108 protein-coding genes, 1 tRNA gene, 1 other RNA gene and 2 pseudogenes (1 of these 112 running past the window's edge) are annotated in these 115343 nt (G+C 56.8%); 55 read left to right on the top strand and 57 right to left on the bottom strand.

The genetic code is table 11. From position 1 onward, the window contains the following. Nucleotides 1-284 precede the first annotated feature (284 nt). Both IAE50_RS03460 and IAE50_RS03465 read right to left on the bottom strand, forming a co-directional pair. Entirely contained in the window at nucleotides 285-1406 is a 1122-nt protein-coding gene (locus IAE50_RS03460) for a cupin domain-containing protein (RefSeq protein WP_200579575.1), read from the bottom strand. A gap of 65 nt (nucleotides 1407-1471) precedes the next feature. After that, complete coding sequence (locus IAE50_RS03465; protein ID WP_200579576.1) at nucleotides 1472-2395, bottom strand: LysR family transcriptional regulator; 924 nt, start codon at nucleotides 2393-2395, stop codon at nucleotides 1472-1474. 101 nt (nucleotides 2396-2496) lie between these two features. Here IAE50_RS03465 and IAE50_RS03470 point away from each other — a divergent pair, with 101 nt between their 5' ends. Continuing rightward, on the top strand, nucleotides 2497-3564 hold the full coding sequence (locus tag IAE50_RS03470) for an SDR family oxidoreductase (RefSeq protein WP_200579577.1): 1068 nt from the start codon (nucleotides 2497-2499) through the stop codon (nucleotides 3562-3564). Here the strand turns inward: IAE50_RS03470 and IAE50_RS03475 are convergent. Continuing rightward, nucleotides 3551-4324, bottom strand: a complete 774-nt coding sequence (locus IAE50_RS03475) for a class I SAM-dependent methyltransferase (RefSeq protein WP_200579578.1) — start codon at nucleotides 4322-4324, stop codon at nucleotides 3551-3553. The genes IAE50_RS03470 and IAE50_RS03475 overlap by 14 nt on opposite strands. A gap of 113 nt (nucleotides 4325-4437) precedes the next feature. Here IAE50_RS03475 and IAE50_RS03480 point away from each other — a divergent pair, with 113 nt between their 5' ends. Then, nucleotides 4438-5217: a helix-turn-helix transcriptional regulator gene (locus tag IAE50_RS03480; RefSeq protein ID WP_200579579.1), complete on the top strand. Its 780-nt coding sequence runs from the start codon at nucleotides 4438-4440 to the stop codon at nucleotides 5215-5217. 40 nt (nucleotides 5218-5257) lie between these two features. On the opposite strand, the gene IAE50_RS26700 is transcribed toward IAE50_RS03480, so the two are convergent. Further along, on the bottom strand, nucleotides 5258-5446 hold the full coding sequence (locus IAE50_RS26700) for a cold-shock protein (RefSeq protein WP_076769157.1): 189 nt from the start codon (nucleotides 5444-5446) through the stop codon (nucleotides 5258-5260). Between the two features lie 10 nt (nucleotides 5447-5456). Further along, nucleotides 5457-5669 (bottom strand): RNA chaperone/antiterminator CspA, encoded by a 213-nt coding sequence (gene cspA, locus IAE50_RS03485; protein WP_023480861.1) that lies wholly within the window; start codon nucleotides 5667-5669, stop codon nucleotides 5457-5459. A 362-nt stretch (nucleotides 5670-6031) separates the two neighbouring features. Here cspA and uxuA point away from each other — a divergent pair, with 362 nt between their 5' ends. After that, the gene (uxuA, locus tag IAE50_RS03490) at nucleotides 6032-7099 is read left to right on the top strand and encodes a mannonate dehydratase (protein WP_200579580.1); all 1068 of its coding nucleotides are present in this window, start codon (nucleotides 6032-6034) and stop codon (nucleotides 7097-7099) included. Nucleotides 7100-7121: 22 nt separating this feature from the next. On the opposite strand, the gene IAE50_RS03495 is transcribed toward uxuA, so the two are convergent. From IAE50_RS03495 to opgC, 6 genes are read right to left on the bottom strand one after another with little or no spacing between them, the layout of a single operon-like run. Next, the gene (locus tag IAE50_RS03495) at nucleotides 7122-7637 is read right to left on the bottom strand and encodes an ATP-binding protein (protein ID WP_200579581.1); all 516 of its coding nucleotides are present in this window, start codon (nucleotides 7635-7637) and stop codon (nucleotides 7122-7124) included. A gap of 45 nt (nucleotides 7638-7682) precedes the next feature. Further along, nucleotides 7683-8117 (bottom strand): ATP-binding protein, encoded by a 435-nt coding sequence (locus IAE50_RS03500; protein ID WP_200579582.1) that lies wholly within the window; start codon nucleotides 8115-8117, stop codon nucleotides 7683-7685. Nucleotides 8118-8120: 3 nt separating this feature from the next. Then, nucleotides 8121-8459, bottom strand: a complete 339-nt coding sequence (locus tag IAE50_RS03505) for an STAS domain-containing protein (RefSeq protein WP_042718254.1) — start codon at nucleotides 8457-8459, stop codon at nucleotides 8121-8123. After that, nucleotides 8459-9649 (bottom strand): PP2C family protein-serine/threonine phosphatase, encoded by a 1191-nt coding sequence (locus IAE50_RS03510; RefSeq protein ID WP_200579583.1) that lies wholly within the window; start codon nucleotides 9647-9649, stop codon nucleotides 8459-8461. The genes IAE50_RS03505 and IAE50_RS03510 overlap by 1 nt, the downstream gene beginning before the upstream one ends. A gap of 9 nt (nucleotides 9650-9658) precedes the next feature. Beyond that, on the bottom strand, nucleotides 9659-10564 hold the full coding sequence (locus IAE50_RS03515; RefSeq protein WP_200579584.1) for a hypothetical protein: 906 nt from the start codon (nucleotides 10562-10564) through the stop codon (nucleotides 9659-9661). An 11-nt stretch (nucleotides 10565-10575) separates the two neighbouring features. Beyond that, nucleotides 10576-11793: an OpgC domain-containing protein gene (gene opgC, locus IAE50_RS03520; protein WP_200579585.1), complete on the bottom strand. Its 1218-nt coding sequence runs from the start codon at nucleotides 11791-11793 to the stop codon at nucleotides 10576-10578. Between the two features lie 297 nt (nucleotides 11794-12090). Between opgC and IAE50_RS03525 the strand changes: the two genes are divergently transcribed. The 21 genes from IAE50_RS03525 (at nucleotide 12091) to IAE50_RS03625 (ending at nucleotide 41648) form a co-directional block, all read left to right on the top strand. Beyond that, nucleotides 12091-13905, top strand: coding sequence for a glycosyltransferase (locus tag IAE50_RS03525; RefSeq protein WP_200579586.1), 1815 nt, complete (start codon nucleotides 12091-12093; stop codon nucleotides 13903-13905). Continuing rightward, nucleotides 13902-15233, top strand: a complete 1332-nt coding sequence (locus IAE50_RS03530; protein WP_094421986.1) for a DUF3131 domain-containing protein — start codon at nucleotides 13902-13904, stop codon at nucleotides 15231-15233. Before IAE50_RS03525 ends, IAE50_RS03530 begins: the two co-directional genes overlap by 4 nt. Beyond that, complete coding sequence (locus IAE50_RS03535; protein ID WP_200579587.1) at nucleotides 15230-16774, top strand: DUF3131 domain-containing protein; 1545 nt, start codon at nucleotides 15230-15232, stop codon at nucleotides 16772-16774. Before IAE50_RS03530 ends, IAE50_RS03535 begins: the two co-directional genes overlap by 4 nt. Beyond that, nucleotides 16759-18153, top strand: a complete 1395-nt coding sequence (locus IAE50_RS03540) for a DUF3131 domain-containing protein (RefSeq protein WP_200579588.1) — start codon at nucleotides 16759-16761, stop codon at nucleotides 18151-18153. The genes IAE50_RS03535 and IAE50_RS03540 overlap by 16 nt, the downstream gene beginning before the upstream one ends. After that, nucleotides 18150-18587 carry a globin gene (locus IAE50_RS03545; RefSeq protein WP_042718272.1) on the top strand — a complete coding sequence of 146 codons (438 nt, stop codon included), beginning with the start codon at nucleotides 18150-18152 and terminating at the stop codon, nucleotides 18585-18587. Before IAE50_RS03540 ends, IAE50_RS03545 begins: the two co-directional genes overlap by 4 nt. Continuing rightward, complete coding sequence (locus tag IAE50_RS03550; protein WP_200579589.1) at nucleotides 18584-21253, top strand: response regulator; 2670 nt, start codon at nucleotides 18584-18586, stop codon at nucleotides 21251-21253. The genes IAE50_RS03545 and IAE50_RS03550 overlap by 4 nt, the downstream gene beginning before the upstream one ends. Then, on the top strand, nucleotides 21243-23435 hold the full coding sequence (locus IAE50_RS03555; RefSeq protein WP_200579590.1) for a glycoside hydrolase family 2 protein: 2193 nt from the start codon (nucleotides 21243-21245) through the stop codon (nucleotides 23433-23435). The genes IAE50_RS03550 and IAE50_RS03555 overlap by 11 nt, the downstream gene beginning before the upstream one ends. 60 nt (nucleotides 23436-23495) lie before the next feature. Further along, nucleotides 23496-24281 (top strand): phosphotransferase, encoded by a 786-nt coding sequence (locus tag IAE50_RS03560; protein ID WP_200579591.1) that lies wholly within the window; start codon nucleotides 23496-23498, stop codon nucleotides 24279-24281. A gap of 189 nt (nucleotides 24282-24470) precedes the next feature. Continuing rightward, nucleotides 24471-25763, top strand: a complete 1293-nt coding sequence (locus tag IAE50_RS03565; RefSeq protein ID WP_200579592.1) for a VWA domain-containing protein — start codon at nucleotides 24471-24473, stop codon at nucleotides 25761-25763. Between the two features lie 233 nt (nucleotides 25764-25996). After that, the gene (locus tag IAE50_RS03570; protein WP_200579766.1) at nucleotides 25997-27394 is read left to right on the top strand and encodes an SrfA family protein; all 1398 of its coding nucleotides are present in this window, start codon (nucleotides 25997-25999) and stop codon (nucleotides 27392-27394) included. Then, complete coding sequence (locus IAE50_RS03575) at nucleotides 27395-30397, top strand: virulence factor SrfB (RefSeq protein ID WP_200579593.1); 3003 nt, start codon at nucleotides 27395-27397, stop codon at nucleotides 30395-30397. Beyond that, nucleotides 30397-33063 (top strand): putative virulence factor, encoded by a 2667-nt coding sequence (locus tag IAE50_RS03580; protein WP_200579594.1) that lies wholly within the window; start codon nucleotides 30397-30399, stop codon nucleotides 33061-33063. Before IAE50_RS03575 ends, IAE50_RS03580 begins: the two co-directional genes overlap by 1 nt. Nucleotides 33064-33069: 6 nt before the next feature. Continuing rightward, the gene (locus tag IAE50_RS03585) at nucleotides 33070-34062 is read left to right on the top strand and encodes a hypothetical protein (RefSeq protein ID WP_200579595.1); all 993 of its coding nucleotides are present in this window, start codon (nucleotides 33070-33072) and stop codon (nucleotides 34060-34062) included. Nucleotides 34063-34071: 9 nt separating this feature from the next. After that, entirely contained in the window at nucleotides 34072-36024 is a 1953-nt protein-coding gene (locus IAE50_RS03590) for a vWA domain-containing protein (RefSeq protein ID WP_200579596.1), read from the top strand. Next, nucleotides 36024-36710 carry an ABC transporter ATP-binding protein gene (locus IAE50_RS03595; protein WP_232045217.1) on the top strand — a complete coding sequence of 229 codons (687 nt, stop codon included), beginning with the start codon at nucleotides 36024-36026 and terminating at the stop codon, nucleotides 36708-36710. Before IAE50_RS03590 ends, IAE50_RS03595 begins: the two co-directional genes overlap by 1 nt. Continuing rightward, a complete protein-coding gene (locus tag IAE50_RS03600; protein ID WP_200579597.1) occupies nucleotides 36691-37923 on the top strand; it encodes an ABC transporter permease in 1233 nt (410 codons plus the stop codon). Before IAE50_RS03595 ends, IAE50_RS03600 begins: the two co-directional genes overlap by 20 nt. Next, complete coding sequence (locus IAE50_RS03605) at nucleotides 37913-39454, top strand: SUMF1/EgtB/PvdO family nonheme iron enzyme (protein ID WP_200579598.1); 1542 nt, start codon at nucleotides 37913-37915, stop codon at nucleotides 39452-39454. The genes IAE50_RS03600 and IAE50_RS03605 overlap by 11 nt, the downstream gene beginning before the upstream one ends. A 22-nt stretch (nucleotides 39455-39476) precedes the next feature. Further along, the gene (locus IAE50_RS03610; RefSeq protein ID WP_076769169.1) at nucleotides 39477-40184 is read left to right on the top strand and encodes a hypothetical protein; all 708 of its coding nucleotides are present in this window, start codon (nucleotides 39477-39479) and stop codon (nucleotides 40182-40184) included. A 10-nt stretch (nucleotides 40185-40194) separates the two neighbouring features. Further along, nucleotides 40195-40680, top strand: coding sequence for a hypothetical protein (locus IAE50_RS03615; RefSeq protein ID WP_200134964.1), 486 nt, complete (start codon nucleotides 40195-40197; stop codon nucleotides 40678-40680). 50 nt (nucleotides 40681-40730) lie between these two features. Beyond that, nucleotides 40731-41207, top strand: coding sequence for a hypothetical protein (locus IAE50_RS03620; RefSeq protein ID WP_200134992.1), 477 nt, complete (start codon nucleotides 40731-40733; stop codon nucleotides 41205-41207). A 15-nt stretch (nucleotides 41208-41222) separates the two neighbouring features. Further along, entirely contained in the window at nucleotides 41223-41648 is a 426-nt protein-coding gene (locus IAE50_RS03625; protein WP_200579599.1) for an IrmA family protein, read from the top strand. 60 nt (nucleotides 41649-41708) lie between these two features. Here the strand turns inward: IAE50_RS03625 and IAE50_RS03630 are convergent, their stop codons facing one another. Then, a complete protein-coding gene (locus tag IAE50_RS03630) occupies nucleotides 41709-42353 on the bottom strand; it encodes a LysE family translocator (protein ID WP_200579600.1) in 645 nt (214 codons plus the stop codon). Between the two features lie 140 nt (nucleotides 42354-42493). Between IAE50_RS03630 and IAE50_RS03635 the strand changes: the two genes are divergently transcribed. Together IAE50_RS03635 and IAE50_RS03640 are read left to right on the top strand one after the other, a co-directional pair. Beyond that, nucleotides 42494-42817, top strand: a complete 324-nt coding sequence (locus tag IAE50_RS03635) for an NIPSNAP family protein (RefSeq protein WP_200134961.1) — start codon at nucleotides 42494-42496, stop codon at nucleotides 42815-42817. Between the two features lie 102 nt (nucleotides 42818-42919). Next, on the top strand, nucleotides 42920-43336 hold the full coding sequence (locus IAE50_RS03640) for a hypothetical protein (protein WP_200134960.1): 417 nt from the start codon (nucleotides 42920-42922) through the stop codon (nucleotides 43334-43336). Between the two features lie 302 nt (nucleotides 43337-43638). Here IAE50_RS03640 and IAE50_RS03645 read toward each other — a convergent pair whose 3' ends face one another. Beyond that, complete coding sequence (locus tag IAE50_RS03645; protein WP_200579601.1) at nucleotides 43639-44400, bottom strand: hypothetical protein; 762 nt, start codon at nucleotides 44398-44400, stop codon at nucleotides 43639-43641. Nucleotides 44401-44568: 168 nt separating this feature from the next. Continuing rightward, nucleotides 44569-45033 carry a helix-turn-helix domain-containing protein gene (locus IAE50_RS03650; RefSeq protein ID WP_200134958.1) on the bottom strand — a complete coding sequence of 155 codons (465 nt, stop codon included), beginning with the start codon at nucleotides 45031-45033 and terminating at the stop codon, nucleotides 44569-44571. A 306-nt stretch (nucleotides 45034-45339) separates the two neighbouring features. On the opposite strand from IAE50_RS03650, the pseudogene IAE50_RS03655 reads away from it, so the two are divergent. Both IAE50_RS03655 and IAE50_RS03660 read left to right on the top strand, forming a co-directional pair. Further along, nucleotides 45340-45772: pseudogene (locus IAE50_RS03655) on the top strand (hypothetical protein). A gap of 111 nt (nucleotides 45773-45883) precedes the next feature. After that, the gene (locus IAE50_RS03660; protein ID WP_200579602.1) at nucleotides 45884-46900 is read left to right on the top strand and encodes a hypothetical protein; all 1017 of its coding nucleotides are present in this window, start codon (nucleotides 45884-45886) and stop codon (nucleotides 46898-46900) included. Between the two features lie 107 nt (nucleotides 46901-47007). Here IAE50_RS03660 and IAE50_RS03665 read toward each other — a convergent pair. The 11 genes and pseudogenes from IAE50_RS03665 to xerD form a co-directional block, all read right to left on the bottom strand. Next, nucleotides 47008-47229: pseudogene (locus IAE50_RS03665) on the bottom strand (recombinase family protein); the annotation flags it as partial. 36 nt (nucleotides 47230-47265) lie between these two features. Then, nucleotides 47266-47418 carry a hypothetical protein gene (locus IAE50_RS03670; RefSeq protein ID WP_200134956.1) on the bottom strand — a complete coding sequence of 51 codons (153 nt, stop codon included), beginning with the start codon at nucleotides 47416-47418 and terminating at the stop codon, nucleotides 47266-47268. A 76-nt stretch (nucleotides 47419-47494) separates the two neighbouring features. Further along, nucleotides 47495-47923 (bottom strand): hypothetical protein, encoded by a 429-nt coding sequence (locus IAE50_RS03675; RefSeq protein ID WP_232045215.1) that lies wholly within the window; start codon nucleotides 47921-47923, stop codon nucleotides 47495-47497. Continuing rightward, a complete protein-coding gene (locus IAE50_RS03680; RefSeq protein ID WP_200134955.1) occupies nucleotides 47923-48621 on the bottom strand; it encodes a hypothetical protein in 699 nt (232 codons plus the stop codon). The genes IAE50_RS03675 and IAE50_RS03680 overlap by 1 nt, the downstream gene beginning before the upstream one ends. 514 nt (nucleotides 48622-49135) lie before the next feature. Beyond that, nucleotides 49136-49209 (bottom strand) — tRNA-Gly (locus tag IAE50_RS03685). Nucleotides 49210-49301: 92 nt separating this feature from the next. Then, the gene (gene actS, locus IAE50_RS03690; RefSeq protein ID WP_200579603.1) at nucleotides 49302-50036 is read right to left on the bottom strand and encodes an amidase activator ActS; all 735 of its coding nucleotides are present in this window, start codon (nucleotides 50034-50036) and stop codon (nucleotides 49302-49304) included. A gap of 117 nt (nucleotides 50037-50153) precedes the next feature. Continuing rightward, nucleotides 50154-51671, bottom strand: a complete 1518-nt coding sequence (lysS, locus tag IAE50_RS03695) for a lysine--tRNA ligase (RefSeq protein ID WP_076769171.1) — start codon at nucleotides 51669-51671, stop codon at nucleotides 50154-50156. Nucleotides 51672-51680: 9 nt separating this feature from the next. Further along, nucleotides 51681-52779, bottom strand: a protein-coding gene (prfB, locus tag IAE50_RS03700; protein WP_124967331.1) for a peptide chain release factor 2 whose coding sequence is annotated in 2 segments (ribosomal slippage) — nucleotides 51681-52703 and nucleotides 52705-52779 — 1098 coding nt in all. Because the reading frame shifts where the segments join, the coding sequence is not laid out codon by codon here. A gap of 91 nt (nucleotides 52780-52870) precedes the next feature. Next, on the bottom strand, nucleotides 52871-54604 hold the full coding sequence (recJ, locus tag IAE50_RS03705; protein ID WP_200579604.1) for a single-stranded-DNA-specific exonuclease RecJ: 1734 nt from the start codon (nucleotides 54602-54604) through the stop codon (nucleotides 52871-52873). Between the two features lie 5 nt (nucleotides 54605-54609). Continuing rightward, a complete protein-coding gene (gene dsbC, locus IAE50_RS03710) occupies nucleotides 54610-55320 on the bottom strand; it encodes a bifunctional protein-disulfide isomerase/oxidoreductase DsbC (RefSeq protein ID WP_042718296.1) in 711 nt (236 codons plus the stop codon). Between the two features lie 24 nt (nucleotides 55321-55344). Beyond that, nucleotides 55345-56241: a site-specific tyrosine recombinase XerD gene (gene xerD / locus IAE50_RS03715; protein WP_023480693.1), complete on the bottom strand. Its 897-nt coding sequence runs from the start codon at nucleotides 56239-56241 to the stop codon at nucleotides 55345-55347. A 99-nt stretch (nucleotides 56242-56340) separates the two neighbouring features. On the opposite strand from xerD, the gene fldB reads away from it, so the two are divergent. Continuing rightward, a complete protein-coding gene (gene fldB, locus IAE50_RS03720; RefSeq protein ID WP_094422004.1) occupies nucleotides 56341-56862 on the top strand; it encodes a flavodoxin FldB in 522 nt (173 codons plus the stop codon). A 17-nt stretch (nucleotides 56863-56879) separates the two neighbouring features. Here fldB and IAE50_RS03725 read toward each other — a convergent pair whose 3' ends face one another. Both IAE50_RS03725 and sdhE read right to left on the bottom strand, forming a co-directional pair. Beyond that, nucleotides 56880-57296, bottom strand: coding sequence for a protein YgfX (locus tag IAE50_RS03725; protein WP_054803578.1), 417 nt, complete (start codon nucleotides 57294-57296; stop codon nucleotides 56880-56882). After that, on the bottom strand, nucleotides 57277-57543 hold the full coding sequence (sdhE, locus tag IAE50_RS03730) for an FAD assembly factor SdhE (protein ID WP_200579605.1): 267 nt from the start codon (nucleotides 57541-57543) through the stop codon (nucleotides 57277-57279). The genes IAE50_RS03725 and sdhE overlap by 20 nt, the downstream gene beginning before the upstream one ends. Before the next feature lie 246 nt (nucleotides 57544-57789). Here sdhE and ygfZ point away from each other — a divergent pair, with 246 nt between their 5' ends. Then, nucleotides 57790-58770, top strand: coding sequence for a tRNA-modifying protein YgfZ (ygfZ, locus tag IAE50_RS03735; RefSeq protein WP_200579606.1), 981 nt, complete (start codon nucleotides 57790-57792; stop codon nucleotides 58768-58770). Between the two features lie 50 nt (nucleotides 58771-58820). On the opposite strand, the gene IAE50_RS03740 is transcribed toward ygfZ, so the two are convergent. After that, entirely contained in the window at nucleotides 58821-59480 is a 660-nt protein-coding gene (locus IAE50_RS03740; protein ID WP_200579607.1) for a hemolysin III family protein, read from the bottom strand. 226 nt (nucleotides 59481-59706) lie between these two features. On the opposite strand from IAE50_RS03740, the gene IAE50_RS03745 reads away from it, so the two are divergent. Then, nucleotides 59707-60435 (top strand): MurR/RpiR family transcriptional regulator, encoded by a 729-nt coding sequence (locus IAE50_RS03745; protein ID WP_023481032.1) that lies wholly within the window; start codon nucleotides 59707-59709, stop codon nucleotides 60433-60435. Nucleotides 60436-60551: 116 nt separating this feature from the next. Beyond that, the gene (locus IAE50_RS03750) at nucleotides 60552-61985 is read left to right on the top strand and encodes a 6-phospho-beta-glucosidase (RefSeq protein ID WP_042718305.1); all 1434 of its coding nucleotides are present in this window, start codon (nucleotides 60552-60554) and stop codon (nucleotides 61983-61985) included. A gap of 111 nt (nucleotides 61986-62096) precedes the next feature. On the opposite strand, the gene IAE50_RS03755 is transcribed toward IAE50_RS03750, so the two are convergent. The 8 genes from IAE50_RS03755 to IAE50_RS03790 all read right to left on the bottom strand — a co-directional run bounded on the left by IAE50_RS03755 (nucleotide 62097) and on the right by IAE50_RS03790 (nucleotide 72144). After that, on the bottom strand, nucleotides 62097-62840 hold the full coding sequence (locus tag IAE50_RS03755; RefSeq protein WP_200579608.1) for an SDR family oxidoreductase: 744 nt from the start codon (nucleotides 62838-62840) through the stop codon (nucleotides 62097-62099). Nucleotides 62841-62900: 60 nt separating this feature from the next. Beyond that, the gene (gcvP, locus tag IAE50_RS03760) at nucleotides 62901-65774 is read right to left on the bottom strand and encodes an aminomethyl-transferring glycine dehydrogenase (RefSeq protein WP_200579609.1); all 2874 of its coding nucleotides are present in this window, start codon (nucleotides 65772-65774) and stop codon (nucleotides 62901-62903) included. 131 nt (nucleotides 65775-65905) lie between these two features. Beyond that, nucleotides 65906-66295 carry a glycine cleavage system protein GcvH gene (gcvH, locus tag IAE50_RS03765; protein ID WP_023481002.1) on the bottom strand — a complete coding sequence of 130 codons (390 nt, stop codon included), beginning with the start codon at nucleotides 66293-66295 and terminating at the stop codon, nucleotides 65906-65908. A gap of 24 nt (nucleotides 66296-66319) precedes the next feature. Then, nucleotides 66320-67414, bottom strand: a complete 1095-nt coding sequence (gene gcvT / locus IAE50_RS03770; protein WP_042718311.1) for a glycine cleavage system aminomethyltransferase GcvT — start codon at nucleotides 67412-67414, stop codon at nucleotides 66320-66322. Between the two features lie 423 nt (nucleotides 67415-67837). Then, complete coding sequence (ubiI, locus tag IAE50_RS03775) at nucleotides 67838-69040, bottom strand: FAD-dependent 2-octaprenylphenol hydroxylase (protein ID WP_200579610.1); 1203 nt, start codon at nucleotides 69038-69040, stop codon at nucleotides 67838-67840. Between the two features lie 10 nt (nucleotides 69041-69050). Beyond that, nucleotides 69051-70229 (bottom strand): 2-octaprenyl-6-methoxyphenyl hydroxylase, encoded by a 1179-nt coding sequence (gene ubiH / locus IAE50_RS03780; RefSeq protein ID WP_200579611.1) that lies wholly within the window; start codon nucleotides 70227-70229, stop codon nucleotides 69051-69053. Continuing rightward, the gene (gene pepP, locus IAE50_RS03785; protein ID WP_200579612.1) at nucleotides 70226-71539 is read right to left on the bottom strand and encodes a Xaa-Pro aminopeptidase; all 1314 of its coding nucleotides are present in this window, start codon (nucleotides 71537-71539) and stop codon (nucleotides 70226-70228) included. The genes ubiH and pepP overlap by 4 nt, the downstream gene beginning before the upstream one ends. Before the next feature lie 26 nt (nucleotides 71540-71565). Further along, on the bottom strand, nucleotides 71566-72144 hold the full coding sequence (locus IAE50_RS03790) for a YecA family protein (RefSeq protein ID WP_023480800.1): 579 nt from the start codon (nucleotides 72142-72144) through the stop codon (nucleotides 71566-71568). 227 nt (nucleotides 72145-72371) lie between these two features. Here IAE50_RS03790 and zapA point away from each other — a divergent pair, with 227 nt between their 5' ends. The 3 genes from zapA to IAE50_RS03805 all read left to right on the top strand — a co-directional run bounded on the left by zapA (nucleotide 72372) and on the right by IAE50_RS03805 (nucleotide 73545). Beyond that, nucleotides 72372-72701, top strand: a complete 330-nt coding sequence (zapA, locus tag IAE50_RS03795) for a cell division protein ZapA (protein ID WP_023480874.1) — start codon at nucleotides 72372-72374, stop codon at nucleotides 72699-72701. A gap of 42 nt (nucleotides 72702-72743) precedes the next feature. Then, a non-coding RNA gene (gene ssrS, locus IAE50_RS03800) (6S RNA) lies at nucleotides 72744-72927 on the top strand. 21 nt (nucleotides 72928-72948) lie between these two features. After that, nucleotides 72949-73545, top strand: a complete 597-nt coding sequence (locus IAE50_RS03805; RefSeq protein WP_042718316.1) for a 5-formyltetrahydrofolate cyclo-ligase — start codon at nucleotides 72949-72951, stop codon at nucleotides 73543-73545. Nucleotides 73546-73586: 41 nt separating this feature from the next. Here IAE50_RS03805 and serA read toward each other — a convergent pair whose 3' ends face one another. Both serA and rpiA read right to left on the bottom strand, forming a co-directional pair. After that, nucleotides 73587-74819, bottom strand: coding sequence for a phosphoglycerate dehydrogenase (gene serA / locus IAE50_RS03810; RefSeq protein WP_023480742.1), 1233 nt, complete (start codon nucleotides 74817-74819; stop codon nucleotides 73587-73589). A gap of 265 nt (nucleotides 74820-75084) precedes the next feature. Beyond that, nucleotides 75085-75744, bottom strand: coding sequence for a ribose-5-phosphate isomerase RpiA (gene rpiA, locus IAE50_RS03815; RefSeq protein ID WP_200579613.1), 660 nt, complete (start codon nucleotides 75742-75744; stop codon nucleotides 75085-75087). A 162-nt stretch (nucleotides 75745-75906) separates the two neighbouring features. Here rpiA and argP point away from each other — a divergent pair, with 162 nt between their 5' ends. After that, entirely contained in the window at nucleotides 75907-76800 is an 894-nt protein-coding gene (argP, locus tag IAE50_RS03820) for a DNA-binding transcriptional regulator ArgP (RefSeq protein ID WP_023480875.1), read from the top strand. 39 nt (nucleotides 76801-76839) lie between these two features. On the opposite strand, the gene IAE50_RS03825 is transcribed toward argP, so the two are convergent. The 8 genes from IAE50_RS03825 to tkt form a co-directional block, all read right to left on the bottom strand. Continuing rightward, nucleotides 76840-77598: an oxidative stress defense protein gene (locus IAE50_RS03825; protein WP_023480810.1), complete on the bottom strand. Its 759-nt coding sequence runs from the start codon at nucleotides 77596-77598 to the stop codon at nucleotides 76840-76842. Between the two features lie 93 nt (nucleotides 77599-77691). After that, nucleotides 77692-78327, bottom strand: coding sequence for an arginine exporter ArgO (gene argO, locus IAE50_RS03830; protein ID WP_042718324.1), 636 nt, complete (start codon nucleotides 78325-78327; stop codon nucleotides 77692-77694). 139 nt (nucleotides 78328-78466) lie between these two features. After that, nucleotides 78467-79327 (bottom strand): small-conductance mechanosensitive channel MscS, encoded by an 861-nt coding sequence (gene mscS, locus IAE50_RS03835; RefSeq protein WP_200134943.1) that lies wholly within the window; start codon nucleotides 79325-79327, stop codon nucleotides 78467-78469. Between the two features lie 188 nt (nucleotides 79328-79515). Next, nucleotides 79516-80595, bottom strand: coding sequence for a class II fructose-bisphosphate aldolase (gene fbaA, locus IAE50_RS03840; protein ID WP_200134942.1), 1080 nt, complete (start codon nucleotides 80593-80595; stop codon nucleotides 79516-79518). An 86-nt stretch (nucleotides 80596-80681) separates the two neighbouring features. Further along, the gene (gene pgk / locus IAE50_RS03845; protein ID WP_042718328.1) at nucleotides 80682-81845 is read right to left on the bottom strand and encodes a phosphoglycerate kinase; all 1164 of its coding nucleotides are present in this window, start codon (nucleotides 81843-81845) and stop codon (nucleotides 80682-80684) included. A gap of 47 nt (nucleotides 81846-81892) precedes the next feature. After that, a complete protein-coding gene (gene epd, locus IAE50_RS03850) occupies nucleotides 81893-82912 on the bottom strand; it encodes an erythrose-4-phosphate dehydrogenase (protein ID WP_076769180.1) in 1020 nt (339 codons plus the stop codon). Nucleotides 82913-83322: 410 nt separating this feature from the next. Then, the gene (locus IAE50_RS03855) at nucleotides 83323-84072 is read right to left on the bottom strand and encodes a phage antirepressor KilAC domain-containing protein (RefSeq protein WP_200579614.1); all 750 of its coding nucleotides are present in this window, start codon (nucleotides 84070-84072) and stop codon (nucleotides 83323-83325) included. Nucleotides 84073-84303: 231 nt separating this feature from the next. Beyond that, entirely contained in the window at nucleotides 84304-86295 is a 1992-nt protein-coding gene (gene tkt / locus IAE50_RS03860; RefSeq protein ID WP_200579615.1) for a transketolase, read from the bottom strand. 277 nt (nucleotides 86296-86572) lie between these two features. Between tkt and IAE50_RS03865 the strand changes: the two genes are divergently transcribed. Next, a complete protein-coding gene (locus IAE50_RS03865) occupies nucleotides 86573-87331 on the top strand; it encodes a M48 family metallopeptidase (RefSeq protein WP_200134939.1) in 759 nt (252 codons plus the stop codon). A 119-nt stretch (nucleotides 87332-87450) separates the two neighbouring features. Here the strand turns inward: IAE50_RS03865 and speA are convergent, their stop codons facing one another. Beyond that, nucleotides 87451-89427 carry a biosynthetic arginine decarboxylase gene (speA, locus tag IAE50_RS03870; protein WP_071789546.1) on the bottom strand — a complete coding sequence of 659 codons (1977 nt, stop codon included), beginning with the start codon at nucleotides 89425-89427 and terminating at the stop codon, nucleotides 87451-87453. Between the two features lie 8 nt (nucleotides 89428-89435). Then, on the bottom strand, nucleotides 89436-89630 hold the full coding sequence (gene yqgB, locus IAE50_RS26705; protein WP_375286357.1) for an acid stress response protein YqgB: 195 nt from the start codon (nucleotides 89628-89630) through the stop codon (nucleotides 89436-89438). A gap of 627 nt (nucleotides 89631-90257) precedes the next feature. Here yqgB and metK point away from each other — a divergent pair. The 8 genes from metK (at nucleotide 90258) to ruvX (ending at nucleotide 97445) form a co-directional block, all read left to right on the top strand. Then, nucleotides 90258-91412, top strand: coding sequence for a methionine adenosyltransferase (gene metK, locus IAE50_RS03885; protein ID WP_076769184.1), 1155 nt, complete (start codon nucleotides 90258-90260; stop codon nucleotides 91410-91412). Nucleotides 91413-91816: 404 nt separating this feature from the next. Next, a complete protein-coding gene (locus IAE50_RS03890; protein WP_076769185.1) occupies nucleotides 91817-93211 on the top strand; it encodes a sugar porter family MFS transporter in 1395 nt (464 codons plus the stop codon). An 83-nt stretch (nucleotides 93212-93294) separates the two neighbouring features. Beyond that, the gene (locus IAE50_RS03895) at nucleotides 93295-93801 is read left to right on the top strand and encodes a SprT family zinc-dependent metalloprotease (RefSeq protein ID WP_094422030.1); all 507 of its coding nucleotides are present in this window, start codon (nucleotides 93295-93297) and stop codon (nucleotides 93799-93801) included. Nucleotides 93802-93888: 87 nt separating this feature from the next. Beyond that, entirely contained in the window at nucleotides 93889-94587 is a 699-nt protein-coding gene (gene endA, locus IAE50_RS03900) for a deoxyribonuclease I (protein ID WP_042713585.1), read from the top strand. Between the two features lie 67 nt (nucleotides 94588-94654). Next, nucleotides 94655-95386 carry a 16S rRNA (uracil(1498)-N(3))-methyltransferase gene (gene rsmE / locus IAE50_RS03905; RefSeq protein WP_042713583.1) on the top strand — a complete coding sequence of 244 codons (732 nt, stop codon included), beginning with the start codon at nucleotides 94655-94657 and terminating at the stop codon, nucleotides 95384-95386. A gap of 13 nt (nucleotides 95387-95399) precedes the next feature. Continuing rightward, complete coding sequence (gshB, locus tag IAE50_RS03910) at nucleotides 95400-96347, top strand: glutathione synthase (RefSeq protein WP_042713582.1); 948 nt, start codon at nucleotides 95400-95402, stop codon at nucleotides 96345-96347. Nucleotides 96348-96465: 118 nt separating this feature from the next. Further along, a complete protein-coding gene (locus IAE50_RS03915) occupies nucleotides 96466-97029 on the top strand; it encodes a YqgE/AlgH family protein (protein WP_023480870.1) in 564 nt (187 codons plus the stop codon). Further along, nucleotides 97029-97445 (top strand): Holliday junction resolvase RuvX, encoded by a 417-nt coding sequence (gene ruvX, locus IAE50_RS03920; protein ID WP_023480823.1) that lies wholly within the window; start codon nucleotides 97029-97031, stop codon nucleotides 97443-97445. The genes IAE50_RS03915 and ruvX overlap by 1 nt, the downstream gene beginning before the upstream one ends. A gap of 131 nt (nucleotides 97446-97576) precedes the next feature. On the opposite strand, the gene IAE50_RS03925 is transcribed toward ruvX, so the two are convergent. Continuing rightward, nucleotides 97577-98269 carry an IclR family transcriptional regulator gene (locus IAE50_RS03925; RefSeq protein ID WP_200579617.1) on the bottom strand — a complete coding sequence of 231 codons (693 nt, stop codon included), beginning with the start codon at nucleotides 98267-98269 and terminating at the stop codon, nucleotides 97577-97579. A gap of 67 nt (nucleotides 98270-98336) precedes the next feature. On the opposite strand from IAE50_RS03925, the gene IAE50_RS03930 reads away from it, so the two are divergent. Next, nucleotides 98337-100595, top strand: a complete 2259-nt coding sequence (locus IAE50_RS03930) for an FAD-dependent oxidoreductase (RefSeq protein ID WP_200579618.1) — start codon at nucleotides 98337-98339, stop codon at nucleotides 100593-100595. On the opposite strand, the gene IAE50_RS03935 is transcribed toward IAE50_RS03930, so the two are convergent. Then, nucleotides 100592-101572: a type IV pilus twitching motility protein PilT gene (locus IAE50_RS03935; RefSeq protein ID WP_200579619.1), complete on the bottom strand. Its 981-nt coding sequence runs from the start codon at nucleotides 101570-101572 to the stop codon at nucleotides 100592-100594. The two genes, IAE50_RS03930 and IAE50_RS03935, sit on opposite strands and share 4 nt — an antisense overlap. 17 nt (nucleotides 101573-101589) lie before the next feature. On the opposite strand from IAE50_RS03935, the gene IAE50_RS03940 reads away from it, so the two are divergent. Genes IAE50_RS03940 through hemW form a run of 5 tightly spaced genes read left to right on the top strand, consistent with a single transcriptional unit; the run spans nucleotide 101590 to nucleotide 104897 of the window. Then, a complete protein-coding gene (locus IAE50_RS03940) occupies nucleotides 101590-102294 on the top strand; it encodes a YggS family pyridoxal phosphate-dependent enzyme (RefSeq protein ID WP_200579620.1) in 705 nt (234 codons plus the stop codon). A gap of 18 nt (nucleotides 102295-102312) precedes the next feature. Beyond that, on the top strand, nucleotides 102313-102879 hold the full coding sequence (locus IAE50_RS03945; protein WP_094422044.1) for a YggT family protein: 567 nt from the start codon (nucleotides 102313-102315) through the stop codon (nucleotides 102877-102879). Then, nucleotides 102876-103166 carry a DUF167 family protein YggU gene (gene yggU, locus IAE50_RS03950; RefSeq protein ID WP_042713571.1) on the top strand — a complete coding sequence of 97 codons (291 nt, stop codon included), beginning with the start codon at nucleotides 102876-102878 and terminating at the stop codon, nucleotides 103164-103166. Before IAE50_RS03945 ends, yggU begins: the two co-directional genes overlap by 4 nt. An 8-nt stretch (nucleotides 103167-103174) precedes the next feature. Then, nucleotides 103175-103768, top strand: coding sequence for an XTP/dITP diphosphatase (locus tag IAE50_RS03955; protein WP_200134936.1), 594 nt, complete (start codon nucleotides 103175-103177; stop codon nucleotides 103766-103768). Then, the gene (hemW, locus tag IAE50_RS03960) at nucleotides 103761-104897 is read left to right on the top strand and encodes a radical SAM family heme chaperone HemW (protein ID WP_200134935.1); all 1137 of its coding nucleotides are present in this window, start codon (nucleotides 103761-103763) and stop codon (nucleotides 104895-104897) included. Before IAE50_RS03955 ends, hemW begins: the two co-directional genes overlap by 8 nt. A gap of 81 nt (nucleotides 104898-104978) precedes the next feature. Here hemW and wzz(fepE) read toward each other — a convergent pair whose 3' ends face one another. From wzz(fepE) to trmB, 4 genes are all read right to left on the bottom strand, one after another. Next, nucleotides 104979-106085: an LPS O-antigen length regulator Wzz(fepE) gene (gene wzz(fepE), locus IAE50_RS03965; protein WP_139965875.1), complete on the bottom strand. Its 1107-nt coding sequence runs from the start codon at nucleotides 106083-106085 to the stop codon at nucleotides 104979-104981. Between the two features lie 318 nt (nucleotides 106086-106403). Continuing rightward, nucleotides 106404-107120 (bottom strand): DUF2884 domain-containing protein, encoded by a 717-nt coding sequence (locus IAE50_RS03970; protein ID WP_023480977.1) that lies wholly within the window; start codon nucleotides 107118-107120, stop codon nucleotides 106404-106406. Between the two features lie 56 nt (nucleotides 107121-107176). Then, nucleotides 107177-107503 (bottom strand): YggL family protein, encoded by a 327-nt coding sequence (locus IAE50_RS03975; RefSeq protein WP_023480838.1) that lies wholly within the window; start codon nucleotides 107501-107503, stop codon nucleotides 107177-107179. After that, nucleotides 107503-108222, bottom strand: a complete 720-nt coding sequence (gene trmB / locus IAE50_RS03980; RefSeq protein WP_200579621.1) for a tRNA (guanosine(46)-N7)-methyltransferase TrmB — start codon at nucleotides 108220-108222, stop codon at nucleotides 107503-107505. Before trmB ends, IAE50_RS03975 begins: the two co-directional genes overlap by 1 nt. 142 nt (nucleotides 108223-108364) lie before the next feature. Here trmB and mutY point away from each other — a divergent pair, with 142 nt between their 5' ends. The 4 genes from mutY to IAE50_RS04000 all read left to right on the top strand — a co-directional run bounded on the left by mutY (nucleotide 108365) and on the right by IAE50_RS04000 (nucleotide 112403). Next, complete coding sequence (gene mutY, locus IAE50_RS03985) at nucleotides 108365-109417, top strand: A/G-specific adenine glycosylase (protein WP_200579622.1); 1053 nt, start codon at nucleotides 108365-108367, stop codon at nucleotides 109415-109417. A gap of 24 nt (nucleotides 109418-109441) precedes the next feature. Beyond that, the gene (locus IAE50_RS03990; RefSeq protein ID WP_020455176.1) at nucleotides 109442-109717 is read left to right on the top strand and encodes an oxidative damage protection protein; all 276 of its coding nucleotides are present in this window, start codon (nucleotides 109442-109444) and stop codon (nucleotides 109715-109717) included. 104 nt (nucleotides 109718-109821) lie between these two features. Continuing rightward, on the top strand, nucleotides 109822-110904 hold the full coding sequence (gene mltC, locus IAE50_RS03995; RefSeq protein ID WP_042713600.1) for a membrane-bound lytic murein transglycosylase MltC: 1083 nt from the start codon (nucleotides 109822-109824) through the stop codon (nucleotides 110902-110904). Between the two features lie 245 nt (nucleotides 110905-111149). Then, a complete protein-coding gene (locus IAE50_RS04000) occupies nucleotides 111150-112403 on the top strand; it encodes a nucleoside permease (protein ID WP_076769192.1) in 1254 nt (417 codons plus the stop codon). 134 nt (nucleotides 112404-112537) lie between these two features. Here the strand turns inward: IAE50_RS04000 and citG are convergent, their stop codons facing one another. The 3 genes in view from citG to citF are tightly spaced (each overlapping or abutting the next) and all read right to left on the bottom strand, a layout consistent with a single transcriptional unit that may run on beyond the window. Further along, nucleotides 112538-113368, bottom strand: a complete 831-nt coding sequence (gene citG / locus IAE50_RS04005) for a triphosphoribosyl-dephospho-CoA synthase CitG (protein WP_200579623.1) — start codon at nucleotides 113366-113368, stop codon at nucleotides 112538-112540. Continuing rightward, on the bottom strand, nucleotides 113346-113885 hold the full coding sequence (gene citX, locus IAE50_RS04010) for a citrate lyase holo-[acyl-carrier protein] synthase (protein WP_200579624.1): 540 nt from the start codon (nucleotides 113883-113885) through the stop codon (nucleotides 113346-113348). The genes citG and citX overlap by 23 nt, the downstream gene beginning before the upstream one ends. After that, nucleotides 113882-115343 carry the 3' portion of a citrate lyase subunit alpha gene (gene citF / locus IAE50_RS04015; protein ID WP_200579625.1) on the bottom strand. Its footprint extends 68 nt past the window's final position, so the window shows 1462 of its 1530 coding nt (coding positions 69-1530); its start codon lies beyond the right edge, outside the window; it ends in the stop codon at nucleotides 113882-113884. Before citF ends, citX begins: the two co-directional genes overlap by 4 nt.

The following is a 115343-nucleotide window of genomic DNA, read 5'->3' on the forward strand; positions in this document are numbered from 1 at the left end:
AACGGCAAAATGCCGGATGGCGCTGCGCTTATCCGGCCTACGCGTAACTGCCTGAAATGCGCTTATCCCGCAGCCTGGAATGTAAGCCGCCATCCGGCATCTGTACACGGGAAAAATGCCGGATGGCGCTACGCTTATCCGGCCTACGAGTAACTGCCTGAAATGCGCTTATCCCGCAGCCTGGAATGTAGGCCGGATAAGGCTGTAAGCCGCCATCCGGCATCTGCACAACGGCAAAATGCCGGATGGCGCTGCGCTTATCCGGCCTACGCGTAACTGCATAATTAATCCTCGAAATACCAATAACCCTGATTGACCAGCCAGGTCAGCTCGTCGGCAAAGGCCGGGTTATCCAGCGCGCTGCCCAACTCCTGCACGCCAATGGTGGTGTAACGACACAATGCATCGGCGGCTTGCGGCTCGGCGGTCTCCAGACATTCGCTATTAATAAAGAAACGGTCACCGACGCGCAGGGCGCGCAGCCCGCTGAGACGCGTTAATCTCTGCCCCTCTTTCAGTGCGCCGATCACCTCATCGACCGGGTAATCATCCGGCTCGGGTGCAACATCCAGCTCGTGACGCGGCGTGGTAATAAAGCTGCCAAACCAGCGGTTGAAGTGCTCGGGATCGTTGATCATCGAGATCATCATACTGCGCACGCGCGCCAGCTCGTACTCCTCCACCCGGCCAGTATGTTCCCGGCAGGTGAGATCCGGATCGCTGTAGTGCTCGCCGCCAAGATCGTTTTCCAGCGCGTAATCCGCAAAGCTGCTGATCAGATCGCGGCCGTTCGGCCCACGAAAACCAATCGAGTAGTTAAAGGCTGTTTCATGCGTAAAGCCATCGTGCGGGAAACCGGGTGGGATGTAGAGGATATCGCCCGGCTCAAGATCTTCATCAATGATTGGCTGGAAAGGATCAACATGCAGCAGCGCCGGATGCGGGCAGAACTGGCGCATCGGCAGCTTATCGCCCACGCGCCAGCGGCGGCTGCCCATCCCCTGAATAATAAAGACGTCATACTGGTCGATATGGGGGCCAACGCCGCCGCCCGGCACAGAGTAGGAGATCATCAGATCATCAAAGCGCCAGGCGGGTAGCACGCGAAACGGCTCCACCAGCTCGGCGGAGGGCGCATGCCAGTGGTTTACCGCCTGCGCCAGCAGGGACCAGTCGCGCTCGCCTAAGTGATCGAAGGTCTCGAAAGGACCGTTCCACGCCTGCCACTGGCCATCGACGTGGCTGACAATGCGGCTGTCGATCTCCGGCTCCATCGCCAGCCCTGCCAGTTCATCGGGCGAAATCGGGTCGACAAAATCGGTAAATGCGCCTTTCAGCACCACAGGTTGCTTCTGCCAGTACTTCTCAAGAAATTCCGGCCAGTTGAGGTTGAGTTGGTAAGCCATAGATCCACACCAGTGAGAAGGGAAACGGCGCTGATTATAAAAAGAGAGCGCCCCTCTGCGCCTTGTCATGGGTCAAGGGCAAGCGGCGGCGCGATAACTAATTGTTCGAGCGCACTTAACAGCGCATCGACTTTTGGCAGCAGCTGTTTACGCCGCGGCCACACCAGGCTGAGGGGCAACCCGTCCGGCTGCTGGTGCGGCAGCAGAATGACCAGCTCGCCGCGCGCTAACTGCTGATGCACCAGCCAGGTAGGCATCTGCCCGACGCCAAGACCTGCGCAGAGCGCGTGGCGCTGCGCATCCACATCGCCCAGCGTCATGCGGTAAGGCACGTTGCGCCACTCCGGGTGACCATCTTCCGTCAGCAATAACCAGGGTTTGCTGCTGCCATCGACGCGCTCATAGAGGATCGCCCGGTGGCGAAGCAGCTGCGCCTCGTTTTGCGGCGTGCCTTCCCGGCGCAGATAGTCCGGCGAAGCGCAAAAGACCATCTTTTCCCGTCCAAGCTGCCGGTGACCAATCGACACCGGTAAGTCGCCACCCAGCCCAATACGCACCGCCACATCAATCCCCTCATCAAAGAGATCCACAAAGCGGTCAGAGAAGGTGATGCTGAGATCAATCTCCGGGTGCTGCTGGCAAAAGGGGATCAGCGTGGGCATCACGCCGAGCCGCCCGTAGGTGGTCGGCACCGCCAGCCGCAGGCGGCCAGAGGGGATAGAGCGGTGCGCCGCCAGCACCGATTCGGCTTCCGCCAGCTCTTCAAGGATGCGAATGCAGGTCTGGAAATAGGCCTGCCCGGCATCCGTAAGCGTCAGGCGGCGGGTGGTGCGCTCCAGCAACCGCGAGCCGAGGCGCGCTTCCAGCCGGCTGATGCTTTTGCTGATCGCCGAGCCGGTCAGATGCAGACGCTCTGCGGCGGCGGCAAAACTCCCCTCTTCGACGCTGGCGACAAAGGGGACGATATCTTTCAGGCGTTGATCGCTCATGGCATTATTGAATTGAGGTTATGAATGATGTGAATTAATAGCAGAGATAAGAATTAAATTCTCTATTAGGCTTTAAAGCTGATAAAGAAAAGGAGCCCCCTATGCAAAAACGTGCATTGATAGTCGGTATTAGTGGCGTGATTGGTCGCGCACTGGCAGAACAACTTAAAGGCGAAGGGTGGCAGGTTAGCGGCCTGTCGCGCGGTCGTGGCGCAATCCCGGACGGGTGCGAAAGCCTGACCGCCGATCTGACAGATGCGGCGGCGGTTAACGAGGCGCTAAAAGAGGTGCAGGCTGATGCGCTCTTCTTCAGCGTCTGGTCGCGCCAGGAGAATGAGCAGGCCAATATCCGCGTTAACGGTGCCATCGTAAAAAACGTGATTGAGGCGCTCGGCGAGCGGCTTAACGGCAGCCACGTGGCGCTGGTGACCGGCCTGAAACACTACCTTGGCCCGTTCGAGGCTTACGGTAAAGGCGCGGTGCCGGTCACGCCGTTCCGCGAGGAGCAGGGTCGCCAGCCGGTGGAGAACTTCTACTACGCGCAGGAAGATGAACTCTTTGCCGGAGCGGAAAAGTATGGCTACCGCTGGAGCGTCCATCGCCCGCACACCATTATTGGCTATGCCCTCGGCAATGCGATGAATATGGGCCAGACGCTGGCCGTCTACGCCACGCTGTGCCGTGAAAAAGGGTGGCCGTTTATCTTCCCCGGCTCACCCGAGCAGTGGAACGGGCTGGCGGATGTTACCGATGCCAGTTTGCTGGCCGAGCAGCTGAGCTGGGCGGCACAGAGCGAGCAGGCGGCGAATGAAGATTTCAACGCGGTGAATGGCGATGTCTTCCGCTGGAACTGGCTGTGGCCTAAGCTGGCGACCTATTTCGGCATTGAAGCGGCGGCCTATCCGGCAAGCATGATGCCGCTGGAAAACCGCATGCAGGAGGCGCAGGCCGCCTGGACGGAGATCGCCGAAAAGTATCAGCTTCGCGAAGCGGATATCAACAAGCTGGCCTCTTGGTGGCATACAGATGCCGACCTCGGTCGCCCGATGGAAGCCTTCACGGATATGAGCAAAAGCCGCAAAGCAGGCTTTACCGGCTACCGCTCAACGCCGGACTCCTTCTTTGCGCTGTTTGACCGCCTGAAGCAGGAAAAGATCATCCCGCGTTAATGTTTTGCGCCTGAAACATCAGGGTGTCGGAGGTGAAACTGCCCTGCTCGTCGAGCGCGAAATGGCTTTTCACCTCATCCGAGGTGGTCTGTTGCAGGTAGCGGATCGCCGCGCGCAGCACCTCCGGGGTTTGCATACGCTCAACCCAGGAGGTGTACTCCAGCGCCAGGCGGCCGGTGACCAGCTTCTCGACCAGCAGGCCGCTCTGCTGCGTCATCTGCAACCACTCCCCCGGCGAGTAGTTGCGAACGTGGGAGGGATCGCGCAGCACTTCGATGGTTTGCAGCCAGATATCCAGCACCGGACGGCCGGGTGAAGTGATATCCATCAGAATGAACTTCCCGCCGGATTTCAGCACCCGTTGCACTTCACGTAATGCCTGCGGCACATCGTGCCAGTGGTGCGCCGAGTAGCGGCTTATCACTACATCAAATTCGCCTTCAGCAAAGGGCAGCGCTTCTGCCGCGCCGTGAACGGTGCGCAGGTTGTTCAACTGGCGATCGCTGGCGGCCTGGCGCACAACGGCCAGCATCTTCTCTGATAAATCATACGCGGTGACATCGCGCACCACGCCTGCGGCAACAAAACTGGCATGCCCTGCGCCGCAGCCTAAATCGAGCACTGCGGCCGCCGGGTTTTCACCCAGCCACTGCGCCAGGCGCACTAAATCTTCCCCCTGAGAATGTACCTGGCTGCTTAAATAGGCCTGCGCCCGATCGCCAAACTGCTGCTGCGTTAACTGATGATGATTTACGGCCATGCTCTTTTTCCTTTTCATGATAGATGACGACAAACCGGCTCAGTTGAGACTGTACGGCCCTTTTTATAGGGGTACAATATGGCTACTTATACTGGTATTAACAGGTACCCCCCATGGAAAACACCCTCTTTGCCGGGCCAAAAGCGCTGGGCGAGTTCTTACGATCCCAGCGGGAAAACACGCTGCCGATGGATATTGGCCTGCCCGCGCAGGGGCGGCGGCGCACGCGCGGGTTAAGGCGGGAAGAAGTGGCGCAGCTCAGCGGCATCAGCACCACCTGGTATACCTGGATTGAGCAGGGGCGCGACATTGTTGTCTCGCCGCAAACCCTGTCGAATATCGCCAACGTATTAAGAATGAAGCCAACGGAGCGAAATTACCTCTTCCATCTGGCGCGGCAGAACGACCCGCAGGAAGAGCATGTGGTGACGGTGGAAAGAGAGGTGCTGGCCTCGGTGCAGCAGATGGCGTGCCCCTGCTATCTGCTCGATTTAACCTGGACAATGCTGGCGTGGAATAGGGCAGCCGAAGCGCTTTTCAGCGGCTGGCTGGACAGCGATCCGCAGCCGAATATGATGAGTTTTATGTTCCGTCATCCGCTGGCGCGCACGCTGGTGGCTGACTGGGAGCCGCGCGCCAGCCGCATTGTGGCGGAGCTGCGGGCCGATGCAATGCACTATCCGCACGACCAGGCCCTGAATAGTTTTGTTGAGAGTTTGCGTAGTGAGAGCGAGCTGTTTCGCACCTTCTGGTCGCGCCAGCAGGTGGTAGTGCGCGAAGGCGGCGAGCGGGTGTTTATGCATGCACAGCGCGGAGAGCTGCACTACCGGCAGATGACCTGGCAATTAACCAGTAATCGTTCGGTAAAAATGATTATGTTGGTGGGGGAGTAAAAAAGAGGCATAAAAAAAGGCCAGTAAACTGGCCTTTTTATTATTTACGGAATTCCATCGTAACGTGGTTTGACTGCATAATCGCGGCGATATTATCAAATGTCATCATTGCAGATTTGCAAAAAATACATTTGGCACCGGCCGGATTTTTCTCAGTCACGTCAAAATTGGAGACTCTGTATTGCGACCCGTGACAGCACGGGCAGCGGAAATGGATATGGTTCGTAATAAAATCGTCCTTAGCGCGGCACTACGTTAGCAGCGGCCGGGCCTTTCGCACCATTTTCAATGGTGAATTCAACTTCTTGATTTTCATCAAGAGTGCGGTAGTTATCGCTCTGGATTGCAGAGAAGTGTACGAATACATCTTTGCTGCCATCTTTAGGAGTGATGAAGCCAAAGCCTTTCTCAGCGTTGAACCATTTTACGATACCAGTCATTTTATTAGACATGTTTGTTACCCTTTTGTGTTATAGGCCTTTTTAGGCGGCAATGGTCTGAGGCATTATTTATCAGCGTGTAAAGAGACCCAAAAAGAAGTAACTATCGAGGTACTTAGAGATGAGAGAGACTTTAGTGGACTACTGGCTGGAGATAATGATTTATCAAACCGACGAGTCATTAACGCACGGTTATGGTTCAGGGCGCAAGGCTTTATTTAGAAACTTTTGTCAGCATTACGTAAACGTTAGATAAGCAGCGTAACGCGAAAATGGGTTGTGTGAAGAGGATCGCAAAAAGATAGCGTGCTGCGCGTTACTATCAATACTAGTATGGCAGTTAAAGCTATGGACTGATAAAGGTGGTAACAAGCATGCAAATGACGATGCGCTGGTTTGGGCCAGTCGAAGATAAAATTCCGCTGGCGCATATTCGCCAGGTTCCAGGCGTTGAAGGCGTGGTGGGCGCGCTGTATGACGTGCCCGTCGGCGAGGTGTGGCCGCAGGATAAAGTGCGCGCGCTGGCCGATCAGGTTAAGCAGGCCGGGTTAAAAATGGAGGTGATTGAGAGCGTCAACATTCATGATGACATCAAAATCGGCCTGCCGAGTCGCGATCGCTTTATCGCCAACTACCAGCAAACCATCCGCCATTTAGCGGAGATCGGTATCAAAGTCATCTGCTACAACTTTATGCCGGTGTTCGACTGGATGAAGACCGAGATGAACTATGTCCTGCCGGACGGCTCAGTGACCATGGCGTTTGAGAAAAAAGGCATCGATAAAACACTGGATGAAGTGGTGAAAGAGGTGCTGGAGAATTCCAACGGTTTCGCGCTGCCGGGCTGGGAGCCAGAACGGCTGGCGAAAGTGCAGGAGCTGTTTGCCAAATATAAAGATGTCGATGAGAACAGACTGCGCCAGAACCTGGTCTATTTCCTTGAGCGTGTGATCCCGGTGTGCGAAGAGGTCGGCATCAAAATGGCGATTCATCCGGACGATCCGCCCTACTCTATCTTCGGCCTGCCGCGCATTGTGAAAAACCGCGACGATCTCGACTGGATCTGTAATGCCGTCAACTCCGAGGCCAACGGCATCACCTTATGCACCGGCTCCATCGCCGAAGATCCGGATAATAACGTCTACGAAATTCTCGCCGAGTTTACCCGCCGCAGGCGCATCCACTTCGCCCATGTGCGCAATATCAAGCTGATTCAGGATAAGGATTTCTATGAATCAGCGCACCTTTCGCGCTACGGCTCGCTCGATATGTATGAGGTGATGAAAGCCCTGCATGACAACGGCTTTAATGGCTATATTCGCCCTGATCACGGCCGTTTTATCTGGGGCGAAACCGGGCGTCCGGGCTATGGCCTCTACGACCGTGCGCTCGGCGTTACCTATCTGCACGGCTTATGGGAAGCGCTGGAAAAACGCCACTAACCCTGACCAACGGCACCGGTGTTTACCGGTGCTCTTCTTCATAGCGGCGCACCTGAAAGCCCTCTTCATCGGCGGGCGGCACAAAGTAGCGGGTAATCCACTCAAACTGCGCGTCGGTGGCGGCGAAATCGTGCTCGCCCGCCGCATTGCGCTGGCGCAGGCGCGCTTTACAAGCCTCATCGCTTACCACGAGATAGTGCAGCAGATGCTGCGCCCCGGCGTCGTGAATAATCGACATCATCCACTGACGGCTGGCAACGGTATTGGCGGGAAAATCGAGGATCACGTTTACCCCGGCCTGTAACAGGGCGATGACATGGGGTTTAATTGCTCGCTTAAGCACCGCGGAGTAGTGCACATAATCCTCTACGCTTCGCATCGACTCTTTAAACAGCAGTGCCAGCCAGCTATCTTCGCTGAGCACCACGCTGCCCGGCGTTTGCGCAAGCGTTGCCGCCAGAGTCGATTTACCGGAGGCGATTTTGCCGCAGAGAATATGCAGCGTTGGCCCGTTTTGGCTTGTCTCATCAATGCGCATGCTATGGCTCCCGTTTGCGCTTAACCCGAGCCCCGAGCATACGAGTTAGCCGCTCGCCTCTTCAACTCCCCATTTTTTGCACAGCGTGGCGATATTTACCCCTGCCTGCCGCTGTACATTAAAGCTGTCGACGCTGAGCAGGATCAGCTTCAGCCCGCGCCCGCTCTCCAGATCCGGTGCCATCTCAAGGCCATTTTCCCGCTGTGCAGCCAGTAAGCGTTCAGCGGGAAACGGCTCGCCGTGATCGCGAAACGTCAGTTGCACCTCCTGCGCGCTGGCGACAAACGCGATGCTAAAGGTGGCTGCGGCCTGCTGATGCAGGCTATGGCGAATAATATTGGTCGCCACTTCGCACACCGCCAGATCGAGGGCGAAGCGCCAGCTCTCATCCACAGGCAACGGGGCCATCTGCGCGTTCAGCCACTCAGCAAGCGGCGAGAGCGCGGTGAGCGAGGCGGGGAAAGTTATCTCGCTAGCCATAATTCACAGCCCAAGCAGTTGCAGGGCGGCGGCCCGGTCCGCGCTGATGCGAAAAATGCGATCCATGCGCGTCAGGGTAAACATGTTTTTAATGCCGGGATTGAGGGCGCAGAGCACCATTTCGCCTTTGCCGTTCATCATCTTCATTAATGAAACCAGCGTGCCGAGGCCGCTACTGTCAATAAAGTCGACCTTGCTGAAATCGACAATCAGCGCACGCGGCTCATCACCCATCTCGCGGGCGATCGCCTCTTTAAAAGCCGCGGAAACGGAGGCATCCAGCCGTCGAATCGCTGGCGTAAGGATCGTCACCTGCGGCTGACGTTCGCTATCGATATTCATCACTTCTCTCCATTTCGTTCAATGATTAACAGGGAAACATCATCTGCCATCTGCTCGCCGTTGCGCCAGCCGGTTAAGTGCTGGCCAAACTGTGGCAGAAGCGCGCCGATAGCCTCGTTAACGTGCTGTTGCAGCCACTGCTGCAAGCGTTGCGGGCCAAACTGCTCGCCTGTAGGGTTTTCACATTCAGTTATGCCGTCACTAAAGAGGCAGAGCCGCTCGCCGGGGCGCAGCTCAAAATCGACATCATCCCAGTTGAGATCGGGCATCAGCCCAACCGGCGCGCCGCCGCTGCCAATCGGCGTGACCTCGCCCGCGGTTGAGACGATAAACGGCGTCGGATGACCGGCCTGGCAGAGCCGTCCTTTGCCGCTCGGCATGTGAATAACGCCATAGATCATCGTGAAATAGCTCATGATCTCCGCCTCTTCGCTGCAAAAGCGGCTGTTAAGCATGCTCACCACGTCGGCGGGCGAGGCGACGCTGCCATCAGCAGAAAAGAGGAAACGCTCCACCACGCGGCCCTGCAAAAACTGCCGTGCTACCGCAAGAGACATCATCGCGGCACCGACGCCGTGGCCCGAAACATCGACACAGTAAAAGCCCAGGTGATCGTCTAGCTGAAAGAGGTTAAACACATCGCCGGAGACCCACGCGGAGGGCAGAAACAGCCAGTCGGAAAAGTAGTCGTGATAGCGCAACTGGTGGGCGGGCAGAATCGAGTGCTGAATACGCGCCGCGGCTTGCAGATCCTGCTCAATCTGCTGTAGCGCCTCGCTGAGCCGCGCGTTGCGTGCCGCGAGCGTCGCCTCCAGCGCCAGAATGCGCGAACCAGCATGCAGCCGCGCGCGCAGCTCGCTCTGCTCCACCGGCTTGCTGAGAAAGTCATCTGCGCCTGCATCAAACCCCTGCGCCAGATCGCCAGGGTTCTCCCGCGCGGTAAGCAAAATCAGATAGATATAGTGGCCAAACTGCCGCTCGCGGATTTCGCGGCACAGGGTTAAGCCATCCATCTCCGGCATCTCCCAGTCGCTTATCACCATGCTGACGGGTGAGTTCGCCAGTATCTCCAGCGCGCTGACGCCGTTTTCCGCTTCGCTGACCACATAGCCCCACTGCGCCAGCATGCGTGAGAGCAGGCGGCGATAAATGGGCGAATCCTCCACCACAAGCACATGCTGTTGGGCCACGGCGGCTCCTTATAACGGTAAAAACCAGATCAGGCTGACGGTCCCTTCGCGGAATTTGCCATTGCCACTCTTATGGCCGGGGTAGCGCGTACCAGCGAAGTTGGCGTACTGCAACGAGAAGGAACCTGGCGTGTAGCCTGCATAACCAAAGCTGTAGCTGTAATCGCCGTTCCACGGCTGCTGCTGGCTGCGATCCGGGAACCAGAAAGCGGTAGCGCGCACAAAGAAGTGCTGTTTAAAGGTGTAACCGCAGCCACCAAGCACCACGTTTTTGTTCTGCTCAATATCGTTACTCTTCAGATCGTAGTAACGCGGCACCCAGCTGTAGCCGACCTGGCAAATCAGTGAATCGCCTTTGTTAATCAGTAGCTTATTTTCAACGGGTTTCGGCAGTGAGAATTTATAGGCCAGCGTCACCGCCCCCTGTTCAAAATAGGTTTTGCGCTTGCTGCCCGACGTCCAGAAGTGGTTATCGCCATAGTTGCTGTAGACCAGGCTAACGGTGTTGGCATGCCAGTCGTCATAGCCAAAGCTGTAGCGGAAATCGGTGGTGTAGCGGCTGGTATCCGTCACCGGCACGCGGGTGGTGATATTGGCAAACCAGAAGCTGTAGGGTGAGTATTGCAGGCTCAGGTTAACGGTCTGATTCACCTTTCTTTTCTGCTCGGCGCTGCTGGAACTGTTCGGGATCGTTACCCACTGCTCTTTCAGGCCAGTACCAAAGCTGAGCGCGCCGGAAAAGGGTTTGTTGTTACCGGAAAAAAGACGCCCCCAGCGGCTGGTAAAAACGCCGACCTGCACCGGGTCGCCATTGCTGTCACGCAACGACTCGCTCTCCGCTTCACTCTTTTGCGCCGCATTCGCTGCCGGTAAGGTAGCGAGCAGCGCGCAGGCCAGTAGATATCTCTCCCGCATTAAGCCTTTCCTCAGTTAGGTATCCAGCGCGCGCCAACATTGTATTTCGCCAGCAGCCACAGCACGCCGAGCGCTGCCGCATGCACCAGCGTGTTGACGATCCACGCCTGTCGCCAGAGATCGAAGGTGACGAACTGGCTCACCGCCAGCACCACATAGACATGCAGAATAAAGACGTACAGCGAGTGCTGACCCAGCGGGATAAGAAACCAGCCGGTCAGGCGATAGATGGGCCGCCAGCCCCAGGTCAACAGCAGATAGACCGTCACCATCAGGCTGATATCATTCAGTACCCGCACCGGGCCAAGACCGTTTTTCGCCGCCCAGGTGTGGTAAAACGCGTTGAAATCGGCAGGTGGAATCACATGCATCAGCAGTTCCGGCGGCATAAAGGGGTTGGTGTGGTTCTGGGCAACGAAGGCCAAAATCAGCGCAACGATCACCAGCGCCACAATCACCACTTTGCCCGGCGGCGTGCGCGCCAGCGAGAGCAGCTCGGCTTTGTACCAGCCGCAGCTCATGCCGAGGACGAAAATAAATTGCCAGGCGAGCAGTGGAAAGGCGAACTCAAACTCGGACACCGTCACCCGCACCGGCCAGCGCTGCCAGCAGCCATATACCAGCAGGGAGAGGCTCAATAACCACCACACTCTGCCCTGTTTAAGCAGCGCCAAAAAGAGCGGGCTTAATAACAGCAGGAAAATATAGAGGCCAAGGATTTGCGTCTGGTGCGGCCCGATTTGCAAATAGAGCACGATGTTAAACCATGTCTCTTTTATTTGCGGCGTCACCGGATAAAGCGACCACGATGTTCCAGAAAATCGGTCGGTAAAGTGGGTTACTTCAAACACATTTAAAAAAGGCAAAAAACCGAGTAGCAGCATCGACAATATGATGATGATATTAACGCGATATATTTTCCACGCCCGCAGATATAATCCCCAGCAAATCGTTAATAGCGCCGCTTTTTGCAGCCGCGCCCGATTAAGCATCCCCAGCATAAACCCGGAAAGAATAACAAAGCCTTCGGCACCGGTCGTTAAGCCAAAACGCTCCCACGAAAATATATTAAATATCGACATCACTTCCGTATGCGCCACTACCATCATCACCAGCGCAATACCGCGCATTAAATCGATACGCAAATCGCGGTTACCGGCAACAGAATAGCGCCATGCCGTTGATTCTACGTTATCTTTTTGCGTTAGCGCGGGTGCCATCTGGCTCATAAAAGTAACCTGTTAAGTGCGGCAATAAAACAACAGGGAAATTATTTAGATAGCTTAAATACGCCTGACTGGCAATGTTAGCGAGGCGAAAAGCGCAGCGCGAAAAATCGTTCAAATTGATATTAAATTAACTGCAACGAATTATTCCGCGTTGCGCTTTGCTGGAAACTTTTAATCAGCCATCTACACTTACATTACTTTTTGTTTTACCGGGAAGTTATTACGCCAGGCCGCGAAACAGGTCCGCCTGGGTATTATCTGATTTCTTATTATTACGGAATAAAGATAACAACCGCTATGGGCTTCTACTTTTCCCGATTTGAAGATCGCAAACCGCCCGAGCCGCTGAAAACGCCGCGCTGGGCGATGATTACCTGGCAGATATTAGCGGTTGCGGCGCTGATTCTGGGTGCGAATTATATCTACTGGCGCTGGACGGCGTCGCTGAATATGGATGCCCTGTGGTACGCCATTCCGCTGGTATTAGCGGAAACGCTGGCGTGGATTGGTACGGTGTTATTTACCATCAACCTGTGGAAGGAGGAGGATCCGCCGCAAGCGCCGCCGCCACAGGAGATCAATGACTGCCTGGGCGCGGATGAAGCGGTCGAACCGCGTCCGGTGAAAGTGGACCTCTTTATCGCTACCTACTCCGAAGATGTTGAGCTGGTCAGGCTCTCCATCCGCGATGCGATGAAAATGGCGTACCCCTTTCCCCTCGATTACCGCGTGCACGTGCTGGATGATGGGCGACGCCCGGAGATGAAAGCCGTCTGCGATGAAGAGGGGGTCAATTACATTACCCGGCAGACCAACATTGGCTACAAAGCGGGTAACCTGCGCAACGGCCTTGAGCAGACCGACGGCGATTTTCTGGTGATTTGCGATGCCGACACCCGCGTCTTCCCGACCCTGCTCGCCCATACCCTCGGCTACTTCCGCAACCCGGATGTGGCATGGGTGCAGACGCCGCAATGGTTTTACGACCTGCCCGCCGGGGAGAACCTCTCGCGCTGGCTGGAGCGAAAAACCGGCAAAGTGGGCTACGCCTTTGGCTGGCTGGCGCAGAAAATTGTCGGCCCGGTAACGATGGGCCGCGATCCCTTTTTTAACGATCCGCGCATGTTTTACGATGTGATCCTGCGCCGCCGTAACTGGGCCAACGCCGCCTTCTGCTGCGGCGCGGCGTCGGTGCACCGGCGCGAAGCGGTGATGCAGGCAGCGCTGCGCAGCTATGTCTGGACGGTGGAGGAGGAGATCGACCACCATACGCGCGATATCCGCGATCCCGCCACCCGCGAGGCGCTCCAGGACGCGATGCGTCCCCATGTCGCCTTCGATACCGAACTGACGCCCTATAAATTCCACGTCTCGGAAGATATCTACACCTCGATCCTGCTGCATGGCGATGCGGCGCGAAACTGGCGCTCGGTAATGCACCCGCGTATCGAATCAAAAATGTTATCGCCGCAGGATATGTTGACGTGGATGATCCAGCGCTTTAAGTATGCCGCCGGATCGCTCGATATTCTGTTTCACGACAATATCTTCAGCCGCCGCCGCTTTAAGCTCTCGCTGCCGCAAACCCTGATGTACGCCACCACCTTCTGGTCCTATATGGCCTGCGTCTGGAATGCCATTTTCCTGATTTCGCCGATTATCTACCTCTTCACCGGCATTCCGCCGGTGTCGGCCTGGTCGACGCCCTTTTATCTCCACTTCCTGCCCTTTTTTATCCTCTCGGAGCTGGCATTTATGTTTGGCACATGGGGTATTTCCGCCTGGGATGGGCGCGCGTCCTACCTCTCCTTCTTCTCGATGAACCTGCGGGCGCTGAATACGGTGCTGCGCGGGGAGCAGATCAAGTTTCACGTTACGCCGAAGGAGCGCCAGACCGGGCGCTTTCTCTACCTGGTAAAACCGCAAATCGCCATCGTGCTGCTCACCCTGACCGGGCTGATTTGGGGCGGCATTCAGGTGGCACGCGGCCAGGTGGATGACCCTTCTGGCTATGTCATCAATATCTTTTGGGGTGCCGTCAACATCGCCGCGATGTTGCCGCTGATCCTCGCCGCCATCTGGACGCCGGACGAAGAGGAGGCGCGAACATGAGAACGCGCGACGCACTGCTTTCTGCACGCAGTTACATCACTATCCTGCTCGGTTTTCTGCTTGGCTTCGCCATCGTGGTGTGGGTGGAAAAACAGATGCCGACCCGCGTTGAGAGCAGCGGCGGCATGGCGCTCAGTAAAGATTTCCCGCCGCTGCCCACCTCGCGTGCGCTCACCTTTGAGGAGGCGATCTGGGCGCGCGTGGCCTGGCAATATTACGTCAACAATACGCAACCCAACGGCCTGCCGAATGCGCAGGATGGGCAGGCGTGGTTCAGCTTATGGAGCGCGGGCAGCTATCTGCTGGCGGTGATCGCCGCACAGCAGTTGCACATCCTCAGCGAAGCAGAGAGCGATGCACGCATCAGCAATGCGCTGGCAACCCTCGGCGGGCTGCCGCTTACGCCGCAGGGCGTGCCGGCGGCCTACTATCACTCCGACACTTTGAAAATTCTTGGCAAGCCGGAAAGCTCCGCCATCGGCATGGGCCGCCTGCTGGTGGCGCTGCAAACCCTGCTCTGGCGCTCGCCGCAGCACGCCGAGGCGGTGCGCGATCTCTTTAACCGCTGGCAGGTGGGCGCGCTTATCGTTACCAGCGGCGCAACGCAGGCCGCCGCGCCGCTGCATCACTGGGCGCTGGCAAGCGACGAGCCGCGCAACAGCTTTGGCTATCGACTTTATGCCAGCCATACGCTGCGGCTGATTGACAGCGCCGCCGGGCTGGCGGTGACCAACCCGCCGGAAGGGCAGCAGATGATCGATATCGACGGCATTATGGTGCCCGATGAGGGGCTGCGCACGCCGTGGGGACGCCAGCCTTCGCTGATTAGCCTCCCCTATCTGTTAACTGGCCTTGAGCTGGGGTTTGATGCACAGAGCGCCGAAATCGCCTTTCGTATCATGCAGATCCAGCAGCGCCGCCACAGCCTGCGGGTGCGTAAACCACCTATCAGCACCGACTATGCCGAACCCGCGCCGGACTTTATCAATGACCTGCCCAACCGCCAGCCTATCGACAACGAGGCGCTACGTGATGCGCCGCCGGAGCTGACGGCGATCACCTCGACCCGCTCGGCCTTCGCCTGGTATGCCCTGTTTCGTAACAGCTGGAGCGAGGCCCTGCGCCAGCAAGCGCAGGTGCTGCAAGTGCCGGGCAAAGGGTGGCAGCGCGGGCATAACCTCAATAACAGCGTGAACAGTGTGATTGATGCCGACACCAATGCCATCGTGCTGGAGAGCCTGGCCTATATCGCCCACGGCCAGATGCTGTGCCTGGCCTGTTTTAATCCCGCGCCCCGTTCCCCTTCGTCAGCAGGAGCTACGCCATGAAGCTGAAAGCACTTCTCTTTTTTCCCCTGTTGGCCGGGTTTATGGCGCTCTGGATGACGCTGAGCCAGGCGCGCGCCGGCGATCTTCCGGCATCGGACTATGCGCCGCGCAGCGGCAAGCTGACGGCGCAAGAGATGACGATGGCGAGAAACGCCTGGCAATACTTTGTCGCCAACTACCAGCCCACCACCGGGCTGGTTAACGCGGTAAACAAATACCCCTCCACCACCATGTGGGACAGCGGCTCCTACCTTGCTGCGCTGACGGCGGCACGCGAACTGGGGATTATCGATAAAGCGGAGTTTGACCGGCGGATGCTGAAGATCCTCGCCACCATCAACAAGCTGGATCTGTTTCGCAATGAACTGCCCAACAAAGCCTATAACACCCTCACCGCGCAGAAGGTGAACTACACCAACAAACCGGGCGAGATTGGCTTCTCGGCGCTGGATATCGGCCGCATGTTGATCTGGCTGAAGGTAATCAAAGAGCGCTACCCGGAGTATGGCAACAGTATCGATAACATCGTGCTGGGCTGGGATTTTAGCCATGCTGTTGACCCGTGCGGCACGCTTTACGGTGCTTACCTCGAAAACGGTCAGCCGAAGTATGTGCAGGAGGGGCGTCTCGGGTATGAGGAGTATGGCGCCGCCGGTTTCCAGCTGTGGGGCTTCAACACCTGCCAGGCGAGCCGACCGCAGCCCTACGAGCTGGCGGAAATTTACTGCGTGCTGGTGCCGTACGACACGCGCGATCCTCGTGCCACCTCACAGCACAACTATGTGGTGACTGAATCCTATCTGCTCTACGGCCTTGAGTTCGGCTTTGATAACCCGAACGATCGCAACAACAGCCCGCGCAACTACTCCCATCCGTGGATGAAAAACTTCGCCGACCGCGTCTACCAGGCGCAGGAGAACCGCTACACCATTACCGGCGTGCTCACCGCCCGCTCCGAGCACCAGCTCGATAAAGCCCCCTACTTCGTCTATGACACGGTCTACACCGATGGCTATGACTGGAACACCATCACCGATAAAGGGCAGTTTATGCCCAGCGCCGCCGCCGTCTCGCTGAAAGCGGCGCTCGGCATGTGGGTGCTGTGGGATTCGCCCTACACCGATCGCCTGATGAGCGCCATCGAGAACGCCAACGAAGAGGGCAAGGGTTACTACGAAGGGCTGTATGAGAATGGCGACGGCCCGATCAAAGAGTTCACCGCCAACAACAACGGCATCATGCTTGAGGCGCTGCTGTTCAAAAAAGAGGGCAAGCTGCTGCAGTTCAACACTGATAACCCGAAAAACCGCAACTTCGCCCCATCGCTGTGGGAGAAGAAGCTGGTCGATCTGTTTGAGGAGAACAACGCCCGCCGTAACCGACCGTTCCTTGAGAGCACGCCGTCGGTGAAAAACTGGTGTCAGCAGACCGGCACCACCCAACGCACGAGACCTGTCTGCCAGGCGTGCCAGTGCGCCTCCTGTAATGCGGATGAGCCTGTGAAGCTGCCGCCGGTGACTGCGCAATGTCTAAAACCGTAGTTCGCTGGCTGGCGATCCTTCTGCTACTAGTCGCCGCCGCCTTTGCGCTATTTAGCGAGGGCGGCGCAGGCTGGCGCTGGCTGACGAAAGGGGCGTGGAACACCACCGCGCGCGTCAGCAGCCTGACGCCGCAGGAGCGCGAGTGGGCCACTATTGCCTGGCGCTACTTCGTTAATAACACCCAACCGCAAACCGGGCTGGTCAACGGCAGCGACAAGCAGCCGCGCGTTACGCTGTGGCAGATGGGCGACACGCTTATCGCCCTGCTGGCGGCAAAAGATCTCGATCTGGTTGATGATAAGGAGTTTGACGCGCGCCTCACCCGCCTGCTCGGCACCCTCAACCGGCTGATGCTCACCGATACCCGAACGCCCGGCAGGCTCTACTCCAGCCAGACGGCGACCATCGTCGACTTTAGCGGCAAGCCGGTGAAGAGCGGCTGGTCGGCAAAAGATATGGCGCGGCTGATGCTGGCGCTGCGCCTGACCGCCGAGCGTGCACCGCAGTACCGCGAGTATCTCGACAAAGTGATCCTGCGCTGGAACTTCTGCCCGGTCATGGATAGCGAAGGCGAGCTGTGGTCCGCCTCGCTGCAAAACGGCCAGCCGGTGGTGCGCGAAGAGCTGCGCCTCGGCGAGAGCGAATATGCCGCCAGCGCCTTCCGCCTGTGGGGCTTCCCGGCCGGGAAAGCGCTCACGCCGCCGTCGAAAAACGTCATCATCTACCAGCGCAGCCTGCCGGTGGATGCCCGCGATCCGCGCACCACCTGGCAGCCGTCAATCCTCTCAACGGTGCCAGCGATGCTGCCGGGGCTGGAGTTTGGCTGGCAGCCGCCGGGGCTGAGTGATGAGGTGCAAACTCTGCTGCGCGATCGGGCGCAGGGCGTCTGGCTGACACAGAAAACGCGCTGGGAAAAAGAGAAGACCCTCACCGCCCGCGCCGACTTCACCCTCGCGCAGGCACCGTGGCACGTGGAGGATAGCGTGTGGGGAAATGGCTATGCGTGGAATACCCTCGGCGATGACGGCAAATATTACCCGCGGCTGGCGCAGGTGACGACCAAAGCGGTGTTTACGCTGTGGGTGTTGTGGGACACCGCCTACACCAACGCTCTGATGGCGGTGACGGAACACTTGAACGACCCCGAACGCGGCTGGTTTGAAGGGCGCGTTGAAGCGACAGGCGATATCAACAAAATGGTGACGCTCTCCACCAACGCGATGGTGCTGGAGGCGCTGCTCTACAAAGCCAACGGCGGGCCGCTCTTTCGCGACGGTTTAATCGACGATGAGAGCTATTTCGTGCGCCGCACGACAGATGAATTTAACAAACCCGGCCTATGCCTGCCGGGTGAACGCACCCCGAGGGCCGCGCCATGAAATTCTACCGCGATCTCTTTGAAGCGAGTCTGAGCCGCGTCTTCCCTGATGATGAGAAGCGCGCCTTCTTTAACGCCTTCTACACCACCTTTATGCATATGTCGCCGGAGACGGAGCAGCACTTCGCCCGCTTTGGGAGTGAAGAGGGGCAGCAGCTGGTTTATAAGAGCTTCTTTGCCATGCTGGCGGTCGACGGCGCGCTGTTTGTACCCGATTTCCTTGAGCGGCTGGCGCGCGAGCAGAGCACCGACGGCCTGCGCTTGCCGCCGCGCTTTTTTGCCCTCTGGCGGGAAGCGATGTTAATCACCGTGCGCCAGCGCGACCCGCAGTGTGATGAAGAGACGCTGACCGCGTGGGCGATGGCGATTGCGCCGGGGCTGGAGTACCTGCGCCGCCAGGCGGAACTGCACTACCAGGCCGGGGAGGCGTCATGACAACAGCCTGCCATTTTGACCTCAACGCCCTGCCCGCGGCGGTGCTCATCTACGATCGCCACGGGCGGCTGCTGGCGTGGAATGCGCATGTAGAGGCGTTTTATCCGGCGCTGGCCGGTGGGCTAAAGACGGGGGCGACGCTGCAAAGCCTGGCAGAGAAGTTTATCGACGCGGCCTATAACACCGACCCGAGCCGCCGCCAGACGCTGCGCGAGGCGATCATCCGCAACTGCCGCCAGGATAACCACCGCGAAGTGCGCCAGGCCGGGCAGCGCCGCCTGTTTGTTCAGCACCAGCGCCTGGCGGATGGCAGCATCGTCAGCCTGCACAGCGACATCACGCAACTGGATGAAGCCCAGCGTTCGCGCCAGCAGCTGCACGATGATTTCCTGCTCACCGCCGACTCTATTCATATTGGCATCTGGGACTGGCAGATCTCGGCCGACAATTTGCAAGTCAACGACACGCTGCTAACGATGATTGGCCTTCCGCGCAGCCAGTGGCACCATCCGGCGCGCTTTCTGCTCAGTCTGGTACATGAAGAGGATCGTGCCCGCCTGCGCCAGGCGATGCAGGGTTCAACCCGCCACCACGTTCCGGTGTTTGAGTGTGAAATCCGCGTTCGCCATCAGAGCGCGGAGTGGCGCTGGATGCTGCTCTCCGGCCAGGTGGTAACGCTGACCATGCAGGGCGACGCGGAGCGGGTGGTCGGCACGTTGCAGGATATCACCCGCCGTAAAGAGGCGGAGCTGCTGGCGATTGAGGCGGCGAAGGTGGCACGCGACGCCAACGAAGCGAAGAGCGCCTTTCTGGCGAATATGAGCCATGAAATACGCACGCCGATGAACGGTATTCTCGGCATGACGCAACTCTGCCTCGACACCCAGCTCAGCAGCGAGCAGCGCGAGTACCTCTCGCTGGTGATGAGTTCGGCACAGTCGCTGCTGCATATCATCAATGACATTCTCGACTTTTCGAAAATCGAGGCGGGGAAAATTATTCTCGATGAGGAGCCGCTGGAGATCCGCCCCTTTATCCAGGCACTGATCCGCCCGCATATGCCCGCCGCCAGTGAAAAAGGCATTGAACTGCTGGTCGATATCGATCCCGCCGTGCCGGAGGTCGTCTCCATCGATGGCCCCCGGCTGCGGCAGATCCTCACCAATCTGCTCGGCAATGCGCTGAAATTTACCCATCAGGGGGAAGTGGTGCTCGCCATCTCGCCGGGCGAGGAATCTGGTAGCTGGCGTTTTGCGGTGCGCGACAGCGGCATTGGCATTCCCGCCGAAAAGCAGCAGGCGATCTTCGAAGCCTTCAGCCAGGCAGACAGCTCCACCACCCGCCGCTATGGCGGCACCGGGCTGGGGCTGACTATCTCCGCGCGGCTGGTGAAGATGATGGGCGGCGAGCTGGCTGTAACCAGTGAACCGGGCGTGGGCAGCGAGTTCGCGTTCAGCTTAACGCTGGTAAGCCAGCCTGCCGCACTGGCGGCAATGCAGATGACGCGTTTTAGCGGCGAGCGGGTGCTGGTGGTGGATGATAACAGCACCAACCTGCGCCTGCTGGAGACGATGCTGACGCAGATGGGGCTGGTGCCGCACTGCGTCGATAACGCTCACCAGGCGCTGCGCCTGACGGCAGAGAGCGAACCCTTTCCGCTGATCCTGCTTGATGCGCAGATGCCGGAGATGGACGGCATTTCGCTGGCGCTGGAGCTTTCGGTGCTGCCGCAGGCGAGCCAGAGCCGCATCATTATGCTCAGTTCCATGAACCGCCACTTCGATGCGCGGATGCTTAAACGCATCGGCATCGCCCACTACCTGCATAAACCGGTGGCACAAAGCGAGCTAAACCAGGCGATCGCCAGCGTGCTGGCACCGGGTCGCCTGCCGGAGCCTGTTGCCGTCGAACAACCTGTCGCGCCGCAAGTGGCAGCCAGCGCGCTGCGTATTCTGCTGGCGGAAGATAATCTGGTGAACCAGAAGCTGGCGCTGCGTCTGCTGGAGCGGCTCGGCCACCACGCCGAGGTGGTCGATGACGGGCGCGCGGCGCTCGATCGCTGGCATGAAGGGGGCTGGGATCTGATCCTGATGGATCTGCAAATGCCCGGCATGGATGGCGAAACGGCGATCCGCCTGCTGCGCGAAGAGGAACGGATGCACACTCTCAGCCACCAGCCGGTGATCGCCATGACCGCGCACGCCATGCAGGGTGATAAAGAGCGCTGCCTGGCAATGGGCTTTGATGGCTATATCGCCAAGCCGGTAAGCCAGCAGGCGCTGCACGATGAGCTGACCCGCATTACGCAACAGGACGATGACGGGTTGCCCACGCAGAGCGCCCTGCTCGCCCAGTGCGCCGACGATGCTGAACTGGTTAACGAGCTGCTGGTGCTGTTTGCCGACAGCGTCGGGACGATGCAGGCCGCGATTGCCGATGCCATCCATACCAACGATCGCGACGGCCTGCGGCGCGCGGCGCATAAACTGCGCGGCGAGGCGATCGCCCTCGATTTCACCCGTCTGAGCCAGCTGCTGCATCAGCTTGAGAGCCAGGCCATCAGCCTCGATCAGCAAGCACTGGATAACCTGCACACGACGCTTCGCGAGGAGTTTGTGCGCGTTGAGGCGTGGCTGCAACGCCGGGAGGCAAACCATGATGCGTAACGCGCTGCTGCTGTCGCTCTTACTCTCACCCCAGGCTTTCGCCACTGCGCTGCCCGTCACCTGGTCCCTTGCCGGAGAGTGGCGCGTGCACGATGCCAACGATCCCGCTTTCGATGGCGTCAGCGCCTCCAGCGCCGACTGGCGCACCCTGCGCGTGCCCGCCAACTGGTACAGCGATGGGCTGGATCACCAGGGCGCGCTCTGGTACCGCCACAGCTTTACCCTGCCAGAACAGTCTGCCGATACGCTGGCAACGCTGGTGTTTGACGGCGTCGACTACCTGGCTGATGTGACGCTGAACGGCAAGCGCCTGGCACACCATGAGGGCTATTATCAGCGCTTCCCGGTCGATGTCAGCCAGGCGCTACGCCGCCATAACCAGCTGACGGTGCGCGTCGATAGCCCGTTTGAAGATCCAAAAACTATCTGGCCGCTGCATAAAACGATGGTCAAAGGGGTGCTGAACCAGCATGACACCCGCCCTGGCGGTGCCTGGTCGGCGCAGGGGCAGGATGCCAACTCCGGCGGCATCTGGGCCCCGGTCCGGCTGCACCTTAGCCGCGGGGCGGCAATCGATGAAGTCATCCTGCGCCCGCAGTGGCAACAGGGGCTAACGAAGCCGATGCTGCGCGCCGAGATCCGCTACCGGGCGAAACAGGCCGGGCCGGTGACGCTGCGCCTGGCGGCGAAGCCGGATAATTTTTATGGTCGTGACTACCGTCAGGAGTTTCCCGTCACACTTGAGGCGGGCGACAGCAAGGTGCTGACGGTAACGCTGCCGATGGAAGCCGCCAGGCTCTGGTGGCCGGTGGGCCACGGTAAACCCAACCTCTACCGCGTTCGCGCCTCGCTGATCGATCGGCAAGGGGTGATGGATACCGCCGTCACGCGCACCGGCCTGCGCAAAATGGAGGAAGCGCCGGATAACAAAGGCTGGCGCATCAACGATAAGCGCCTGTTTGTGAAGGGCAGCAACTATATCGGCTCGCCGTGGCTCGGCACCATGACGCGCGCCAGGTATCGCCAGGACTTCGAACTGGTAACGGGGATGAACGCCAATGCGATACGCGTGCATGGTCATGTCGCCGGGCGCGCGCTGTATGACGTCGCCGATGAGATGGGGCTGATGATCTGGCAGGATGTGCCGTTGCAGTGGGGCTATAACAACAGCAGCGAGTTTGCCGGTAACGCCGCGCGCCAGACGCGGGAGATGGTGGCGCAGTTCGGCAACTCCCCGGCGATTGTCGCCTGGGGTGGACACAACGAGCCGCCGTGGAACTCGCCGTGGATGGAGAAACGCTTTAAAGACTGGAATAAAGATCTTAACCGCGAGCTGACGCAGAAAGTGGCGGACGCGCTGGCCGAGGACACCTCGCGTATCGTGCACCGCTACTCCGCCGTGGAGGAGCACTACTGGCAGGGGTGGTACTTCGGCACCATGCGCGATGTGCTGGCTCCGGCGAAAACCGGCATCATCACCGAGTTTGGCGCGCAAGCACTGCCGCGCCTCTCCACCCTCAAGACCATTATTCCCGCCAGCGAGATGTGGCCGAAGAGTACCGATGCGAAAGATCCCGGCTGGGATCGCTGGAAGTACCACAACTTCCAGCCGTTCCAGACCTTTGGTTTTGCCAACGTGCCGCGCGGCGAGAATATTCAGCAGACCATCGATAATACCCAGCGCTACCAGGCGGAGCTGGTTGCAATGGCGGCAGAGAGCTATCGCCGCCAGCGTTATCAACCGGTTACCGCCCTGTTCCACTTTATGTTTGTCGAGACCTGGCCGTCGATAAACTGGGGCGTTGTTGACTATCTGCGTCAGCCGAAAGCGGGCTATTACGCGCTGCAAACCGCCTATCAACCGCTGCTGCCCTCTATCGAGCCGGTCACGGCAAACTGGAAGACCAATAGAGCGAATATCCTGCGGCTGTGGGCAATTAACGATAGCTGGTCGGCCTGCGAAAAGTGCACGCTAAAGTGGCGCATCACGCAAAACGACAACAGCCTGGAGAGCGGTGAGCTGCCGCTGACCCTCGAAGCGGACTCCGGCCAGATGGTGAAAGAGGTTTCGGTAACCCCCACCGCGCCCGGCGAAGCCAGGATCGCTTACTGGATTGAAGACCAGCAGGGCAAAGTGGTCGGTAAAAATGCGCGCGTGGAAGCAGTAACGGCCGCACCGTGACAGGTGCGGTCATAACCTTTACTCTGCCCGTTATCGCCATGTCCTTACCGTGGAGCATCGATGACAACAGAGAATCTGGCGCAAATGGGTGCCGCGCGGGTGGTGAAGCGGGTTAACACCGCCGGAATAGCCGTGATTGAGAAAGCGCCGGTCAGCGAGGTTGAGTACGCCTTCTACCACCAGGTTGCGCCCGAGCTAAACCGCGCGGAAATTTTTACTCCAGCCTTGCTGGCAGCCGATGCCAGCACGCGCGTCCTCACCCTTGAAGCGATCCCCTACCCTGTTAGCCAGCAAAATGTCGCAAACGACGCCATCGTGTCGATGCTGGCGCGCTTACACCGCTTTGCGCCGGATAAAAACTGGCACTATCACCCCCATCGCTGGCCCGACGCGCAGCTGGCGCTGAGCCTGCACCTGCTCGCTTTGCCGGAAGCAGCCGCCAGAGCGCTGCGCCGCTGCCAGCGCGACAGCGACAGGCTGTTTGCTGAAGCGGGCCTGATTTCCGGCGACAGTAACGCCGGCAACTGGGGGCAGCGCGAGAACGGCGAGTTTGTGCTGTTTGACTGGGAGCGGTTCAGCACCGGTCACCCGGCCATTGATTTAGCCCCGCTGATTAAAGGCATGGGCACGCCTGAAGAGTATCGACACCTCGCGGCGCGCTACTGCCGATTTAATCCGCGGTCAGAAAACGATCTCACACGCGATATTGCCTTAGCGAAAGCGTGGATTGTCAGCGAAGTGATTACACTCCTTCACAAGCGACAGAAAGCGGATTTTCCGCGTTTTCAGCACTGGTATCGCAGCTATTTGCCCGACTGGCTGAGGGAAGTGGAAAAAATGATGTGAGCCAATAATTGAGACTGCCTGCGGGGTTATTCGGATAATAAAAGCCTATTAGCGGCAAAATATCATACGTTTCTCCCAACGCAATTGTTTACTCCTTATTTCTGGTAGGTTGTATTTAAGATTATACTCATTACCCTTTCAGTCAAATGGGATAGTCACGTATGAATAACTGATAGCGTAATGATATAAATGATAAGAATAACAAGGATCGTTAAACCGTCAGTTGAATTAACCGATTATGCCACGTCATTTTCGCCTTTTCGTACGCTCCTCGAAACCTATTTACCCGCCTCTATCCAAAATTTATATGCCCGCCCGGTTATCGCCGATGATGGTGCCGTTGAGTGGTATAGCGATATTAATGGTCAGCCGCGCTGCTTACTCGATCTGAGTGAAACCGAGCAGAGCCGCGCCCGCGCCGTGCTGGAACAGCGTCTCGACAGCGTTCGGGCACTGCATCAGAAACTGGCGCAAAGCGGGAGCGAACCAGAAACAATGCTGCGCCTGCTACAGGCGGCCACCCACTCTCCTGCACCTGAGCAGGTGTGGGTGATCGACGGCCAGCCGGTCATCGTTCCGCCTGCGGATGGCGCACCCCGCGCCGCTGCTGCCGCAACCACTGCCGCTGCCGTGGTACCTGCCGTCGCGGCGCGTCGCTGGTGGCCGTGGCTTTTACTTCTGGCTCTGCTTATCGCCCTGATTCTGTTGCTGCTGTCACGCTGTTCGCCACTGCACGAAACAGCAGCACCCGTCACGCCCGCGCCACCAGCTGTAACGCCCGGCGAGCCGGTGAAACCTGAAACGGCACCCGCGCCGCAAGCGCCGGTAAAACCCACCAAAGCGGTCTGCCCGGCGCAGCGAACCCAACAGCAAGCCCCTGAAATGGTGGTGATTATGGACGCCTCCGGTTCGATGGCCATCACCATGGATGCCACGCAGGATGAGTTGATCAGCTGGAACCAGGGGAAATATGTCGAGAATATCGAACGTGAACCGCGCCGTATCTCGCTGGCGCGTAACGCGGCCAAAGGCATTATTGACACTATCCCGCGCGATATGAACATCAGCCTGGTGGCGGCGGAAAACTGCCGTCAGGTCTCCCTGTCGCCCAGCTTCCCCTTTGCCCAGCGATCGGCGCTGAAAAAGCGGATTGAAGGTATTCAACCGGTCGGTAAAACGCCTCTCGCCGAAGCCTTAGCGCTGGCGGGCAAAAAGGTGGATGGCGTGAACCGCGATGCGATCATTTTGCTGGTCTCTGACGGAGATGAAACCTGCGGCGGCGATCCCTGCCAGGTTGCCCGCGAGCTGAAAAAGAGTAAACCGCGCCTGCAGGTAAATGTCGTCGATATTATGAGCACCGGCGCAGGAAATTGTATTGCCAGCAGCACCGGCGGCAAAGTTTTTGCTGTAAACAATACCCGGGAATTTAAGCAGATCATGAAAAAGGCGATGCAAGAATATATTCCTGAGGGCTGCGAATAATATTCACCAGGAGAAACTATTAGGCACGCTGGTATTTTTTTGGCGCAATAAATGGCCGCGAAAAATTTCCCTTAGTGCTAAATAAAATGCGCTTAACGCCGATAACGCTTTACCGTTTTCGCATTTTCCCATGCTGAGATGAGCAATTTAAACCTCGCTGAAATAGCGTAGCAAGGGTTAATTCTGCTCATTTTTATCTTTTAGAAAACACAGGACCTGCCAACGTGAAAGAGATGTTTCTGTGCAGTGACAAGCTCAATAAATATCAGTCGATGGGCGAAAACGGGCAGGCTGTCCATATTTCTGCGCTGCAGTTGCGCGAAACGCTTCGCCTGCGCAAACAGGGCGCGGCGGCCGATGTGCTCGCCATTCCGCAAATTAGTGAACACGGCGAACGTATTGACTGGTATGCCCCTTTTCCCGGCGATGTCATTCCCTGGTCAGCGGCCACGGAGAGCGAACGTCAAAGCGCCCTGGCGCAGCTGGAAACCACGCAGGCCACGTTGCGCCAGCTCAGCCAGGATTTCGCCCAGAGCAACCAGCCGGAGCAGCAGCTGTTTGGTAAGTTGCTGGAAAAAACCCTGCAATTTCCCGATCCCGAGCATGTCTGGCTGGTCAACGGCAAGCCGGTGATCAGCTTCTGGGGATTCGTCAACGCCCGCCATCAGGCACGGATCGATCCGCTGGATTGCTTACGTCCGCCGAAACCCGTTACGCCCGCGGCCCCGCAGCACAGCGCGCCGCCGATCAACGAGCCGGTGGTAACGCCGCCGAAGCGTCGCGGATGGTGGATCCTGCCCGCGTGGTTATGTTGGCTGTTACCGCTGCTTCTTTTAGCACTTCTGCTGCTGTGGCTGCTGCGCGGCTGCGTACCCGGCGTAACTATTCCTGGCTTTAGCGTTGAGCAACCGGCACTGCCTGATGCGCACCTTCCGGTTGCGGAGAATGGCGCCACCCTGCCCGTCACCTCCTCTGAACGTGTTGTTGGCACTACCGAGGGCGTGACTGCGCCAGTGGTGAGCGGCAGCACGGCGGGCATCGGCCCGTTGAATGATGAAGAGCGCGCCACAGCTACCCCGGAAAACGCCGCCGCCCTTAACGATCCCGCCGTGCCGGTCGCGCCTGAAACAGGCAGCGAGCCTGCGCAAGCTGGCGTTGAGCCCGTGACGCCAGAGGCGCAGGTGAACGACCCGGCGCTGGCGGAACCCAACGCTACCGCGGGCAATGCTACCGCGCCGGTGGAGGTGAAAAACCCGTTAAGCCTGCCGCCGGAAGCGCTGGCGCAGGGGCGTACCGATTTCCTCAATGGCCAATGGCGCGCAGGCGCAGGCATCCAGGATCAGCGTACCGGCAAGCCGCTGAGCCTCAACTACCAGATTAAAGATGGCAAAGGTGAAGTGCAGATGGTGCGCGGCGATGGCGTCTCCTGCCGCGGCGCGGTCAATGCCGCCATCCAGGCCGGCAAGCTGGCCATTAATAACCAGGGTGAAGCGCAATGTACCGATGGCTCGGTTTACCAGATGCCGGAGATCGTCTGTGCGCCCGGTGCTAAGAGCGTTGCCGACTGTAAAGGCAGCTACGGCACCAGTACCCTTTTCCCCCTTTCGATGAAGCAGGAGGCAAGTAACTAAATGCTGGCTGAGCTCACTGATTTTAAAAAACAGGTCAAACTTATCCGTGACAGCGGGATTCAGTTCCTCGACTTCGCTTTCTCCCTGCCCGCGCGTAAAGCCTACGGCGAGTTTCTGCGCCAGCAGGGCGAAGGTGCGGTGCTGCGCCTTATCTACAACGAGCGTGACGACAAGTTTCAGGTCCCGACGCCAGACGGCGAAACGCCGCGCAACGCCGAGCCGGAGTATGCGCTGGCAATTGAAGATTCCCTGAACCTTTATGCGGGGATCTGGTTGCCGCTGCCCTTCTTTCGCTTCAACCCGCCGGGCGGCTTTTCTCACGGGCCGACTAACTGGTCGCGCGTGCAGTTTCATCAATTGCCGGAGCCGGACGAGAAAGGCAACACCTGGCGTGCAACGCTGATTTTCGATACCAAAATCTTTCCCGACCGCGAACATACACAATACCTGGCACCCGGCGAAGATGATGTCCGTTCCGGGGCCGGTTTTGCGCTGGCCTGCTTACCGCACCAGATGGGCGACTTCCTGACTCTTCCATGGATTGAGGAGTGGCTGAACGATATCTATACCAGGCAGGCACACGCTGTGCTGCGTCAGCACCCTGAAGACACCGAAGAGAAGCTGGGGCTGAAAGAGCATCAGGCGCACTTCCTTAACCTGCTCGAGGTGCTGAAAAAGACCATCGCCATTCCAGAAGTACAGCTCAATGACGTGAAAATTCGTGATACCGCGATCCCCGTCGACCTGGTGCTGGATATTGGCAACTCACGCAGCTGCGGCGTGCTAATTGAGGAGCATGCGGCGGATAACAAAGGCCTCTCCCAGCTTTATCAGCTGCAATTGCGCGATCTGAGCCAGCCGCAGTTTGTCTATAACGAGCCATTTGAGAGCCGACTGGAGTTCGCGCAGGCGGAGTTTGGCAAGCAGGACTTCTCGTCGAAAAGCGGGCGCAGCGACGCCTTTACCTGGCCGACCATCGGCCGTGTCGGCGGTGAGGCTTTCCGCATGGCGGCGCAGCGTTTAGGCACCGAAGGCTCAACCGGCCTCTCCAGCCCGAAACGCTATCTGTGGGACGATCAGCCCTACTCTCCGGGCTGGCGTTTCAGCCAGGCGTTTGTCAAATCGGATCGTGAACCGCTGGCAACCGCCGCACCGCTGCTCTATATGCTCAACGATCATGGCAAGCTGTTGATTCGCCTCAATGAAGATGAGCGGATGCCGGTCTTCTCGCCGGTTTACAGCCGCAGTTCATTGATGACCATGATGCTCTCAGAAGTGCTGAGCCAGGCGTTAATGCAGATCAACAGCCCGGCGCAGCGCCTGAAGATGAGCCACGCCAGCCATCCGCGTCGTTTACGCAACGTGATCCTGACCGTACCGCCGGCGATGCCGAAACCAGAGCGCGCCATTTTTGAAGCCTGCATGCATGACGCTATCCGCCTGGTGTGGAAATCGCTGGAGTGGGAAGAGATGGATTACGACGGCGAAGAGAGCGGCAATGCGAAGCAGCCGCACCCCGGCGTTCATGTGAAGTGGGATGAAGCGACCTGCGGACAGCTGGTCTATCTCTATAACGAAACGCAGACCAATTTCGGTGGCCGCACCGATGAGTTTTTTGCCGCCACCCGTCGCCCCGATAATCAGCAGGCGGAAGGGGAACAACGCAGCCTGAAGATCGCCTCCATCGACATTGGCGGCGGCACCACCGATCTGGTGATCACACGCTATACGCTGGATGACGGTAAAGGCATTAACGTGCGTATTACACCGAAACAGCTCTTCCGTGAAGGCTTCAAAGTGGCGGGCGACGACATTCTGCTGGATGTCATCCGTCTCTATCTCCAGCCAGCCGTAAAAGCGGCGATGATGAAAGTCGGCCACAGCGATATCGCGGCAGAGTCGATGATGTCGCAGCTGTTCGGCAGCGAAGCGATCGAAGCGGGCAAGCAGGTGCTGCGTCAGCAGTTGACGCTGCAAATCTTCTCGCCGCTGGCGCTGGCCATTCTTCATCGATATGAAGAGTACAAGCCGGAGAGTGGCCGCGAAGTCCTCAACTATACCTTCCGCGAACTGCTCACCGGCACTACGCCTACCGCCAAAGTGCAGGATTACGTTAACGACGTGGTGCGTACCGGCCAGCTGGCGAATGAAGCGCCCTTCTCACTGCTCGATGTGCCGTTAGAGGTCGATCTCGCCCGCCTGCATAATGAGTTTATCGATCCACGCAGCGGTCGGATGAACATCTGCCATAGCCTGCGCGCCCTGTGTGAAGTGCTCTGGCACTACAACTGCGATGTGCTGCTGTTAACGGGACGCCCTTCACGCCTGCCGGGCATCCAGGCGCTGATTCGCCAGCTCCAGCCGGTGCCGCCGACGCGGGTTCTGCCGCTGCACGGATATGAAACCGGCGGCTGGTATCCCTTCAACAAAAAAGGGTGCATTGACGATCCGAAATCCACCGCGGTGGTCGGCGCGATGCTCTGCCTGCTGGCGGAGAAGTCGCGTCTCAACAACTTCTATTTCCGCGCGGCAAACTTTACCGCCTACTCGACGATCCGCTACCTCGGCATGCTGGATGGCAACAACGTCATCAAAGACAGCAACGTCTTTTACAGCGATATCGACCTCGATGCCGCTGACTTCCAGCTCCCTCAGGGCCAGCCATTTGAGGCGCGCGGTGAAGTGCGTATCGGTTTCCGCCAGCTGGATAACGAGCGCTGGCCGGCCTCGTCGCTCTATACCCTGAAAATCAACAATCCGAACCTTGCCAGCGAACTTGCCGGCGATGCGGTGATGCGTATTGAGCTGATGGCGGAACAGGGCCGCGCGCGAAACGGCGAAGAGGCTGTGAGCCCGGAGCGTTTCCGTATTGAATCGCTGGAGATGGAGAACGCCAGACGAAACTACAGCCGCAAGGATGTGACCTTCCAGTTAAACACGATGGTTGGCAATGGCATGGGCGAAAGCCAGTACTGGCTGGATAGCGGGAGCATTAAGAGCTAATGAACAGCATCAATTCGAAGCAAATTATCCAGGGCTGGCAGGGCGTTGAACGCGGTGCCGGTGAAGCGATTGAGTGGATCAACGCGGTGCGCCAGGATGCGCCGCGTCTTAATACCGAAGCCGACCGTCTGACGATTAACCTCCGCCGCAGCCGTAACAAGGCGCGCCGTCTGGCGCTGGCAGCGGCAAAACCGATGACCATCGGCTTCTTTGGCCTGTCGCAGGCGGGCAAATCCTACCTGATTTCCGCGCTGGCGGCGGGTGAAAACGGCAAGCTGGAGACCCGCCTCGGCGGTAAGCAGCTCGATTTTCTGACCCACATCAACCCGCCGGGCGGCGGCAAAGAGGCAACCGGCCTGGTGACGCGCTTTAGCCGCCGTCAGGTTGGCGGCGACGAGCGCTGGCCGGTGACGCTGCAACTGTTTAGCGAAATCGAGATGGGCAAAATTCTCGCCAACGCCTTTATCCATGATTTTAATCAGGAAAAATTTGACTGGCAGTATGACGAAGGGCGCATCAACGATCTGCTAGCCTCGCTGACCAAACGACGTCGCCCAACCCGCGTGGCGGGCATCAGTGAAGATGATGTCGTCTCGCTGTGGGATTACCTGAGCCGCCATGCGGAAAAAAGCCAGAGCCGCTTAGCGCTGCACTACTGGCCGCAGGCGATTACGCTGGCGCCGTGGCTGACGCCGGAGGATCGCGGCCAGCTCTTCTCCGTGTTATGGGGCGAGGTGGCAGAGCTGACCGAAGCCTATATCCGTTTTGCGCAAACCCTGCATCGGCTGGGCGGCGCGCAGGAAGTGTGGGCACCGTTAAGCACGCTGGTCAGTGAAGAGAATGGCCTGCTGGTGCAGCGCGACAGCATTATGAATGTCGACATGCTGGAGCGGCTGAATAAAGAGACCGATATCCGCATTGAGGTCTGCCCGGTGGTGGAAGGCCTGGCCGCAGCGCCCGTTACCCTGTCGCTGGCAGAATTAACGGCATTAACCGTTGAGTTGCATATCCCGCTGGTCGCCTCGACCCGCGAGCCGCTGTTTGAAACCGTCGATCTGCTCGATTTCCCCGGTTATCGCGGACGCCTCGGCGTTGAGTCGATGGATGACATTCGCCGCGCGGTTAATAGCGAAGAGAGCAACCCGCTGGCGCAGCTGATTTTACGTGGCAAAGTCGCTTATCTCTTTGAGCGCTATACCGAAAACCAGGAGATGAACGTCCTGGTGGTCTGTACAGCCTCGACCAAGCAGTCGGATGTGAAAGAAGTGGGCGGCGTGCTCGATGAGTGGATCCGCTACACCCAGGGCGCCGACGCCGAGGCGCGCGGCCGCCGTCTGCCGGGGCTAATTTGGGCACTGACCATGTTCGATCTGCGCATCAGCCAGGGGCTGTCGCAAGAGGAGGCAATCCTGCGACAGTCCTGGGGGCTGGGCGGGATGATCAAAATGGCAATGACCGAGCGCTTCGGTCAGTACAAATGGATGCAGGAGTGGCAGCGCGGCCAGGCGTTTAACAACACCTTCCTCGTGCGCAAGCCGCGCCAGCAGACGCCGTTTATTCGTATTAGCGACGGTAACGAAGCGGCGTTTAGCGAAGAGAACCTGCCGCAGCTCCAGTTGATGCGCAAAACCTTCCTTGAAGATGAAGCGGTTAACCGCTATATCGCCTCGCCGGATGAAGCCTGGGACGCGATGCTCGAGCTTAACGACGGCGGGATGCGCCGCATGGCTGATTACCTCTCAACCGTTGCGCGTCCGGAAGTGAAGCTCGAGCGCATTGCCGAGCAGTTGCAGGAGATCCGCGATGAGCTGATCGAGGGCGGTTTAGGCAACTGGTATCAGCCAGACGGCGAAGAGGATGCGGCGAAAAAGGCGCAGATTGCCCGCGACATTCTGGATGTGCTGAAAAAACGCAGCGGTATGCACGGCGAGCTGTTGCTGCGCCTGGTGCCGACGCGCCGCGATTTGCAGGCACTCTATCTGCAACAAACCACACTGCCGGTGCAGGAAGAGACGCCTGAAGAGCTGGATATCTTCGATATCGGTGTTGGCGCTGCCTTTGGGGCTGAAGCACCTGCGGCAACGACCTATAGCCACGAAATTGCCTTCGCGCATCAGAGCGTACAGCACTGGATCAACCATCTGCGTGGCTTGTCGGAAAGCCCGGCGTTGCTCAACTACATCAATTTACCGCGCCCGATTATCGACGCGCTGGCCGATGAACTGATTACCGCCCTGCTCCGTCTGCGCATCGAAGAGAAGCTCGTTGAGGTGATGACCAATACCGAGCAGGCAGGCGTGCTGCTGGAGCAGATGGTGGACCGTCAGGTGTCGCGCATCCTGCATGTGATGGGCGATTTTATTACCTGGCTTGGGTACCTCGAGATACCCGCAGCGAAACGCCCGACACGCTTGAATATGCCGGATCAGCACATTTTCACCCGCCCCTCTCAGTGCGACAGCGTGGTGTGGAAAGACGACGAGCGTCTGGCGCGTTTAACGCCGCAACAACTGAACTACACCGCCATGTTCATTATCGACTGGCTGGTGGGGCTGGAGTCGCTGATTACCGAGAATGCGGGCCACTCGGCCGGTCGGGAGATCAGCGTGGCGCAGAACGAAAAACTGGGCGCCATCATCCGTCAGATTCAGACTTCACAGGAGTAATAGCAGGTGATCAAACCCGAACTTAAAGCCCTTCAGCCCGTCATCCCGGGCTATGCGCAACTACTGTTGAAAGCGTGGAAAGGGGGCATGGATGGCGTGATGATCTCGGTGCTGCGTAACCAGGATTCGCTCTATCTCGACAACGATGGCGGCTGGAGCAGCGCGGAAGTCTTTCTGGCGCTGCCGACGCTCACCCTTGACGAGGGCGTGCCCACCGTGCAGGTCGGCCCGTCGCTGGTTGATCCCCTGCTGGCCAACCGCCAGGCAGCCTATCGCATCGCCATCAAAGATGACGCCTCGCGCGATATGGGGATCCTGATGATTAGCGAAGGCTTGCTCAGCTCCCAGGCGGGCGGCGAGAACCCGCTGCCGGTCAACACCCGTTCCCTGAATGACACCCCGCCGACGCCACCTGCCGTTGAGCCAACGCCGCAACCGGTACCGGAACCCGCACCGGTGGTTTCTGAGGCGCCTGCACCGCAGCCTGTCGAGGAGCCAAAAGCGAAGAGAGGTAAAGGGCTGATTATTGCACTGGTGGTGCTTCTGCTGCTGATCGCCGCCGCCGCTGCGGCATGGTGGTTTATGCGTAGCCCCGAAGCGCCAGCCGAAGAGACACCGCCACCTGCGGCAGCCCCTGCGGCCGCGGCGAAAGCCAGCGGCCCGTGCGGCGACGATCTGATGACCAAAGGCAATGAACTGGCATTTGTGAAAGGGTGCCTGCGCAGCCAGCCAAGCAGTGCGCAACTGCTGGAGGTGATCGCGAAAGCAAAAGCGGCGAAGCAGTGTGATGTCGCTCAACGCTTGTACGCCTATAAAGCGCAGTCTGGCGATACCCAGATGGCGATGCGTTATGCCGAAGAGTATGACCCGAAAACCGCGCAGAGCGGGGGTTGCTTTAGCCCGGATGCGCAAACCGCCATCTACTGGTACGAGATTGTGGTCAACCAGGACTCACAAAACAGCGGGGCGAAAGCCCGTCTTGCCGAGCTGAAAAAATAGGATTAAAGGATGAAAACGAGAGTCTGGCTGGGCGGATTTCTGTGCTTAACGGCCGCCACTATGGGCGCGCACGCCGCCGATCAAAAACCGCTGCTGCAGGAGGGGAAACATAGCCTTTATCAGCGTGTTCTCACCTACCCGGGCTGCCAGCTGGCACCGAAAGCGGGCGAGGCCGGTAAAGAGCAGCCGGCGTTTAGCCGCTTCTACGTTTATCAGCGCAGCAAGCAGGGCCAGGATGAGTGGCTGCAGGTCGGGCCGGATAGCTTCGGTCATGTTTCCGGCTGGCTTAAAGCCGCCTGTACCGTCGACTGGAAGATGCAGCTCACGCTGGCGTTTACCAACCCGGCGGGTCGCCACCCGATGCTCTTTTTCCGCGATAAGAGCGACGTCGAATCGTTGCTGAATAACCCAAAACCGGCTGCCGCACTCGATCCATTATTGGCCAATCTGAAGAGCAATAAACCCGTGCCGCAGGTGCTGGCGAAAGAGCCGGATTACATGGTCGATCAGCAGAAAAACTTCTATCTGCTGCCAGTGTTAGGCTCTGACGATGTCTTTACCGACAGCGGTTTCCAGGTGCGCGTGCTTAATGTCGCCTCGGTCAGTGAAAAAGCGCCGGAGAAAGCGGCAAAAGCGGCTGACGAGAAGAACATGATGAAGGGCTTTTCGGCGTCGGTAGTGTTTGTAATCGACTCCACCATTTCGATGGGCCCCTATATCGACCGCACCAAAGAGGCGATCGATAAGATCTATCAGCGCATTGAAAAGGAGCATCTCCAGGATCAGGTGAAGTTTGGTTTGGTGGCCTTCCGCTCCAATGTCAAAGCCGTGCCGGGGCTGGAGTATGACAGCAAGATGTACGTCGACCCCAACACGGTGAAAGATGGCAAAGATTTCCTCGCCAAAGTACACGATCTGAAGCAAGCCACGGTCTCCAGTAGCAAAGTGGAAGAGGATGCTTATGGCGGCGTGATGACGGCGCTTGATAAGGTCGACTGGACGCAGTTTGGCGCGCGTTACGTGATCCTGATTACCGACGCCGGCGCGCTGGAGGGCGGGGATAACCTCTCCTCCACGCATCTTGATGCCGCGCAGGTTCGCCAGGAAGCGGCCTACCGTGGTGTGGCGCTCTATACCCTGCATCTCAAAACCCCGAGCGGTAAGAAAAACCATGCCGCCGCCGAGGCGCAGTATCAGGATCTGACGCTCAACCCGTTCCTGCATAAACCGCTCTACTACCCGATCGACTCCGGCGATGTGAACAACTTCGGCGCTATGGTCGATAGCCTGGCGAATGCCATCACCGGCCAGATTAAAACCGCCTGGAGCGGCGAAGAGACGGCGGGCAGCGCGCTGGGTGCCAGCGAAGAGTATGCCGGTAAGAAAGCCGACCCGCTGCTGAGCGATGCGGACAAGCTGAGCAAAGCGATGCGCCTTGCCTATCTCGGCGAAAAACAGGGGACCCAGGCACCGCCGGTGTTTAAATCCTGGATCAGCGACCGCGATTTAGTGAACCAGAACATTCCCGCCACCGAAGTGCGTGTCCTGCTGACCAAAAGCGAGCTGAGCGATCTGAGTGATGTGATGAAGAAGATCGTCAATGCCGCCAACGAAGGGTTGATCTCGCCAGACGATATGTTCGCCAGCCTGCGTTCGCTGGCCGCAACGATGGGCAACGATCCGAACCAGGCGAAAAGCAAAAACGCCACACGTCTGGGTGAATTGGGTCTGCTGGGTGAATACATTGAAGGGTTGCCGTACCTGAGTGAAGTACTGAGCCTTGATGAAGAGACCTGGAAGAGCTGGGATGGCCTTGAGCAGGAGCGGTTTATTCGCCGTCTCAATACCAAGCTGAACTACTACCAGCGCTATAACCAGGATGTTGACCGCTGGATCTCGCTGGCACCGGACAGCGATCCGCGTGACAACGTCTACCCTGTGCCGCTGGAAAACCTGCCGTAATGCTACACATACGCGAAATGGCGATCCGCCGCGGCGGCACGCAGGGCTACCGGGTCTCGCTACCGGAGCTGACGCTGGCGCCCGGTGAAGTAGTTGCGCTTACCGGCCCCAGCGGCTGCGGTAAGAGCACCCTGCTGGAGATGATGGGCGCGATCCTGCGCCCGGAACAGCTGTCGGAGTATCGCCTCGGCGAGCGGGATCTTACCCCGGCGCTGCTCGCGAATGATGAAGCCGCGCTGTCGGGTATTCGCGCACGGGATCTCGGCTTTGTGCTCCAGCACGGCGGGCTGCTGCCGTGGCTGACAGTGCAGGAGAACATCACCCTCACCCGTCGGCTGGTCGGGCAAACGGTGCAATCGCCGTGGCTTAAGACCGCGATTGATCGGCTCGGCATTACGCCGCTGCTGCATCAGCTGCCTTCCCGCCTGTCGATTGGCGAGCGTCAGCGCGTGGCGTTTGTGCGCGCTATCGCCCACCAGCCGCGCCTGCTGCTGGCAGATGAGCCAACCGCTGCGCTCGATCCCGATAACGCCAGCCGCCTGTTTGCGCTAATGATTGAGATGGTGCGGGCAATGGAGATGGCGGCGGTGATCGTCAGCCATGACTGGCAGCGGGTGAGCGAGTGCAATCTACGCTGTTATCGCGCCGTGATGCAGGAGGGGCAAAGTGTCTTCCAGCCTGCCTGAAACTCGCCCCAGGATGGGGCTACTACTGAATATGGCGCTGCGCGATCTGATCCACGATCGAAAAGTGGCGCTCTGTATTGTCTTCTCGCTGATCGCGGTGATCGCCCCGCTACTTCTCTTGTTTGGCTTAAAAAACGGTATCGTCAGCCAGCTGCGCCACGATCTGCTTGACGATCCACGCACGCGGGAAGTGCGGATGACCGGCAACGGTAACTACGATCTTGCGTGGCTCAACGCGCTCGCGGCACGCCCGGAAGTTGGCTTCTCAATACCGCTTACGCGATCGCTGAATACCCAGGCAGACCTGGTGCGCGACGGGCAACATTTTGCCGCTGGTGCAGAGGTGATCCCTTCCGCGAAAGGCGATCCGCTGCTGCGTGAGAGCGGAGTGCTGCCGCACGGCAGCACCGTGGTACTGAGCAACAGCGCTGCCCGTAAGCTCGACGTGAAAGCGGGCGACACGTTCCGGCTGTTTGTCAGCCGTAAACGCGACGGGCAGAACCAGCGCACATCGCTCTCCGTCAGCGTCGGTGCCATTCTCGACGAGGCGCGCTTTGCCCGCCCTGCGCTGTTTGTCGACCTGCCTCTGCTGGTGGCGCTGGAAGATTATCGCGACGGTTTCCAGGCGCCGCTGCTCGGCGTTACCGACGGTGAAAACGCGCGCGAGCGGCATAACTTTGCACGCGCACGGCTCTATGCCGCCACGCTGGATGATGTTGCCCCCCTGGCGCAATGGCTTGAGTCGCAACATATCGAAGCGATAACCCAGGCCGCGCAGATTGAAGCGGTGCGCGCCATCGATCGCGTGCTGGGGGTGATTTTCGCGGTAATCGCCTGGATCTCGGCCTCGGGCTGCATTGCGTCACTTATTGGCGCGTTTATCGCCAATATCGATCGTAAACGCAAAGATATGGCGGTGCTGCGCCTGCTCGGTTTTCGCCGCCAGGCGGTGACGCTGTTTATCATGATCCAGGCGCTCTGCCTGACGGGCGTTGCGTTTATTGCTGGCCTGTTGATTTATGGCGCGGGCAGCGCGCTGTTTAACCACCTTCTGGGCGCTAATCTCCCCGAAAGCGCTTTTGTTTGTCACCTTGATCCTGGCCACTTTGCCGCCGCCTTCCTGAGCGTGCTGGCCGTGGCGCTGGGCGTTGCCGCGATTGGCGCGCTGCGGGCGTTAAAGATCGAACCTGCGGAGAGTTTACGTGAAATTTAACCTGTTACTGACGCTGGCTGCGACCGGGTTAGGCTTTTCCTGCGCGGCAAACGCAACGTGGGATGAGAAGTTCTGGAACCCAAAACCCTTGGCCGATGATGTGATCCTGCCGCTGCCCTGCGATGGCGCAATGGCGTTTCGTAAGGTTGCTATTCCTCTGGATAAGCCGTTAGCCGATTACAGCATTACGCTTGGCGAAGAGGGCAACGAGTGGGGCTATATCGAACAGTCACGCCCGGACCATATCGCCGGTAGCTTCCCGCAAGAGAAGAAAGAGAAAGGCCGTTACTACCTGATGGCCAAATATGAGCTGACGGATTTGCAGTATCGCGCACTTTCCGGTGATTGCGCCAAACCCGATATCAAAGGTCGTCTGCCGAAGGTCAATATCGGCTGGATGGACGCCATGTCGATTGCCGATAAATACAACCTGTGGCTGCGAAAAGAGAAGCCGGACGCACTGCCGCAGGATGATAAGCAGCCAGGCTTTTTACGTCTGCCGACGGAAACCGAATGGGAGTTTGCCGCGCGCGGCGGGCTATCTGTCTCTTCGGCGGAGTTTCGCGATCGCCACTTCCCGATGCCGGAAGGCCTGAATGGCTATGTCTGGTTCGCGGGGGCGCAGTCAGCGAATAACAAACTCCAGCTTACCGGCCTGCTTAAACCGAATCCGCTGGGTCTGCACGATATGCTTGGTAACGCTGGCGAAATGATGTTTGAGCCGTTTCGCTTAAATAAACTTGACCGCCTGCATGGCAAAGCGGGCGGCTATATCGTGCGCGGCGGCAGTTACTTAACGCCGCAGACCGATATCCGCAGCTCGCTGCGCGGGGAAGAGCCCTATTACACCGCGCAAGGTGAGAACAGCAGCAAAGCGAACGGCATGCGCCTGGTACTGGTCTCAACCACCCTCACCTCGCGGGATCGCATTAAAGAGATTGAAAAAGAGTGGCAGGCGCTGGGTACCGAGAGCAAAGCGGCGAAGAAACCGGGCGAAGGCGCGGACTCATTACAGAACCTGAATGCCATCTCCGCCAAAGTGCAGGATGAAGGTGTGAAAAAGGAGCTGGAGTCGCTGCGTAATGAACTGCGAGCCAATAGCCAGCTGCGCGATGAGCAGCGCGACCAGGCGATCCGCACCTCTTTGCAACTGGGCGCCTTTTTGTGCACCAAGATGAAAGATGACGGCGAGTTTCTCGATCGCCTTAATCAGCTTTATAGCAAAACGTGTGCCGCCGGGAGCCAGCTCGATGCCAACTGTTCGCGTCGCCAGGAGCAGCTCGATCAGCATAAAAAAGCGCTGGAGTTTATCACCAGCTATTACGCCGACACGCTGGTGGATATGGGCACGACCTATAACAAGAGCCTGATCGATCCGCAGATGACCGTCGTGCAGCAGCAGATGGCGGCGCGCGGTAAAACCAATCTAAACGGTTACCTGAATACCTACTGGGGCAATCTTCAGGGCTACTGGAAAGATGGCAAAGTGGCGCGCGATGCGTGGCTGAGCGCTTGTAAAAAAAATAATTAAGGACATTCAGGAGAGAGTGGTGATGGTTGCTTTTAAACGGTTACGTACAGCAGTAGTGGCTGGGTTGATTGTGGTGCTGGCGGGTTGCCAGAGTTCGGGCGGTATGGGCGGCAGTGGGAGTGTCGATCCCCGTTTAGCCAATAACCAGGACGTCGAGTTTTTTAATAAATCGGGCGTCATGGCCTGTGCTGGCGGCGCGCTGCTCGGCGCACTGGCCTGTGCAGCAAGTAACTCAAGCAATAAGGCGGTGTGCATGATTGCCGCCGCGGTGGCAGGCTGCGGCGTCGGGGTTGGTGCTAACGCCTACCTTGATAACCAGCGTAAAAAATATGCCTCGCAGGAGGAGCAGTTGAACGCCTCCATTCGCGATATCCAGGCGGAAAACACCCGTATCCAGAATGCGACTAACGTGGCGAAATCGGTTATTGCCAGCGACAAGCTGACGCTGGCGAAGCTTGAGAAGGACATTGCCGCAAGGAAAGTGAAGAAAGATGCGCTGCAACAGCAGGTTAAAGGCGTCGATGCCAACATCGCTTATCTGCGTAACACGCTGACCGATATGAAAAAACATCAGCAGCAGTGGCAGGATATCTCCTCTGATATGCACAGAACCGGCGGCGATACCAAGAAGCTCGACGCTGAAATTGCGCAGATGCGCGATCAAATTGGCTCGTTGCAGGGTGAACTCGACAGCCTCTATACCCAACGTACCGCACTGAAAGTTAGCTGAGGATCACGCTATGCATAAGAAGATTTTAATGATGTTGAGCGCGCTGTTACTGGCTGGCTGCGCGACAAATGCGCGTGATTGTGACCCGACCGCCGGCGACGTCAGCATTATTACCAAATTTAACTGTAACTACTCCGGCACCTGGGATAAGCGCGTTGAGCAGAAGCAGCAGACCCTGCAACATGAGCAGCAGTTAAACAAGGAGTTCAACGCGGTCTATGCGGCGATTGAACAGGAGAAGCAGCAGAGCAATGCCAGCGTCGCCAGCAAGCGTAAATCACAGCAGGCGCTGCAACGTTCGATGAATAACCTGATTGCGCAGCTGAAGCAGAAAAACGCAGGCCGGGCCGATGTGCAAAAACAGATCGCCGCGCTTGAGAAGAAGATGAAAGAGGCGCAAAACCGCCCTTCCGCTTCCGAGATGGAAAAACAGATGGAGCTGCAGAAATTGCAGGGTCAGCTGTCGGAACTTCAGCAAACCTTAGCGACGCAATAAACTTCGCCCGCCGGCCTGCGTCGGCGGGATGACACTATCAGGAACCCATGATGAAACGCATCTCTATGATTGCGATATTGCTCGCTGCAATGTCCGTAGCAACCTATGCGCAGGCGGAAATCCCCGACCCGGATTTGATATTTAACTGTGATTTGCCGAATGAGAAAGGCGTTGTTATTCGCCTGAAGGATAACGTCCCGACTTACTATTACGGCTCTATTGAGCAAGTCGAGATGACGCTACCGCGCATCGAAGGTGATAAAACCCAGGTCCGCGTTGGTGAGATGACCTTTGCTGGGGGCGGCTCCCTCTACTACCGCTTTATTAACGGCAACTTCAGTTATGTGGTCTATAGCGGGATGGGCAGAGGATGGGAGTTCACCGGCCTGAAAGTTTACCAGGGCAAAAAACGCATTATGAAGCGCGAATGCACTAACGGCGGCTTTTTGAACACGAATTATCGCGGTGAAAATCTTGTGAAAGAGAGCGATACCGGTGATGACGATACCTACGGCTATGCCGATTAACAGTGGACGGAACAGATGATCTCACGCCGTTATTTGTGGCCGTTTTTACTGCCTTTTGTGATGCTAAAACCCGCGCTGGCCATTGAGATTTGGCACTCGGATACGGTATGGGCTAACCAGGGGATGTGCAGCGCAACTTTTACTCTCGATAGCGGCACGGAGCCGGTCGGCCAGCTGGATATTGGTATTGAACTGGTTAACGCACGCCAGGAAGTCGTGAGCGTGGATCACTTAGCCGTTGCGCCCTTTGGCACCTCAGAGGCCACGCGCTATCAGTCAACCTCTGCTGAAGGGGAGCACTATTGCGATGATACGTTAAGCATCCGCATTACTTCGCTCGCTGAGGTCGACAACGGCGTGCAGAAGCGGTTACCTCTTTCGCTTATCACGCCGCGCCACTTCACGCCATTTACCATCGTGACGGCGCCACGAGATAAGTAACTCCGACAGAAAAAAAGCGCGCCGGTAAGCAATAACGGCGCGCTTTTTTTGTTCTAACCCTTAGCGCTTCGTGAGCGCCAGCCGAATACCTAGCGCAATAAACGTGGTGCCGACAATGCGGTCGAGCAGCTTTTGCAGCCCTCTGTTTTGCGAAACCGCGCCCGCCGCGCTGCCCGCCAGCAGGGCGAAAGTGATATCGGTCAGGAACGCAATTAGCGCGTAAGCGAAGCCAAGAATAAGAAATGAGGCAGCATGCTGATCGCCATCCGCCACCACGAACTGCGGGAAGAATGAGATAAAGAAGAGCAGCACCTTGGGGTTGGTGAGCGTGGTGATAAACCCACGGGAGAGCAGCGTGCGGGTGGTCACTTTCCCTTTGCTGGGCGCACTCTCCTCACCCTCAGCGCGCGGTCTGGCGAATGTGCCGAGGATCATCTTACTGCCGAGGTAGAGCAGGTAGGCTGCGCCGAGGTATTTAATTACCGTAAACATCAGCGGTGAGGCGGTGATGAGCGCCGTTAACCCGACGGCGCTGGCCACGGCATGCGTACAGCTGCCCAACGCCACCCCCGCCGCGGAGATCACCCCGGCGCGACGCCCGTTAGCCACGCTTTGTCCGATGACATAAGCCATGTCCGGCCCTGGCGTCACCGACAACAGAAAAACTGACAGGGCAAACAGCCCAAAATGTGTAATATCCAGCATCACTCCCTCCCTATTCAGAAGCATAAGTTAACATCGGAATGAGGCAGTAATCCATACCTGGAATGAATAGTTATGCCGCCAGAAGAATAGTTATGCTTTTCATAACTGACCTCTGATGGCACTTAATAGGGATGAAAATTGTGAAGACGGTTGAAATATTACAATACACCTTGCGTCCGGGAAGCGCCGCGGCGTTTCACGCCATCATGCAGGAGATCAGCGTTCCCCTTCATCAGCGCCACGGCATTGATGTCGTGAGGTTCGGCAACTCATTGCACGATCCCGATTGCTACTGCCTGATCCGCGCTTTTGCCAGCCCGGAAAGTATGACTGCGGTGCTGGAGGCCTTTTATGCCAGCGATGCGTGGCGCAGTGGCCCGCGAGAAGCGATTGTGAGCAGCATTGAAACGAGCCTGAAAACGGTTATGACGCTGTCGGCGGAAGGTGTGGAAGGGCTGCGATAACTACCAGAGCCAGGGGAATGACATCAGGGCGGTGTCAGGCATAATTCGTGCTGATTCAGATTTCCCATATCCGCAGATAAGCTCACTTTTCAGAGAGACGCTATGAATACCAGGACACTGTTTTTAGGTTTTTTTCTGTTTGCCGGCTCGCTGAATAGCGCGATGGCGGACAGCTGCCGGTCTAACATTTTTGGCGGAGAGGATTGCCGCTATGACGATGGCACAACATCCAGCAGCCGCTCTAACATTTTTGGTGGGCAGGACACGAAATATAGCGACGGAAGAACCTCAAGCAGCAGAGCCAATATCTTTGGCGGCCAGGATACGAAAAACAGCGACGGTAGCTCTTCCAGCAGCCGTGCCAATATCTTTGACGGCCAGGACACGCAAAATAGCGATGGTAGCTCCTCCAGCAGTCGCGCGAATATCTTCGACGGTCAGGATACGAAAAACAGTGATGGCAGCTCTTCCAGCAGCCGTGCCAATATCTTCGGCGGCCAGGACACCACCCATAATTAATCGCTTTCCGGCACCAGTGCTGACGGGCGACGTGCTGCCTGGCGGTGCTAATGCCGCGACGCTTCGCTTTACCCGCCCGCTGTAACGGCAATAAAATCTGGCCGCAATAAGCGTCATTATATAAACGTGAAGGATGCGTTGCAGAAAGCAGGGAAATGAAGAGAGAGAAAATGCTGGAGCGGGCGAAGGGAAATCACCCCCGCTCCAAAGATCTCGTAAGCCCATGGATTTATTAACAAAAACTTGATGCATTGTAGGAGATTTTTGTAGGGGGAACTACAACTTTCTTACAATGCCATCCCTCAAAGCGGACAGTTTTCGAGACTCCGGCAAAAGTAATAGTTCTTTGAAAATGCAACAGAAATACGATTTAACTCACGTACTTTATTAACATTGATCTTAGTATCTGGAGCATTAGCAAAGAACACATGCTGAGGAGACACTGGAATAAAAGGCGTTAAACCATCACTATCTCCAGGATAGTAATCAGCAGCTAAAAACTCCCCCTTAGCAGCCGTCCATAATCCCCATCTTATTGGTTTCATGAAATGGCTAGCTTTATCGATCATCATTTGTATCTCAATACCTTTAGCGAAGTGATGCGAAAGTTCTCCACCTTCTGCAATAAATATTGCGTGCTTACTTTCCACAATCTCTTGCTGATCGATAGTTAACCCCCCTCCTGTAACACCATTAAGTAGTAAATCTTTTTTCTCATCATCTCTTGCAGACCCTCTAAGGCGCCACAAATGGAAATAACGAGTTATAGCGTCATGATTTCTATTTATGATGGTGGTATCAATACTATCGATCACCTCAAAAAATGCGGTTTCTATACTATTCATATAACCTTTTTCAGCACGTTGATCCCAAGCTCTTTTTGCACAAAAAATCGCGGCATCTGGCTTACGCTGCACCCATTGCGAAACTGATTTATCAAAAACGGAAATCTTGTTGTTTGCGTTGGCAAACTTTTTTATACAGTGTGCCGCATGGATATGTTGATCAACAGATAACTGATGAGGGTTTCTTTTTTGGACTCTTCTAAAAGTTGGCTGTGTCATGGTCTCTCTTTATCTTAAAGTGATACGGAACGCCTATGTAACGCACCTGTATTTCGAGGTTTTTTCGCCCTTCCAGAAGCAAGAAGTATGTTCAACCGGGGACAGTCAATCGTCTATATATACTGTTCATTCATACAGAATCCAGAATTTATAAACTTATACCTGACGCTACTTTCTCAGTTTGTCCCAACGCACCGCTGACACAATGCCCCAGTTGCCACTGGCATTGGGCCTACGCCATTTTGCTGTCTCAATGCTACGGAGATACTCAAGAGCTTCAGAAAACGTGCCAAAACGCTTCTGAGCCGCTTTATCACCTACGCCAAACGAGCCATCACGGGTGCTCGCCAAACCGGAGTGAAAACAGGAACCATCGGCTGCGTATGGAACCAACAGTTCCGGATCGTTATCTTCTGATGAGTCAGACGCTAACAACTGCCACGGCTCAACATTGAGAGCGTTAGCCAGCACCTCAACCGCATCCAGAGACGCATTAGAACCACCGCGTTCAATGCGGCTCATATAGCTACGTGCGAATCCACACCGATCAGCAAACGCTTCCTGGCTCATTCCGGTGGCAATGCGCAGTTCTTTTACCCGCTCGCCAAACTGTATTCTCAGAGATTTTTTCATGCACTGAATGTGCAATTTTGACCACTGTAAGGCCACGCTCCCTATGAGACATTTTGAATCCATCCTCACGTCAGCGAGCTTAGTCACTCGCATTCATCGCCTGTATCATGACAATCCTTGTTGATTCAAAAAAAACACCAATAGGGACATTTAAAACCCGATAAGTATGATGATCGTCATCGGTTGGGCATCACCAGCGTTCGCTATCAGGCGCGATGTGGTTTGGAAAGTGAGGGAATCATGGCGGGAGCAGACTTTTTATTACCGATTGCAGCGGGAGCCGCGCTTAGCTAGGCCAGCTATAATGTGGTCGCTCATGTTGTATCAAAACGGCAGATCAGCACGCTTCGCGCAATTGCATGGGGGGGCTCTGGGCACTCTCTCATTGGTGCTGGGCGTATGCGCCTTTTCCGCTGTAGGTGCAGAACAACCGCTAACAAAACAAAATGCCTTATGTTCAGGTAACAGCCCGGAATGCTATGCGAAAACGCACCACAACCCGGTCAAGGGGTGCAAACAGGTAATGGATGAGAAAGCGAATTTTCGCCATGTGTGGCAGGAAAGCGAAGCGCAATCAGTTTTCAACACTTACCTATGGCACGATGAGACAAAGAGAACGATGCAGGCATTTGGACAACGGGCTAAGGCAATCAACAGGCTGGGAATGCAGACCCCACTGCAATACTGTTGTATTTTCAACGCCAACACTGGGGACGTTATCGCGGCCTCCTTTGAATAATTTGAAGCAGATTTGACTTTAGGAGGTCAACATGCATATGGAGTTATCGATATAAAAAAGGTAGTCTCCTAAAACACAAGCACTCACATTTATTATGATAGGAAGCAAGGCATGCAAAATTTAATATTCATTGTAGAAGAAGAACTATTTGATGAGAACTCCACTGAAGATATTATCACCACTTTAATTACTAACGGAGAAGAAATTGAACTTGAAAAAACGGCAAGGAATAGCAAAAACGCCTCAGCGATAAAAAACAGAAAAGAAATAGAAGACAAAGAAAATAACATTTTAAATAATCAATTTGCAAGTTTATCACTTGCTATAGCAGCCCGATTACTCCCATTGCCTATTGCAGTCCTCGTTAACGCAGCTCCAGCCGCATACTCATTATATCAATTATTCTCAAAAAAAGATGAAGGTGATATTTCAGCAGTCAACCTTAAACAATCAGCAAATTCATTTGATAAATATTTAAAACGTATAAGCATAACACCAGAAATGGCAGCGCATAAAAATTACCATTTTCAACCTGGGCACCCTCAAGTTAACTTAGCATATATTAGGCATCCACTTTCAGAATATAACGAAACTAAAAAAAACTTATACATCCCAAGTGATAACCTTGATGATATTTTACTACAAGAACGTGAAGCCGAAATGGTTAGAGTATTTGTAACCCTAGGTGCAACCAAGATTGAATTTCATAAAGAAAGCTTAGAAAAAAAATCAAATTCAGTAAGAGCAAAACTGGAGGGTGGCATTCCTTACGGTTCAGGCGAGGCCGAAATATCAACTAATTCAGCCTCTATAGGAATTGATACAAATAAACGAGTAATTAAATTATCTGAACGTCAATGGAAGCAAGACACTCAAATAGATAGATCACAGTTTAGTTGGTTATCATTTGAGCCTTCATGGGAGGCAATTGTATTTGCAAGAGAAAACGGTGGATGTCTTAGTGCAGAGTTAGAACTGAAAAAGAAAACTGTTTTTTCTTCAAGCCAAGAGGGGAAAGCAGGAATTGGTGCCAATCTGTTTAATGGTTCGGCAAGTGCAGGAGTGACACTTAATAATGAGGAAGACGAAATCTATACGGTGCATGTAGAATTTAGCAAACCTGTTTAAAATTCACATCAAATTTTAGAGTTAACTTAAATAATCGCTGACGGCTATCGATTACTTATTGCAATAGCTGTCAGCTAGCAGCCACATAAAATAACCCATTCAATAACTCAAACAATAGCCACTATCGTTGCTCTAGAAACGCCGTATTTACGCGCTAAAGCACTGACACTGTTTCCAATATTCTTTTTCTCGATAATCGATCTACGGGCTTCTGTGGCGACTTTGGACGGTCTTCCCAGCTTCTTCCCTTCGACTTTTGACCGCGACAAACCCGCTTGGGTCCGCTCAATCAGCAGATCACGATCCATCTCCGCAACCGCTGCCAGCATAAAAGGATTCAGAGCTTACGGCTGGTCATCATCCCCCTACCGGTGAGGTTCAGTATCGGTGCTTTCTTCATCCTCCATCATGGATTCGATAAAAGCCCGTTGCTCTGGTGTCAACTCCAGCTCATCCAACCGCTGCTGGAGTTCGACATTCTGGCGCTTCCCTGCGTCTTTTTTTTTGCCGTAGCCCATGTCCGGCCCGATTTTAGCATTAGGATTAATCTCAGACTATCAATCATGCCGGGTCGGTTCAACCAGTAGCGGACATTCAGTTATTCAGTTCCTTAGTTAGTTCTGCTTCACCAGTAGCAGCATCAAAGCGCAGGTAAAAGAGATCACTATTCATCTGCTCAGGCTTCATCCATATCTCCGCCTCCTTCGAACCGCCTTTCTGTCTGGTGTAGCCCAGCTTAGTCAAATAAGCCCTCAATACCCCGACGTCAGATACTCCCCTAAAAATGATCGTGCTTGACGGGGCGTATCCATCTCCGGGGTGCGACTCAAAGTAATAATCGTTCGATATACGCGGAGCCTTTTCAATATCTTTATCAGTCAGGGAGTGATAATTGAAATAATCATTTTCAGTGTATGTGGTAGCTTCATTGATACCGGATGCAACAAAATAGACAAATAGCCAGCAGAGGATAACAACCGTAATTAATACCAAGACGCTCCATTTAAAGAATTTACAAATCATCACTTCACCTTTGTGTAACCAAGTGACATTCCATTGTCTGTAATAACTTTGACAACACCAGAGGTAAGATCGTCCCACGGCCTCAGACATGTCATAAAATGCGGTAGGTTCACCGTATACGGCTGGTGACGCACACACGGATCTTCCGGGTCAGGGAACAGAATCGGACGGAAACCATGATTTTTATGGGAACCAATAGCACCGTAATGATCCCAGCGACGAACAGCGGCATCATAACTGACAGGTTTAAGGCGGTAGCCGTACCGTCCCGGCATGATAGCTCGATGGAATCCGAACAGATCAGAAACCAAGTCTTCACCACTAAAGCCACTATCAGTGTACCAAGAGAAAGCTCGTAGGCTTTGTAAGCCTTCAAATCGAGCTGCTGTGTTCATCATCATCGCCAGCATGATTCTGTTAATGTCTTCGGTACTCCGGCCACGTTTAATCTCCCAACGAGAGAACTTGCCTACGCCGAATTGTGAATTGAATTTCACAAAGTGCATATCCTGCCGATACATCACTATGTAGGAAGGCTTACCGCTACGCTCCCCCGCGATAAACTGGCTTTTAAGCTCCATGATATCACTACCACGAGCATGCCCCATGTCAACCCAGCCAAGCACCTCAGTATAAACGATCCCCCTGCGCAAAACGTCAAACTGCTCCCCATCCTTTATCTCCGCTCTGGTGCTCATTTTTCCATCTCCTTGATAGATTTATGTTGCCAATGTTATAGCCTATTTTTAAGCCAGTCCAGACGGCAGGAAAAGCAAGCCTAATGCCCGATTGGTGATACAACATCAAGCGGAGCGCAGCGACATCATCAGGGTTATGTCAGACAGCGGGGTTTATCAGGGCGCTCGTGTATCGCTAAGGAACCGTGAGCCAGACAGAGACAGAGCCTGCATATCGTTCGCAGGTACGAAATCACCATAAACCTGTTTATCCCCTGCAACATCATCTCGACGCGTGGCATAAAGGAGCATCGGGCGAAATGCGCCTCGCTGTAAGTCTCAGGGAATCGTGCCGTGTGTGCGGCTTTCAGTTCATGTTGGGCTATCGCGGGATGACCAGTGGAACGACCGCCAGCGCTTTGCTAAACGCCCTGTTCACCGTTCAAAAAATCGCGGCAACTATCAGGGTAAATAGCGGTGCTTTGGTCACATTGCCTTAGATCTAACTCGTTGAGTCATAAGACTTTTAAAGGACTGGAGCGGGCGAAGGGAATCGAACCCTCGTATAGAGCTTGGGAAGCTCTCGTTCTACCATTGAACTACGCCCGCTTTCGAAGTGCTCAGGCATTATAGACCTTACATCGCGTCTGACAACCCACCGATGCGCTAACAGGTTAATTTCTCGCCTGTTAGCGCGCAGATTAACACTTCGGTACGCTGCCCTGCGGCGGTAAGTAGCGCAGCGGATCGATGGCCGTCGCGCGATAGCGCAGCTGGAAGTGCAGACGCACGGAGTCGGCGTCGCTGCTGCCCATGGTGGCAATCTTCTGCCCGGATTTAACGCTCTGGCCGTTATTCACCAGCAGCGTCTCATTGTGCGCATAGGCGGTGATGTAATCTTCGCTGTGCTTAATCATGATCAGGTTGCCATAGCCGCGCAGCTGGCTGCCGACATAGACCACTTTCCCGGCACCGGCGGCGTAGATCGGCTGCCCGCGCGCCCCGGCGATATCAATACCTTTATTACCGCCATCAGAGTTGGAATAGGTGAGGATCACTTTCCCGCTGGTCGGCCAGCGCCAGCAGCGTTGCCCAACGGGCGGCCAGGAGGCTTGCGGCACCGACGAAGAAGGCCGCGCTTTCGCCAGCTTGCCGGAGGAGGAGGAGCCTTTCGACGCCCCTTTCACCTTCAGCCGCTGCCCCACTTCGATGGTGTAGGGCGGCGAAATGCCGTTCATGCTCGCCAGCTCTTTTACGCTGGTACCGGTGATGCGCGAAATGCGGTACAGGGTATCGCCGCGCTTGACCGTGTAGGTCGCGCCTGCGTAGCTTCCGGTTGAATTATTCCCCGCACAGCCCGCCAGCAGCAGCGAAAATGCCAGGCATATGACCATGCAAAATGGGTTTTTCATCAGGCGTCCTGCGCGCAAAACCATTCCTCGAATAAATTAACTGGCGACATATCATAGCAGCCATACGTGGGATGCCAACCCTTTCACAGGGCAATAAAAAAGCCCCGGCGCGTGAACGTCGGGGCTTCTGGCGATTAGCGGTTATTTAACCGGACGCATCGCCGGGAAGAGGATCACGTCGCGGATGGTGTGGCTGTTGGTAAACAGCATTACCATACGGTCGATACCGATGCCCAGACCCGCCGTCGGCGGCAAACCATGCTCCAGCGCGGTGACATAGTCTTCGTCATAGAACATCGCTTCGTCATCGCCCGCGTCTTTCGCTGCCACCTGGTCGGCGAAACGCTTGGCCTGATCTTCAGCATCGTTCAGCTCGCTAAAGCCGTTACCGATTTCACGGCCGCCGATAAAGAACTCAAAGCGGTCGGTGATTTCCGGGTTGTCGTCGTTACGGCGCGCCAGCGGAGAGACCTCTGCCGGGTATTCGGTGATGAAGGTCGGCTGAATCAGGTGCGCTTCCGCCACTTCTTCAAAGATCTCGGTCACGATACGGCCCAGACCCCAGCTCTTCTCAACTTTGATACCGATGCTTTCAGCAATCGCTTTCGCACTGTCGAAGTTATCCAGATCGCCCATCTCGGTTTCCGGACGGTACTTCTTGATCGCTTCGCGCATGGTCAGCTTCTCAAACGGCTTGCCGAAGTCGAACACCTGCTCGCCGTAAGGCACTTCGGTGGTGCCGAGAATATCCTGCGCCAGCGTACGGAACAGGGATTCGGTGAGCTCGATCAGATCTTTATAATCCGCATACGCCATATAGAGCTCCATCATGGTGAACTCTGGGTTATGGCGTACGGAGATGCCTTCGTTACGGAAGTTACGGTTGATTTCGAACACGCGATCGAAGCCGCCGACCACCAGACGCTTGAGATAAAGCTCCGGCGCGATACGCAGGTACATGTCGAGATCGAGCGCGTTGTGATGGGTGATAAACGGACGCGCAGAGGCACCGCCCGGGATCACCTGCATCATCGGGGTTTCCACTTCCATAAAGTCGCGGTTGACCATGAACTGGCGAATGCCGGCCATGATGCGAGAGCGAATTTTGAAGGTGTTGCGTGACTCTTCGTTAGCGATCAGATCAAGGTAGCGCTGACGATAGCGCGCTTCCTGATCCTGCAGGCCGTGGAACTTGTCCGGCAACGGGCGCAGGGCTTTGGTCAGCAGACGCAGCTCGGTGCAGTGGATCGACAGCTCGCCGGTCTTGGTCTTGAACAGCTTGCCGCGCGCGCCGAGGATATCGCCGAGATCCCACTTTTTGAACTGCTCGTTGTAGATGCCTTCCGCCAGATCGTCACGGGAAACATAGAGCTGAATACGACCGCCCACATCCTGCAACGTGACAAAGGAGGCTTTGCCCATAATGCGGCGCGTCATCATACGACCCGCAACGGCAACTTCGATGCCGAGCGCTTCCAGCTCTTCATTCTCTTTGCCGTCGAATTCGGCGTGCAGCTTGTCAGAGGTCTGGTCACGACGGAAGTCGTTCGGGAACGGAACGCCCTGCTCGCGCAACAGCGCCAGCTTCTCACGGCGGGTTTTCAGTTCATTATTAAGATCGACTGCCGCGTCAGCGCCCTGTGCTTGTTGTTCAGACATGTTGGTTCCTCATAGCCCTGCTTTCAAACTTGCTTCAATAAATTGATCCAGGCTGCCGTCCAGCACCGCCTGCGTGTTGCGGGTTTCAACCCCGGTGCGCAGATCTTTGATGCGGGAGTCATCCAGGACATAAGAACGGATCTGGCTGCCCCAGCCGATGTCGGACTTGGTATCTTCCATCGCCTGCTTCTCGGCATTTTTCTTCTGCATCTCCAGCTCATAAAGCTTCGCTTTCATCTGCTTCATGGCCTGGTCTTTGTTTTTATGCTGAGAGCGGTCATTCTGGCACTGCGTGACCAACCCGGTCGGAATGTGGGTAATACGCACCGCGGATTCAGTACGGTTAACGTGCTGACCGCCCGCGCCGGAGGCACGGTAAACGTCGATACGCAGGTCAGCCGGGTTGATTTCGATATCGATATCGTCATCCACTTCCGGGTAGACAAACGCGGAGCTGAACGAGGTGTGGCGACGGCCGCCGGAGTCAAACGGGCTTTTACGCACCAGACGGTGCACGCCGGTTTCGGTACGAAGCCAGCCGTAGGCGTAATCACCAATGATCTTGATGGTAACGGATTTGATCCCCGCCACTTCACCTTCGGACTCTTCGATGATTTCGGTTTTGAAGCCGCGTGCTTCGGCCCAGCGCAGATACATGCGCGTCAGCATGCTGGCCCAGTCCTGCGCTTCGGTACCGCCGGAGCCGGCCTGAATATCGAGGTAGCAGTCGGCGCTGTCGTACTCGCCGGAGAACATGCGGCGGAATTCAAGCTGCGCCAGCTTCTCTTCCAGCCCGTCCAGCTCGGCGACGGCCTCGTTGAAGGTCTCTTCATCGTCGGCTTCAACGGCCAGTTCCAGCAGGCCCGCAACATCTTCCAGCCCCTGGCGCATCTGATCCAGCGTCTCAACGATAGCTTCGAGCGAGGAGCGCTCTTTGCCGAGCGCCTGTGCGCGCTCTGGCTCATTCCATACGTCCGGCTGTTCCAGCTCGGCGTTTACTTCTTCCAGACGCTCTTTCTTGGCGTCATAGTCAAAGATACCCCCTAAGAACGTCGGAGCGCTCCGTGAGGTCCTGAATGCGATTTTTTACCGGATTAATTTCAAACATGGTCTGTTTTCTTTTATTGGACTTGTCAAAAAGCGGTGATAAGGGCGAGATTCTACCGGATCTATGCCCTTATTTGTAGCGAATAGTGGCGCTAAAGTGGCCAGAGGTTTTCGATGATCAGCTGCACGCTACGGTTGCCGCGAAACTCGTTAACATCGAGTTTATAAGCGATTTTCACCTGCCGTACGCCGTTGTCCGGCCAGATGGCGGTATCGACGTTAAAGGCGATCCCGTCGAGCAGCGGACCGCCGCCAACCGGCTCCAGCATCACTTTTAAATGCCGCTCGCCCACCAGCCGCTGCTGCAACAGGCGAAACTCGCCGTCGAACATCGGTTCCGGGAACATCTGCCCCCACGGGCCCGCCTCGCGCAGCATCTCTGCCACTTCAAGCGTCATCTCCTGGGCGCTAAGCGGCCCGTCGGAGAGAATTTCACCCTGCAGCAGCGCCGGGTCGAGCCACTCGGTGACCAGATCGCCAAAGCGCTGCTGGAAGGCGTCAAAATTGGCCTCTTCAAGCGTTAATCCGGCCGCCATCGCGTGGCCGCCGAACTTCAGCATCATGCCGGGGTAGAGCGTGTCGAGCCGCTCCAGCGCATCGCGCATATGCAGCCCCTGAATGGAGCGCCCGGAGCCTTTCAGCACGCCTTCACCGGCGGGCGCAAAGGCGATAACCGGGCGATGAAAGCGCTCTTTAATGCGCGACGCCAGAATGCCGACCACGCCCTGATGCCACTCGGGATGGTACATCGCCAGCCCGCCGGGCAGCGTCTCACTGCTGCGCTCAAGCTGCTCGCACAGGGTTAGCGCTTCCGCCTGCATGCCCTGTTCAATCTCTTTGCGCGTCTGGTTGAGCGCATCGAGATCGCTTGCCAGCTGGCGCGCTTCGCCAAGGTTGTCGCACAGCAGCAGCGCTACGCCGACGGACATATCATCCAGACGCCCGGCGGCATTGAGGCGCGGGCCGAGCGCGAAGCCGAGATCGCTTGCCGCCAGCTTGTGCGCCTCGCGGTTGGCAATCTCAAGCAGCGCTTTAATACCTGGGCGACAGCGGCCGGCGCGAATACGGCTCAGCCCCTGCCAGGTCAAAATACGGTTATTGGCATCCAGCGGCACAACGTCCGCCACCGTGCCCAGCGCCACCAAATCGAGCAACTCAGCAAGGTTTGGCATCGCAATGCCGCGCGCCTCAAACCAGCCGTTGTCGCGCAGAAAGGCACGCAGCGCCAGCATCAGATAGAAGGCGACGCCGACACCTGCCAGCGATTTCGACGGGAAGTCGCAGTCGCGCAGGTTGGGGTTAACAATCGCCTCGGCCTCGGGCAGCGTGTCGCCGGGCAGATGGTGATCGGTAACGACAACCGGAATACCCAATTCATGCGCACGGGCAACGCCCGCATGGGAGGAGATGCCGTTATCCACGGTCAGGATCAGCTGCGCGCCGCGGGCATGGGCCTGATCGACCACTTCCGGGCTGAGGCCGTAGCCATCATCAAAGCGGTTCGGCACCAGGTAGCTGACGTTGTCGCAGCCCAACGAGCGCAGCGCCAGCACGCTTAACGCGGTGCTGGTTGCGCCGTCGGCGTCAAAATCCCCGACCACGATAATGCGCAGCCCTTCGCGCATGGCGTTGTAGAGGTGCATAACCGCATCATCGATGCCGGTCAGCTGCTGCCAGGGAAGCATCCCTTTTACGCTGCGTTCCAGATCGCGGTCGCTCTTTACGCCGCGGCTGGCATATAAGCGACGCAGTAGCGGCGGGAGCGAATCCGCCAGCACTGCCGCGTCATCCACCTCACGGCGGCGAAGTTGTATCTCAGCTTTCACGGGAATTACTTACCGCCCGTCGCTTTCTGGTGCTGGTCGAGGAAGGCTTTCATCTCGGCGGGTGCCTGGTAGCCCGGCACAACGTAGCCATCGTTCAGCACAATGGCTGGCGTACCGTTTACGCCAAACTGCACGCCCAGCGCGTAGTGGTTAGCGATGCTGATATCGCAGCTCGCAGGCTTAACGCCTTTGCCCGCCATCGCATCATCAAAGGCTTTCTTCGGATCTTTCGCGCACCAAATCGCCTTCATCTCTTTTTCCACCTCGCTCGGCACGCCCTGGCGCGGGAAGGCGAGGTAACGCACGGTAATACCCAGTGCGTTGTAGTCGGCCATTTCGCTGTGCAGCTTCTGGCAGTAGCCGCAGGTGATGTCGGTAAAGACGGTGATGACGTGCTTCTCTTGCGGCGCTTTGTAGACAATCATCTCTTTTTCCAGCGCGTTGAGATGCGGCAGCAGCATTTTGCTGGTGACGTTGACCGGCTGCGCGCCGCTGACGTCATACATCGGCCCCTGAATAATATGTTTGCCATCTTCAGTGACATAGAGCACGCCGCTGTTGGTCATCACGGCTTTCATTCCGGCAACGGGAGCGGGCATGATGTCGGAACTCTGTACACCCAGCTTCGCCAGCGACTGCTTAATCGCCGCATCATCGGCATGGGCCGCGCCAGTGAACGCAGCCAGCAGGGTGAACATGATTAAACCTTTTTTCATAACAGATCCTTAGATTGTCAGCACTCACGCCCGCGGGTGGTGCTGTTGATGAAGCTTGCGCAGCCGCTCGGTGGCGACATGCGTGTAAATTTGCGTTGTCGAGAGATCCTGGTGCCCCAGCAGCATCTGCACCACGCGCAGATCCGCGCCGTGGTTGAGCAGATGCGTGGCAAAAGCATGACGCAGGACGTGGGGCGAGAGCTTTTCGCTGTCGATCCCCGCAAGCACCGCGTAGTGCTTGATGCGATGCCAGAAGGTCTGGCGCGTCATCTGCTGGCCGCGCTGGCTCGGGAACAGCACATCGATCGAAGCACCGTTAAGTAGCCACGGACGCCCATATTCAAGATAGTGCTCAACCCAGTAGATCGCCTCTTCGCCCAGCGGCACCAGGCGCTCTTTGTTGCCTTTACCGATAACCCGCAGCACGCCCTGGCGCAGGCTGATATCACTCATCGTCAGCCCCACCAGCTCCGTCACGCGAAGACCGGTCGCATACAACACCTCAAGCATGGCTTTATCGCGTAACTCCAGCGGTTGGTCAACCACCGGCGCCTGCAACAACCGCCCAACCTGCGTTTCGCTTAAGTCTTTCGGCAGGCGCTGCGGCAGCTTAGGGGAGGCCAGTTGAGCGCTCGGGTCATCCTGGCGCAGCTTTTCGCGATAGAGATACTGGAAAAAACGCCGCACGGCGCTCAGCAGACGCGCCGAACTCGTGGCTTTATAACCGCCTTCGACGCGTTCGGCGAGCAGCGCTTGTAGCTCATCGCTCTGCGCGCGCTCCAGACTGCTGCCCCGATGATGAAGCCATTCCACGACCCCCTTCAGATCGCGACGATAGGCGCTGAGGGTGTTTTCCGCCAGGTTGTTCTCCAGCCAGAGCGCATCAAGAAATTGTTCGATACGTGCGAGATCTTCTTCCATCCGCCCTCTCCTTCTCTCAATCGCTGCATTATGCCTGATTGAGACCTGATTCTGGTACACTGCGTGCAAAGACACATCAAGAACCGAGATGTTTACGTTATGAATATTGGTCTGTTTTATGGTTCCAGCACCTGCTACACCGAAATGGCGGCGGAGAAAATTCGCGACATCATCGGGCCGGAACTGGTCACGCTACACAACCTGAAAGACGATGCTCCCGCCCTGATGGAGCAGTACGATGCGCTGATCCTCGGCATTCCGACCTGGGATTTTGGCGAACTGCAGGAAGACTGGGAGGCCGTCTGGGAGACGCTCGACACGCTCAACCTTGATGGCAAAATTGTGGCGCTCTACGGTATGGGCGACCAGCTCGGCTACGGCGAATGGTTCCTCGACGCGCTGGGCATGCTGCATGACAAGCTGGCACCGAAAGGCGTTAGCTTCGTCGGCTACTGGCCAACCGAAGGCTACGAGTTTACCAGCAACAAACCGGTTATTGCCGACGGGCAGCTGTTTGTCGGCCTGGCGCTGGATGAGACCAACCAGTATGACCTGAGCGACGCGCGCCTCGAAGCCTGGTGCGAGCAGATCCTGACAGAGATGGCAGAGCGCTTCGCCTGATCCCTGCGATAAAGCCTTTAGTGCAGACCCTGCGCCGGTTTTTGTAAAATCATCCGGCGCAGATCGCGCCACTCCTGCGCATCCATACTGTCTGATGCCAGCCAGAGATGCTGCCGACGCCCATCTTCTTCGCGACGCAAACGCAGCATCATCCCGCTACGCAGCATCCAGGGCGTACCGACAATATCCCACTCTTCGCCCTGCCAGCGCAGGCGGGAATCCATCAGCAGCTTAATCTCGCCATGACAGGCGTTGATGCGCCGTTGGCTCCGTACGGAGTCAAACACCACCAGCGAAAGCAGCAGCAGCCATACCGGCGTGTAGCTCAGCGGCCAGGGCATCAGCAAGATGAGTGCGGCTACGAATCCATGGAGCAATAAGGAGAGCCACTGTGCGCGCCAGGAGACGCGTAACTCAGATTGCCACAGGACCACGATCCCGATTCCGTGTCTGGATTAACTGCACCATTCTTTGCAACTCCGCATCCTGTGGCTTGCCGTGGTTCATAAGCCAGTTAAATAAATCGGGATCATCATTTTCCAGCAGGCGGACAAAGAGACGTTTGTCATTATCGCTTAGCGAATCGTACTCATGTTCGAAAAAAGGCATGATGGAAATATCGAGCTCGCGCATTCCGCGACGGCACGCCCAGTGAATACGGGCCTTGTTAGTAATATCCATGTGTATCTCCCTGTTCGGCATGATGGGCACATTGTAACGTGTTTTTAATATATCTTTTGCGGAATATTTCACTGCACGGGCTGGCTTCCAGAATAATTCGCCTTCTCTGCAACGATTTCATTCCGCTGCGTAATATCTCGCAATGCCATCACAATGGCACAAATCGCATGCTTTATCGCTTGCAATGGACACCGGCTCTTTTACCATTAACACCCAACACAGCGTTAAGCTAATCAGGACATTAATATGGCTTTTACTCCTTTTCCTCCGCGCCAGCCGACCGCTTCTTCACGTCTGCCGCTGACGCTTATGACGCTCGATGACTGGGCGCTGGCAACCATTACCGGGGCCGATAGCGAGAAGTATCTGCAGGGCCAGGTGACGGCAGATGTCTCGACACTGGCGGCCAATCAGCATCTGCTGGCGGCGCACTGTGATTCTAAAGGCAAAATGTGGAGCAATATGCGGTTGTTCCACGATAAAGAGGGGTTCGCGTGGCTGTTGCGTCGCAGCGTGCGTGAAACCCAGCTGCGCGAGCTGAAAAAATATGCCGTCTTCTCCAAAGTGACTATCGCTGCGGACGACGAGCGCGTTCTGCTTGGTGTGGCCGGTTTCCAGGCGCGGGCCGCGCTGGCGAATCTCTTCTCCACCCTGCCGGAGAGCGAAAATCAGGTCGTGCAGGAGGGTGAAACCACGCTGCTGTGGTTTGCTCATCCCGCTGAACGCTTCCTGTTAGTGACCGATGCCGCCACGGCCGAAATGGTCACCGAGAAGCTGCGCGGCGAAGCTCAGCTCAATAACAGCCAGCAGTGGCTGGCACTGAATATCGAAGCGGGTCTGCCGGTCATTGATGAAGCGAATGTCGCGCAGTTTATTCCGCAGGCGACCAACCTGCAGGCGCTGGGCGGCATCAGCTTTAAGAAAGGGTGCTATACCGGCCAGGAGATGGTGGCGCGAGCAAAATTCCGCGGAGCCAATAAACGCGCGCTGTGGTACCTGGCAGGAACCGCCAGCCGCGTTCCGGAAGCGGGAGAAGATCTCGAGCGTAAGATGGGCGACAACTGGCGTCGTACCGGCACCGTACTGGCTGCCGCGCAGCTGGATGACGGCCGCGTGATTGTTCAGGTGGTGATGAATAATGATATGGAGCCGGACAGCGTGTTCCGCGTGCGCGAGGATGCTAATACGTTGAGCATTGCGCCGCTGCCCTACTCGCTCGAAGAGTAAGCGGTTCTGAGCCGGGCAAGGCATCTGCCCGCCCGGCCACCACGCAGGGTTTAAATCTGGCCGACGTAAAGATAGATGGCGAGGAAGTGGCAGACGCTCCCGCCAAGGACAAAGCCGTGCCAGATGGCATGGTTGTAGGGAATACGTTTACAGACGTAAAAAATGACGCCAAGCGAGTAGATCAGGCCGCCCACGGCAAGCAGCGTGACGCCGCCCGGTGAAAGACGCGTGGCAAGCTGGTAAATCACCACCAGCGAGAGCCAACCCATCGCCAGGTAGGTGACCAGTGACAGCACCTTAAAGCGGTGCGCGATCGTCAGCTTAAACAGGATGCCCAGCAGCGCGAGGCCCCAGATAACCACCATCAGCCCGCGTGCCAGCGGTGAATCCAGGCCGACCAGCAGGAACGGCGTGTAGGTACCCGCAATCAGCAGATAGATGGCGCAGTGGTCAAATTTCTTCAGCCATATTTTGGCGCGGGGATGCGGAATGGCGTGATAGAGCGTCGACGCCAGAAACAGCAGGATCATGCTGCCGCCATAAAGCGCGTAACTGGTGATGGCAAGGGTGCTGGCATGGGCGTCAACTGCTTGTCCCAGCAGCAGCACCAGCCCGACAATCCCGAACACCAGCCCGATACCGTGGCTGATGCTGTTGGCAATCTCCTCTGCCAGTGTATATCCCTTTGCGATTAATGGTTTTTTGACCATAGGTAACTCCAGGAGAACTCAAAAACGTTGCGCTACTAGAGTAACTGAGAATAATTCCAGTGCACACCTGTACGCTAAAATATTTCGCCTATCCATACCCCACTGCCTGCGGATCGGCTAAAAGTCGGGGCGCGCGAGCCGCAGTTGTGGCAGCATGAGGCACATTTGCAGGCAGGCTCGACAAGGGCTGGCTACATTATCAGCAGCAAAGGACACCGCCGTGACGATGTTTACCCACTCCGCCATCGCCAGCCTCAACACCCTGGAGATGATGGTCTACAACTTTGTGGTCAAAAACCGCGACAAAGTGATGTACATGACGATCCGCGAACTGGCCGATGCGGCGGGCGTCTCAACCACCACGGTGCTGCGCTTTTGCCGCAAGCTTAACTGCGAGGGGTATTCGGAATTTCGCGTGCGCTTTAAATTGTATCTGGAGCAGAACGAGCCGCCGCAGGCTAATTTCGGTGCCAGCGAAGTAATCAGCTTTTTTAAAAGCGTTAATAACGACGAATTCGATAAATTACTCGATAGCACCGTCGACATCATATTATCCTCCGAGCGTATTATCTTCGTCGGAGCGGGCACTTCAGGGGCGCTGGCGAAATATGGCGCACGATTTTTCTCAAATATTGGCAAATTCAGTAACCATATCGACGACCCCTATTTCCCGGTGACTAATGATATGGCAAAAAACGCGCTGGCAATTGTGCTCTCTGTCTCCGGCGAAACTGAGGAGATCCTGCGTTTTGCCAGCCAGTTCAGTTTGCATCACTGCAAAGTTCTCTCGATTACCAGCCATGAACATTCCCGTCTGGCGAAACTGGCGGATTACAATATCTCCTGGCACGTGCCGCAAATGCGTATTTCCGGCGGGTACGATATTACGACGCAAATCCCGGTGGTTTATATTCTCGAGTCGCTGGGGCGTAAACTGGCGAAGAAAATAGCATAAAAAAACAGGGTGTTTTTTCGGTGTAACAAATTACCGCAGCGGCAATTTGTTATATCGTGACATTCATTTCCCCTTTGCTAGACTCGTTGGCAGCCAATATGACGAGAAGAGCAACGATGAAAAAATTGACCTTACCGAAAGATTTCTTGTGGGGCGGCGCCGTTGCCGCGCATCAGGTAGAAGGCGGCTGGAATAAAGGCGGCAAAGGCCCGAGCATCTGCGACGTACTGACCGGCGGCGCACACGGCGTTCCGCGTGAAATCACGTCGCAAGTGGAAGCGGGAAAATACTACCCGAACCATGAGGCCGTTGATTTTCATGGTCATTACAAAGAGGACATCAAACTCTTTGCCGAGATGGGCTTCAAATGTTTCCGAACTTCAATTGCCTGGACCCGCATCTTCCCGCAGGGCGATGAGTTGCAGCCCAATGAAGAGGGTCTGAAGTTCTACGACGATGTGTTTGATGAGCTGCTGAAGTACAACATCGAGCCGGTCATTACCCTCTCTCACTTTGAGATGCCGCTGCACCTGGTGCAGGAGTACGGCGGCTGGACCAACCGTAAAGTGGTTGATTTCTTTGTGCGTTTCGCCGAAGTGGTGTTTGAGCGCTACAAGAACAAGGTCAAATACTGGATGACCTTCAACGAGATCAACAACCAGCGCAACTGGCGCGCGCCGCTGTTCGGCTACTGCTGCTCCGGCGTGGTCTATACCGACCACGAAAACCCGGAAGAGACGATGTACCAGGTGCTGCATCACCAGTTTGTCGCCAGCGCGATGGCGGTGAAGATTGGTCACCGCATTAACCCGTCGATGCAGATTGGCTGCATGCTGGCGATGGTGCCGCTCTATCCCTTCTCCTGTAAGCCTGAAGATGTGATGTATGCGCAGGAATCAATGCGCGAGCGTTATGTCTTTACCGATGTTCAGCTGCGCGGTTACTACCCCTCCTACGTACTTAACGAGTGGGAGCGTCGCGGCTTTAACATCAAAATGGAAGCCGGTGATGAAGCGATCCTGCGCGAAGGGTGCTGCGACTACCTGGGCTTCAGCTATTACATGACCAACGCGGTAAAAGCCGAAGGCGGCTCGGGTGATGCGCTCTCCGGTTTCCAGGGCAGCGTGCCGAACCCGCATGTGAAAGCCTCCGACTGGGGCTGGCAGATTGACCCGGTTGGCCTGCGCTACGCTCTTTGCGAGCTCTATGAGCGCTACCAGAAACCGCTGTTTATCGTTGAAAACGGCTTTGGCGCGTACGACAAAGTCGAAGAGGATGGCAGCATTAACGATGATTACCGCATCGATTATCTGCGCGCGCATGTGAAAGAGATGGTCGAAGCCGTCACCTATGATGGCGTGGATCTGATGGGTTACACCCCGTGGGGCTGCATTGACTGCGTCTCCTTCACCACCGGCCAGTACAGCAAGCGCTACGGCTTTATCTACGTGAACAAGCACGACGACGGCACCGGCGATATGTCGCGCTCACGCAAGAAGAGCTTTAACTGGTACAAAGAAGTGATCGCCAGCAACGGCGAGAACGTGTGATCGATTGAGGCGTTGCCGGATGGCGGCTACGCCTTATCCGGCCTACAAGAGCGTTGAGCTGCATTCGATTTGTAGGCCTGATAAGCGAAGCGCCATCAGGCATAAAAAACGCTACTTTCCCCCGGCCAGATCGATAAAGCTTCCTGTCACATAGGAGGCTTTATCGCTTAACAGCCAGGCAATCGCCTGCGCCACCTCTTCCGGCTGCCCGCCGCGCTGCATCGGAATGGCGCTGCTGACGCGATCGACGCGTCCCGGCTCGCCGCCGCTGGCATGCATCTCCGTATAGATAAACCCCGGACGCACGCCGTTCACGCGGATGCCGCTTGCCGCGACTTCCAGCGACAGACCGGTGGTTAACGTATCCACCGCCCCTTTTGACGCCGCATAATCAACATACTCTCCCGGCGACCCAAGCCTTGCCGCAGCTGACGAAACATTCACAATCGCGCCGCCCTGCCCGCCATGCTGCGTCGACATGCGCTTTACCGCTTCGCGACAGCAGAGGAAATAGCCCGTCACATTGGTCGCCAGCACCTGGTTGATGCGCGCCGCGCTAAGCGATTCAACACGGCTCTGCTGAAACAGAATACCGGCGTTATTGACCAGCGCGGTCAGCGGCAGCCCCTCTTCGTCAATACGCGCAAACATCGCCTCAACCTGACTTTCATCGCTGATATCCGCCTGCACCGCAAACGCCTTGCCGCCCCGGGCCAGGATCTCTGCCACCACCTCATCGGCGGCGTCGCGCTGGCGATGATAATTGACTGCCACGGTGTAGCCCTCTTGTGCCAGTAACCGCGCGGTGGCGCGACCGATACCCCGGCTTGCGCCGCTCACTAAGGCAATTGCCATGCTCTTCTCCCAAATAGAAAGGGCGCCGAAGCGCCCTTAAAAGATAGTGTGATCAAGCGATTATTGATATTCGCTCATCGGCACGCAGGAGCAGAAAAGATTACGGTCGCCATAAACATCATCAAGGCGTTTCACGGTCGGCCAGTATTTGTTTACCGCGCCCGCCGGGAAGACTGCCAGCTCGCGGCTGTAGGCGTGGTTCCAATCGCTCACCAGTTCATGCTGGGTGTGCGGCGCATTGACCAGCGGGTTATCCTCCAGCGCCCATTCGCCCTGTTTCACGCGCTCGATCTCAGCACGGATCGCCAGCATCGCGTCGATAAAGCGATCCAGTTCGACTTTGCTTTCAGACTCTGTTGGTTCAACCATCAGCGTACCGGCAACCGGGAAAGACATGGTCGGCGCATGGAATCCGTAGTCAATCAGGCGCTTGGCGATATCCAGCTCGCTGATGCCGGTCTCCTCTTTCAGCGGGCGAATATCGAGAATGCACTCATGCGCCACGCGTCCATCACGGCCGGTGTAGAGCACCGGGAAGGCCTCTTTCAGGCGGCTGGCGATATAGTTGGCGTTGAGGATCGCCACCTGGCTCGCCTTTTTCAGCCCCTCGGCCCCCATCATGCGGATATACATCCAGCTGATCGGCAGGATCGATGCACTGCCAAACGGTGCGGCGGAAACCGCGCCCTGACGCGTCAGCATGCCTTCAATTTGCACCACGCTGTGACCCGGAACAAACGGTGCCAGATGCGCTTTGACGCCAATCGGCCCCATGCCCGGGCCGCCGCCGCCGTGCGGGATACAGAAGGTTTTATGCAGGTTGAGGTGCGACACATCTGCGCCGATAAAGCCCGGCGAGGTGATGCCGACCTGCGCGTTCATGTTCGCGCCATCGAGATAAACCTGGCCACCGAACTGATGCACCACTTCGCACACTTCGCGGATCGTCTCTTCATAGACGCCGTGCGTTGACGGGTAGGTCACCATAATGCAGGAGAGGTTCTCGCCCGCCTGCTCCGCTTTCGCGCGCAGATCGGCCAGATCGATGTTGCCATTCTTATCGCAGGCTACAACCACCACCTGCATGCCCGCCATCTGCGCCGAAGCCGGGTTGGTGCCGTGAGCTGAGCTTGGGATCAGGCAGATATCGCGATGCCCTTCATTGCGGCTTTCGTGATAGTGGCGGATCGCCAGCAGACCGGCGTATTCGCCCTGTGCGCCGGAGTTCGGCTGCATACAGAGCGCATCGTAACCGGTGAGTTTCACCAGCCAGTCGGAGAGCTGCGCGATCATCTGGTGATAACCTTCCGCCTGCTCCGGCGGGCAGAACGGGTGCAGTTCCGCAAATTCCGGCCAGGTGATCGGGATCATCTCCGCTGCGGCGTTAAGCTTCATGGTACAGGAGCCGAGCGGGATCATCGCCTGGTTGAGCGCCAGATCTTTGCGCTCCAGCGAGTGCATATAGCGCATCATCTCGGTTTCGCTGTGGTAGCGATTGAACACCGGGTGGGTAAGGATCGCATCGTCGCGCACCATCTCAGCCTGTAGAGAGCGGCTGTCGAGGGCCACCTCTTTATCCAGCGCGTCGATCTCAAGGCCATGTGCGTCGCCGAGCAGAACGCTGAACAGCGCCAGCACATCGTCGCGGGTAGTGGTTTCATCCAGCGTAATGCCTACGGCGTTGAGAATGTCGCTGCGCAGGTTAATTTCATGGGCTTCCGCACGCGCTAACACTGCGGCTTTATCCGTAACTTCAACGCAGAGCGTGTCGAAATAGTGCGCGTGGCGCAGTTTCAGGCCGCCGCGCTGCAGGCCAGCAGCGAGAATGTCGGTCAGGCGATGGATACGCCCGGCAATGCGTTTCAGCCCTTCCGGGCCGTGGAACACCGCATAGAGGCTGGCGATATTGGCCAGCAGCACCTGCGAAGTACAAATATTGGAGTTAGCTTTCTCGCGGCGAATATGCTGCTCGCGGGTCTGCATCGCCATGCGCAGCGCCGTGTTACCGGCCGCGTCTTTAGAGACGCCGATAATGCGCCCCGGCATCGAGCGTTTGAACTCATCTTTCGCGGCAAAGAAGGCGGCATGCGGGCCGCCATAGCCCATCGGCACGCCGAAGCGCTGCGCGGAGCCGAAAACAATATCGGCACCCTGCTTGCCCGGCGCGGTCAGGTGCACCAGCGCCATCAGGTCGGCGGCAACGCTGACCACGATTTTGCGTGATTTTAACTCGGCAATCAGCGCGCTGTAGTTGTGCACTTCGCCGGTGGTACCCACCTGCTGAAGCAGCACGCCAAAGAGATCCTGGTGATCGAGGGCTTTCTCCGCCTCATCGACAATCACCTCAAAGCCGAAGGTTTCCGCACGGGTGCGCACCACATCCAGCGTTTGCGGATGGACGTCGGCTGCGACGAAGAAGCGGTTCGCGCCTTTCAGTTTGCTGACACGTTTTGCCATCGCCATCGCTTCAGCGGCGGCGGTCGCTTCATCCAGCAGCGAAGCGGAGGCGATATCAAGGCCGGTCAGATCGAGCGTGACCTGCTGGAAATTGAGCAGGGATTCAAGACGCCCCTGCGACACTTCCGGCTGATAAGGAGTGTAAGCGGTGTACCAGCCCGGGTTCTCCAGCATATTACGCAGGATCACCGGCGGCAGCTGCACGGCGGTGTAACCCATGCCAATGTAAGACTTAAAGCGCTTGTTACGGCGGGCCAGGGTTTTCAGTTCAGCGAGCGCGGCATATTCGGTGGTGGACTCCCCCACCTGCGGCGGTGCGGCGAGCTGAATATCTTTCGGCACGATCTGCCCGATCAGCGCGTCGAGCGATTCTGCACCAACGCTGTTCAGCATCTCCTGCTGTTGCGTGGTGTCCGGGCCAATATGCCTGCCGATAAACGCGGCGTGATGTTCAAGCTGGCTTAAAGTCTGAGTCATGAGCGAGGGTTCCTGAAACGTGCGGTAATAGATAAAACGAAGATCTGGCTTGCCGGAAAGCGTGACGCTTCACCGGCCTGTTGATGGACGTAAAGGTTGGCCGGAGACGCGTCGCGCCATCCGGCACACCATTATTCGTCTTCTAACAGGGCGCTGTAGCCGGTTGCGTCTAACAGCGCTTCGACTTCTGCCTCATCGTTGGCCTTGATTTTGAAGATCCAGCCTTCACCATACGGCGCGCTGTTCACCAGCTCCGGCGAGTCATTCAGGCTGTCGTTGACCGCAACGATTTCACCGCCAATCGGTGCATAAATATCGGATGCCGCTTTTACCGACTCCGCCACGGCGCAGTCATCGCCAGCGCTAACGGTGGTGCCGACGTCCGGCAGGTCAACAAACACCATATCGCCCAGCAGCTCTTGCGCATGCTCGGTGATACCAACGGTGTAGCTACCGTCCGCTTCTTTACGCAGCCACTCGTGTTCTTTGCTGTATTTCAGATCGCCTGGTACATTGCTCATTGTTTTCTCTCCAGAAAAATAACGTTACGCGACCGCTTTGCCGGCGCGCACAAAAACAGGTTTGGTCACTTTGACCGGCATTTCGCGGTTGCGGATCTGCACCACGGCGGTCTCACCGATCCCTGCCGGAACACGGGCCAGCGCAATGCTGTAGCCAAGGGTCGGCGAGAAGGTGCCGCTGGTGATCACCCCTTTCTGCACATTGCCCTGCGCATCGGTAAAGTGCACCGGCAGTTCATTACGCAGTACGCCTTTTTCGGTCATCACCAGGCCAACCAGCTGTTCGGTGCCTTTTTCGCGCTGCTGCTCAAGGGCATCACGTCCGATAAAGTCGCGATCCTGCGGCTCCCAGGCGATGGTCCAGCCCATGTTGGCCGCCAGCGGCGAGACGCCTTCATCCATCTCCTGCCCGTAAAGGTTCATGCCCGCTTCCAGGCGCAGCGTATCGCGCGCGCCGAGCCCGCAGGGTTTTACGCCCGCATTCAGCAAGCCTTGCCAGAAGTCGGCGGCCTTTTCATTCGGCAGGGCAATTTCATACCCGGCTTCACCGGTGTAACCGGTGGTGGCAATAAAGAGGTCGCCCGCTTCCACGCCGAAGAAGGGTTTCATGCCAGAGACTGCTTCGCGCTGCGCGTCGGTAAACAGGCTGGCGGCTTTCTCCTGCGCATGCGGGCCCTGCACCGCGATCAGCGAGAGGTCGTCGCGCACGGTGATGTCGATGCTATAAGGTTCGGCGTGTTGGGAAATCCAGGAGAGGTCTTTTTCGCGGGTGGCGGAGTTAACAACGAGGCGGAAGAAATCTTCGGTGAAGTAGTAGACGATCAAATCATCAATCACGCCGCCCGAGGCATTAAGCATACCGCTGTAGAGCGCTTTGCCGGGCTTGGTTAACTTCGCTACATCATTTGCCAGCAAATAGCGCAGAAATTCGCGGGTCCGGCTGCCTTTCAGGTCAACGATGGTCATGTGAGAGACATCAAACATGCCAGCGTCGGTGCGCACCGCGTGGTGCTCATCAAGCTGCGAGCCGTAATGCAGGGGCATCATCCAGCCGTGGAAGTCGACCATGCGGGCGCCGCATTGAGTATGTTGTTCAAATAAAGGGGTCTGCTGAGCCATCTTTTCCTCATCGAATACGCTGAGCTATCACGTTTTTCGCAACGCCTTTCCGGCGGCAAAAAAGCGTGTCGATGCCCTGTTACAGGCGGTGACGCAAACGTTCTCTTTGGCCTGAACTTATCACCGAAAGATGCGCTTAACCATAAGGAAAAACCGGTCATCACATTAGCTTATGACCAAAATGCCCTGAGATAACCGCAGTGGAATATAGCGAAAAATCCCTGCAACACGCGGATAAGAGATCACTTCTGCGCGCTTATTGGGCAGGTAATTAGCATTTACTGCCAGTTAAAAGCAAAAAAGCGCGTGAGCTAAAATTAACGACATGAGAAAAACTAATCTGAGAATGAGGGTGAAATTAGAATATTTCAAATGAGAGGGGAGCTTCCCTTCCCGGGGCCGGGAAGGGAAAGTGTGACGCAGTTAACGTAACCACTCCGGCAGATCGTTAAGCCCTAAAGCCTGACGCAATAACTGCGGTTTAACGCCAGGAAGCGTATCAGCCAGTTTCAGCCCGATATCGCGCAGCAGCTTTTTCGCCGGATGCGCACCGGCAAACAGTTCGCGAAAACCCTGCATGCTCGCCAGCATCATCGCGGCGCTATGTTTACGGCTGCGCTCATAGCGGCGCAGGTAGAGATGCTGACCGATATCTTTGCCGTCGCGGCTCAAACGACGCAGCTCAGCAATCAGCTCGGCGACATCCATAAAGCCGAGGTTAACGCCCTGGCCTGCTAAAGGATGGATGGTGTGCGCCGCATCGCCCACCAGCGCTAACCGATGCCCGGCAAACTGCCGCGCATAACGCCCGGTTAACGGGTAAGTGTGGCGTTCGCTCTCCAGTTCGCACAGACCGAGGCGGTTATCGAAGGCCACGGTCAGCGCCTGGTTGAACGCCTCAGGGCTGGTCTCCTGCATCGCCTTCGCCTGCTCCGGCGGCAGCGACCAGACGATCGAGCAAAGATGCGGATCGTTCAGCGGCAGAAACGCGAGGATGCCATCATTATGGAAAACCTGGCGCGCGACAGCCTGGTGCGGCTCGGCGGTGCGGATCGTCGCCACCAGCGCGTGATGGTGATAATCCCAGTAAGTGAGCGGAATATCCGCACGGTTGCGCAGCCACGAGTTAGCGCCGTCAGCCCCCACCACCAGACGTGCCGTCAGCATGGTGCCCTCTTTCAGGGTCAGGAACGCTTCATTCTCTCCCCAGGCGACCTGCTGCAACTCGGCTGGCGCAATCAGCGTGACATCTTTGCACTGCTGCGCCTGCTCCCACAGCGCGTGGTGAATGCGCGTGTTCTCAATGATGTAGCCCAGATGGCTGTAACCCATGCTCAGATCGTCAAAGGAGATGCGCCCGAAGCTGTCTTTCTCCCACACTTCCATGCCGTGATAGCAGCCGACTGGCCCGGCAACGATGTTTGACCAGACGCCGAGGTGGGTCAACAATTTTTCACTGGCGGCGTTAATCGCCGAGACGCGTAGCGCCGGAGGGGCATCCGCAGCCTGCGGCTCGGGAACCGTTTGTTCCAGCACCGCCACGCGCAGCCCGCTCCCTTGCAGGCCGCAGGCTAATGCCAGACCCACCATGCCGCCGCCGACAATCGCAACATCAACACTCTGCACTCTTAGCTCCTTAACGGGCGACCCAACCGAGGGTTCGTTGCGCCAGCGCATCACGCGCCGGGGTAAATAGTTCCATCGCCATCAACCCGAGGTTGCGCCCAACGACCAGCGGCGCCCAGCGGTTGGCGAAAAGATGCACCAGCCCATCCGTCACGCCGATGGTGGCAGCTTTATCTGCCTGCCGACGCTGGTTATAACGTAGCAACAGCGGATAGCTTCCCACATCACTCTGTTCGATAAAGGCGTGCGAAAGGGTTTCCGCCAGCGTCATCACATCGCGCATGCCAAGGTTGAAGCCCTGCCCGGCAATCGGATGCAGCGTCTGCGCCGCATTTCCCACCAGCACGGCGCGATGGGAGACGGATGAGCTGGCAGTGGAGAGCGCCAGCGGGTAGACGCTGCGCTTCCCGGCATGCAGGATGCGGCCAAGACGCCAGCCGAAGGCTTTTTGCAACTCATCGCAAAACTGTTCGTCTGACCAGCTCGCCACCTGCTGCTGTTTTTCACGCGGGTGACACCACACCAGCGAAGAGCGCCCCTGCGACATCGGCAGCATCGCCAGCGGGCCATGTTCAGTAAAGCGCTCAAAGGCGCGCCCCTGATGGGCTACGGAGGTGGTGACATTGGCAATCACCGCCGCCTGGTCATAAGGCGACTGCTGCCAGTTGATATTGAGCTGCCCGGCAATCGATGAGCGCGAGCCGTCTGCCGCCACCAGCAGTTCGCCGGTGAGCTGCTTGCCGCTTTGCAGCGTCACCGTCACCTGCTCTTCACTGCGGGTAAAGCGATCGACGCGATCCGGGCAGTGAAGCGTAACGCCCGGCGCGTTTTGCAGCCGCTTAAAGAGCCGCTGCCCGACATCGTGCAGCTCAACCACATGGCCTAACGCATCAAGCCGGTACTCTTCCGCCGTCAGCGTGACGAAACCGGCATGGCCGCGATCGCTGACGTGTACGGTTGAGATGGGCGTTGCGCAGGAGGCAAGCGCCTGCCAGACGCCGATATGCGCCAGCTGCTGGCAGGTGCCTGCCGCCAGCGCGATAGCACGCGCGTCAAAACCGGGGTGATCCTGCGCGCCGGGCGCGTTCGCTTCCACCAGATGAACGGCAAGCTTGCCCTGCGTCAGATGTGAAATCGCCAGCGCAAGGGTTGCGCCAGCCATGCCGCCGCCAACGATGATCACGCTCATGCGCGCGCCTTCGCCATCAGGGCTTCAATCTCATCGGCTTTTTTGACTACGCTGGCGGTCAGGTTCTCGTTGCCGTTGTCGGTGATGACAATGTCATCTTCGATGCGAATGCCGATACCGCGATACTTCTCCGGCACGTCGGCATCCGGCGCGATGTAGAGCCCCGGTTCAACGGTAAGCACCATGCCGGGCGCCAGCTCGCGGGAGCGATCCTGGCCGTAAACGCCGACATCATGCACATCCAGCCCCAGCCAGTGACTTAAGCCATGCATAAAGAAGGCGCGGTGAGCGCTTTTCGCGATTAGCTCATCAACGTCGCCCTGCAGAATGCCGAGCTTCACCAGCCCGCTCACCATGATGCGCACCACTTCGCCAGTCACTTCCTGAATTGAGGTGCCAGGGCGGAACAGCTCAAGCGCGCGTTCCAGCGAGGCGAGCACAATGTCGTAAATCTCACGCTGCGCCGGGGTGAATTTGCCGCTGACCGGGAAGGTGCGGGTGATATCGCCAGCATAGCCTTTGTATTCGCAGCCCGCGTCAATCAGCACCAGATCGCCCGCGCGCATTTCGCTTTCGTTCTCGGTGTAGTGCAGGATGCAGCCGTTTTCGCCTGCGCCCACAATGGTGTTGTAGGAGGGAAAGCGCGCGCCGTGGCGGTTGAACTCATGCTGAATTTCGCCTTCCAGCTGATACTCAAACATGCCCGGGCGGCACACCTGCATCGCGCGGGTGTGGGCCAACGCGGAAATTTCGCCCGCGCGGCGCAGCACTTCAATCTCTTCAGCGGATTTAAACAGGCGCATCTCATGCACGATAGGCCGCCAGTCGGTCAGCGTGGCGGGCGCTTTAAGATTCTGGCGCGAGCCTTTGCGCAGCTTGTCGAGCGCAGCAAAGAGGATGGTATCCGCGTAAGCGTATTCGCCCTGCGCGTGGTAGACCGCATCAAGGCCATTGAGCAACTGATAGAGATGCTCGTCAATCTCCGGGAACGCCAGCGCGCGATCGACGCCGAGCTTCTCCGGTGCGGCCTCCTGACCGAGGCGGCGACCAAACCAGATTTCAGCGGTTTTGTCGCGCACGCGGTTGAAGAGCACGCTGTGGTTGTGGGTGTCATCGCTTTTGATCAGCACCAGCACCGCTTCCGGCTCGTTAAAACCGGTGAAATACCAGAAATCGCTGTTCTGGCGATAGGGGTATTCACTGTCTGCGCTGCGGGTCGCTTCCGGCGCGGCAAAGATCAACGCCGCGCTACCCGGAACCATCTGCGCCAGTAAAGTCTGGCGACGACGGAGAAACTCAAGCTGTGTCATGACACCTCCTCCATGTAAAAAACTAATTAGTGTAGTGTGGGCTTGCGCACTTCCGGTGCGGTCGGCTGCTGGCGCGTGAAGGTATCGTGGCAGAGCAGCGCCGCAACGCGGACATACTCGATAATCTCTTCCAGAGACATCTCCAGCTCTTCCTGATCTTCATCTTCGTCGTAGCCCAGCTGCGCGATGTTGCGCAGGTCGTCGATCGCTTCGCCGGTTTCGCCGGTCACTTTGTCAAGCTTCGGCTGTGAGACGCCAAGCCCCAGCAGGAAGTGATTCACCCAGCCAGCCAGCGCATCGGCGCGGTCAAAGACGCTGACGTCGTCGCCTTCCGGCAGATAGAGCTGAAAGAGAAACCCATCATCTTCCAGCGAATCGCTGGTGGCGGCATGCATTGCACGCAGCGCCTGGGCAAGCTCGTGGCCGAAGGCCAGCCCTTCGTTGGTTAAATCATGCAGCAGCGGCTGCCATGAGGTGTCTTTGTTGCCGCCGCAGAGCATCCCCGCGATCAGCCCATGCATTTCAGCAGGATGCAATCCCACGCCTTGTTGGTTGAGTAACTGGCCTACTTCCTTGTAACCAGGTATTTCGTTCTGTATAGACATGCGCATTCGTCGTCGTTGGGGGAAATATTCATGGTATGCTACCACTTTGGACCCTGGTGATATACCCGTGATGGTTCACGTTACATGCCATTGCATGTACGCGGATTACTTAAGGTATAGACGTAAAATAGTTGAAAGTACTGACCAGGGTCGCTTATAGTGTCGCCCCTTCGCAGCCCAGGGCTCGAATGCGAAGGCAGAGCGCAGTCAAACAGCAGGAAGGTGGCATGTCTGCACAACCCGTCGATATCCAAATTTTTGGCCGTTCACTCCGCGTGAACTGCCCGCCTGAGCAGATAGATGCGCTGAATCAGGCTGCGGAAGATCTGAATCAGCGGTTGCAAGATCTGAAGGTTCGCACTAGAGTCACAAATACTGAGCAGTTGGTGTTTATCGCCGCGCTGAATATCAGCTACGAGCTTGCTCAGGAAAAGGCAAAAACCCGTGATTACGCCGCCAGCATGGAGCAGCGTATTAAGATGTTACAGCAGACCATTGAACAGGCTTTACTTGATCAGGGTCGCATAACGGAAAGACCGGGGCCGAAGTTTGAATAATACTTCAAGGTCAACTATGGTAGATTGACAGTGAAGTTAAAAAATTCTCTGAGATGTTTGCAAGCGGGCCAGTCCCCTGAGCCGATATTTCATACCAACAGAGTGTGGCGATCCATGGTTGGTGAGCATGCTCGGTCCGTCCGAGAAGCCTTAAAATCATGACGACACATTCACCTTGAACCAAGGGTTCAAGGGTTACAGCCTGCGGCGGCATCTCGGAGATTCCCCTCTTCTACCAGTAACGACCATGACGCAACTGCCCGATTCACTTCCGTCACGACAAGCAATCCGCAAACAGATTCGTCAACGCCGACGAGAAATCACCAGCGCCCAGCAGCGCCAGTTCGCTGAACAAGCCGCACTGCGCATGATGGCCTGGCCACCTGTTGTGATGGCACATACCGTTGCCCTGTTTCTCTCCTTTGACGGCGAACTCGATACGCAACCGCTGATTGAACAACTGTGGCGAAGCGGCAAACGCGTTTATCTTCCCGTATTACACCCTTTCAGTCCCGGAAATCTGCTCTTTTTGCACTACCATCCGCACAGCGAACTGGTGACCAATCGTCTGAAAATTCAGGAGCCGAAGCTGGATGTGCGTGATGTGCTTCCACTAAGCCAGCTTGATGTGCTGATCACGCCGTTAGTCGCCTTTGATGAACAGGGGCAGCGCCTCGGCATGGGCGGCGGGTTCTACGACAGAACGCTGCAAAACTGGCGCGCGTATGGCGTGCAGCCGGTCGGTTATGCCCATGATTGCCAGCGCGTAGAGACATTGCCGGTGGAGGAGTGGGATATTCCGCTGCCTGCGGTGATCACACCATCAACGGTGTGGGAGTGGTAGGTTGTTCCCCTCCCGGACGGGAGAGGAACAGCTAACGCAACTTAGAACAGCAGACGGGAACGAATGGTGCCCGGAATCGCTTTCATGCTCTGTAGCGCGGTCTGCGCAACCTCTTCTTCCGCTTCGATATCAACCACCACATAGCCCATATGCGGCGTGGTTTGCAGATACTGCGCCGCAATGTTGATGTTCTGGCTGGCGAAAATCTGGTTAAGTGCCGTCAGCACGCCAGGGCGGTTTTCATGGATATGCAGCAGACGACGACCGCCGTGCAGCGGCAGGGAGACTTCCGGGAAGTTTACTGCCGAGAGCGTTGAGCCGTTATCGGAGTACTTAATCAGCTTACCGGCAACTTCCAGGCCGATATTCTCCTGCGCTTCCTGCGTTGAACCGCCGATGTGCGGCGTCAGAATAACGTTATCAAACTCGCAGAGCGGTGAGTCGAACGGATCGCTGTTAGTCGCAGGTTCAGTCGGGAATACGTCAATCGCTGCGCCCGCCAGATGCTTACGCTTCAGGGCATCGCACAGCGCCGGGATATCAACCACCGTGCCGCGCGCGGCGTTGATCAGGAGAGCGCCCGGCTTCATCAGCGCCAGCTCCTCTTCGCCAATCATATTCTTCGTTGAAGCGTTTTCCGGCACGTGCAGGCTGACCACATCGCTCATGTTCAGCAGATCGGAGAGATGCTGCACCTGCGTGGCGTTGCCGAGCGGCAGTTTGTTCTCAATATCGTAGAAGAAGACGTGCATCCCCAGTGATTCAGCGAGAATACCGAGCTGGGTACCAATGTGGCCGTAGCCAATGATGCCGAGCTTTTTGCCGCGCGCTTCATAGGAGCCAACCGCCAGCTTGTTCCAGATACCGCGGTGCGCTTTGGCGTTCGCTTCCGGAATGCCGCGCATCAGTAGAAGCAGTTCGCCGATCACTAACTCCGCCACGGAACGGGTGTTGGAGAAGGGGGCGTTAAAGACCGGCACACCGCGTTTGGCTGCCGCTTCCAGGTTCACCTGGTTGGTGCCGATGCAGAAACAGCCGATAGCGACCAGTTTTTCCGCTGCGGCGATGACATCTTCAGTCAGTTGAGTACGGGATCGCAGGCCAATGAAGTGGGCGTCGCGGATGGACTCTTTCAACTGCTCGCTGTCCAGTGCGCCCTTGTGGAATTCGATGTTGTTATAACCCGCCGCGCGGAGGCTTTCGACCGCTTTCTGGTGCACCCCTTCGACGAGCAGAAATTTAATCTTGTCTTTCTCCAGTGATACCTTTGCCATTTACCCGACCCTGTTTTATGTCTGACTGTGATGTTGTGCGGAGGAAAACCGCGTTAGCCAACATATCAAAAAAAACTATCGCGGCAATATGAACGTTTGCGTCACCGCTCTGAAGAAATGTCATCCAGCGGGAAATGGCAGAGAAAAATGCTGGAAAAGCAGAGGCTCGCGGCAGGGATGCGAGATGAAGGGGAAAAACGTGACAGATATCACCGAATTTAACGATGTCAGATTTTTACCGGGAGACCGCTGCCTCCCGGTCAGATCATTTCACGATGGTTTTGACGCCATCCGGGGTGCCGATCAGCGCTACGTCAGCCCCGCGATTCGCGAATAAGCCCACCGTGACCACACCGGGAATATTATTGATGGTGTTCTCCATCGCGATGGGATCGAGAATTTCCAAACCATAGACATCAAGGATGACGTTGCCGTTATCCGTCACCACATTCTGGCGATACTCCGGGCGGCCGCCCAGCTTGACCAGCGTGCGCGCGACCGCACTGCGCGCCATCGGGATCACCTCAACCGGCAGTGGGAATTTGCCGAGGATCGGCACCTGCTTGGAGGCATCCGCGATACAGATAAACTTATCCGCCACTGACGCGATGATCTTCTCCCGGGTCAGCGCCGCGCCGCCGCCTTTGATCATCTGCATCTGGTCGTTGATCTCATCCGCGCCGTCGACGTAGATCCCCAGGCGATCGACCGCGTTAAGATCGAAAACGGTAATGCCTAAGCTTTTCAGCTTCTCGGTAGAAGCGTCCGAGCTGGAAACCGCGCCCTCAATCTGCCCTTTCAGAGTACCCAGCGCGTCAATAAAGTGTGCCGCGGTGGAGCCGGTGCCTACGCCGACAATGGTGCCGGGTTCAACATAGTGAAGTGCTGCCCAGCCCACTGCTTTTTTGAGTTCATCCTGCGTCATGGTCGTTCGCCTGTGGTGTGAAATTTCAGGCGCATTATAAATAGGCTCTGCCGAAAAGTCCCTGTGACCTGTGTCACAATACGCGACAACCATTTTCGTCTGCCACGACGGGAAATTTATGTCATAGTGCGAAAGACTATTTTTCAGGAGATTGCCCGAGCAATGAAACGTCCGGATTACAGAACACTACAGGCACTTGATGCAGTTATTCGTGAGCGTGGGTTTGAGCGTGCTGCGCAAAAGCTCTGTATTACTCAATCCGCCGTGTCACAGCGTATCAAGCAACTGGAGAACATGTTCGGGCAGCCATTGCTGGTGCGTACCGTACCGCCGCGCCCCACCGAGCAGGGGCAAAAACTGCTGGCGCTGTTGCGTCAGGTTGAGCTGCTGGAAGAGGAGTGGCTGGGTGATGAGCAAACCGGCTCCACACCGCTGCTGCTGTCGCTTGCGGTCAACGCCGACAGTCTGGCAACCTGGCTGCTGCCCGCGCTGGCGCCGGTGCTGGTCGACTCCCCGATTCGCCTCAATTTGCAGGTGGAAGATGAAACCCGCACCCAGGAGCGTCTGCGTCGCGGTGAAGTGGTTGGCGCGGTGAGTATTCAGCCTCAGGCGCTGCCAAGCTGCCTGGTGGATAAACTGGGCGCCCTCGATTACCTGTTTGTTGGCTCAAAAGAGTTTGCCGAACGCTACTTCCCCAACGGCGTAACGCGTTCCGCGCTGCTGAAAGCGCCTGCGGTGGCGTTTGACCATCTCGACGATATGCATCAGGCCTTTTTGCAGCAATATTTCGATCTGCCGCCCGGCAGCGTCCCCTGCCATATCGTTAACTCATCGGAAGCCTTTGTGCAGCTGGCGCGCCAGGGAACCACCTGCTGCATGATCCCACATCTGCAAATCGAGAAAGAGCTGGCGAGCGGCGAGCTTATCGACCTGACACCGGGCCTGCTGCAGCGCCGTATGCTCTACTGGCACCGCTTTGCGCCGGAAAGCCGAATGATGCGCAACGTCACCGACGCGCTGCTGGCGTTCGGTCATCGGGTACTGCGACAGGATTAAGAGAGACCCTCTCCCCGAATGAGGAGAGGGACGCCAGCGTTACTTCGCGGCTGGCGTGGACTGCGGTTGCTGCTGCTGTTGCTGCGCCTGATTAGGCTCAATCTGGAAGACTACATCGACCTGATCGTCAAACTGGATGGTCGGCTGTTCGTAAGTCTCCTGCGCCGCAGACTCCGCTGGCGCATCAGCCTTCATCATGCGCACCATCGGGCTCGGCTGATAGTTAGAGACATGGTAACGAACGCTGTAAACCGGGCCGAGTTTGGCATTGAAACCGGCAGCCAGCTGCTGCGCCTGGCGAGTCGCGTCATCAATCGCCGCTTTACGGGCTTTATCCTTAAAGGACTCCGATTGCGCAACGCCCAGCGAGACGGAGCGGATTTCGTTCAGACCCGCTTTCAGCGCGCCATCAAGCAGTGAGTTAAGCTTATCCAGCTCGCGCAACGTCACTTCCACGGTGCGCACAGCGCGATAGCCTTTCAGAATGCTTTTGCCATTCTGGTAGTCGTAATCGGGCTGGGTGCGTAAGTTCGCTGAGTTGATATCTTTACGGGCGATGCCGTTTTGCTCCAGGAAGCTCAGGTATTGCGCAACGCGATCGTCCGCCTGCTTCTTGGCTGAGGCCGCATCTTTCGCGGCGACGTTCACTTCAATCGCCAGGGTGGCGATATCCGGGGTCGCATCCACGCTTGCCGTACCCGTTGTGACAATGTGCGGGCCATCCGGCAATTCACTGGCCTGTACCGCCATTGCGCTGAAACCCACCATCGCCGCCAGGGCTATCACTTTACGTTTCACAGGTACTCCTCCATGTTACTCAATTACGTCCCGTTGGACGGACGCCTGGCAGCAAGCTTAGCCACTTACGCCTGATTGTCCATCGGACTTACCTTAACTGAATAATCCTTGCAAATGGTTAACACCTTCCACCGCCAGTTTCAGCGCGATAAACCACATCACCAGGCCGACCAGAATATTGATAACCCGCTGCGCCGTGGCGGTGCGCAAACGCGGCGCGAGCCAGGCGGCCAGCAGCGCAAGGCTGAAGAACCAGAGAAAAGAGGCGCTGATGGTGCCGAGGGCAAACCAGCGCTTCGGCATCTCCGCTAACTGCCCGCCAAGACTGCCGAGCACCACAAAGGTATCGAGATAAACATGGGGATTGAGCCACGTAACGGCCAGCATGGTGGCGATGATCTGCCCACGCCCCTGGCGAAGCGCATCGGCATTTTCCAGATCGATATCAGGGGAAAAGGCGGTTTTCAGCGCGCCAAAGCCGTACCACAACAGAAAAAGTACTCCGCCCCAGGTCACCAGCGCCAGCAGCCACGGCGACTGCATCAGTAACGCACTGCCGCCGAATACCCCGGCGCAGATCAGCGCAACATCGCTCAGAGTGCAGAGCAGTGCCGTCATGAGGTGATACTGTCGGCGGATGCCCTGGTTCAGGACGAATGCGTTTTGCGGCCCCAGCGGCAAAATTAAAGCAGCGCCCAGCATAAGCCCTTGTAAATAATAAGATAACACGTCAAATTTCCATTCAGTTTATTGCAGGAAGCTGACTATAACGCGCGGGGATTATTAGGTGAAATTGATAATTTTAATCTGCCATTAACCAGGCTAATGGCGATAGCGATAAAAAAGGCCGACAGTGTCGGCCTTGTGCTTACTCGTCAGGTTGCTCTTTAACCCGTTTTAAATTCACATCCATTTGCGGGAACGGGAAGCTAATCCCTTCCTCATCGAAACGGCGCTTGATGGTCTCCAGTACATCCCAGTAGACGTTTTGCAGATCGCTACTTTTACTCCAGATACGCACCACAAAGTTGATCGATGACGCGCCCAGTTCGTTGAGGCGAACTGTCATCTCGCGATCTTTGATGATGCGCTCATCGGCTTGGATAATCTCGTTCAGAATACGTTTGACCTGGTCGATATCCGAATCATAGGCCACACCGATAATCAGCTCGTTACGGCGCTCCGGCTCGCGGGAGAAGTTAATGATGTTGCCCGCGATGATTTTACCGTTCGGGATGACGATAATACGGCCATCCGGCGTGCGCAGGGTGGTCGAGAAAATCTGCACCTGCAATACCGTGCCGGCAACGCCACCGAGATCAACATACTCGCCAGAGCGGAACGGACGGAAGGTCACCAGCAGCACGCCCGCCGCAAGGTTCGAGAGCGATCCTTGCAACGCCAGACCAATAGCCAGGCCAGCGGCACCGAGCACCGCGATCACCGACGCCGTTTGTACGCCGACGCGCCCCAGCGCGGCAATCAGGGTAAACGCGATAATACCGTAGCGCACCAGCGCGGAGAGGAAGTCCGCAACGGTGGCGTCAATGTGTCTTGCACGCATCACCCGGTTAAGGGCGTTCGAAATAACGCGCGCCACAATCATACCAACGATGATGATGGCGATAGCCGCCACGATATTTACGGCATAGCTCAACAGCAGCGCCTGGTTATTTACCAGCCAGGAGCCCGCGTTGTTGATGCTATCGACAACGTGAAGATCTTCCATATTGTGCTTCCTTCTATTGTTCCAAAACGGAAAAAACGCCCCTTGCCAAAAGGACAGCCCCCTAAAGGGTAAACAAAAAGAGGCGCTTTCGCCAAATAGTTAAACTTTTCGCACCTATAGCAGCTTATTGAATTCGCAATAAAAAAGGCCCGCAAAGTGCGGGCCTTTTCGGAAAAGAGCGGCGTAAATTACAGAACGTCTACTGCGTTCAGCTCTTTAAATGCCTGCTCCAGACGCGTCACCATGCTGGTCTGCGCTGCACGCAGCCATACGCGCGGATCGTAGTATTTTTTGTTCGGCTGGTCTTCGCCTTTCGGGTTGCCCAGCTGGCTCTGCAGGTAGCCTTCGTTATCTTTGTAGTACTTCAGAATACCTTCCCAGGTTGCCCATTGGGTGTCGGTATCGATGTTCATTTTGATAACGCCGTAGCTTACGGAGTCTTTGATTTCCTGAGCAGAAGAGCCGGAACCGCCGTGGAACACGAAGTTCAGGCTGTTGTGCGGCAGGTTATGTTTCTTGGAAACATACTCCTGAGAGTCGCGCAGGATAGTCGGGGTCAGTTTAACGTTACCCGGCTTGTAAACGCCGTGAACGTTACCGAAGGAAGCCGCGATGGTGAAACGCGGGCTGATGGCGTTCAGCTTGCTGTAAGCGTAGTCCACGTCTTCCGGCTGGGTGTAGAGAGCAGATGCGTCCATATGGCTGTTGTCGACGCCATCTTCTTCACCGCCGGTGCAGCCCAGTTCGATCTCGAGGGTCATGCCCATTTTGGACATGCGCTCCAGGTACTTAGAGCAGATCTCGATGTTCTCTTCCAGAGACTCTTCAGACAGGTCGATCATGTGAGAAGAGAACAGCGGTTTGCCGGTCGCAGCGAAGTGTTTTTCACCCGCGTCCAGCAGGCCGTCGATCCACGGCAGCAGTTTTTTCGCGCAGTGGTCAGTGTGCAGAATAACCGGCACACCGTAGTGTTCTGCCATCTGGTGAACGTGATGTGCGCCAGAGATAGCACCCAGAATAGCCGCGCCCTGAGGAACGTCAGTCTTCACGCCTTTGCCCGCGATGAACGCAGCGCCGCCGTTGGAGAACTGTACGATAACCGGTGCGCGAACTTTCGCAGCGGCTTCCAGAACGGCGTTGATGGAGTCAGTGCCCACGCAGTTAACTGCCGGCAGAGCGAAGTTGTTTTCTTTAGCTACCTGGAACACTTTCTGAACGTCATCACCGGTGATCACGCCAGGTTTTACGAAATCAAAAATTTTAGACATGTTACGTAGTCCTGTATCTTTGGCCTGGAAAAATGCGTGCCTTATAGCGCGCTGAAATTAAGGCGGGTTACCCCGCCCTGCTGATCTTACTGCTTAGCGCGCTCTTCGAGCATGGCTACTGCCGGCAGAACTTTGCCTTCCACGAATTCGAGGAATGCGCCGCCGCCAGTGGAGATGTAGGAGATCTTGTCAGCGATACCGAACAGATCGATAGCAGCCAGCGTGTCGCCGCCGCCTGCGATGGAGAACGCGTCGCTGTCAGCGATGGCGTTCGCCACGATTTCAGTACCCTTACGGAAGTTCGGGAACTCAAAGACGCCAACCGGACCATTCCACAGAATAGTTTTGGCGTTTTTCAGGATTTCAGCCAGTTTCTGCGCGGAAACGTCGCCCAAATCCAGAATTTGCTCATCATCTTTGATGTCATTAACAGATTTCAGCGTCGCGTTAGCGGTTTCGGAGAACTCAGTTGCCACGCGCACATCGGTCGGAACCGGGATATCACAGGTGCTCAGCAGACGTTTGGCTTCGTCAACCAGATCCGCTTCGTACAGGGATTTACCAACGTTATGGCCCTGGGCCGCAACGAAGGTGTTAGCAATACCACCGCCAACAATCAGCTGGTCAGCGATTTTGGATAAGGAATCCAGCACGGTCAGTTTGGTAGAAACTTTGGAACCGCCAACGATAGCCACCATCGGGCGAGCCGGCTCTTTCAGCGCTTTACCCAGCGCGTCCAGCTCTTCTGCCAGCAGCGGACCTGCGCACGCGACATCAGCAAATTTACCGACACCGTGAGTAGAAGCCTGCGCGCGGTGCGCAGTACCAAAGGCGTCCATCACAAAGATGTCGCACAGCGCGGCATATTTCTTCGCCAGCGTTTCGTCGTCTTTTTTCTCGCCTTTGTTGAAGCGTACGTTTTCCAGCACGACCAGCTCACCGGCAGCGATTTCTACGCCATCCAGGTAATCTTTTGCCAGGCGAACCGGGTTGGAGAGTTTGTCTTTCAGATAGTTAACTACCGGAAGCAGAGAGAATTCTTCGTTGTATTCACCTTCGGTCGGGCGACCCAGGTGAGACGTTACCATCACTTTCGCGCCCTGTTTCAGCGCCAGTTCGATGGTCGGCAGAGAAGCACGGATACGCGCATCGCTGGTCACTTTCCCTTCTTTAACCGGTACGTTCAAATCCGCACGGATTAGAACGCGTTTACCAGCCAGATCCAGATCGGTCATCTTAATTACAGACATGGTGAATCCTCTCGATGATTCTTAAGTTTTGTAGACACTCGCGTGCCTTACCTGAAACTCACTGCAGCTATTGCTAACGTTGTGTCGAGCATACGGTTAGCAAAGCCCCATTCGTTGTCGCACCACACAAGGGTTTTAATCAGGTGCGAACCACTGACCCGGGTTTGCGTGCCATCGACAATGGCGCTGTGCGGATCGTGGTTAAAATCAATTGAGACCAACGGTAATTCCGTATAGTCAACTATACCATGAAATGTTCCCTGCGCTGCTTTTTGCAGCAACTGGTTGACTTCACTCGCTTTTACCGGCTTTTGCACCGTTACGCTTAAATCAATGGCGGTGACGTTAATGGTCGGTACGCGCACCGCAATCGCTTCGAATTTGTCATTAAACTGCGGGAAAATGCGCGAGATGCCCGCCGCCAGTTTGGTATCGACCGGGATGATTGACTGGCTGGCTGCGCGTGTACGGCGCAGATCGGCATGATAGGCGTCAATCACCTGCTGATCGTGCATCGCCGAGTGGATTGTCGTTACCGTTCCCCACTCAATGCCGTAAGCCTCGTCGAGCAGTTTGATCACCGGAATAATACAGTTCGTGGTGCAGGAGGCGTTGGAGACAAGGTGATCTTCGGGACGCAGCGTCATATGGTTCACGCCAAAGACGATGGTTGCGTCGAGATCGCTGCTGCCAGGATGAGAGAAGAGCACTTTTTTCGCGCCTGCCGCCAGATGGGCTTCGCCATCTTCACGGCTGCCATAAACGCCGGTGCAATCAAGCACGATATCAACGCCCAGCTCGCGCCACGGCAGCGCAGAAATCTCGCTTTCGTGCAGGAGGCGAATGGCATCGTCGCCAATAAATAACTGCTCCCGCTCCTGGCGCACATCCCAGGCAAAACGCCCGTGGCTGGTGTCATACTTCAGCAGATGCGCGATCCCCGCGGCGTCCGCCAGTTCATTGATTGCCACCACGGTGATCTCGGCGCGACGCCCTGATTCGTAGAGTGCCCGAACCACGTTGCGCCCGATGCGACCGAAACCGTTAATCGCTATGCGTAGGCTCATAACTCTCCTGCAAGGCCAGCCCGCCTGAAGTGGATGACAGAGTAATCCAGTCGCCACCAGAGGGGAATCCTCGCCTGCCTGAACTGCGTCTGTTTGCTTATTTGTCGAACATTTAAACGACTGAAACGCTTCAGCTAGAATAAGCGAAAGCTGGAATAAAAGGAATGATTGTCCAGACGGATTCGCCAGTAATCTGACTTGCATCACATTTTTGCTAGAATAATTGACGGGAAAAGGCAGAGTCTAACTGAGGGCCAGAAAAGCGAACGAAGGAGAGAGAAAAGCGTCCTTGCTGGTTTATCAGACGGGAGAGTGGGTTGCGAAGCATTAAACAAGCCGGGCTGATGAGGGCTACGCTGAACCCGTTTCACTCCCCCACTTCTGCACTAACGCCATGCGCTAAACGCGGCTTAAAACCAGCTGCGCTCAGGCACCTGCGGTTCGGTGCGATCCGCGCGCGGCATTTCAACCGGCTGCGAAGAGAGCTCTTTCGCCCACAGATCGGCCACCCATTTGACGCCCTTCGCGGTGAAGCGCGCCTGCGACCAGCTGTGGCTGTTTTCGCCCACGCCGCCATGCACGGTGAAGTAACCCGCATCGATATGGTACTGCGGCGGCATCAGCGCGCCGTTAACCCGCTGCATGATATTGCGCTCCAGCAAAAAGCGGCGGAACTGCGGCTCTTTCACGCGCAGCATTTTGCACAGCTGGCGGAAACCGAGCGACTCTTCAACCCGCACATACTGGTCGAAAAACTCCGCTTTAGGCGCGGTAATGGCAAGCTGCGCTTCCGCACGCTGGCGTTTTTCATACTGCTCCGCCCAGGCGCGCGCCGCCGCGGCAGGATTGGTAAAGTCCGGCAGGCCGACGTTTTTTTCGCGCTCCTGCCAGCGATCGAGCATTTCGGCGGTAAAAGCCGGAGAAAGGCGTGAAACCGTCAACAGTGAGTCGCGCTTGTTGAGCAAAAACTCCTGCCGCATTTCGCCCTCGCGCTCGTAAGCATTGGCACTTACCGGCTGGGAAAGACGTTGCGCAGTTTCCAGGCTTTTAACCATCCGTTTGACTTCGGCATGGGTTACGCCTGTCAGCTTCGCGATTTCGCGGCTGCTGATGGTCGACGCGGCAGCCTGCGAATTGAGATGTTCACCAGAGATCAGCATGTTCACTCCTTACTCAAACTCACATCAGTTAAGGTGAGGAAATAGTATACAACTTACTGGATAGATATCCAGTATATTTTTTACACATAGATCAAGGGTGCTTTAAGAGCGTTCAGTAAAAAAAGGAGAGCATGGTGAGGGCATAACGTAGACGTGCCGGAGGGCGATGACGCCTGCTCCGGCACGGAATAGTGCAGACCCGGTAAGCGAAACGCTACCGGGCAATGGGGATTACAGCAGCTCTTTCGCTTTGGCGACCACGTTATCTACAGTGAAGCCAAACTCTTCGAACAGCAGCTCTGCCGGCGCAGACTCACCGAAGGTGGTCATGCCAACAACCGCGCCGTTCAGGCCGGTGTATTTGCACCAGAAGTCGGCGATACCGGCTTCCACCGCCACGCGTGCGCTGACCGCTTTTGGCAGCACCGCTTCACGGTAAGCAGCATCCTGCTTGTCGAAGGTGTCGGTAGACGGCATGGAGACCACGCGCGCTTTCACGCCTTCGGCTGTCAGACGTTCCCATGCAGCAACGGCCAGCTCCACTTCAGAACCGGTGGCGATGAAGATCAGCTGCGGCTGACCGTCACAATCTTTCAGCACGTAACCGCCGCGAGCGATATCCGCCAGCTGCTGCTCAGAACGCTCCTGCTGCGCCAGATTCTGGCGAGAGAGGATCAGCGCCGTCGGGCCGTCGTGGCGCTCAACGGCATATTTCCACGCGACCGCAGACTCAACCTGATCACACGGACGCCAGGTGCTGACGTTCGGGGTCAGGCGCAGAGAAGCAACCTGCTCAACCGGCTGGTGCGTCGGGCCATCTTCACCCAGACCGATGGAGTCGTGGGTGTAAACCAGCACCTGACGCTGCTTCATCAGCGCCGCCATACGTACCGCGTTACGCGCATACTCGACGAACATCAGGAAGGTGGAGGTGTACGGCACAAAACCGCCGTGCAGAGAGATACCGTTGGCGATCGCGGTCATACCGAACTCGCGCACGCCGTAGTGAATGTAGTTGCCTGCGGCATCTTCATTGATCGCTTTCGAGCCGGACCACAGGGTCAGGTTGGAAGGCGCGAGGTCAGCGGAACCGCCGAGAAACTCCGGCAGCAGCGGGCCAAACGCTTCGATAGCGTTTTGGGAAGCTTTACGGCTGGCGATTTTCGCCGGCTTCGCCTGCAGTTTGGCAATGAATTCGTTGGCTTTCGCTGCGAAATCTTCCGGCATTTCGCCTTTCATACGACGAGTGAACTCGGCAGCCAGCTCCGGGAACGCTTTCGCGTAAGCGGCGAACTTCTCATTCCACGCAGACTCTTTCGCCTGCCCCACTTCTTTCGCATCCCACTGCGCATAAATCTCAGACGGGATCTCAAACGGAGCGTGTTTCCAGCCCAGCTGTTCGCGGGTCAGCGCCACTTCCGCGTCGCCCAGCGGCGCGCCGTGGGAGTCGTGGGTACCGGCTTTGTTCGGCGAGCCGAAACCGATGATGGTTTTGCACATCAGCAGCGACGGTTTGTCGGTGACGCTGCGTGCTTCTTCAACGGCGCGTTTGATGGCGTCGGCATCGTGGCCGTCCACGCCGCGCACCACGTGCCAGCCGTAGGCTTCAAAGCGTTTTGCGGTATCGTCGGTGAACCAGCCTTCAACGTGGCCATCGATAGAGATGCCGTTGTCGTCATAGAACGCAACGAGTTTACCCAGCTTCAGCGTACCCGCCAGCGAGCAGGCTTCGTGGGAGATGCCTTCCATCATGCAGCCGTCGCCCATAAAGGCGTAGGTGAAGTGGTCAACAATGTCATGACCCGGACGGTTGAACTGCGCGGCCAGCGTCTTCTCGGCAATCGCCATACCAACTGCGTTTGCAATCCCCTGACCCAGCGGGCCGGTGGTGGTTTCAACGCCAGCGGTGTAACCCACTTCCGGGTGACCCGGCGTTTTGGAGTGCAGCTGGCGGAAGTTCTGCAGTTCGGTAATCGGCAGATCGTAGCCGGTGAGGTGCAGCAGGCTGTAGATCAGCATCGAGCCGTGACCATTGGACAGCACAAAGCGGTCGCGGTCAGCCCATGCAGGATTCGTCGGGTTATGGTTCAGGAAATCACGCCATAACACTTCGGCGATGTCTGCCATGCCCATCGGGGCTCCCGGGTGACCGGATTTGGCTTTCTGTACCGCGTCCATGCTCAGCGCACGAATAGCATTGGCAAGCTCTTTACGTGAGGACATTTTGACTCCAGATCGGACTGTTAAGGGCTAATCCCGTAACGACTTGACGACAGCGCGTTTTGGGCTACGCCGGAAAAAAGTGCCAACAATGTAACCCAAGCGGGTAATCATGTACATGGAGCATCCTTTTGCGCTTCAGAAATCTCTGGAAGCCGCTCGCAAGTTGCGCAATCTCCTCGCCCGTCCAACACTCTCTTCTTTATACTGGCGCTCACCGCCCTCTCGTGTAGAAGAACGGCGGAGCAAAAAACGACTCAATCATTGCGGAAGATAATAAATGAAAATTCGCCCAGCCCTCCTTGCTCTGGGGATGACCACCCTGCTTGCCGGTTGTCAGAACATGGATTCAAACGGTTTTCTCAGCTCCGGCGCAGAAGCCTTTCAGGCTTACACCCTGAGCGATGCGCAGGTTATTGCCCTGAGTGACGACGCCTGTAAGCAGATGGACAGCAAAGCCACCATCGCACCTGCAAGCAGCGAATACAGCCAACGCGTGAACAAAATTGCCGCCGCCCTTGGCGACAACATCAACGGCCAGAAGGTGAACTACAAGGTGTATGTCACTAAAGACGTTAACGCCTTTGCCATGGCGAATGGCTGTATCCGCGTCTACAGCGGCCTGATGGATATGATGACCGACAATGAAGTCGAAGCGGTAGTTGGCCACGAAATGGGCCACGTTGCGCTCGGTCACGTGAAGAAAGGGATGCAGGTGGCGCTCGGTACCAATGCGGTGCGCGCGGCGGCAGCCTCGGCGGGCGGCGTGGTTGGTAGCTTGTCCCAGTCGCAGCTTGGTGCGCTCGGGGAAAAACTGGTCAACTCACAGTTCTCCCAGCGTCAGGAGTCGGAAGCGGATGACTACTCTTACGACCTGCTGCGTAAGCGCGGCATTAACCCGGTCGGTTTAGCCACCAGCTTCGAAAAACTGGCGAAGATGGACCAGGGCCGTCAAAGCTCAATGTTTGACGATCACCCGGCTTCAGAAGCCCGTGCCCAGCACATTCGCGACCGTATGGCCGCAGACGGCATCAAGTAATGAATAAAGGAGGCGCTTGCCTCCTTTTTATTACGCCCCGGCAGCGCCGATAAAAAAATCCCCTCCGGGCCTGGCCGGGAGGGGATTGATTTCATTGCGGCTCACACCGTGCGATGAGGTTACTCATCTTCCAGATAGGTATAGCCGTAGAGACCCGCTTCGAACTCTTCGAGGAACTGCTGCTGCAGCGCATCGTCCAGCCCTGTCTCTTTAACCTGATCGCGGAACTGCGTTAACAGCTTGCCCGGATCGAGCTGCACGTACTCCAGCATATCGGCCACGGTATCGCCTTCATCAGAAAGCTCCACTTCTACGCTGCCATCCGGGAAGACAAACACGTCAACCGCTTCGGTATCGCCGAACAGGTTGTGCATGTTGCCGAGGATCTCCTGATAGGCACCGACCATAAAGAAGCCCAGCATCGGCGGGTTCTCCGGATCGTACTCGGGCATTGGCATCGTAGTAGCAATGCCGTCGCCATCGACATAGTGATCGATAGCACCATCGGAGTCACAGGTAATATCCAGCAGCACCGCACGGCGCTCCGGCGCATGGTTTAACCCTTCCAGCGGCAGCACCGGGAAGAGCTGGTCGATACCCCACGCATCCGGCATCGACTGGAACAGGGAGAAGTTGACATACATCTTGTCCGCCATACGCTCCTGCAGTTCGTCGATAATCGGACGGTGCGCACGGTTGCTCGGATCGAGCTGCTTCTGCACTTCATGGCACATGTTCAGGTAGAGCTGCTCTGCCCACGCGCGCTCTTGCAGGCTAAAGGTGCCGGAAGAGTAACCAACGTGAATGTCGTGCAGATCCATCTGGCTATCATGCAGCCACTCGCGCAGCGAACGGCGCGTCCCCGGCTCGTGCATCTCCTGCCAGGTTTCCCACATGCTTTGCAGCGCGCGCGGCGCATCTTCCGCCGGCGGAATGGCCGGGGTGTATTCGTTGCGCTCAACGCCAATGATATTGGAGACCAGCACCGTATGGTGCGCGGTGACCGCGCGGCCCGATTCGGTGATCACCGTCGGGTGCGGCAAACCGTGCTCTTCGCAGGCATCGCCAATCGCCCAGATAATGTTGTTCGCGTACTCGTTCAGGCCGTAGTTAACGGAGCAGTCGGATTGCGAACGGGTGCCTTCATAATCGACACCCAGGCCGCCGCCGACGTCGAAGCACTGAATATTCACGCCCAGCTTGTGCAGCTCAACGTAGAAACGGGCAGATTCGCGTACGCCGGTGGCGATATCGCGAATATTGGCCATCTGCGAACCGAGGTGGAAGTGCAGCAGTTGAATGCTGTCCAGACGACCGCGCTCACGCAGGATCTCAACCAGTTGCAGCACCTGGGTCGCCGCCAGGCCAAACTTCGACTTCTCACCACCGGAGGATTGCCACTTGCCGGAGCCTTGCGATGCCAGACGCGCCCGCACGCCAAGGCGCGGGATCACATTCAGGCGCTCGGCTTCTTCCAGCACGATGGCGATTTCGCTCATCTTCTCGATCACCAGATAGACCTTGTGGCCCATCTTCTCGCCAATCAGCGCCAGGCGGATGTATTCACGGTCTTTATAGCCGTTACAGACGATCACCGAACGGGTCATACCCGCATGGGCGAGTACCGCCATCAGTTCCGCTTTGGAACCCGCTTCCAGCCCCAGCGGTTCGCCGGAGTGGATCAGGGATTCAATGACGCGACGGTGCTGGTTAACCTTGATCGGGTAAACCAGGAAGTAGTCGCCGTTATAGCCATAGGATTCACGCGCGCGTTTAAAGGCGGCGTTAATCGAGCGCAGACGGTGTTGCAGGATCTGCGGGAAGCAGAAGAGCGCCGGTAAACGCTGGCCCTGCGCTTCACGCGCTTTCACCAGCTGTGCCAGATCGACACGCGCCTCGGGGACATCCGGATCGGGGCACACGCTGATGTGGCCCAGCTCGTTGACGTCGTAGTAGTTATTGCCCCACCAGGCAATATTGTAAGTCCGTAGCATCTTGCTGGCTTCCTGGGAGCTCATCGCTACCTCCTGCATGGAACGTAGTGCACCGTGTTCGCCTGCTGACGAAGGCGAAACTGAAGAGATGTCGTCAGACATTGCGAACCTCACTTAATTAAAGTGTATACCCTGTGAACTTCACCCTGCTCATTGGCGAGGCGAAGCGACACGGGGATGAAATAGTTGACTACTATCGCAGTGACACATAGCGATAACAACCCATAAACAGCCATGATTTTCGGCATAACATGCCAAAGCACCGACTGCGCGACCGGTTTCTGGTTCATATGATAGTAAAACATCTGTCCGGACCCGAGTATGACAGGCCGGCGAAACCACGAGAAAACTCCTGATGCTCAGGAGAGCCCTTGTTCAGTTATCACAATGCCTTACCGGCCCTGGAGTCCTGAGAAGCGCCGAAATGGGGATAACATCGGCTGGTTTGCAGATCAGAGATGCGAATGACGGGAAATGCGTGCACGTCAGAACGACGCGGCAGAATATTCGGAAAACGACGGTTCATTATTTCGTATCACCTCCACGCAAGCCATGACGACCCGCGACAAGCCAAAGCCATTAAATACACTGCTTAACCCGGCTGGAAGTGGCGACACAGCAGCGATGCCGTGCGCTTTTTTGATGAGCCGCGCGCGGCGTTTTATACCGATAACCGGGTGAAAAAGCAAAATAAAAAAGGCCTTCTTGCCCCATTGCCAGGAAAATTTTCCGTGACAGAGTGTGTCAGGAGACGACACAGATCAAAAAACGCTGGCAATGAGATGAATAAGTAACCTAAAATAGCCGTCCAGATGTTAATCCGTCCAGACCGATTAACACACAGACTTCTTGTGTCATCTTTGCGTAGCCACCGCGAAGAGAGCCGAACACAGAATTCGATTCAACCGAATTACACCAGGTGAAAATTTATTATGGCAAAACACCTTTTTACGTCCGAGTCCGTCTCTGAAGGGCATCCTGACAAAATTGCTGACCAAATTTCCGACGCTGTGCTGGATGCAATCCTCGAGCAGGACCCTAAAGCGCGCGTCGCTTGTGAAACGTACGTGAAAACCGGCATGGTGCTGGTCGGTGGCGAAATCACCACCAGCGCATGGGTGGATATCGAAGAGATCACCCGTAATACCGTGCGTGAAATCGGCTATGTTCACTCTGACATGGGCTTTGACGCCAACTCTTGCGCCGTACTGAGCGCAATCGGTAAGCAGTCCCCGGATATCAACCAGGGCGTTGACCGTGCCGATCCGCTGGAGCAGGGCGCGGGCGACCAGGGCCTGATGTTTGGCTATGCGACCAACGAAACCGACGTGCTGATGCCAGCGCCAATCACCTACGCTCACCGTCTGGTTGAACGCCAGGCTGAAGTGCGTAAAAACGGCACCCTGCCGTGGCTGCGTCCGGATGCGAAAAGCCAGGTCACCTTCCAGTACGACGACGGCAAAATCGTTGGCATTGATGCTGTAGTGCTCTCTACCCAGCATTCAGAAGATATCGATCAGAAATCGCTGCAGGAAGCGGTGATGGAAGAGATCATCAAGCCGATCCTGCCGACCGAGTGGCTGAACGCCTCTACTAAATTCTTTATCAACCCGACCGGCCGTTTTGTTATCGGCGGCCCGATGGGCGACTGTGGTCTGACCGGCCGTAAAATCATCGTTGACACCTACGGCGGCATGGCCCGTCACGGCGGCGGCGCATTCTCCGGTAAAGATCCGTCGAAAGTTGACCGTTCCGCAGCGTACGCGGCGCGTTATGTGGCGAAAAACATAGTGGCTGCTGGTCTTGCCGACCGCTGTGAAATCCAGGTCTCCTACGCCATTGGCGTGGCAGAGCCGACCTCAATCATGGTTGAAACCTTCGGCACCGAGAAAGTCTCCACCGAGCAGTTAACGCTGCTGGTTCGTGAGTTCTTCGACCTGCGTCCGTACGGCCTTATTCAGATGCTGGATCTGCTGCACCCGATCTACAAAGAGACTGCTGCCTATGGTCACTTTGGTCGCGAATCTTTCCCGTGGGAAAAAACCGACAAAGCCGCGCTGCTGCGCGATGCTGCCGGTCTGAAATAATCCACTGACCGTACCGCTATCAAGGCCAGCCTCGCGCTGGCCTTTTTCATTTTTATGCGCGTTATAACCATCCAGTGCCATTTGTGCAGCTATACTCGCTCTGCCCGTAACTATTTCATTTGAAAGCGATTACACCAGGCAATTAACGAAACGCCTCCCTTCCCTCACTGGCTGAAACGGTCGCGCGTCATAATTGTTACATCACGCTTCGGTTTAGTCTGAAATAACGCCCTGCAATTAACCATTCATTGTCAAGAATCCTATAATCCTCAACACTTTTATTTACATTCGTGGCCTGCCCGAAATGTAACCGATTACACTCATGTGATGCATATCACGACTTTTCGCTTATGAGTGACCTAACGTTTATCTCGATAAAATTCATAACATGAATGGAGGGCATAATGCCTGACAATAAGAAACAGAAGCATTCCAACAAGGCCATGACCTTTTTTGTCTGCTTCCTCGCAGCACTGGCAGGATTACTTTTTGGCCTGGATATTGGCGTGATTGCGGGCGCACTGCCCTTCATCACGGAAGATTTTCAAATCAGCTCGCACACTCAGGAGTGGGTGGTGAGCTCAATGATGTTTGGTGCCGCCGTCGGCGCAGTCGGCAGCGGCTGGCTCTCCTGGCGTCTCGGGCGTAAAAAGAGCCTGATGATCGGCGCGGTGCTGTTTGTTATCGGCTCTCTCTGCTCTGCCGCCGCACCGAACGTCGAGTTCCTGATCGTTTCACGCGTGCTGCTCGGCCTGGCGGTTGGTATCGCCTCTTATACCGCTCCGCTCTACCTCTCTGAGATCGCCCCGGAAAAAATCCGCGGCAGTATGATTTCGATGTATCAGCTGATGATCACCATCGGGATTCTCGGCGCGTACCTCTCCGATACCGCCTTCAGCTACAGCGGCGCATGGCGCTGGATGCTGGGCGTGATCATCATTCCAGCGGTGCTGCTGCTGATTGGCGTCTTCTTCCTGCCGGACAGCCCGCGCTGGTTCGCCGCCAAACGCCGCTTCAACGATGCTGAGCGGGTGCTGCTGCGCCTGCGCGACACCAGCGCCGAAGCGAAAAATGAGCTGGATGAGATCCGCGAAAGCCTGAAAGTGAAGCAGACCGGCTGGGCGCTGTTTAAAGAGAACAGCAACTTCCGCCGCGCGGTCTTCCTCGGCGTACTGCTGCAGATCATGCAACAGTTCACCGGCATGAACGTCATCATGTACTACGCGCCGAAAATCTTTGAACTGGCGGGTTACACCAACACCACCGAACAGATGTGGGGAACGGTGATCGTCGGTCTGACCAACGTGCTGGCGACCTTTATCGCTATCGGCCTGGTGGATCGCTGGGGCCGTAAACCGACGCTGGTGCTGGGCTTTATGGTGATGGCCGCCGGTATGGGTATTCTCGGCACGATGCTGCATATGGGCATCCACTCGCCGTCTGCGCAGTACTTCGCTGTCGCCATGCTGCTGATGTTTATCATCGGCTTCGCCATGAGCGCCGGTCCGCTGATTTGGGTACTCTGCTCCGAAATCCAGCCGCTGAAAGGCCGCGATTTTGGTATCACCCTCTCTACAGCCACCAACTGGATCGCCAACATGATTGTCGGCGCGACCTTCCTGACGATGCTGAACACGCTGGGCAATGCCAACACCTTCTGGGTGTACGGCGGTCTGAACGTGCTGTTCATCCTCCTCACCCTGTGGCTGGTGCCGGAAACCAAACACGTTTCGCTGGAGCACATTGAGCGCAACCTGATGCGTGGCCGTCCGCTGCGTGAAATTGGTTCCCGTGACTGATTAACACCCTTCAGGCTTCCTCTGCGGAGGAAGCCTTTTTTGCTTATTGCACTCCCGTCCCGCCCATCCTATTCTCTGCAGTTATGAAAACACCCCGCCTCCCCATCGCCCTCCAGCAAGCTGTTATGCGTAGCCTGCGGGATAAACTCGCCCTCGCTAACCAGAAGCTTGAGCGTGACTACCCCGAGCCGAAGCTGGTCTACCAACAGCGCGGCACCGCCGCCGGTACGGCGTGGCTTGCCGACTACGAAATTCGCCTCAACCCGGTGCTGCTGCTGGAAAATCAGCAAGCCTTTATTGATGAAGTGGTTCCCCATGAGCTGGCGCACCTGCTGGTGTGGAAAGAGTTCGGGCGCGTTGCGCCACACGGCAAAGAGTGGAAGTGGATGATGGAGAGCGTGCTCGGCGTACCCGCGCGGCGAACGCATCAGTTTGAGCTGGAGTCGGTGCGGCGCAACACCTTCCCCTACCGCTGTAAATGCCAGCAGCATCAGTTGACCCTGCGTCGCCATAATCGGGTGGTGCGCGGCGAGGCGATCTACCGCTGTGTGCGCTGCGGCGAGCCGTTAATGGCTGAAACGGCTAACTGAATCCATTAAGAAGTTTTATGCGCTAACTGATTGCATCAGGAAGCCCCTTCCGCTACGTTGCGAGCTCGTTTTGACAGGGAGTTCGCTATGTTCCGTTTTATACCTTTTCTCTTCACGTTGCTGGCAGTGCCTGCCCTGGCCGCCAACGGTATTAACAACTTTTCCCAGGCCAAAGCGGCCGGAGTGAAAGTGAATGCTGACGCGCCGGGCGACTTTTACTGCGGCTGTAAAATCATCTGGCAGGGCAAAAAAGGGGTCGTCGATCTCGCCTCCTGCGGCTATAAAGTGCGTAAAAATGAGAACCGCGCCAGCCGCATCGAGTGGGAGCATGTGATGCCAGCCTGGCAGTTCGGCCACCTGCGTCAGTGCTGGCAAGATGGCGGGCGCAAACAGTGCGCCAAAGATCCGGGCTACCGCAAGATTGAGAGCGATATGCATAACCTGCAACCCGCCGTGGGCGAGGTGAATGGCGATCGCGGTAACTTTATGTACAGCCAATGGAACGGCGGTGAAGGGCAGTATGGCCAGTGCGAAATGAAGGTTGATTTCAAAGCCAAACTGGCTGAACCACCGGCGCGCGCACGCGGTTCGATTGCCCGCACCTACTTCTATATGCGCGATCAATACCAGCTGCCGCTCTCACGCCAGCAAACCCAGCTTTTCACCGCCTGGGATAAGCTCTATCCGGTTACGGCATGGGAGTGCACGCGCGATGAGCGTATCGCGGCCATTCAGGGCAACCATAACCCGTATGTGCAGCGCGCTTGCATGGCGCGAAAGAGCTAACCTACACTAGCGCCATTGTTAACATCCGCCCTGCCGTGCCGGGCGGTAATCTGAACGGATCTAAAACATGCGCATTCCCCGCATCCATCACCCAGAATGTATTCAGCCGGGCAGTGAAATTGCCCTCAGCGAGGATGCTGCCAACCACGTCGGCCGCGTGCTGCGTATGGGCCCGGGCCAGGCGGTGCAGCTTTTCGATGGCTCTAACCAGGTTTTCGACGCAGAAATCACCCACGCCGATAAAAAAAGCGTGCGCGTCAGCGTGCTGCGCGGCGAAGTGGACGATCGTGAATCGCCGCTGCATATTCACCTGGGCCAGGTGATGTCGCGCGGTGAAAAGATGGAATTCACTATCCAGAAATCGATCGAACTGGGCGTAAGCCTCATTACGCCACTTTTTTCTGAGCGCTGCGGCGTTAAACTGGACGCCGAACGCCTGAACAAGAAGCTGCAGCAGTGGCAAAAGATCGCCATTGCCGCCTGTGAACAGTGCGGGCGCAACCGTGTTCCGGAGATTCGCCCGGCCATGGATCTCGAAGCCTGGTGCGCCGAAGAGGAGAGCGGTCTGAAGCTCAACCTCCATCCGCGCGCCAGCCAGAGCATTAACACCTTGCCTCTGCCCGTCGAGCGCGTGCGCCTGCTGATTGGCCCGGAAGGCGGGTTATCCGCCGATGAAATCGCCATGACCGCGCGCTACCAGTTTACGGATATTTTGTTAGGTCCCCGCGTGCTACGCACCGAGACAACGGCGCTTACCGCCATCACCGCGCTTCAGGTTCGCTTCGGCGACCTGGGTTGAAAGGAGAAGCAGAATGATTAAGCTCGGCATCGTGATGGATCCCATCGCGGACATTAACATCAAGAAAGACTCCAGCTTTGCCATGCTGCTGGAAGCACAGCGCCGCGGCTACGAGCTGCACTACATGGAGATGGCCGATCTCTATCTGATTAACGGTGAAGCCCGCGCCCGCACGCGTACCCTCTCCGTCGAGCAGAACTACGACAAATGGTATGAATTTGGCAGCGAGCAGGATATTGCGCTGGCCGATCTCGACACCGTACTGATGCGTAAAGATCCGCCGTTCGACACCGAGTATATCTACGCGACCTATATCCTTGAGCGCGCGGAAGAGAAAGGCACGCTGATCGTTAACAAACCGCAGAGCCTGCGCGACTGTAATGAAAAGCTCTTCACCGCCTGGTTCCCGGACCTGACGCCGGAAACGCTGGTAACGCGCGATAAAGCACGGCTGAAAGCCTTCTGGCAGAAGCACACCGACATTATTCTCAAGCCGCTGGACGGCATGGGCGGCACCTCGATTTTCCGCGTCAAAGAGGGCGACCCGAACCTCTCGGTTATTACCGAAACCCTGACCGAACTGGGCACGCGCTACTGCATGGCGCAGAACTATCTGCCTGCTATTAAAGAGGGCGACAAACGTGTGCTGGTAGTCGATGGCGAACCGGTGCCTTACTGCCTGGCGCGCGTGCCGCAGGGCGGTGAAACCCGTGGCAACCTGGCGGCCGGTGGTCGCGGCGAACCGCGTCCGCTGACCGAGAGCGACTGGGCGATCGCGCGTAAAGTCGCGCCGGTGCTGAAAGCCAAAGGGCTTATCTTTGTCGGTCTCGATATCATCGGCGATCGCCTGACTGAAATTAACGTCACCAGCCCGACATGCATCCGTGAAATCGAAGCCGAATTCCCGGTCTCCATCACCGGTATGCTGATGGACGCTATCGAAAAACGTCTGGCTAAATAAGTGCCACACAGGGTGCGAGCGAGAGCCCGCGCCCTTCCCGCTTTATCTCGTGACAGCATCCTGCTTTCCCCCCATACTACGTTGTCGCTTTTTTGAACCAGGAACAGAACCTCTGACAATGAATTTACAGCATCACTTTCTTATTGCCATGCCTGCTCTCCAGGATCCCCTCTTCCGGCGCTCCGTTGTCTATATCTGCGAGCACAGCGAGGAAGGGGCGATGGGGCTTATTATCAATAAGCCGCTGGAAAACCTGACGGTAGAGGGCGTGCTTGAAAAACTGAAAATCGAGGCCGTTGAACGCGACCCGGCGATCCGTCTTGATAAACCGGTGCTGCTCGGCGGCCCGCTGGCGGAAGATCGCGGCTTTATCCTGCACACCCCACCAGGCGGTTTTGCCTCCAGCATTCGCGTCTCGGACAACACCGTGGTCACCACCTCGCGTGACGTGCTGGAGACGCTCGGCACCGGCGAACAACCCGCTGAGGTGATGGTCGCGCTGGGCTACTCGTCGTGGGATAAGGGGCAGCTTGAGGAGGAGATCCTTGATAACGCGTGGCTTACCGCGCCGGCGGATCTCAATATCCTGTTCAAAACGCCCATCGCCGATCGCTGGCGCGAAGCGGCAAAGCTTATCGGCATCGATATTTCGACCATGCCGGGCGTCGCGGGGCACGCCTGATGAGCGGCACACTGCTGGCGTTTGATTTTGGCACCAAAAGCATTGGCGTTGCCATCGGGCAGCGCATTACCGGGACGGCGCGCGCGCTAACGGCGCTGAAAGCGCAGGACGGCACGCCGGAGTGGAAGCGGATCGAAAACCTGCTCAAAGAGTGGCAGCCCGAGGCGGTGGTGGTTGGTTTGCCGCTCAATATGGATGGCACCGAGCAGTTGCTCACCGCCCGCGCCCGCAACTTCGCCAATAAAATCCACGGCCGTTTTGGCGCAAAAGTGATCCTGCATGATGAACGGTTAAGCACCGTTGAAGCGCGATCCGGGCTGTTTGAACGCGGCGGATTTCGCGCCCTTGATAAAGGCAGCGTCGACTCAGCGTCGGCGGTGATTATTCTCGAAAGCTACTTCGAACTGCACCCGTAAGCCTGTCCGTTTTCCCCTCTCTTTTCTGTTAGCCGCGATCGCGTCGCGGCTTTCTGCCGATCCTTCTCACACTTTCCAGCCCCGCTTTTGCATTCTCGCTAATGTTTCTATAAAAGAAACATTAACGGCTATCAGGATTTCTCAGTTAAGCGCTGGGCCAGTTCGTGCAGGGCGTCTAAGCGCATCTCAACCACCGCATCGTCAACCTGCCACAGACCGGCAAACGCGAGCGCGGCTGAGTGGGCGCCAAGAGGTTTCGCCATCGACACTTCGCCGTCGTCGTGATGCCACACCACGTGCCCCTGCGCGCGCTGCTGGGCGACATGCGGGCCAAGCTGCTGCCACTGCTCCGACGTAAAGCGCTGTTGCAGCGCCTCATCGCTCTCCGCTGCCAGCAGCGACATGCCGATGACCGACTGCCAGGCAGGCAGCATATGGAAACCGGCCAGCGCCTGGCTCACCTGGCTACCGGGTTCAGAGTGGTAGATGTAGATCACCTGATCCTCCCACAGCACGCCCATCGCCACGACGATATCTTTCGGGGCGTAGCGTTCAAGCAGCGGCAGCGCGTGGGAGAAGAGCGCCGAGCCGCGAATGGCCTGCGCCGCCAGCGCATGAATGCCGGGGCCGGGAAGGTAGCGACGCTGCGCGTCCTGCATAGTCAGGCCGATAGAGGCCATGGTCATCAATAACCGGTTTACGCGGGTGGTGTTAATGCCCATCAGACGCGACAGCTCACGACAGCCAATGGCGCGATCGCTGGAGACGAGGTACTGCAGGCAGCGAATGCCATCAATCAGACTTTGGTTCGGTTGAGAAGACATTGCAGGGTTCGCTTTTCAGTTGGCTGGAAAAAACGATTCTACCGTCAGTCAAAAAGGAAACAAGATAATGAAAATCTTTCCTCACACCGATGCCAGAGCTTTTCCGACCCGGCAGCTGCACGCCGATCTGGTCGTCGCGGGCGGCGGGCTGGCAGGGCTTTGCGCCGCGCTGGCGGCAGCGCGCGACGGTTTAGAGGTCGTGCTAATCCAGGACAGGCCGGTGCTCGGCGGCAACGCCTCCAGCGAAGTACGCCTGTGGGCGAACGGCGCGACATCGCATATGGGCAACAACAACCGCTGGGCGCGAGAAAGCGGCATTATGGGCGAGATCATGGAGGAGAACCTCTGGCGCAACAAAGAGGGCAACCCGGTGATGTTTGACCTGGTGCTGCTCGACCTTGCCAGAAGCCAGCCGGGGCTGACACTGCTGCTTAATACCGCCGTCTTTGAGGTGGAAAAAGAGGCGCAGACCATCACTCAGGTAAAAGCCTTTAACCCAATCAACGAGACGTTTTATACCGTCAGTGGCGCACAGTTTTGTGATGCCACCGGCGACGGCGTGCTCGGCTATCTGGCGGGTGCCGAATATCGTGAGGGCGCAGAAGAAGCGGAGGAACTCGGGGAAAAAATGGCACCCGGCGACAACTTTGGCCATAAACTCGGCCACTCCATCTACTTCTACACCAAGCAGACTGACGGGCCGGTTAACTTTGTTCCCCCCTCCTTCGCGCTGAAAGATATTACCGCCATCCCCCGCTATAAACGCCTCACCTCTACCCTTAACGGCTGCGATCTCTGGTGGCTTGAGTGGGGCGGGCGTCTTGATACCGTGCATGAGAGCGAAGAGATCAAATGGGAGCTGTGGAAGATCGTCTGGGGCGTGTGGGATCACATCAAAAACTCTGGCAACTTCCCGGAAGCGGAAAAGATGACCATTGAGTGGGTCGGCGCGATCCCCGGCAAGCGCGAAAGCCGCCGCTTCGTTGGCGACCATCTGCTGAGCCAGCAGGATATTATCGAGCAGCGCGACCACTACGATGCCGTGGGCTACGGCGGCTGGTCGATCGATCTGCACCCGGCGGACGGCGTCTACAGCACCCATGACGGCTGCCGTCAGTTTCACAGCAAAGGCACCTACACCATCCCGTTTCGCAGCCTCTACAGCCGCTCGCTGGATAACCTGCTACTGACCGGGCGGATTATCTCCGCGTCCCACGTCGCCTTCGGCAGCGCCCGCGTAATGTGTACCTGCGGCCTGCTCGGCGAGGTGGTGGGGCGCGCCGCCGCGCTTTGCCATGCGCGCGGTCTCACGCCGCAGGCCCTGGCCCAGCGCGAGCATATCGGCGCGCTGCAACAGCAGTTGCAGCTTAACGGCTGTTATATTCCGCGCCAGTGGCTCAACGACCCGGCGGCAGGTGCCAGCGTCACGGCCAGCAGCGAGTACTGCCTGACGGCGCTTGCGCCCAACGGCAACTGGCATCCGCTGGCAGAGAGGATGGCCCTGCTACTGCCTGTTCCGGCGGGCCATATCGTGCCCTCCATCACCCTGCGGCTGCGGGCAAAGCGGCCAACGGAGCTGACGGTCTCCCTGCTCGGCAGCGTGCGGGCCGGCAACTTCACCCCGGATTGCCACTTTGAAGAGCAGACGCTGAGCGTGGCTGACGAAAGCGAGCAGACCGTCACCTTCCACTGGCAGAGCGAACGCAACCAGTACGTCTTTCTCGCCTTCGGCGCCCATGAAGAGGTTGAGATCGCGCTGACCGATGCGCGCCTGCCGGGCATCATGACGGTGTTTAACAGCCTTAATGCGCGCGTTGCCAAACATACCCGCCAGATCGCCGATGGCGATTACGGCGTCGATGAATTCGACTTCTGGCTGCCTCGCCGCCACCCTTCGCAGATCCTGCCCGCCCTGCGCTGCGATCCGCCGATTGCCGCCTGGAGCATGCAGAATGTGCTCAATGGCCGCCTGCGCCCTGAACAGCAGATCAACGCCTGGTCCCCGGCGCTGGATGACGCCGCGCCGGAGATTGTCTGGCGCTGGGAGAGCCCGCAGACGATTAGCCAGTTGACGCTGGTGCAGGATAACGACTTCGATAACGCCATGGAGTCCGTACAGATGGGACACCCTCTCGCCGTCACGCCGCACTGCATTACGCACTATCGCCTGTGGGCCGACGAGTGGCTGCTGGCAGAGGTGCATGATAATCACCACTCCGTCTGTCAGCACCGTTTCACCCGCCCCATTACGGCGAGCAGCATCAGGCTGGAGGTCGTCGCTACCGCAGGCGCGCTGCCCGCCGTTTACGCGCTGCATCTTCACTAAAGACGCCCTTCGCACACCCGCTGCTGGTGGCTCTGCGCGAAGGTCTGCATCCCCTGCTGCTGCCCGGTTTGCATCACGCCGGGCAGTTGGTGCGTTTTGCCTTCGCGGATCAGGTTCGCCACCGCCGGGGTATTAATCAGCAACTCAAACAGCGCCACGCGCCCGCCCTGTTTATCCGCCTCCAGCCTCTGTGCCAGCACCGCCTGTAAACTCCCCGCCAGCTGGCTGCGCACTGGCTCCTTTTCCTGCGCCGGGAAGCTGTCCACCAGCCGCTCGACGGCCTGCGCCGCGCCGCGCGTGTGCAGGGTCGCCAGCACCAGATGCCCGGTTTCGGCGGCGGTCAGCGCCAGGCGGATTGTCTCACTGTCGCGCAGTTCGCCTAGCAGGATCACATCCGGATCCTGGCGCAGCGCTGCGCGCAGCCCGTCGGCAAACGAGGCGCAGTGTTGCCCAATCTCGCGCTGCTGAATCAGGCTGTTGCCGCTCTGGTGCACGAACTCAATGGGATCTTCCAGTGTAATAATATGCGCCCCGGCCTGCTGATCGAGGTGCTGCACCATCGCCGCAAGGGTTGTCGATTTACCGCTACCGGTCGCGCCGGTGATGAGGATCAGGCCGTTCTCCCGCGCCAGCAGTTCGGCCAGCGCCGCCGGAGCAGAGATCTCGCTAAGCTGCGGGCAGCGCTGTGGCAACAGGCGCAGCGCTAATGAGATGCCGCCGTGGCGGGCAAACGCGCCTGCGCGCAGCCGCCTGCCGCTCGCGGTGGTCAGGGCGAAATCCACCTGCCTCGACTCGCGCCACTGCTGCTGTTGCAGGGAGGTAAGCTGCCCGCTAAGCAGTGCGCTGATGTCGGGCTGCTCAAAAGGCGCAGCGGTAAGCTTCCCGTGCTGTCGCCAGCGCGGTGGAGAACCACTGCACAGGTGTAGATCCGAGACATTATGCTTTACACTAAGCGCCACTATTTCTTCTATATCCATTACGCCATCCTGGAATCATGAACGATATCGCGCATAACCTGGCACAGGTCCGGGACAAAATCTCCGCCGCGGCGGCACGCTGCGGCCGGGCTTCAGAAGAAGTTACGTTACTTGCAGTGAGTAAAACTAAGCCTGCGAGCGCCGTCGCAGAAGCGATCGACGCCGGACAGCGTGCGTTTGGTGAAAACTATGTGCAGGAGGGGGTGGAGAAGATCCAGCACTTCCAGCAGGCGGGTGTCAGCGGGCTGGAGTGGCACTTTATCGGCCCGTTGCAGTCCAACAAAAGCCGTCTGGTAGCGGAGCACTTCGACTGGTGCCACACTGTCGACCGTCTGCGCATCGCCAGCCGCCTTAGCGAGCAGCGCCCGGCAACGCACGCGCCGCTTAATGTTCTTATCCAAATCAACATCAGCGATGAGCAGAGCAAGTCCGGTATCGCCCTGAGTGAACTGGATGAGCTTGCCGCGCAACTCGCTGAACTGCCGGGCATCTGCCTGCGCGGGTTGATGGCGATCCCGGCACCGGAAGCAGAGTATGAACGGCAGTTTGCCGTGGCACGGCAAATGGCTGTAGCATTTGAGGCGCTTAAAACGCGCTATTCAACGGTCGATACCCTGTCGTTGGGCATGACGGATGATATGTCCGCAGCCATCGCGGCGGGCAGTACGATGGTGCGCATTGGTACCGCTATTTTTGGTGCGCGCGATTACACAAAAAAGTAAGAGAAACTGAGGAACGCCATGAAGACGTTGACTTTCCTGCTCTCAACAGTAATTGAACTCTACACCATGGTTCTGCTGTTGCGCGTCTGGATGCAGTGGGCACGCTGTGATTTTTATAACCCTTTTTCGCAATTTGTCGTTAAAGCCACCCAGCCGATTGTCGGGCCGCTGCGCCGCATTATCCCGGCGATGGGGCCGCTGGACAGCGCCTCGCTGCTGGTCGCTTTTGTGCTGAGTTTTATCAAGGCGATCGTGCTGTTTATGGTGGTCACCTTGCAGCCGATTATATGGATATCCGCCCTGCTTATTCTGGTCAAAACCATTGGCCTGATGATTTTCTGGGTGCTGCTGGTAATGGCAATCATGAGCTGGGTCAGCCAGGGTCGCAGCCCGGTTGAGTACGCACTGGTTCAGCTGACCGAGCCGCTGCTGCGCCCGATCCGCAACCTGCTGCCGGCAATGGGCGGCATCGACTTCTCGCCGATGATCCTCGTGCTGCTGCTCTATGTGCTCAATATGGGGATTGCCGAACTGCTGCAATCCACCGGTAATATGCTGCTGCCGGGGCTGTGGATGGCACTATGAGTGCCGTTGTTTCCTCTCAGGACGGGCTGGTTTTACGGCTTTATATTCAGCCGAAAGCCAGCCGCGACGCGATTATCGGTTTGCATGGCGACGAAGTGAAAGTCGCCATCACCGCCCCGCCGGTGGATGGCCAGGCCAATGCGCACCTGGTGAAATTTCTCGCTAAACAGTTCCGCGTCGCGAAAAGCCAGGTGCTGATCGAAAAGGGCGAACTGGGCCGCCATAAACAGATTAAAATCGTTCATCCGCAACAGATCCCGACAGAAGTCGCGGCGCTGATAAATTAGGATCCGCTATGCAAAAAGTTGTCCTCGCCACCGGTAACGCCGGTAAAGTGCGCGAGCTTGCCTCGCTGCTCAATGATTTCGGCCTCGATGTGGTCGCACAAACCGAGCTGGGCGTCGAATCCGTTGAAGAGACCGGGCTGACCTTTATTGAAAATGCCATTCTGAAAGCCCGCCATGCGGCAAAAGTGACTGGCTTACCCGCCATTGCCGATGATTCGGGGCTGGCAGTCGATGCGCTGGGCGGCGCGCCGGGGATCTACTCCGCACGCTACGCAGGCCTTGAAGCCAGCGATCAGCAGAACCTGGAAAAACTGCTTGATGCGCTGCAAAACGTGCCGGACGGCGAGCGCCAGGCGCAGTTCCACTGTGTGCTGGTCTATATGCGCCATGCCGACGATCCGACGCCGCTGGTGTGCCACGGAAGCTGGCCTGGCGTGATTGCCCGCGCGCCTGCGGGCAGCGGCGGCTTTGGTTATGATCCTATCTTTTTCGTCCCCTCCGAAGGCAAAACCGCCGCGGAGCTGACACGCGACGAGAAGCGCGCCCTCTCCCATCGCGGTCAGGCGTTAACCCTGTTACTGGAAGCAATGCGTAATGGCTGATTTGCCGCCTCTGAGTCTCTATATCCACATTCCCTGGTGCGTGCAGAAGTGCCCCTACTGCGACTTCAACTCCCACGCGCTGAAGGGCGAAGTGCCGCACGACGACTATGTCCAGCATCTGCTTGCGGATCTGGATGGTGATGCCGCCTACGCCCAGGGACGGGAAATAAAGACCATCTTTATCGGCGGCGGTACGCCGAGCCTGCTCTCCGGCCCGGCAATGCAGACTCTGCTTGATGGCGTTCGCGCGCGTCTGCCGCTGGCCAGTGATGCGGAAATTACCATGGAGGCGAACCCCGGCACCGTTGAGGCTGACCGCTTCGCCGACTACCAGCGCGCTGGCGTTAACCGTATCTCGATAGGCGTGCAGAGTTTCAGTGAAACCAAGTTGCAGCGTCTCGGGCGTATTCACGGCCCGGAAGAAGCTAAACGTGCGGCACGCCTTGCGAGCGGCCTGGGGCTGCGCAGTTTCAACCTCGATTTAATGCACGGCTTGCCGGATCAATCCGTTGAGGAAGCGCTCGACGATCTGCGCCAGGCCATCGCTTTAAATCCGCCGCATCTGTCGTGGTATCAGCTCACCATCGAACCCAATACGCTCTTTAGCTCGCGCCCGCCGGTGCTGCCGGATGACGACGCGCTGTGGGATATCTTTGAGCAGGGGCATCAGATCCTGACGGCTGCCGGTTATCAGCAGTATGAAACCTCGGCCTATGCCAAACCGGGCTATCAGTGCCAGCACAACCTGAACTACTGGCGCTTTGGCGACTACCTCGGAATCGGCTGCGGCGCGCACGGCAAAGTGACCTTCGCGGACGGGCGCATTTTGCGTACGGCGAAAACGCGCCATCCACGCGGCTATATGCAGGGAAATTACCTTGATAAGCAGCATGATGTTGAAGAGCAGGATAAGCCGTTCGAGTTCTTTATGAACCGGTTCCGCCTGCTGGAACCGGCGCCGCGGGCAGAGTTTTCCGCGTATACCGGTCTGGATGAAGCGACCATCCGCCCGCAAATTGAGCAGGCGCTGGCGCTCAATTATCTGACCGAGACCGCAACGCACTGGCAGATAACCGAGCACGGTAAGCTGTTTCTCAATTCATTGCTTGAGTTGTTTCTTAGCGAATAACGTGAAGTGAGAGATAAAAATAAGGGGAAATATTATTTCCCCCTTAATTATTTTAGCGGCGTGATTATTTAAAGAATGGTATTACAGCAATTTCCGTTGGTGCATTCCGTGGCGTAATAAGACGATGCCAGAGGAGATAATGCCACCAAGAACGATCGCCAGCACGATAATAATCGCTTTACCCGGACCATCTTTTTTCATCGGGAACGACGGCGAAAGTTGATATTTAAAAGGAGAGAACTCCACATCTTTAATATTCACTTTCTCAAGTTGCGCCAGATGATACTCACGGTTACGGAAGTCTGCATTCAGCTCGGTAAAATCTTTCATCGACTGCTCAATACGCAGTTTTTCAGAGATACCATCGGCGCCGAGCGCGATAGAGAAGTCCGGGTCATCCTGTACCGCCTGACCATTGCTGTAGACCGGGCGTTTGATGCCCGCGGCATTCGCTACTTCAAGGGAGTAGTTCAGGCGCTTTAATTTAGCCTCGTGCGCGTTCGCAATGCGGGTACGATCCATCTCCAGCACATTTTTTTCGACGTTTTTCTTCAGCTCAATATCGTTACGCACGGTTTCAAGCGTTTCGCTCACCACTTTGGCGGTAATGAAATTGATATAGTCTGTCAGTACCTGCTGAGCCTCAACAGCCTTTGGCGCGGTGAAACTGAGCGACCATGAGGTGTACGGCGTGTCGGTCGTACCTGTCGACTTATCGTTGTTGGTAAGTTTGAGGTTGCCAGCCACCAGCGCCAGCGCGCGCCGCAAATCATACTGATCGAGATTACTCTGTTCCAGTTGGCCCAGCACCAGCGGAGAAGTCGCAAGGAACTCCTCTTTCAACGATTGTGAAGAAAATTTCTTGAGGAAGAGTTTGTAAACATCATCCGGCGAAACAGAACTTTTCACATCAAGGACTTGCAGGGTCATCAACGCTCTCTGCAATTCCGCCCACTGGATCTTTTCAGCCGGTGTTATCTCAGCCTGACTGGTCCATTTTTGCGGCAGTAATGCGCTAATAAAGAAGCCACAGACGGCGAAAAAAAGGACGGTGGCAATAATAAGCTTTTTGCCTCGCCATAAAAGGCTGAACAGATAAAGCAGATCAACCTCGTTATTTTTGAGATTAAGATCAGAACCTTCATAAAATGAAGCGTCGCTTCGCGGCTGTAAGTTTATTGATGACATAGAGTGCTTATGCAGGAGTGGTGTCCGTAATTGAGGCGGCGATATTAGCATCAACAAGAACATTCTGAAAGTATGTAAATAGCGGTTCGCCAGTCAAAGTCGTTTATTTTTTTAAGTAAAACCCCAATATTTGGTAGGTAAAAATAGAGATATAAAGATTGATTTTACTGAAAGGCATTTATCAGAAATAAGAGAGATATACCAGGTAAGCATAATTAAGGAAAAAGAGTATTAAATAAGCAACGCAAACCAGAAGGTTATTTATGAAGAGATATTGAAACAGCGGCGTTCGCAGAAAGGAAAAGCCGCTGTGGAAAGTTACTTCAGGGAAGAGGTTAACGCTTTGCGGCTCTCTTCGAGAGAAACCACGCGCTGGCAGACATCTTTGCCAAACTGCTGGAAGTCAGCTTCCTGATTTTTCCATTCGTTCTGGATAGAGGTTTGTAAGCCGCCGAGATTGCCGAGCACATTCTGCAACGGGTTGCCGCCGCTTTTCATCACCGCTTTCGCGCCCATTTCGTTAATGCTGTCCTGCAGAATGCCGCCCATCGCCTGGTTGACTAACTGCTGACCATCGGCGCGAACCTGTTCAATCGCCTTGTAGTGGAACGTCAGGCCGTCGCTGCGATGCTCGATGATACGATTCATCTGCTCTTTGAGCTGCGCGTCGAGTTTGGTGAGGCGGTTACGCATGCTGCTGCTCTCCCCCACCTCTTTGACGATGATCTTATCCAGCGCAATGCGGTTTTTCTCCACGCGGGTCAGCGCGCCGTTGTCGATCCACGGCAGGGCGCTGCGTAACTCAGCCTGGTAATCTTTTGCCTGCTCGCGCTGTGCGGCGCTGAGGGAGGGCTGTTTGCCGTTAAACATCACATTGCCCTCTGGCGTGATCACCAGATTGCCGTTTTCGCCCTTCACCTGCACGGTTTGCGGGCTGATAATCACATCGTCGCGCGGCGTGACGCTGCACTGATAATCTGCCTGCGCCGCGAAAGCTGTAAGGGTGAGCGTTGCCGCCAGCAGCGTTTTACGCATTCTATTAACTCCTGTAGAGACAAAATGGGCCAGCAGATGCTGGCCCTTATGTTTGTTTAGTCCCACCAGACGTCGAAAAGTTCGCTGGTGCGTACCGCTTCGAGCTTCTGCTCCTCCAGCCACTTACGCACAAGGGCCTGATGCTCTTCGGTGCATTTGCCAATCTCTTGCAGGCAGATTAACCCTTCCCACGCCAGATAGCCGCTGCCATCAAACGCCAGTTTATTTGGCGCAATCACCTGCTTGATGAAGTTATCAACGGTACTGTCGATCTGCTCTTCCGTTGTGCCTTCCGGGAAACGCCACGCGACGGAGAAACCCACTTCCTGGAATTCGTCGATATGCATTTTTTTACGCAAGCGACGGCTGCGGTTCTTTGCCATTATTTCACCCTCTCGAACATTAAGTCCCATACACCGTGACCAAGACGATGGCCACGCTGTTCAAATTTCGTTACCGGGCGCGATTCCGGGCGCGGCACATAGTCGTTGCTGGCCGACAGGTTCTTATACCCGTCGATGGAGTTCATCACCTCCAGCATATGTTCTGCATAGGCTTCCCAGTCGGTCGCCATATGGAATACGCCACCCAGCTTGAGCTTGCTCTTCACCAGCTCGGCAAAGGGTACCTGCACAATACGGCGCTTATTATGACGCGCTTTATGCCACGGGTCCGGGAAAAAGAGTTGCACCATGTTTAAGGAGTTATCCGGAATCATCGTGTGCAGCACTTCTACCGCGTCATGGCACATTACGCGCAGGTTCTCGACGCCCTCTTCGTGCGCAGAAGAGAGGCAGGCACCGACGCCCGGCGAGTGTACTTCAATGCCGAGGAAATCCTGCTCCGGGCGGGTTTTCGCCATTTCGACCAGCGAAGCGCCCATGCCAAAACCGATCTCCAGCGTCACCGGTGCGGTGCGACCAAACAGGGCGGTAAAATCGAGCGGCTGTTCGGTAAACTCAACGCCCATCACCGGCCAGTAATTGTCCAGCGCATGCTGCTGACCCTTCGTCAGACGCCCCTGGCGACGGACAAAGCTACGAATGCGGCGCAGCGGGCGGCCATTTTCATCAAATTCCGGTGAAATGACGTCGTTATTCATAAAGTTTTCTGCTCGTGAGAGTGTTCAGGAAACGGGCATTATCCAAAGTTCATGGCATGATGCAAGCACCGGAAAGTTCCGGTTTACAGTGCAACGCCGCTGTGCTGCAATCTTCGCCCCTGATAAAGCGATTCTGGTGACCATGCAAGCGTCTCAATTCTCAGCCCAGGTTCTGGACTGGTACGACAAATTTGGGCGGAAAACCCTGCCCTGGCAAATTGAAAAGACGCCCTACAAAGTATGGCTGTCAGAAGTGATGTTGCAACAAACCCAGGTCACAACGGTGATCCCCTATTTCGAGCGCTTTATGGCGCGCTTCCCGACGGTGACTGATTTAGCCAACGCGCCGCTGGATGAAGTGCTGCATCTGTGGACCGGGCTCGGTTACTACGCCCGCGCACGCAATCTGCATAAAGCCGCGCAGCAGATCGCCACGCTGCACAATGGCCGTTTTCCTGAAACCTTTGAAGAGGTCGCCGCGCTGCCAGGCGTTGGCCGCTCGACGGCGGGTGCCATTCTCTCTTTATCTCTCGGCAAACACTTTCCGATTCTCGATGGCAACGTTAAGCGCGTGCTGGCCCGCTGTTATGCGGTGGCCGGCTGGCCGGGGAAAAAAGAGGTGGAGAAACGGCTGTGGGAGATAAGCGAGCAGGTAACACCGGCGAAAGGCGTCGAGCGCTTTAACCAGGCGATGATGGATCTTGGCGCCATGGTCTGCACCCGCTCAAAACCGAAGTGCGAACTCTGCCCGCTGCAAAGCGGCTGCATCGCTTACGCCACGCACAGCTGGAGCAGCTACCCGGGTAAAAAGCCGAAGCAGATCCTGCCCGAGCGCACCGGTTATCTGCTGCTGATGGAGCATGAAGGCACGGTTTATCTTGAACAGCGCCCGCCGAGCGGCCTGTGGGGCGGGCTCTTCTGCTTCCCGCAGTTTAGCGATGAAGCGGCGCTGCGCGACTGGCTGGCGCAAAAAGGGATTAACGCAGATACTCTCAGCCAACTTGTCGCGTTCCGCCACACTTTTAGCCATTTCCACCTCGATATTGTGCCGATGTGGCTTCCTGTGTCTTCCGTTGCCGCGTGCATGGATGAAGGTGCAGGTCTTTGGTATAACTTAGCGCAACCGCCATCCGTCGGTCTGGCGGCTCCGGTGGAACGCCTGATACAGCAATTACGCGCCGAAGCGGCATCTTAGCGGCGCGCAAAAAGAGGAATGATTATGAGCAGAACCATTTTTTGTACCTTCCTGCAACGCGAAGCGGAAGGGCAAGACTTCCAGCTCTATCCGGGCGACCTGGGTAAACGCATTTATAACGAGATCTCGAAAGAGGCCTGGAAGCAGTGGCAGCAGAAGCAGACGATGCTGATCAATGAGAAGAAACTCAACATGATGAACGTCGAGCACCGCAAATTGCTGGAAGAGGAGATGGTCAATTTCCTGTTTGAAGGCAAAGACGTGCACATTGAAGGCTACACGCCACAAGAAAAAAAATAGGCGTCGTGGTTTAAACCCGCCGGCAGTGCCATAAATCCAGGGAAGGCATTGCCGGTTCGCGAGCGTCTCAGGCGCTGTAATCAAACACAACTGCATCCGGAATGATGAAAAAATTTTTAGCGCTAGCGATGATCGCGCCGTTGCTGATCTCTTGTTCCAGCTCTAATAAATCCGGCGAAGACTACAACGAAGCCTGGATCAAAGACACCAACGGTTTTGACATTTTGATGGGCCAGTTCGCCCACAATATTGAGAATTTATGGGGCTTTAACGAAGTACTGATCGCAGGCCCAAAGGATTACGTTAAGTATACCGATCAGTACCAGACGCGAAGCCACATCAACTTTGATGAAGGGACGATTACTGTCGAAACCATCTCGGCGACCGATCCGGCGGCGCACCTGCGCGCGGCGATCGTTAAAACGCTGCTGATGGGCGACGATCCCGGCTCTATCGATCTCTACTCCGATACCGACGACATTACGATCTCCAAACAGCCTTTCCTCTATGGTCAGGTGCTGGACAACAACGGCGAAGCGATTCGCTGGCAGTGGCGCGCGGAAAAATATGCCGACTATCTGCTGCAAACGCGGCTGAAAACCCGCACCAGCGGCATCCGTGTGATCTCCAGCATCACCATTAATCTGGTACCGAACCACCTTGATAAACGTGCGCATAAATATATGGGCATGGTGCGCAAAGCGTCGCATAAGTATGGCGTTGAGGAGTCGCTGATTCTGGCGATTATGCAGACGGAATCCTCCTTCAACCCCTATGCGGTGAGCCGCTCCGATGCGCTAGGTCTAATGCAGGTGGTGCAGCACAGCGCCGGGAAAGATGTCTTCCGTGCGCAGGGTAAATCCGGTACGCCGGACCGCAGTTATCTCTTCGATCCGCAGAGCAATATTGATACCGGCACCGCTTACCTGGCGATGCTGAACAATGTCTATCTTGGCGGTATCAGCAACCCGACCTCACGGCGCTATGCGGTGATCACTGCCTATAACGGCGGTGCGGGCAGCGTGCTGCGCGTCTTCTCGGCGGATAAAGTGCAGGCGGCGAATATCATCAATACCATGTCGCCGGGCGATGTGTATGAAACGCTTACCACGCGCCACCCTTCTGCTGAGTCACGCCGCTATCTCTACAAAGTGAACGCCGCGCAGAAAACCTACCGTCGTAATTAACGCCCCTTGTGGTTTATGCCCTTTTACCTTTGCAGGTAAAAGGGCATAAGCCCGCCTTCTGGCCCTCGCAATCGGTTGCGTAAAAGCGTGATCAAGATCACTTAATAAGAATGCAATCAGACGAAGATTGCATTTTTCTGTCGTACGTAACAAACAACGCCGCCGCAAAGTGATAAAGTGCCGCCACAAATCGCAGTATATCTGCCCATTACAACGACAACCGTCTCCTTTGCGAGGAAATAAGCATGAATCTTAAGCTGCAGCTGAAAGTGATCATCTTTCTGCAGTTCTGCCTGTGGGGCAGTTGGCTGACGACACTTGGCTCTTATATGATCGTGACCCTGAAATTTCAGGGCGCGGAAGTCGGCGCGGTCTACAGCTCCCTTGGTATCGCCTCGCTGTTTATGCCAACCCTTTTAGGCATCGTCGCCGATAAGTGGCTTAGCGCGAAATGGGTCTATGCCCTCTGTCATCTGGTCGGGGCCATCACGCTGTTTATCGCCGCAGGCGTCACTACGCCGGGCGCGATGTTCGCCATTATTCTGCTCAACTCGCTGGCCTATATGCCGACGCTGAGCCTGGTGAACTCCATCTCCTATTTCCGACTTAAATCTGCCGGGCACGATATCGTCACTGATTTCCCGCCGATTCGTATCTGGGGCACCATCGGCTTTATCCTCGCCATGTGGGCGGTGAGCTTCTCCGGCTTTGAGTTAAGCCATATGCAGCTCTACATTGGCGCCGCGCTGTCGCTGCTGCTGAGCGTGATTGCGCTGACGCTGCCGCACATTCCGGTGGCTAACAGCAAGCAGAAGCAGACCTGGGTGGAGATGCTCGGCCTGAACGCCTTTGCGCTGTATAAAAACAAACGTATGGCGATCTTCTTTATCTTCTCTATGCTGCTGGGCGCGGAGTTGCAGATCACCAATATGTTCGGCAACACCTTCCTGCACAGCTTCGACTCGAATCCGCTGTTCGCTAACAGCTTTATCGTTACCCACGCGTCGGTAATGATGTCGATTTCGCAGATTTCGGAAACCGTCTTTATCCTCGCCATTCCGTTCTTCCTGAGCCGTTACGGCATTAAGAACGTGATGATGATCAGTATCCTCGCCTGGGTGCTGCGCTTTGGTCTGTTCGCTTATGGCGACCCAACGCCGTTCGGCACCGTGCTGCTGGTGCTGTCGATGATCGTGTACGGTTGCGCCTTCGACTTCTTCAACATCTCCGGCTCGGTGTTTGTTGAGAAAGAGGTTAGCCCGGAAATCCGCGCCAGTGCGCAGGGCATGCTGCTGATGATGACCAACGGCTTCGGCTGTATCCTCGGCGGTATGGTGAGCGGCAAAGTAGTGGAGATGTACACCACCGCCGGTCTTACCGACTGGAAAACCGTGTGGCTGATCTTCGCCGGTTACTCGCTGGTGCTGGCCGTCGCCTTCGTGATGCTGTTTAAGTACAAGCATGTGCGCGAGCCATCTGGCGTGACGCAGAAAGCGTAAACAGAAAACCCGGCCTGAGCGCCGGGTTTTTTATGCGTATCATTTTGTAGGCCGGATAAGCGCAGCGCCATCCGGCATTTCCACCCATTGCCGGATGGCGGCGTTGCCTTATCCGGCCTACGTAACAGCTTCAGTTACGGGATCATCGCCAGCACATACGCCACTGCCAGCAGATCGGCGCTGCCGCCGGGGCTTAAATGTCGCGCAATCAACGCCTGGTCCATCTGGCGTAAATCATCCCTCTCCCATCCGGTGGCTAATAGCTGCTGCGCATAATCCTGCACATAACGCAGCCCCGCCAGGCCACCGCGTGACACCAGATTGCTGTCGCGGTTAACAGCCATCAGCCTGAGCAGCGCGTTGTGCAAACGGCGCTCCCCCTGCTCCTGCTGCCAGAAGGGCAATACCGCACGACGCACGGTAATAAACCCCTGCTCCGCCTCGCCGCGCGCGCCGGTCAGGCCATAGTCGCGAAACTGCTTTTCACCGGCCGTGATTGCCTGCGCCCGCCCGGCAAGCTCGCGCGCCACCAGCCCGCGGCAGATCGCGCTCACCTCGTGACAAAGCGCATCCGCGCTCAGTTGCCAACCCAGCCCCCGCAGCCGCCCGGCGGCAAACGACAGCAACCCGAGTGAGAAGATGCCGCCTTTATGGGTATTCACCCCATGGGTGGCGGCAAACATCGCCTGCTCGCAGGCAATCCCCATCGGTCGAATCAGCCGTAACTGCGCCGCCGCCGGTTGATGGGCATGATCAAAACCCGCCTGCTCGAAGCGGGCAAACCACGGCGTAATGGCGTCGATACTGGCGAGAAACAGCGCGTAATCCATATCGCGGTGCGCGCCGCTGTTTGCCCTGTCCACCAGCCCCGGCTTCGGGGTGAGATCCAGCTCCTGCCGCAGCGCCCGCGCCGCCAGCGCAGGCACAAACGCCACGGCAGGTTTAGTCGCGGGTAAACCAGCCATTGATCAGCCCCTCAACGCGGCTCACCACCTCATCCAGCGGATGACGGCGGGAGCGGGCGCAGCTGTGCGCCGGTTCATCGCACACCAGACAGCGACGGGTGCTGCGATCCAGCGAATGGCGGCCCACCTGACCGTTCTGCGGGCAGAAGATATCAAAATCCCACAGCCTGCCGAGCGGATGGGTCTGCTCCAGCTCAATGCACTGCGCTTTGATTTCCGCCGCCGGATGAGCCACGCACCACATCGCTTCCGCGCCGGTCGGCAGCCACAGCACCTGGCGGTCAAGCGTCTGCCAGCCGTGCTGCCACAGCATCTGATCGCAGGCCTGTAACGCCACGCCCATAGTGTTGCGATAGCGCATCGTATCTTTCACCGCGCCCGGGGTGACCAGCGTCAGGGAGATAATCGGTTGTTGATAGTGGCGAAGCCAGTCAGCCTGGCGCGCGGCGCGGTTCTCTTTCGCCGCCAGCAGCGCCTCAAGGCTGACACCGGTACGCTCGGGAGTCATCGTAGTCATAACGCCTCCTCTTTTACCTGGCGCACAACGTCAATCACGCTGCCGTCGCGATAGCGAATCACCCCGACAATGCGGTCGGTAAAGGCGATCGGTTTTGGCTCGCCGGTAAGGGAAATTGCCCGCTGATAGAGCGCCTCGATATCGACAACTTTCAGCCCTGCCGCCACTAAACGTTCGCGGACTTCCGGGCGCGCCGGGTTGACCGCAATACCGTGGTCGGTAACCAGCACATCAATACTCTCCCCCGGCGTCAGGCGGGTGGTCACGCGCTTCACCACTGTCGGAATGCGGCTGCGCAGCAGTGGGGCAACCACAATGGTCAGATTTGCCGCCGCTGCCACATCGCAGTGGCCGCCGGATGCGCCACGCATTACGCCGTCCGAACCGGTAATCACGTTGACGTTAAAGTCGATATCGATCTCCAGCGCGCTGAGGATCACCACATCCAGCTGGTCGCAGCTTGCCGCTTTACCGCCGGGGTTGGCGTAAACGTTGGTCGAGATCTCCACATGGTTGGGATTACGGCGCAGCGAAGCCGCCGCTTCGCCATCAAAGCACTGGGTATCGAGCAGCTTCTCAATCAGCCCCTTCTCATGCAGTTCGACCAGGCTGCCGGTAATGCCGCCGAGGGCGAAACGGGCTTTGACGCCGTGGCGCGCCATCTTCTCTGCCATAAAGCGGGTCGCCGCCGTCGATGCCGCACCGGAGCCGGTCTGCATCGAGAAGCCGTCGCGGAAGTAGCCGGAGTGCTCAATCACATCCGCCGCATAGCGGGCGATCATCAACTCTCTCGGGTTGCTGGTAACACGCGCGGCGCCGACGCTGATTTTCGCCGGATCGCCCACGCTCTCCACCTGGACAATCAGATCCACCCGATCCTGGCTCAGACTGGCGGGCATATTGGGAAAAGGCACCACTTCTTCGGTCAGCAGCACCACTTTATCGGCAAATTCGGCGTCAACCATCGCGTAGCCGAGCGAGCCACAGCAGGATTTCCCCTGCGTACCGTTCGCGTTACCGAAGGCATCGCTGCACGGCACGCCGAGAAAGGCGACATCGATCTTCAGCTCACCATCCTGCAACAGTTTTACCCGCCCGCCGTGGGAGTGGATCTGCACCGGCTCTGCCATCAGCCCGTGGGAGATGGCATCCGCCAGCTTGCCGCGCATGCCGGAGGTGTAAATTTTGCCGATCACGCCGCTCTGAATATGCTCAATCAGCTCATCGTTACAGGTCATCAGCGAACTGGAGGCGAGCGTCAGGTTTTTGAAGCCGAGGCGCGCAAGGGTTGCCACCACGGTGTTGATCACCCGGTCGCCTTCGCGAAAGGCGTGGTGGAAAGAGATGGTCATACCATCGCGCAGGCCGCTGCGCGTAATTGCCTCTTCGAGTGAGGCGCAGAGTTTACGGTTTAGCCTGGCGTCATCATCCGCCAGCCACGGTGTGGCGCTGTGGGCG

Source organism: Kosakonia sp. S42 (genome assembly GCF_016624785.1).
In the GTDB taxonomy this organism is placed as follows: Bacteria; Pseudomonadota; Gammaproteobacteria; order Enterobacterales; family Enterobacteriaceae; genus Kosakonia; species Kosakonia cowanii.

Coding starts and splice junctions, on each gene's coding strand:
- IAE50_RS03955 (WP_200134936.1), top strand. CDS start 103,175: ATGCAAAAAGTTGTCCTCGCCACCGGTAACGCCGGTAAAGTGCGCGAG.
- citX (WP_200579624.1), bottom strand. CDS start 113,885: ATGACTACGATGACTCCCGAGCGTACCGGTGTCAGCCTTGAGGCGCTG.
- speA (WP_071789546.1), bottom strand. CDS start 89,427: ATGTCTGACGACATCTCTTCAGTTTCGCCTTCGTCAGCAGGCGAACAC.
- IAE50_RS03865 (WP_200134939.1), top strand. CDS start 86,573: ATGAAAATTCGCCCAGCCCTCCTTGCTCTGGGGATGACCACCCTGCTT.
- trmB (WP_200579621.1), bottom strand. CDS start 108,222: ATGAATAACGACGTCATTTCACCGGAATTTGATGAAAATGGCCGCCCG.
- IAE50_RS03565 (WP_200579592.1), top strand. CDS start 24,471: ATGATAAGAATAACAAGGATCGTTAAACCGTCAGTTGAATTAACCGAT.
- IAE50_RS03580 (WP_200579594.1), top strand. CDS start 30,397: ATGAACAGCATCAATTCGAAGCAAATTATCCAGGGCTGGCAGGGCGTT.
- IAE50_RS03555 (WP_200579590.1), top strand. CDS start 21,243: ATGATGCGTAACGCGCTGCTGCTGTCGCTCTTACTCTCACCCCAGGCT.
- IAE50_RS03970 (WP_023480977.1), bottom strand. CDS start 107,120: ATGCGTAAAACGCTGCTGGCGGCAACGCTCACCCTTACAGCTTTCGCG.
- IAE50_RS03465 (WP_200579576.1), bottom strand. CDS start 2,395: ATGAGCGATCAACGCCTGAAAGATATCGTCCCCTTTGTCGCCAGCGTC.
- IAE50_RS03650 (WP_200134958.1), bottom strand. CDS start 45,033: ATGAAAAAATCTCTGAGAATACAGTTTGGCGAGCGGGTAAAAGAACTG.
- rsmE (WP_042713583.1), top strand. CDS start 94,655: ATGCGCATTCCCCGCATCCATCACCCAGAATGTATTCAGCCGGGCAGT.
- IAE50_RS03670 (WP_200134956.1), bottom strand. CDS start 47,418: ATGGGCTACGGCAAAAAAAAAGACGCAGGGAAGCGCCAGAATGTCGAA.
- IAE50_RS03925 (WP_200579617.1), bottom strand. CDS start 98,269: ATGTCTTCTCAACCGAACCAAAGTCTGATTGATGGCATTCGCTGCCTG.
- IAE50_RS03915 (WP_023480870.1), top strand. CDS start 96,466: ATGAATTTACAGCATCACTTTCTTATTGCCATGCCTGCTCTCCAGGAT.
- IAE50_RS03945 (WP_094422044.1), top strand. CDS start 102,313: ATGAAGACGTTGACTTTCCTGCTCTCAACAGTAATTGAACTCTACACC.
- gshB (WP_042713582.1), top strand. CDS start 95,400: ATGATTAAGCTCGGCATCGTGATGGATCCCATCGCGGACATTAACATC.
- hemW (WP_200134935.1), top strand. CDS start 103,761: ATGGCTGATTTGCCGCCTCTGAGTCTCTATATCCACATTCCCTGGTGC.
- xerD (WP_023480693.1), bottom strand. CDS start 56,241: ATGGAAGAAGATCTCGCACGTATCGAACAATTTCTTGATGCGCTCTGG.
- IAE50_RS03660 (WP_200579602.1), top strand. CDS start 45,884: ATGCAAAATTTAATATTCATTGTAGAAGAAGAACTATTTGATGAGAAC.
- IAE50_RS03470 (WP_200579577.1), top strand. CDS start 2,497: ATGCAAAAACGTGCATTGATAGTCGGTATTAGTGGCGTGATTGGTCGC.
- fbaA (WP_200134942.1), bottom strand. CDS start 80,595: ATGTCTAAAATTTTTGATTTCGTAAAACCTGGCGTGATCACCGGTGAT.
- IAE50_RS03620 (WP_200134992.1), top strand. CDS start 40,731: ATGAAACGCATCTCTATGATTGCGATATTGCTCGCTGCAATGTCCGTA.
- gcvP (WP_200579609.1), bottom strand. CDS start 65,774: ATGACTCAGACTTTAAGCCAGCTTGAACATCACGCCGCGTTTATCGGC.
- IAE50_RS03790 (WP_023480800.1), bottom strand. CDS start 72,144: ATGTCTATACAGAACGAAATACCTGGTTACAAGGAAGTAGGCCAGTTA.
- IAE50_RS03675 (WP_232045215.1), bottom strand. CDS start 47,923: ATGATTTGTAAATTCTTTAAATGGAGCGTCTTGGTATTAATTACGGTT.
- serA (WP_023480742.1), bottom strand. CDS start 74,819: ATGGCAAAGGTATCACTGGAGAAAGACAAGATTAAATTTCTGCTCGTC.
- IAE50_RS03505 (WP_042718254.1), bottom strand. CDS start 8,459: ATGAATATCGATAGCGAACGTCAGCCGCAGGTGACGATCCTTACGCCA.
- yqgB (WP_375286357.1), bottom strand. CDS start 89,630: ATGTTTTACTATCATATGAACCAGAAACCGGTCGCGCAGTCGGTGCTT.
- yggU (WP_042713571.1), top strand. CDS start 102,876: ATGAGTGCCGTTGTTTCCTCTCAGGACGGGCTGGTTTTACGGCTTTAT.
- ygfZ (WP_200579606.1), top strand. CDS start 57,790: ATGGCTTTTACTCCTTTTCCTCCGCGCCAGCCGACCGCTTCTTCACGT.
- IAE50_RS03630 (WP_200579600.1), bottom strand. CDS start 42,353: ATGCTGGATATTACACATTTTGGGCTGTTTGCCCTGTCAGTTTTTCTG.
- actS (WP_200579603.1), bottom strand. CDS start 50,036: ATGGTTTTGCGCGCAGGACGCCTGATGAAAAACCCATTTTGCATGGTC.
- dsbC (WP_042718296.1), bottom strand. CDS start 55,320: ATGAAAAAAGGTTTAATCATGTTCACCCTGCTGGCTGCGTTCACTGGC.
- IAE50_RS03615 (WP_200134964.1), top strand. CDS start 40,195: ATGCATAAGAAGATTTTAATGATGTTGAGCGCGCTGTTACTGGCTGGC.
- pepP (WP_200579612.1), bottom strand. CDS start 71,539: ATGACACAGCTTGAGTTTCTCCGTCGTCGCCAGACTTTACTGGCGCAG.
- IAE50_RS03755 (WP_200579608.1), bottom strand. CDS start 62,840: ATGGCAATTGCCTTAGTGAGCGGCGCAAGCCGGGGTATCGGTCGCGCC.
- IAE50_RS03935 (WP_200579619.1), bottom strand. CDS start 101,572: ATGGATATAGAAGAAATAGTGGCGCTTAGTGTAAAGCATAATGTCTCG.
- IAE50_RS03515 (WP_200579584.1), bottom strand. CDS start 10,564: ATGCGGGAGAGATATCTACTGGCCTGCGCGCTGCTCGCTACCTTACCG.
- IAE50_RS03805 (WP_042718316.1), top strand. CDS start 72,949: ATGACGCAACTGCCCGATTCACTTCCGTCACGACAAGCAATCCGCAAA.
- fldB (WP_094422004.1), top strand. CDS start 56,341: ATGAATATTGGTCTGTTTTATGGTTCCAGCACCTGCTACACCGAAATG.
- mscS (WP_200134943.1), bottom strand. CDS start 79,327: ATGGAAGATCTTCACGTTGTCGATAGCATCAACAACGCGGGCTCCTGG.
- IAE50_RS03500 (WP_200579582.1), bottom strand. CDS start 8,117: ATGGCTAGCGAGATAACTTTCCCCGCCTCGCTCACCGCGCTCTCGCCG.
- IAE50_RS03855 (WP_200579614.1), bottom strand. CDS start 84,072: ATGCTGATCTCTGGTGAACATCTCAATTCGCAGGCTGCCGCGTCGACC.
- IAE50_RS03930 (WP_200579618.1), top strand. CDS start 98,337: ATGAAAATCTTTCCTCACACCGATGCCAGAGCTTTTCCGACCCGGCAG.
- IAE50_RS03610 (WP_076769169.1), top strand. CDS start 39,477: ATGGTTGCTTTTAAACGGTTACGTACAGCAGTAGTGGCTGGGTTGATT.
- IAE50_RS03545 (WP_042718272.1), top strand. CDS start 18,150: ATGAAATTCTACCGCGATCTCTTTGAAGCGAGTCTGAGCCGCGTCTTC.
- IAE50_RS03535 (WP_200579587.1), top strand. CDS start 15,230: ATGAAGCTGAAAGCACTTCTCTTTTTTCCCCTGTTGGCCGGGTTTATG.
- IAE50_RS03645 (WP_200579601.1), bottom strand. CDS start 44,400: ATGACACAGCCAACTTTTAGAAGAGTCCAAAAAAGAAACCCTCATCAG.
- pgk (WP_042718328.1), bottom strand. CDS start 81,845: ATGTCTGTAATTAAGATGACCGATCTGGATCTGGCTGGTAAACGCGTT.
- IAE50_RS03550 (WP_200579589.1), top strand. CDS start 18,584: ATGACAACAGCCTGCCATTTTGACCTCAACGCCCTGCCCGCGGCGGTG.
- IAE50_RS03750 (WP_042718305.1), top strand. CDS start 60,552: ATGAAAAAATTGACCTTACCGAAAGATTTCTTGTGGGGCGGCGCCGTT.
- IAE50_RS03460 (WP_200579575.1), bottom strand. CDS start 1,406: ATGGCTTACCAACTCAACCTCAACTGGCCGGAATTTCTTGAGAAGTAC.
- citG (WP_200579623.1), bottom strand. CDS start 113,368: ATGGCTGGTTTACCCGCGACTAAACCTGCCGTGGCGTTTGTGCCTGCG.
- IAE50_RS03560 (WP_200579591.1), top strand. CDS start 23,496: ATGACAACAGAGAATCTGGCGCAAATGGGTGCCGCGCGGGTGGTGAAG.
- zapA (WP_023480874.1), top strand. CDS start 72,372: ATGTCTGCACAACCCGTCGATATCCAAATTTTTGGCCGTTCACTCCGC.
- sdhE (WP_200579605.1), bottom strand. CDS start 57,543: ATGGATATTACTAACAAGGCCCGTATTCACTGGGCGTGCCGTCGCGGA.
- IAE50_RS03540 (WP_200579588.1), top strand. CDS start 16,759: ATGTCTAAAACCGTAGTTCGCTGGCTGGCGATCCTTCTGCTACTAGTC.
- IAE50_RS03740 (WP_200579607.1), bottom strand. CDS start 59,480: ATGGTCAAAAAACCATTAATCGCAAAGGGATATACACTGGCAGAGGAG.
- rpiA (WP_200579613.1), bottom strand. CDS start 75,744: ATGACGCAGGATGAACTCAAAAAAGCAGTGGGCTGGGCAGCACTTCAC.
- argP (WP_023480875.1), top strand. CDS start 75,907: ATGAAACGTCCGGATTACAGAACACTACAGGCACTTGATGCAGTTATT.
- IAE50_RS03640 (WP_200134960.1), top strand. CDS start 42,920: ATGAATACCAGGACACTGTTTTTAGGTTTTTTTCTGTTTGCCGGCTCG.
- cspA (WP_023480861.1), bottom strand. CDS start 5,669: ATGTCTAATAAAATGACTGGTATCGTAAAATGGTTCAACGCTGAGAAA.
- gcvT (WP_042718311.1), bottom strand. CDS start 67,414: ATGGCTCAGCAGACCCCTTTATTTGAACAACATACTCAATGCGGCGCC.
- uxuA (WP_200579580.1), top strand. CDS start 6,032: ATGCAAATGACGATGCGCTGGTTTGGGCCAGTCGAAGATAAAATTCCG.
- endA (WP_042713585.1), top strand. CDS start 93,889: ATGTTCCGTTTTATACCTTTTCTCTTCACGTTGCTGGCAGTGCCTGCC.
- gcvH (WP_023481002.1), bottom strand. CDS start 66,295: ATGAGCAATGTACCAGGCGATCTGAAATACAGCAAAGAACACGAGTGG.
- mltC (WP_042713600.1), top strand. CDS start 109,822: ATGAAAAAATTTTTAGCGCTAGCGATGATCGCGCCGTTGCTGATCTCT.
- IAE50_RS03525 (WP_200579586.1), top strand. CDS start 12,091: ATGGGCTTCTACTTTTCCCGATTTGAAGATCGCAAACCGCCCGAGCCG.
- tkt (WP_200579615.1), bottom strand. CDS start 86,295: ATGTCCTCACGTAAAGAGCTTGCCAATGCTATTCGTGCGCTGAGCATG.
- IAE50_RS03940 (WP_200579620.1), top strand. CDS start 101,590: ATGAACGATATCGCGCATAACCTGGCACAGGTCCGGGACAAAATCTCC.
- metK (WP_076769184.1), top strand. CDS start 90,258: ATGGCAAAACACCTTTTTACGTCCGAGTCCGTCTCTGAAGGGCATCCT.
- ruvX (WP_023480823.1), top strand. CDS start 97,029: ATGAGCGGCACACTGCTGGCGTTTGATTTTGGCACCAAAAGCATTGGC.
- IAE50_RS03530 (WP_094421986.1), top strand. CDS start 13,902: ATGAGAACGCGCGACGCACTGCTTTCTGCACGCAGTTACATCACTATC.
- IAE50_RS03575 (WP_200579593.1), top strand. CDS start 27,395: ATGCTGGCTGAGCTCACTGATTTTAAAAAACAGGTCAAACTTATCCGT.
- epd (WP_076769180.1), bottom strand. CDS start 82,912: ATGAGCCTACGCATAGCGATTAACGGTTTCGGTCGCATCGGGCGCAAC.
- mutY (WP_200579622.1), top strand. CDS start 108,365: ATGCAAGCGTCTCAATTCTCAGCCCAGGTTCTGGACTGGTACGACAAA.
- IAE50_RS03475 (WP_200579578.1), bottom strand. CDS start 4,324: ATGGCCGTAAATCATCATCAGTTAACGCAGCAGCAGTTTGGCGATCGG.
- lysS (WP_076769171.1), bottom strand. CDS start 51,671: ATGTCTGAACAACAAGCACAGGGCGCTGACGCGGCAGTCGATCTTAAT.
- IAE50_RS03570 (WP_200579766.1), top strand. CDS start 25,997: ATGTTTCTGTGCAGTGACAAGCTCAATAAATATCAGTCGATGGGCGAA.
- IAE50_RS03595 (WP_232045217.1), top strand. CDS start 36,024: ATGCTACACATACGCGAAATGGCGATCCGCCGCGGCGGCACGCAGGGC.
- IAE50_RS03625 (WP_200579599.1), top strand. CDS start 41,223: ATGATCTCACGCCGTTATTTGTGGCCGTTTTTACTGCCTTTTGTGATG.
- IAE50_RS03890 (WP_076769185.1), top strand. CDS start 91,817: ATGCCTGACAATAAGAAACAGAAGCATTCCAACAAGGCCATGACCTTT.
- opgC (WP_200579585.1), bottom strand. CDS start 11,793: ATGAGCCAGATGGCACCCGCGCTAACGCAAAAAGATAACGTAGAATCA.
- IAE50_RS03975 (WP_023480838.1), bottom strand. CDS start 107,503: ATGGCAAAGAACCGCAGCCGTCGCTTGCGTAAAAAAATGCATATCGAC.
- ubiH (WP_200579611.1), bottom strand. CDS start 70,229: ATGAGCGTGATCATCGTTGGCGGCGGCATGGCTGGCGCAACCCTTGCG.
- IAE50_RS03990 (WP_020455176.1), top strand. CDS start 109,442: ATGAGCAGAACCATTTTTTGTACCTTCCTGCAACGCGAAGCGGAAGGG.
- IAE50_RS04000 (WP_076769192.1), top strand. CDS start 111,150: ATGAATCTTAAGCTGCAGCTGAAAGTGATCATCTTTCTGCAGTTCTGC.
- IAE50_RS03590 (WP_200579596.1), top strand. CDS start 34,072: ATGAAAACGAGAGTCTGGCTGGGCGGATTTCTGTGCTTAACGGCCGCC.
- IAE50_RS03895 (WP_094422030.1), top strand. CDS start 93,295: ATGAAAACACCCCGCCTCCCCATCGCCCTCCAGCAAGCTGTTATGCGT.
- IAE50_RS03745 (WP_023481032.1), top strand. CDS start 59,707: ATGTTTACCCACTCCGCCATCGCCAGCCTCAACACCCTGGAGATGATG.
- IAE50_RS03495 (WP_200579581.1), bottom strand. CDS start 7,637: ATGCGCATTGATGAGACAAGCCAAAACGGGCCAACGCTGCATATTCTC.
- IAE50_RS03680 (WP_200134955.1), bottom strand. CDS start 48,621: ATGAGCACCAGAGCGGAGATAAAGGATGGGGAGCAGTTTGACGTTTTG.
- IAE50_RS03480 (WP_200579579.1), top strand. CDS start 4,438: ATGGAAAACACCCTCTTTGCCGGGCCAAAAGCGCTGGGCGAGTTCTTA.